Origin of the sequence: Streptosporangium sp. NPDC048047 (genome assembly GCF_040653115.1) — a bacterium.
Lineage (GTDB): Bacteria > Actinomycetota > Actinomycetes > Streptosporangiales > Streptosporangiaceae > Streptosporangium.
Genome location: NZ_JBEZNH010000002.1, coordinates 57488 through 170416 on the forward strand (window position 1 = coordinate 57488; position 112929 = coordinate 170416).

Genomic DNA, 112929 nt, shown 5'->3' on the forward strand with positions numbered 1-112929 from the left:
CCGGGCGGCCGGGCTGCCCGCCCCGGACCACCCGCCGCTCCTGCACGCCTCTCCCGGTGTGCCGGTGGCCGTCGGGAGGTGGCACCCGGTCCGCTGACGCCCGCCGGCCGGGTGCTTCCCGAGGCCGCCTCGACCGGACCGCCGGACACGTTCCGACGCCGCGGGATGGGGACCCACCGGGCGTCTTCCGATCCGCCTCGACCGGACCGCCGGACGCGTTCCAGCACCCTCAGGCCCGGTTCAGCCGGGCAGGGCGGTCTGGACGGGGGTCGTCGAGCCGAGCGTGACCAGCAGGCCCCGGCCGGGCGGGCCGCCGACCGCGCCGCGCGGCAGCCGGATCGTGAACAGGTCGCCGTCGGCGGGGCTCTGCACCGCCAGCAGCAGGCCGGTTCGGGACTTGCGGGCCTCGGCGACGAACCCGCGGTAGGCGGTGGTCAGGTCGCCGGTGGCCCCGCCGGCGATCAGGCCGTGCTCGCCGTCGCGGCCGGTGCGCAGCACCTGTTCCAGGGCCATGCCCAGCGGGGAGTCGGGGGAGACGAGCTCGGCGTCGTCGACGACCACCACGTAGCGCTCCCGTCCGGCGACGGCCCCCTCCAGATCGCCGTCCGCGCCGAGGACGGCCACCACGCCGGGCACGCCCGCCAGGTCGCGCAGCGGGCTGCGCCGCGGGGCGACCGCGATCACCGGTGTGCCGTGCTCCAGCAGCGAGCGGGCGGCGGTCACCAGCGCCGAGGACCGGCCGGACCGGGGCGGGCCCGCGACGACCGCACCGGGGCCGTGGGCCATCAGGTCGACGCCCATGGGGGTCAGCGAGTCGCCGCCGGCGCCGAGCAGGGCCCACAGCGGTGACGGCGGCTCGTGCGACGGCGCCAGCGCCATCGCCTGCGCCGCGGTGATCCGGGTCGGCAGCGCGTCCACCCGCAGCGGCGGCTCACCGCCCCAGGCCCACCCGGCGGGCCCGGCCGCGACGGTGGCCGTGGCGGCGCCCGCCGCGGTGGCCACCGGGGATACGACCCGGTCGCCGCCGAAGCGGGCGGGGATCGCGCGTGACAGCGCCTGGAGCTCGGCGACCTGGGCCGGGCCGGACGGGTCGTCGCGGAGCAGCCCGATCTGGTGTTCGACGACGCCGTGCTCGCCGGACGACACCGCGCGGCCGGGGCCGAGCACGGCCGGAAGGTCCTTGACCGGCAGCCCGGCCAGGCCGTAGTCGGCCGGGTCGGCCAGCCGCAGGATCAGCCGGTCGTCGAACACCGTGGAGATCTGGCCGATCAGCGCCGACCGGTCGCCGGTCACCACGGCGCGCAGCCCGACCGCCGGGCCCTCGCGCAGCAGCTGCATCATCGCCTCGACCAGCCGGCCGTAGTCGTAGTTCTCGAACGCGGCGACGAACCCCTCCCACCGGTCGAGCATCAGCACCAGCCAGGGTGGCCGCTCACCCGGGAACCCCGGGGATCCCGGGGATCCCGGGGACCCGGGGGACCCGGGGGGCACCATGGAGCCGGTGGAGCCGGCGCGCAGCTCGGCCAGCGAGGCGTGACCGGCCTCGGCGAGGAGCTGCTGGCGCCGTCCGACCTCGGCGCGCAGCCGGGTCAGCAGCCGCTCGACCCGGTCGAGCTGGTCGCGGGTCACCACCGCGCCGCAGTGCGGCATCGCCATCAGCGGCAGCAGCGCCCCCGAGCCGCAGTCGATCACGTGCAGGTGCACGTCCTCCGGGGACGCGCCCGCCGCGATCGCCCCGGCCAGGGTGCGCAGCGCGGTGGAGCGCCCGCTCCGGGGGGAGCCGGCCAGCAGCAGGTGCCCCCCTCGGGCGAGGTCCAGCGTCAGCGCCCGCCGGTCCTGCGCCCACGGCAGGTCCGTCACGCCGAAGGCCAGTGGCGGCACCTCCTCCTTCCCCGGCCGGTACGGCGCGGCCCCCTCGGGCTCCGGGAGGCCGGGGGCGACCACCAGGTCGGGGAGCGGTTCCAGCCAGGGGCTCGGCTGCCGGGGGACGCCCGCGACACGGGCGGCGTCGGCCAGGGCGTCGGCGAGCACGGACAGGTCGGTGACGGCCGCCCCCTCGGCCGCCGCGTCCGGGGCGGCCGGCGGATGCCCCAGGGCCCGCCAGCCGACCTCGGTGACCCGGGCCCGGACCTCGCTCGCCGCGCCGGGGCCGCGCCCGCCGATCCGCGCGGTCTGCACGGCGACGGCCGCGCCCGCCCCCGACTTGACGTAGCACCGGCCGGGGGCCGACTTGGGGATGTGCGCGGCGTCCGGCCGGCCGATGACGTCTGCGGACTCGGCGGCCTCGGTCACCCGCAGTGCGATCCGCAGCGAGGTGTTGGCCTGGATGTCGGCGGTCACCACGCCGCCGGGCCGCTGAGTGGCCAGGACGAGGTGGATGCCGAGCGAACGGCCCCGCCTGGCGATGTCCACCAGCCCGGTCATGAAGTCGGGCAGCTCGGTGACCATGGCCGCGAACTCGTCGATGACCAGCACCAGCCGGGGCAGCGGGGGCAGCGGCGCGCCCCGGCCGCGCAGCGGCGTGGGCGGGGCGGACGGGGCGCCGCCCCCGGCGACGAGCAGGTCGCGGGAGGCGCGGGCCGTCTGGGCGTCGCGCAGCTCGTGGTAGTCCTCGATGTCCTTGGCCCCGGCGGACAGCAGCAGCCGCTCGCGGCGCCGGATCTCCGCGGCCAGGGAGTCCAGGGCCCGCTGGGTCAGGTGGCCGTCGAGGTCGCTGACCATGCCGACGGTGTGGGGGAGCCGTACGCACTCCTTGAAGGCGGCGCCGCCCTTGTAGTCGATCAGCACGAACGTCATCTCGTCGGGCCGGTTGACCACCGCGAGGGAGCAGATGAGCGTCTGCAGCAGCTCCGACTTGCCCGCGCCGGTGGTGCCGGCGATGAGGGCGTGCGGGCCGTCGACGCGCAGGTCGACCGAGAACGGCCCGTCGGGGCCGACGCCGATCAACGCCTCGGTGGACCGGCCCCAGCGTCCGGCCAGGGCCTCGCCGGACACCGACGGCAGCCGTAGCGCGTCGAGCAGCCGCGCGGAGCCGGGCAGGGCCGTGGCGGCGTCGTCGCGGCTGACGTCGCGCAGCGGCGCCAGGGACCGGGCCAGCCGGTCGCACCAGGTGGCCGTGACCTGGTCGGCCAGGATCCCGCCGATGCCGTCCAGCCCGCCGCCGCGCAGCCGTACGGTGCCGTCGGCGGCCACGTCGGCGACGGTGGCGCACTCCTCGGGCAGCAGCCGCTGGTCGTCGTCGATCGCCAGGGTGTGGACGCCGGCCCGCGGGCCCTGGCGCAGCACCTGCGGCATGCCGGGCAGGGCGCGCAGGACCTGCGCGCCGTCCAGGACGACCAGCACGTCGTAGGGGCGCTCGTCGTAGACGGGGATCGGCTCGTCCCGCCCGGTCCCGGCCCCGCCGCCGAGGTCGGCCCAGCCGGCGGGGGCGCGGCCGATCCGGGCGGCGGGGTCGTCCTCCTCGCCGAGCCGCTCCTCGATCAGCGTGACCAGCTCGCTCACCCGCCGGGCCGCGGCCTCGGGATCGGCGCCGACCAGCGCGACGCAGTCCTCGCCGCCGTGCGGGGCGCAGTGGGGCAGCCAGCGCACCCAGTTCCACCGCTCCTCGCCGTCGCCGTGCGCCGACAGCACCACGATCGCCAGGTCGCGCGGGCTGTGCAGGACGGCGGCCTGGCCCACCAGCCAGCGCGCCAGTCCGGCCGTCCGGGACCGCGGGCCGGTCAGCCCGGCGACGCCCAGCCGCCGCATGGCCAGGGCCACCGGCACGGCGTGGCAGGCGGGCGGGTCGGGCGGGACGAAGTCGGCGGGCGCGGACCGCTCGGGGACGAACTCCAGGCCGGCCGGCAGGTCGGCGAGGCCGACCCGCAGGCGCAGCGCGTCGGGGTCGTGGTCGCGGCGCTCCCAGAGCCGCCGCCGGGGGCCGGTCGCGGTGAGCAGGACCTCGGCGGGGTCGGGCGCGGCGGCGCGGCGCTCGGCCTCGTCGGCGGCGCGGGCCGCCTCCACCGCGGCCTCGAACTCCCGCATCCGCTCCCGGTAGCGTTTGAGCTCCTTGCGGTACTGCTTGCGGCCGTGCCGCCGGTCGCTCACCCACTGGCCGACCATGATGAGCGGGGTCATCAACGCGATCAGCAGGTAGTACGGAGACTTGAGGGCGAAGGCCATGCCGACGCCGAGCACGAAGGGCAGGAACGCGGTCAGCAGCTGCAGCCGCATGCCCTCGGCCCGTTTCGGCTCGGCCGGGACCTCGAAGCGCCGCTCGCCGCCGGGGGAGCGGAGCCGGGGCGGCCGGTTGTAGGCGAGGCCGCCGTCGGGCTGGGCGTCGAGGTGGGCGTCGGGGGGCTCCACGGCGGTCAGCGTCAGCACGGTCGTGCCGCAGGTCAGCAGGGCGTGCTCGGGCCAGGGCGCGAGGCCGCGGAGGGGTTCGCGGTCCAGCCGCGGCACGGCCCCGCCTCCCGGGACGGGCTCCACGGTGATGGCCTCGGGGGTGAGGCGGATCACCGCGGCCTCGGCGGGCAGCCCCGGGTCGGGGACGGACACCGCGCAGACGGGGTCGGAGCCGACGACGTGGACGCCCAGGCCCAGCCGGTGCACCGACCCGGCGGCCGGGCCGCCGACGACGCGGATCTCCACGATGCCGCCGGGCTCCTCGGCGATGGTGGCGGCGGCGAGGTCGCGGTCGAGGGTGACGAGGTCGCCGTCGCGGAGCAGGCCGAGGACCGGGGCGCCGGGGTCGAGGGCGCGGCCGTCGAGCCAGAGGTCCGGCGGCTCGGCGGCGTCGCCGTCGCGGCCCAGGCCGTACGGGGCCCTGGTGCGGGTCAGCCGCACCACGTTGGTCGGCCGCTCGCCGCCCTGCCCGGAGAGCGACTCCGCCAGCCGGCCCACCGTGGTGGTCTCGTCCGCCTCCACCACGACGTCGCGGTCGGCGTGCTCGCCGAGCACGGTGAGCATGATGCGCATCGCCGCTCTCCCTCGGTCGGGGGCCGGGTCCGCCGGGTCCACGGTACAGAGCGGGAACCGCCCGGGATGAGGTGTTCGCGGCGATGCCGCGGGGCCCGGGGTGGTATGTGGAAAACATTCCCGCCTGTGGACAACCGTCGGATGTGACCGGCCGGTCATGCCGTTCTAATGGGGTTCGATGGTGCCAGGGACGGGGTGCGGGCTGGGGACGGGTCGCCCCTTCCTGTGGATAACCCGGCGGTTTTCCCTGTCCCCGAGGTCGCTATATCCGGCAAAAGGTATTTTTCGCCTTAAGTCCGTCAAAGCGGGCATGGGGTCCGGGTTTCGGGCGGTCCGGTTCGCGGACCGGATCGGCGTCGGGGCGGTGCGGCCGTGACCGCAGGGGTCGGAGGGAATATTGGGACGGTAGATATATGCATTAATTCATGTCCTTATCACCCGGATAAGCTTCTTGTCATGTGGCGGAAGGGACAGGTTTCATGGAGCCGTCGTTGACAGACCTGTTCCTATCAAACGAGCATGGGACCCGGCTTTTGTCCGGCGCTTCATCGGCATGGTGCGCATAATGGCGTAAATTCAACCAGTAGTCCCAACGCGTTAATCACTCTGGGAGTCCCCCTGCCCATGAGGACCAGTGAGAAGCCGGCGAGCCGCACACCGCTGAACGCCGAGCGGCCGGGGTCGGCGAGTTCCCTTTCCGGCCCGGCGTCGCGCAAGCTCCCCGTACCCCCGCGAGAGCGCAAACCCGCCCTCGCGGCCCTCGCCGTACTGCTCATCCTGGGCGGCGCGCTCGCCACGACCCTCCTGGTCATGCGCAGCGGAGACCGGGTCTCCGCGATCGTGATCTCCCAGCAGGTCGGCGCGGGCCAGCCCTTCACCGAGGCCGTGATGCGCGAGACACAGATCGCCGACACCGGCGTCGGCTACGTCGCCTGGGCCGACCGCGCCCTCGTCGCGCAGAACTTCGCCCGCGTCACCCTCCTGCCCGGCACCCTCCTCACCCGCGACATGGTCGTCTCCGCCAGCAGGGAGCTCGGCCCCGGCAAAGCGCAGGTCGGACTCTCCCTCAAGCCAGGCCAGATGCCCGGGACGCTGGAGCGGGGCGACCGGGTCCAGGTGATATACGTCCCGAGCCGGGGCGGCGGCGGCAACGCCACCAGCCGGGTGCTCGCCCCCAACGCCCTGGTCCACCAGGTCGGCGGGTCCGGCCAGACCCAGGGCAGGACCTCCGGCCTGGTGACGGTGATCGTGGACAGCACCATCTCCCCGACGGTCGCCGCCTACGCCTCCAGCGGCGAGATCGCGCTGGCCGAGCTGCCCGGAGCGCGCTGAGGTGGCGCTCATCGCACTGGCCGCCGACAAGGGCGCCCCGGGCGTGACCACGGCGGCCACCGCGCTCGGCGCCGTCTGGCCGCACCCGGTGCTGCTCGCCGAGTGCGACCCGGCCGGGGGAGACCTCGCCTACCGCCTCCCGGCCGCCGACGGCGGGGTCCTCAACCCCGCCCGGGGACTGCTGACCCTGGGCGCCACGGCCCGCCGCGGCCTTCGCCCCGAGCAGATCCACGAGCACACCCAGAAGATCGTCGGCGGCCTCGACGTGCTGGCCGGGCTGACCCACGGCGAGCAGGCCGCCGGGCTCACCTGGATGTGGGGCCCGCTCGGCCGCGCGCTGGCCGCGCTGCCCGGCGCCGACGTGCTGGCCGACTGCGGCCGCCTCGGCGGGCACCCGCAGACGGCCGAGCTGATGTCCGAGGCGGAGCTGGTGCTGCTGTTCACCAGGGCGAGCCTCGACCACGTCGCCCACCTGCGCGAACGCCTGCACGTCATGCCCCGCGACCCCCAGATCGCGGTCGTGGTGATCGCCGACCCCCGCCAGTACCGCACGGCCATCGAGGAGGTCCGCCGGATCGTCACCGCCACCGGCCGCCGGGTGGCCTTCGTCAGCGGCCTCGCGCACGACCCCAAGGGCGCCGAGCTGCTGCGCGGCCAGTGGGGCGGACGGCTGGACCGCTCCCTGGTCATCCGTACGGCGCGCGAGCTCGCCGCCCGCGTCGTCGCCACCGTCCGAGCCCCGGAGCCGGCCGTATGACCGTCGACCACACCCTCGTGAAGCGCTTCCGGCAGGAGGTCGGCGACCGCCTGGCCCACCAGCGCCGCCTCGACCAGGCCGGCGGCCTGGCCCCGATGACCGGCGAGGACGAGCGCCAGTTCGCGCGCGCGCTGATCGCCCAGGTGCTGGAGGAGTTCGCCCGCGGCGAGATCGGCGTCGGCCGCACCCCGCCCACGGCCGAGGAGGAGGAGGCGCTCGCCGCCGGCATCCACGCGGCCCTGTTCGGCGTCGGCCGCCTGCAGCCGCTGCTGGACGACCCCGAGGTCGAGAACATCGACATCAACGGCTGCGACCGCGTCTTCGTCGGCTACGCCGACGGCCGGGAGGGCCTGGCCGAGCCGGTGGCCGACAGCGACGACGAACTGGTCGAGCTGATCCAGATCCTCGCCGCCTACAGCGGCCTGTCCAGCAGGCCGTTCGACACCGCCAACCCCCAGCTCGACCTGCGCCTGCCGGACGGCTCCCGCCTCTCGGCGGTCATGGACGTCACGGTCCGCCCGGCCGTCTCCATCCGCCGCGCCCGGCTGGGCAAGGTCTTCCTCAGCGACCTGGTGGGGAACGGCACGCTCACCCCGGAGGTGGGCCGCTTCCTGTCGGCCGCGGTGGCGGCGCGGAAGAACATCATGATCTCCGGCTCGACCAACGCCGGGAAGACCACCCTGCTGCGCGCGCTGGCCAACGAGATCCCGCCCACCGAGCGCCTGATCACCGTGGAACGGGCCCTGGAGCTCGGCCTCGACCAGTTCCCCGAGCTGCACCCCAACGTCGTCGCCTTCGAGCAGAGGCTGCCCAACTCCGAGGGCCAGGGCGAGATCAGCATGGCCGAGCTGGTCCGCCGCTCCCTGCGCATGAACCCCTCGCGGGTGATCGTCGGCGAGGTCCTCGGCGACGAGATCGTCACCATGCTCAACGCGATGACCCAGGGCAACGACGGCTCGCTGTCCACCATCCACGCCAACTCCTCGATGGAGGTCTTCAACCGCATCGCCACCTACGCGCTGCAGGCGACCGAGCGGCTGCCGATCGAGGCCACCCACATGCTGATCGCGGGCGCGATCGACTTCGTCGTCTTCATCGAGAAGCGCAACGAGTACGCCGCGGGCGGTCGGCTGCGCCGCTTCGTCTCCAGCGTGCGGGAGGTGGCGGGCGTGGACGGCCGGGTGCTGTCGTCGGAGGTGTTCGCCCAGGCGCCCGACGGCCGGGTCCTGCCGCACGCCCCCCTGTCGTGCGCCGAGGAGCTCGCCCGGCACGGCTACGACCCGGGAGGCTGGTCATGATCCCCGTCCCGCCCGGGCTGCTCGACCCGCTGGTGATGCTCGCCGGCGCGGCCGTCGGCGCGGGACTGTTCCTGCTCGGCCTCGCCCTGTACGGCGTGCGCCCCCGCCCGGCCGTCCCCGGCCGCGGCCCCCGCCGTAAGGAGGTCCTGCGCGCCCTGTCCACCCGCTCGGCGGTCGGCGCGATCGCCGGGGTGGTCGTCCTCGTGGTGACCGGCTGGCCGGTCATGGCGGCGGGCGCCGTCCTGCTCGCCCTGGGCTGGCGCGGTCTCTCCGGCGGCGCGGCCGAGGAGCGCACCGCGATGCGGCGGCTGGAGGGACTGGCCGCCTGGACGGAGTCGCTGCGCGACACCATCGCCGGGGCCGCCGGCCTGGAGCAGGCCATCCCCTCCTCCATCAGGGCCGCGGCCCCCACGCTCCGCCCGCACCTGCGCTCGCTGGTGGACCGCCTGCACACCCGCATGCCGCTGCCCGACGCGCTGCGGCTGTTCGCCGACGAGCTCGACGACCCCTCGGCCGACCTGGTGGTGGCCGCGCTGATCCTCAACTCCAAGCTGCGCGGCCCCGGCCTGCGCGACGTGCTGGGCGCGCTCGCCGTGTCGGCCCGCGAGGAGCTCGACATGCGCCGCCGGGTCGAGGCCGAGCGCCGCTCCACCCGGCGCAGCGTGCAGATCGTGGTCGGCACGGCCGTCGCCTTCGCCGTCGCCCTGGTGGTGTTCAACCCCTCCTACGTCGAGGAGTACGACAGCACCCTCGGCCAGGCCGTGCTCGTGGTGGTCGCCGGGTTCTTCGGAGCCGGGTTCGCCTGGATGCGCCGCCTGGCCCGCTTCGACAAGCCGGCCCGGCTGCTGGGCCTGCCGTCCACGGGGGAGGCGCACGAATGACCGAGGGAGTGCTCGCCGGGGGCGTGCTGGGGCTCGGCCTGTTCCTGCTGGTCCGGGCGCTGTTCCCGGCCCGGCCCGGCCTGGTGTCGCGGCTGCTGGCGCTGGACGCCGCCCGGGAGGGCACCGACGCGCCGCGCGCCCGGCTCGTCCTGCCCGACGAGGAGGTCAGCGCCTTCCGGCGCTCCCTGGGGGAGCGGCTGGCCCGCTTCTACGCGGCGCGCGGCTGGGAGGCCCGCTCGGCCAGGGCCGACCTCGCGCTGCTCGGCAGGTCGTTCGAGGGGTTCCTCGCCACCAAGGCGCTGCTGGCCGCCTCGGGGCTGCTGGCGTTCCCACTGCTGGTCGGCTGGCTGGTGCTGATGGGGTGGGGCGTCTCGCTCACCGTGCCGCTGTGGGCCGCGCTCGCGGTCGCCGGGGTCTTCTTCGTCCTGCCCGACCTGCAGACCAAGCGGGACGCCGCCCGGATGCGCCGTGACTTCCGGCACGTCGTCGGGGCCTTCCTGGACCTGGTCGCGATGAACCTCGCGGGCGGGCGCGGCGTGCCCGAGGCGCTGATGATGGCGGTCTCGGTGGGCAGCCCGAACGCCGACGACGACGGCGCCAACTGGGCGATGTCCCGCATCCGCGAGGCCCTGGGCAACGCCCGGATCGTCGGCATCACCCCCTGGCAGGCGCTCGGACAGCTCGGCGACGAGATCAACGTCGACGAGCTGCGCGACCTGTCCGCCGCGCTCGGGCTGGTCGCCGACGACGGCGCCAAGGTCCGATCGTCCCTGACCGCCCGCGCCGCGACCCTGCGGCGCCGCGAGCTCGCCGAGGTGGAGGGGCAGGCCGGCGAGCGCTCGCAGTCGATGCTCGTCGCCCAGCTCCTGCTCTGCGCGGGCTTCGTGATCTTCCTGAGTTACCCGGCCGCTATGAAGATGTTGGGGTCCTGACCATGCTGAGCAACCATCCGTGGATCGTCTATACGGCCGCGTTCCTGAGCACGAGGATCGAGCGGGCCCGCAACGCCCCAACCCGGGGCGCCTCGGCCGTCGAGTGGGTCATCATCACGGCGATCATCGCCGGGGTCGCGCTCGGCCTGGCCACCCTCATCAAGACCCTCGTCGAGGGCAAGCAGGCCGAGATCTCCAACCAGTTCGGCGGCGGGGGCGGAGGCGGCGGGGGTGGCGGAGAGGGGAACGGCGGTGGCTTCGGTGACGGCTGAGCTCCGCCGGGAGCCCGCCGCCGGGAGCCGTGCCCGTCCGCCCGCCGGCGAGGGCCGCGGCCGTTCACGGGCCGCCGCGCGGACCACCGTACGGACCACCGTACGGACCACCGTACGGACCGCCGCGCGGACCACCGTACGGACCGCCGTACGGCGCCGCCGGGAGCGCGGGGCCGCCGCCGTGGAGCTGGCGATGATCATGCCGGTGGTGCTGGCGATCATCCTGCTCGTCGTGCAGTTCGCCCTGTGGTTCCACGGGCGGCAGGTCGCCGACGCCGCCGCCCGGGAGGGGGCCCGCCTCGCCCGGATCGACACCGACTCCTGGGAGTCGGACGCCACCTCCAGGGCCGAGCAGGTGCTCAGGGCGGTCGGCCCGAAGCTTCTGGAGGGCACCGCCGTGACGGCGTGGGACGAGGACGGCCGGCGCGGCGTCGAGATCACCGCCACCGCGGTCCAGGTGGTCCCGCTGCTGCCGTCCACGACGCTCACCATCACCGCGCGGTTCGGCGGCCCCGTCGAGTGCTTCCGGCCCGACGACGGGAGCGAGGGATGCCCGTGAGCGCCCTCGCACGGCGCGGCGGACGGCGGCCGCCCCGGACCGGGAGCCCCCGGCCCGATGGCCCGCGGTCCGGCCCGCGCGGCAGGACGCCCGCCTCCCGGTACGGCCCGCGCGGCGAACGCGGCTCGCTGACCGCCGAGACGGTCCTGCTGGCCCCGGTCTTCCTGTTGTTCCTGCTCCTGCTCGTCGGCGCGGGAAGGCTGGTCGAGGCCCAGGGCGAGGTCAACGGCGCGGCCAGGGACGCGGCGAGGGCCGCCTCGGTCGAGCGCTCGTTCGCCGACGCCGAGTCGGCGGCGCAGGAGGCGGCGCGGGACTCCCTGTCGGGGCAGTGCGAACCGCAGGTCAGCCTGGAGGGCAGCCGGTGGGAGATGGGCGGCCGTGTCCGGGCCGAGGTCACCTGCTCGCTCGACCTGAGCTTCCTCGGCTTCGGCGCGGCCAAGGACATCGAGGGCGACTCTGTGGTCCCGCTGGAGCGGTTCCGGCGGGTGGAGGAGGACGGGGGATGAGCGCCATGCGGCGGTCGCCGCGTTCCGGAGCGGTCCGGCGGGCGGGCGAGCGGGGGTCGATGTCGGTCTTCACGGCGGTCTTCTCCGTGGCGGTCTTCCTGCTAGCCGGGCTCCTCGTGGACGGCGGCGCCGCCATCAACGCCCGGCTGCGGGCCGCCGACATCGCCGAGCAGGCGGCGCGGGCCGCTGCCGACCGGATCGACGAGGAGACGCTGCGCGCCACCGGCCAGGTCCGGCTCATGGACGAGGGCGAGGTCTGCGCCGAGGCCGAGGAGATCGTCTCCGCCCACGCCGCCGGCGACGTCCGGATCGCCGGGTGCTCCGTCGGCGCCGGGCAGGCGGAGGTCACCGTGGGGGTCACCGTCCCCTGGAAGGCGATCTTCCTCGCCGCGCTGGGCTTTCCGGGCTCCGATATGAAGGCCGAGGTCACCGCGGGCCCGGACGCCGGGGACGACGCCTGATGGCCCGTCCCGCCCCGCCCGGGCGCCGCCCCGGCCCGCCGCGGACGGCGAGCCATGCCGATCGGGGCGTACCGCCCGCCCGGCCCGCGGGACGGGGCGAACCTGGACGAGGAGGGAGACCGGGAGGGATGGGAGGGAGAGGCATGCCACCGCGACAGCCCGTGCGCATCAGGCCCAGGCGCACGCCGGGCGACGTGCTCGCCGGACTCGGCGCGCTGGTGCTGCTGGCCGCGCTCGTCGGCGGGGTCCCCTACGCCCTGCTGCGGCTGGCCGGGCCGCCCCTCCCTCCCGAGCTGCTCGACCTGGACGTGCTGACCAGCCAGGTCGGCACCAGCACGATCATCGCGATCCTCGTGCTGCTGGTCTGGCTCGCCTGGCTGCAACTGGCCGTCTGCGTGATCGTCGAGGTCTACGCCGGGATCCGCCGGGTCGGCATGCCGGCCCAGGTGCCGTTCTCCGGCGGCACACAGGCGCTGGCCAACCGGCTGGTCTCGGCGGCGCTGCTGCTGTTCACCGTGTCGGCGGTGGTGGTGCCGATCGCCCGGCCCGGCGGCCTGCCGGCCGGCCCGCCGGTCGCCGCGGCCGCCGCGGACGCGCTGTCGGCGCTGCCGGCCCCGGTCGCCGGGGAGCGGGCGCCGCTGGCGCCGGTCGCCGAGGTCAAGAAGGTGTACGTGGTGCAGCCGCCGCACGGCCGCCACCACGAGAGCCTGTGGGAGATCGCGGAGAAGTGCCTGGGCGACGGCCGCCGCTATCCGGAGGTCTACCGGCTCAACCAGCACAAGGAGCAGCCCGACGGCAGCCGCCTGCACATGGCCGACCTGATCAGGCCCGGCTGGGTGCTCGACATGCCGGACGACGCCAGGAACGTGCACATCGTCCCGGTGGACCAGCCGCGCGACGAGACCCTCAAGGACCATCCGTACAAGCCCGCCGAGCTCGACGGACGCACCCAGCACGTCACACCCGGCGCCCGGGACCTCCCGGCGGGGGAGGAGACGGGGACCGGGCACCACACCGGGAGGCACACGCAGGTCTCCCCGCCCCAGGACACCTCGGTCCTGCCCGGCGACGGCTCCGGAGACCGGCGGTCCGGCGACCCCGGGCGGGTGGAACGGCCGGCCCCCGCCGAGACCGGCCGCGGCACCGCGGAGCCGTCCCGGACCGGTGAGCGCGCCGACCCCGCCCGGACCGGCGAGCGCGCCACCGGGCGGGAGCACGCGCCGGACGACCCGGGCCGGGGGACCGTCACGGAACGGCCGGTCCCCCCGGACTGGGCCGCCGAGCCCGAGACCGGGGCGCCGCTGCTCGACTACCTCGCCGGGGCCTCCCTGCTGGCGGCCGGGGTGCTGGCCGCCCTCGGCGGCAGGCGCAGGCGGCAGCTCTGGGAGAGGGCGTTCGGCCGCCGGGTGGTCCGGCCGCGCGACGACGCCGCCGAGGCCGAGGTCGCGCTCAGGATCGGGGCCGACGCGCCGGGCAGCCGGATGCTCGACCTCGGGCTGCGGCTCCTCGGCAGGTCACTCGCCGGGCAGCGGCGCGTCCCGCCGACCGTCTACGCCGCCTACCTGTCCGCGCAGACCCTCGACCTGTGGATCCACCCACCGCAGGAGGACGCCCCCGCCCCCTGGGTCTCCTGCGACGGAGGCCAGGTCTGGCGACTGTCCGCCGAGGAAGGCCGGATGATCGACGAGCGGTCCCTCGCCGACGCGCCCGCGCCGTACCCGGGGCTGGTCTCGCTCGGCTCCAACGGCGAGGGCCGGGTGCTCGTGGACCTGGAGGCGGCCCACGGCCTGATCAGCCTGAAGGGGGAGCGGACCACCTCGGCGCTCGCCGCGCTCGCCGTGGAGCTGGCCACCAACCGCTGGTCCGACCGGATGCGGATCACGCTGGTCGGCTTCGGGGAGGAGCTGGCCGTGATCGCCCCCGACCGGATCCGGTGCGCGGGCTCCCTCGCCGAGGTCCTGCCCGAGCTGGAGGCCACCGCGAACGAGCGCGGCCACGGCGACGACGTGCTCACCGGCCGGATCCACGGCCGCGCCGCCGACCCGATCTGGCCGCCGCACTACGTGCTGTCCGCGGTCGCCCCTACGCCTGAGGAGGGCCGCCGCCTGGCGCTGCTGGCCAGGAAGGGCGTCCGTACGGCCGCCGGGTACGTCGTGGCGGGCGAGGCGCCGCACGCCACCTGGAACTGGGAGATCACCGAGGACGGCCGGGCGCTCGTCGACGCGCTCGGCTTCGACGTCACCGCCCAGCTCCTGCCCCGCCGCCACTACCGCTCGCTGGTGGAGCTGTTCCGCACCGCCGACCGGCTCGACGGCGAGCCGCTGTCCGACGGGCCGCTGTCCGACGGGCCGCTGTCCGACGGGCCGGAGCCGCAGCGGGCCGCCGGGGCGCCCTCGGTCGAGGTGCGGATCCTCGGCCCGGCCGAGGTGCTCGGCCCGCCGCCGATGGAGGAGGGCCGCGCCGCCCTCGCCGCGGAGCTCGTCGTCTACCTCGCGACCCACCCGGCCGGCGTCCACCCGGTCGTGCTGGGAGGCATCCTGTGGCCGCGCGGCGTGCAGTCCGCGGTCCGGGACGCCACCATCGCCCGGGTCGTCGACTGGCTGGGCACGGACCGCTCCGGCCGGCCCAACCTCCACACCGACGACTCGGGCCGGCTCCGGCTGGGCCCCGAGGTGCGGACCGACTGGTCGCTCTTCCGCGCGTTCGCCCGCCGGGCGCAGGCCGACCCGACCATGCGCGCCGTACTGCTGGAGAAGGCGCTGGGGCTGGTGCGCGGCCCGCTGCTCGCCGACCGCCCGCGCGGCCGGTACGCCTGGCTGGCCGCCGACGACCTGGAGTACGACGTGACCGCCGCCGTCGCCGACGCCGCCCACCGGCTCTGCGAGGTACGGCTGGCCCGCGGCGAGGCCGACCGGGCCGTCGCCGCGGTGCGGGCCGGGCTGCTGCTCGCCCCCGACGACGAGGGGCTCTGGCGCGACCTGCTGCGGGCCACCCACCTCACCGGCGACGCCGCCAGGCTGCGGGCCGTGGCGGACGGCCTGCACCGGCGCTCCGCCCGGCCCGGCGGGGGCGGGATGGCGCCGGAGACCGAGGCGCTCATCGACGAGCTGCTGCCCGCGTGGCGGATGCGCTCGGCGCCGTCGGCATGACCGCGCGGAACGGCACGGTCCCGCCGGGCGGAGAACGCGATGCCGGGCGGGCACGGCGGAACGGGACAGCGCCGTCGGGCGGGGAGCGCGACTCCGGGCGGGGACGGCCGGAGCGAGGGCGAGGACGGAAAGGACACGGATGACCGGGGACGGAGGGAGGAGCGGAACCATGCTGATTCGTGCATACCGGTGGTTCCGTGCGGCGGGCGCTCCTAACGTGACCGTCATGCGAGCGTTGGCCGCGCTGGCCCTGACCGCGCCTGTGGGCTGCTCCTCGCCGCCCGCCCGGCCGTTCACCCCCGTCGACCTCCCGGCCGACCCGCCGGGCGCGTCGCGGGACGCGGTGGGCAGCCCCGCACCGGGCGGCACGGACGGCCCGGCCGGTACGGCCGGCCCGCGGCGCACCGACGGCGCCGTCTCCGGGCCGAAGGAGGAGACCATCGTGATCTCCCCCGACGTGCGGGTGGTGGTCGAATGGCCCGCGGTGTCCGACCCCGACACCACGGGGATGATCAACGCCTTCCGCGACTACCGCGCCGGGTCGTACAGCGCCGTCGTCACCCGGGGCGCCGACACCGCCTACCTGAACGCGATGCGGGACGAGGGGGCCTGGCAGGGTCGCGAGTGGGTGGGACGGTTCATCGAGCACCGCACGTCGCTGCGGGGCGTCTCCCGGATCTACGCGATGAACGTCGCCGCGGTCGACGGCCGGGGCGCGACGTTCAAGGCGTGCGTCGACGAGACCGGCATGCGGCTCCTGGACGCCGGCACCGGGACGGCGGTCCGCAAGCAGCCGTCGTGGACCCGGAAACCGTTCCTGCAGACCGCCGGGATGCGCCGCGGTGACGACGGCGTCTGGCGGATCGTGCTGCTCCAGTACGAGGACCTGCCCAGTGAACCCGCGAAGGGGTGTCTCCGATGATCGTGAATGTGGCCGTCGCGGGCCTGCTCCTGCTCGCCCCCGGCCCGCAGCCGGACGGCGGCGGCGGTGGCGGGGTCCGGACCAGCCAGAGCGGCAACACGAGCAGGATCGAGCTGTACAACTCCCAGATCCGCCTGTCCGGGTCCGGCCTGGGCGCCAAGAGCGACGGGTACCAGGTCAAGCGCCACTGCTGGTACGAGCCGGGCAACAACGCCGAGGACGAGATGAAGTTCCGCAACGACCGGCAGAACAGCGCGGAGCGGACCTGGGGCGAGACCCCCGACGACGGCTACCTGGACAAGTACAAGGACAAGGTGGGCCAGGAGGGCCGCTGGTGGCACGTCGCGCACGACGGCACCGACGCCGGCGTCTCCTGCTTCGGCGGCATGGAGCCCGAGATCTGGGTGCCGCCGAACACGACCCCGCCCAACGCGATCACCATGCAGGAGCTCCTCGACATCGCCCGCGCCGCGCTGACCGTGCCCGAGCCGAAGATCAAGCTGAACCCCGACGTCAAGAGCTACGTGAACCTGCCGACCTGGATCTGGCTCGACGACGTCGGCCAGACCACCAGGTCGGTGACGGCCACGATCCCGGGCTACATGAGCGCCACCGTGACCGCGAACCTCCACGACATGACGATCAAGTCCGGGACGACCGAGGACCGGGCCAAGGTCATGACGGACTGCGGGCCGACCGGCAAGCCGTACACCAAGGGCGGGACGTTCACCTGCGGCGTCCAGTACCTCCACGCCTCGGTCGACCAGCCGCGCGAGGTCTACGAGCTGACGGTGACCTCGGTGTGGGAGGTGACGGCGCAGGGGCAGGGCGGCGTCGCGCCCTTCGCCTACGACCCCTACGACCCCATCCAGGTCGGCGCGACCCGCGACGTCGAGGTGGGCGAGGTGCAGAGCACCGTCACCGGGACCGACTGAGGTACGGCGCCCCGCCGGACCGACGTGAGGCGCAGAGCACCGTCGGCCGGGACCGGTCGAGGCGCGGCGCCCCGCCGGACCGGCCGGGGGCACGGAACGGGTGCGGCCCGTGTCTCGGCCGGTCCCGGCAGGTCCCGGTCGATCCCGTCCTGGTCCCGGCCGGTCAGGGCGGTCAGCCGACGGCCTTCTCGTGGGCGAGCAGCCACTGCTTGACCGGCGTGCCGTAGTAGTAGCCGCCGAAGCCGCCGGTGGACGGCAGGACGCGGTGGCACGGGACGAACGGCGCGATCAGGTTCTGCGCGCACGCCCCGCCGGCCGCCCTGGCGGCCGTCCTCGGCATCCCCGCCCGCTCGGCGAGCTCGGCGTAGGTGACCGTGGTCCCGGCCGGCACCTCCCGGAGCGCGGTCAGCAGCCGCTGCCGCCTGGGCGACCCCGGCTGGGACACCTCGACGGCGTCGAGCGCCGCGAGGTCGCCGTCCAGATAGTCGCGTACGGCCTGCGCCGCGTGACCCAGGTCGTCCACCACGGCGAGGCCGTGGGCCCGCATCGCGGGCGAGAGCCTGGCGAACATCTCCTCCGGGTCGGCGGTGAAGCCGGCCGCGACGAGGGTCCCCTCGTGCGCGAGCAGCGACAGCGGCCCGGCCGGGGTGGGCAGGACCTGCGCCTCGATCGTCGTGGTGACAGTGGTGGTGGTCATTCCGAGCTCCAGAGATGTAGCGCGGCGTAGGCCCGCCAGGGCCGCCACCGCTCGATGTGGTCGTCAGGGATGCCCAGGCACGCCATGGCGCGCCGCAGCCCGAGGTCCCCCCGGGGCCAGGCGTCCGGGTCGCGCAGGGCGCGCAGCGCGATGTAGCCGGCCGTCCACGGGCCGATCCCCGGCACCTCCAGCAGCCGGGCGACCGCCTCGGCCGGCTCCTGGGCGCCGTCCAGGTCGATCTCGCCGCCGGCGACCTTCTCGGCGAGCGCCCTCAGCGTGGTCACCCGCCGTCCGGTCAGCCCGAGCCCCGCGAGTGCCGTCACGTCGGCCCCGGCGAGGTCGGCCGCGGTGGGGAACAGGAGGTGCGGGCCGTCCCCGCCGACGCAGCCCCCGTCCGCGCCGCCCGCCCCGGCCGTGACGAGGCCCGCCGTACGGCCGACGCGCGCGGTGAGGCGGCCCAGGATGGTGCGGGCGCCCGCGACGGAGATCTGCTGGCCGATCACGGCGCGGACGGCGGCCTCGAAGCCGTCCCAGGCGCCGGGGACGCGCAACCCGGGCCGGGCGGCGACCAGCGGGGCGAGGGCGGTCTCACCGAGGGCGCCGGAGATGGACTCGGGGTCGGCGTCGAGGTCGAGGAGGCGGCGGGCGCGGGCGACGACGCGGGCCAGGTGGCGGGTGTCGTCGAGGGTGACGTCCAGCCGGACGTGGCCGGGGAGCGGGGTGAGGGTGATCGTCCCCTGCGGCACCGCGCGGCGGTAGGAGGTCTCGTCGGCCTGCTCCAGCCCCGGGATCGCCCGCGCCGCCAGGAACCGCATCAGCGTCCCGGCATCGTACGGCTCGCGCCGGTGCAGCCGGAGCGTCAGCGCGTTTCCCGAGGCGGCGCGGCCCGCGGTGGCCCGCAGCTCGCCGGGGGTGAAGCCGTAGGTCTCCTTCATGGTCGCGTTGAACTGCCGGACGCTGCCGAATCCCGCGGCGAACGCCACGTCGCTGATCGGCAGCCCGGTCTCGGTCAGGAGCTGCTTGGCCAGCAGCAGGCGCTTGGTCCTGACCACGGCCAGCGGCCCCACGCCGAGCTCGCCGGCGAACAGCCGGTGCAGGTGCCGCTCGGTGATGTGCAGCCGCCCGGCCAGCCGGGTGATCCCGCCGTCGTCGGCGACCCCCTCGTCGATCAGGCGGAGCGCCCGGCCCACCAGGTCGCCGCGGTGGTCCCAGCCGGGGTCGCCGGGGCTGAGCTCCGGCCGGCAGCGCTTGCAGGGCCGGAACCCGGCGGCCTCGGCGGACGCCGCGTGGCGGTAGAAGCGGACGTTGCGCGAGGTCGGGGTGCGCGCCGGGCAGACCGGGCGGCAGTAGATGCGGGTCGTGGTGACCGCCGTGTAGAACCGCCCGTCGAAGCGGGCGTCCCGGGCGGCCACCGCTCGGTAACAGGAGTCGAAGTCGAGCTCTGTCGCGGACACACCTGAAACGTTAGTCCCAGCGCAGGGGGGACGGCTGGCGGGAATCGGACGCGACCGTGAGCCGGGTTCAGCGGGAGGAGACGCCGACCCCGATCTCGAACTCGCGGTAGACGCGGGCCCAGAAACCGTCGCGGAGCCACACCCGGGCCTCGGGGTAGGGGCGCAGCGAGTGGCCGAGCTCCTTCTCCGCCTCGATCAGCAGCTCGGTGTCGATCACCGTGGGCAGCAGCGGGCCCGGCAGCAGGTCGCGGATGTTGTCACGGCCGCGGGTGAGGATCCACTTCTGGGCCACGTGCTCGCCGACCTCCTCGACCCGCGGGCGGCTGGGCCCGAGCTTGGCGGCCTGGCCGGGGGAGACCTTCGGCTTGATCGAGGCGGGCGTCCGCCCGGCGAAGACCTGGGCGGGGGAGGGGGCGGTGGCGACCGGGGTGACCGGGACCGGTGCGGGGGCGCGGCTGAAGAAGGAGCGCAGGAAGTCGGCGCTGATGATCTCGACGGTGTCGGCCTCCCAGACCAGGCGCTCGGCCTGGTTGGTGCCGTACGGCGGCTCCACCCCCCACAGGTGGATCCGCACGCCGTACGCCTGGGCGGCCTCGACGGCGGGGACCATGTCCTCGTCCCCGGCGAGCAGGATCGTGTCGCTCACCGCGTGGTGGCGGGCCAGCGCCTCCAGGTCGCTGCGGATCTGCGCGTCCACGCCCTTCTGCTGCCCGCGCGCGTTGAGGTTGCCCAGGCGCACCTTGACCCACGGGAGCTGGGCGATGACGCGCTGGTCGACGGTCGGCACCCGGTCACGGGCGGCGTCGTACCAGTAGATCCGCAGCAGCTCGCCGTGGATGCGCGTCTCGGCGTGCTTCTGCAGCGCCTGGATCAGCTCGTCGGCCGCGACGCGGTATTCCTTGCGCTCTTTGGCGCCAAGCAACACCTCCCCCGCCGCGGCGTACAGGTATCCCACGTCGACCAGGACGGCGTACTTCGCGATGACGGGGTGCGAGGTGAGGTCCAGGATGGTCATGTCGTCCTCCAGGCCTCGGACTAGCTGATCGGCTGGCTATATGCGCCCATTTCTTAGATAGTCCCAACTCTCGTGCGGCTTGACACCCTGTTCCCGAGATCTATCGCGGTAATCCGCTGGATCGCCAGGCGCCTTGTCCGGTGGGGAGTGGCTTTCGCAGTCGGTAAGCGGGATCGCGCCAGTTCCCCGGCTTTCGTACGGTTTCACCCTCCGGTGGGGTCCGCGAGGTGATCGCGATCACCAGCGCCGCGACCTCCTCGGGCCCCGGCTCACCATGGACGATCCTCAGCTCGGTCACAGTGGAATGTTCCCATGCTTCTTCGGCGGAAGGGTGGCGCGCTTGTTGCGCAGGGCGCGCAGGGCGCGGACGATCTGCACGCGCGTGTCGGAGGGGCGGATCACCGCGTCGACGTATCCGCGCTCGGCCGCGAGGTACGGGTTGGCCAGGGTGTCCTCGTACTCGGTGACGAGCCGGGCGCGCTCGGCGTCGGGGTCGCCGGACGCCATCAGCTCGCGCCGGTAGAGGATGTTTACCGCGCCCTGCGCGCCCATGACGGCGATCTGCGCGGTGGGCCAGGCCAGGTTGACGTCGGCGCCCAGGTGCTTGGACCCCATGACGTCGTAGGCGCCGCCGTACGCCTTGCGGGTGATGACGGTGACGAGCGGGACAGTCGCCTCGGCGTAGGCGTAGAGCAGCTTGGCGCCGCGGCGGATGATCCCGTTCCATTCCTGATCGGTTCCAGGAAGGAATCCGGGAACATCCACAAATGTCAGCACGGGAATGTTGAAAGCATCGCAAGTGCGGACGAATCTCGCCGCTTTCTCTGACGCCGCGATGTCCAGCGTGCCGGCGAAACTCATCGGCTGGTTCGCGACGATCCCCACCGGGCGCCCCTCGACGCGGCCGAAGCCCACCACGATGTTCGGCGCGAACCGCGCGTGCACCTCCAGGAACTCCTCGTCGTCCAGGACGTGCCCGATCACCGTGTGCATGTCGTAGGGCTGGTTCGCCGAGTCGGGGATGAGCGTGTCCAGCTCGCGGTCGGCGTCGGTGACCGACAGCACCGGCTCGGTCTCGAAGACCGGCGGCTCGTCCAGGTTGTTGGACGGCAGGTAGGACAGCAGCGCCCGGGCGAACTCCAGGCAGTCCTCCTCGTCGGACGCCTCGTAGTGCGCCACGCCGGAGCGGGAGTTGTGCGTGTGCGCGCCGCCCAGCTCCTCGAACGTCACCTCCTCGCCGGTGACCGTCTTGATCACGTCGGGACCGGTGATGAACATGTGCGACTTCTCCGACACCATCAGCACGAAGTCGGTGAGCGCGGGGGAGTAGACGGCGCCGCCCGCGCACGGGCCCATGATCAGCGAGATCTGCGGGATCACCCCGGAGGCGTGGACGTTGCGCTTGAAGATCTCGGCGTACAGGCCGAGGGAGACCACGCCCTCCTGGATGCGGGCCCCGCCGGAGTCGTTGATGCCGACCACCGGGCAGCCGGTCTTCAGCGCGTGGTCCATGACCTTGACGATCTTCTCGCCGAAGACCTCGCCCAGCGAGCCGCCGAAGACCGTGAAGTCCTGGGCGAACACCGCCACCGGCCGGCCGTCCACCGTGCCGTGGCCGGTCACCACGCCGTCGCCGTACGGGCGCTCGCGCTCCAGGCCGAAGCTGCTCGACCGGTGCCGGGCCAGCTCGTCGAACTCCACGAAGCTGCCGTCGTCCAGGAAGGAGAGGACCCGCTCCCTGGCCGTCATCTTGCCCTTGGCGTGCTGTCTGGCCACCGCGCGCTCGGAACCGGCGTGCTTCGCCTCGTCCAGACGCCGCTCCAGGTCGGCGAGCTTGCCCGCCGTGGTGTGAATGTCGATTCCGGTGGCCACCGGCTCAGCGCTCATCGGTCCCTCACACTCGTCGTCGACTCCCTGCGAGGGTAGCCGTCCGGATCCCCGTCGAACCATCGGGGGCGCTCGTTCGTTCAGCGGCCTGGGATAGGTTTCATAAAGGGCTGGAAACGGCAGAGTAGGGGCCATGACGGACATCGTCGAAGCGGTACGCACCAGGCAGCTCGTCAAGAGATTCGGTCAGCAGGTGGCGGTGGGGGGCGTCGACCTCGTCGTGCCCAGGGGCGGCTTCGCCGGCCTGGTCGGCCCGAACGGCGCGGGCAAGACCACCACGCTGAGCATGGTCACCGGCCTGCTGCGCCCGGACGGCGGAACCGCGCACATCGACGGCCTCGACGTCTGGCGCGAACCGATCGCGGTCAAGGGCCGCATCGGCGTCCTGCCCGAGGGCCTGCGCCTGTTCGAGCGGCTGTCCGGCCGGGAGTTGCTGGCCTACAACGGCCAGCTCCGCGGCATCCCCAAGGAGGAGGTCGAGCGGCGGTCGGCGGAGCTGCTGCGGGTGATGGACCTCGCCGACTCGGCCGACAAGCTCGTCGTCGACTACTCCACCGGCATGCGCAAGAAGATCGGGCTCGCCGCGGCGCTCCTGCACAACCCCGCGGTGCTCTTCCTCGACGAGCCGTTCGAGGGGGTGGACCCGGTCAGCGCCAACACGCTGGTCGAGGTGCTCCGGCGCTACACCGCCTCCGGCTCGACCGTCGTCTTCTCCAGCCACGTCATGGAGCTGGTGGAGCGCCTGTGCGACTGGGTCTCGGTGATGAGCCGCGGGCAGATCGTCGCGCAGGGCCCGCTGGACGAGGTGCGTGCCGGGCGGAGCCTCAACGAGGCGTTCCTCGGCCTGGTCGGCGCCCACGGTCACGACGGCGGGGAGGAGGGCCTGTCATGGCTGGGCGCGACCTCGGCGTGAGCGGCGGCACGGACGGCGGCGTGAGCGGCGCGGAGGACGGCGCGGGTGTCCGCCCGGAGACCGGTGTGAGCGGTGCGGGCGGCAAAGGCGGCGCGGCGCGGGTGGGGCCCGGCGTCTTCGTCCGGCTCAAGCTCCGGCTGATCGCCGGCGGCCTGCGCGGGAACGGCACCCGTCTGGCCGGGTTCGTCTTCTCGGCGGTCGCCGCGGTGGTCGTGGCGGGCTTCGGGTTCTTCCTCCTGGCCGCGCTCCGCGGGGCGCCCGCCGACGTCGCGCGGGACATCACGATCATTCTGTTCACCATGCAGCTGCTCGGCTGGGCGGTCGTGCCGCTGCTGGCGTTCGGCCTCGACGACACCCTCGACCCGTCCCGGCTGGCGCTGTTCCCGCTGCGCGCCGGGCAGCTCGCGACCGGCATGTTCGCCGCCTCGATCACCGGCGTCTGGCCGCTGGCCACGCTGGTCGCCGCGTTCGGCGCGGTCGCCGGCCTGGCCACGGGGGCCGGCGGCGCCGTGGTGGGCGTCGTCGCGGTGCTGCTGCAGTTCGCCCTGTGCATCGTGCTCTCGCGGCTGATCACCACGGCCCTGTCCGGCGTGCTGCGCACCCGCCGGGGCCGCGACGTGCTCGCCGTCTCCGCGATCTTCGTCGTCCTGGCGGCCCAGCTGCCCAACCTGCTGGTCAACGGCGGGGTGGGCGGCGACCCGCTCGTCCTGCTGGGCGGCCTGGCGTCGGCGCTGCGCTGGACGCCGTCCGGGATGGCCGCGCACGCCGTCGCCGACGGCGGCCCGGCCGCCCTCGCCGAGCTGGCCGTGCTCGCCGTCCTGGTCCTCGTGATCGGCCGGCTGTGGATCGCCGCGCTCCGCCGGGCACTGGTCACGGCGGACGCCTCCACCGAGGCGGCCACCGTCCGCAGCTCGCGGGGCCTGCTGGCCCGCGTCCTGCCGGACGGCCCGCTCGCCGCGGTCGCGACCAAGGAGCTCAAGTACGCCCGCCGCGACCCGCGCGGGCGGGTCGGCTGGTTCGCCGCCGTCGCGGTCACCGGCGTCCTGGCCTTCTCCATGAACAACGGCGACGCGCCGGGCTCGGCCTTCCTCGTGGTCGGCCCCGCCTGCATCGGCGCGGTGATGATCGCCCTGCAGGCGGTCAACATCTTCGGCATCGACGGCCGGTCGCTGTGGATGAACTCCGTCGCCTACGGCTCGGCCCGCGACTGGCGGACCGACATCGCCGGGCGGCAGCTGGCCGTCACGACGATCGCGGTCCCGCTGCTGGCCGTGCTGGCGGTCGTCGCGGCACTCCTCGCCGGTGACCTCTCCTGGGCCGTGCCCGCCGCGCTCACCGGCTGGGGCGTCCTCGGCGCCGGGCTCGGCGTGGGGGCCCTGACCAGCGTGCTGATCCCGTACACCGTGCCGGAGCGGCTGAACGCCTTCACCGGCGCCGCGCCGGGGCAGGGCGGCGTCGCCTTCGCCGCCTCCTTCGGCGGGATGATCGCCAGTGTCGTGCTGTCCCTGCCGGTCGTGCTGCCGGTGCTGCTGGGGTCCCCCTGGTTCTGCGTCCTGGCGGTGCCGTACGGCCTGCTGGTCTCCTGGGGCGGGCGGCGGCTCGCGGGCGGGCTGGCCTTCGGACGGCACCCGGAGATCCTGGCCGCCACCTCCCGGGCGAACTGACCGCCGGAGCGCGCCCACTCCGGCGGGGTACCGACCGTCCGGCGCGCGCCCACTCCGCCCGGAAGCGTGTGTCCGGCCCCGCCCGCCCTTCCGCCGGGAGGGCGGGCGGTCCGCGCCGGATCCTGTCAGTGGTCTAGTCCAATAGGTGAGACCACTCCTCACGGGACATAACGGACTGGATACGCTGGCGAGCATGCCCGCCATCGCGAACGAACAGGCAGAACGCTCAGCGCAGGCCGCACAGCAGGCAGAGCGTTCCTCCGCCGTCACCGAGATGCCCGAGGAGCTGCGCGCGGACGTGCGGCTGCTCGGAGAACTCCTGGGGCAGGTCATCGCCGAGTACGGCGGCGACGACCTGCTCGCCGACGTCGAACGCCTCCGCAAGGCCGTCATCGCGGCCCGCCGCGGGGAGATCTCCGGCGACGAGGTCACCGCCCTGGTCGCCGAATGGCCGATCGATCGGGCGGTGCAGATCGCCCGGGCGTTCACCTGTTACTTCCACCTGGTCAACCTCGCCGAGGAGCACTTCCGCATCCGCGTCCTGCGGGTCCGCGACACCGGCGAGGAACCGCTGCCCGACTCCATCGCCCAGGCCGTTCACGAGCTGGGCGAGGAGAGGGTCGCCGAACTGGTGGAGGGGCTGCGGCTGCACCCGGTGCTGACCGCCCACCCCACCGAGGCCCGCAGGCGCGCGGTGGTCACCGCGATCCAGCGGATCAGCGGCCGCCTCGCCGACTACAACAGCCCCGGCCGGGGCGCCGCCGAGCGGGCCGAGACCCGGCGTCGGCTGCTGGAGGAGATCGACCTGCTGTGGCGGACGGCCCAGCTCAGGTCCACCAAGCTCAACCCGCTCGACGAGGTCCGCACGGCCATGGCCGCCTTCGACGAGACGCTGTTCCGGGTGGTCCCGATGGTCTACCGCTCGCTGGACGCCGCCCTCGGCGTGGACACCGGCGCCCGCGCGCCGAAGGCCCGCGCCTTCATCCGCTACGGAAGCTGGATCGGCGGCGACCGCGACGGCAACCCCAACGTCACCGCCAGGGTGACCAGGGACGCCATCCTCATCCAGGCCGAGCACGTGCTGATCGCCCTGGAGAACGCCGCCCAGCGGATCGGCCGGACCCTCACCCTGAACGGCGGCCAGACCCCGCCCTCGGCCGAGCTGCGCGCGGCGCTCGCCGCCGCCGAGGACCACCACCCCGAGCTGGTCTCGGAGATGGCCACCCGCTCGCCGCGGGAGCCGCACCGGCAGTGGCTGCTGTTCGTCGCCGCCCGCATCGCCGCCACCCGGCAGCGCGGCCTCGACCTGGCCTACCGCTCGCCCGGGGAACTGCTGGCCGACCTGCGGCTGGCCCAGACGTCCCTGGCCGGCGCCGGAGCCGCCCGGCAGGCGTACGGCGAGCTGCAGCACCTGATCTGGCAGGTGGAGACGTTCGGCTTCCACCTGGCCGAACTGGAGGTGCGCCAGCACTCGCAGGTCCACGCCGAGGCGCTCGCCGAGATCCGGGCCGGGAAGACCTCCGAGCGGACCGAGGAGGTGCTGGCCACCATCCGGACCGTCGCCTGGATCCAGGAGCGGTTCGGCGTGACGGCCGCCTCCCGCTACGTCGTCTCCTTCACCCGCTCCGCCGACGACATCGCCGCCGTGTACGAGCTGGCCCGGCACGCGCTCGGCGACCGGGCGCCCGTACTCGACGTGGTGCCGCTGTTCGAGTCCGGGGCCGACCTGGCGAACGCCCCCGCCGTGCTGACCGGCATGCTCGACATCCCCGCCGTCCGGGACCGCCTGGCCACGGGCGAGCGCCGCCTGGAGGTCATGCTCGGCTACTCCGACTCCGCCAAGGAGCTCGGGCCCGCGGCGGCGACGCTGAAGCTGTACGAGGCGCAGGAGGCGCTGGCCTCGTGGGCCGTCGTGCACGACGTGCGGCTGACGCTGTTCCACGGCCGGGGCGGGGCCCTGGGCCGCGGCGGCGGACCAGCCAACCGCGCCGTGCTCGCCCAGGCTCCCGGCTCGGTCGGCGGCCGGTTCAAGGTCACCGAGCAGGGCGAGGTCATCTTCGCCCGCTACGGGCACGACGCCATCGCCCGCCGCCACATGGAGCAGGTCACCTCGGCGGTGCTGCTCGCCTCCACCCCGTCCGCCGAGGCCCGCACGGCCAAGGCCGCCGCGCGTTTCCGCGGGGTGGCCCGGCAGGTCGCCTCCGCCTCGGAGAAGGCCTACCGGGCGCTGACCGAGGCGCCCGGCTTCCCCGAGTGGTTCTCCCTGGTCAGCCCGCTGGAGGAGATCGGCTCACTGCGGCTGGGCTCCCGCCCGGCCCGGCGCGGCCTCGGCGCGCCGCGCTCCCTGGACGACCTGCGGGCCATCCCGTGGGTGTTCGCCTGGGCGCAGACCCGGGTCAACCTGCCCGGCTGGTACGGCCTGGGCAGCGGCCTGGCCGCGGTGATCTCCGAGAGCGGCCTGGACGAGCTGCGCGCCGCCTACCGCGAGTGGCCGCTGTTCGCCTCGCTGCTGGACAACGTGGAGATGTCGCTGGCCAAGACCGACCGCGACATCGCGGCCCGCTACCTCGCGCTGGGCGGCCGGGACGACTTCGTCCGGCAGGTCCTGGCCGAGTACGACCTCACCCGCCGCCTGGTCCTGGAGGTCACCGGCCACAGCCGCCTGCTGGAGAACCGCCGGGTCCTCTCCCGCGCCGTCCAGCTCCGCGACCCGTACGTGGACGCGCTGTCGCACCTCCAGCTCCGCGCCCTGTCGCGGCTCCGCGCCGACCAGGCCGGCCAGGAGGTCTCGGAGGAGGAGCGCGAGCGGCTGTCCACGCTGCTGCTGCTGTCGGTCAACGGCGTCGCCGCCGGCCTGCAGAACACCGGCTGACCCGCCCCGCCCCGGGGCGGAGCCTCATACCGCGGCGATCCGCTCCGGGGCCGAGTAGACGTTGAACCGCTCGTCGCGCAGGAAGCCGACCAGCGTCATCCCGAACTCCCTGGCCAGATCGACGGCCAGGGAGGAGGGCGCCGAGACCGAGCAGACGACCGGGATCCCGGCGGCGAGGGCCTTCTGCGCGATCTCGTAGCTGCTGCGCCCGCTGACCAGCAGGACGCTCTCACGCAGCGGCAGCCGATCGGTCATCAGCGCCCAGCCGACCAGCTTGTCCACGGCGTTGTGCCGTCCCACGTCCTCGCGGACCGCCACCAGGTCGCCGGCGGCGGTGAACAGACCGGCCGCGTGCAGGCCGCCCGTCTTGCCGAACACGCTCTGCGCCGCGCGCAGCCGGTCCGGCAGGCCGTACAGGACCTCCGGGGAGACCCCCGCGGCGCCGTCCGGGGCGCCGCCGTTCACGGCGCCGTTCCCGGCGGGCACGGGCAGCGGCGCGCACCGGTCGCGCAGGGCCTCCAGGCTGGCGGAGCCGCAGACGCCGCAGGCGCTCGACGTCATGAAGTGCCGGTCGAGGGTGGGCAGCTCGGGCAGCCTGCCCTGGCGCAGCCGTACGGTGACGGTGTTGTAGCGGGCCTCCCGCGGCAGGTCCTCGTCGGTGCAGTAGGCGATGGAGGACAGGTCGCCGGGAGTGATGATCCCCTCCCCGTACAGGAACCCGGCGGCCAGCTCGAAGTCGTTGCCGGGGGTGCGCATGGTGATCGCGACGGTGCGGTGGGCCTCCGCGGGGGCGGACCCGTCGACCGTCCGGGGTCGCGGCGTGGCCGAGCCGACGTGGCGGGAGGAGCTCAGCCGGATCTCCAGCGGTTCCTCGGTGGCCAGGTCGTCGCGCCGCTCCCTGGCGGTGCCGTCGGACACCGCGAGGACGCGGGCCCGGGTGGTCGGTCCTGGCCGGGGCGTACCGGCACGGCTCGTGCTCATGTTCATCATCTTCCCCGCTCCTTGGAGTGGCGCCGATAGCCGGTGGGATCTGCGTCTTCCCCGCCACGGCCTCGGTATTCCTGGGTGTCGCCCCCGTCACGTCGTCACGATCCGGTCACCGGCGGCGGGCGGAAGGAGGGATGATGGAGGGATGCCCGACTCGCCCTTCACCGACCTCGACCGGCCGCCGCTCTCCGAGGCGGCGCTCAACCGCGCCCTGGTACGGCCCGGCGGCCTGTGGTCCGGCGTCACCGTCGTCGAGCGGACCGGCTCCACCAACGCCGACCTCGCGCAGGCCGCCCGCGACGGCGCCCGGCAGGGGGCCGTGCTGATCGCCGAGGCCCAGTTCGCCGGGCGCGGCAGGCTGGGCCGGGCCTGGACGGCGCCGCCGCGCTCCGGCCTGGCCCTCTCGGTGCTGCTGCGGCCCGACCCGCCCCCCGCCCGGCACGGCTGGCTGCCGCTGCTCGTCGGCCTGGCCGCGGCGTCGGCGGTACGCCGGATCGCCGAGGTGGACGTCCGCCTGAAGTGGCCCAACGACCTGCTGATCGGCGAGCGCAAGCTCGCCGGGGTGCTCGCCGAGCGGATCGACGGCGCCGTGGTGGTGGGGATCGGCCTCAACGTGAGCCTTCGCCTCGAAGAACTGCCCGTGGAGACCGCGACCTCCCTCGTCGTCGAGGACGCCGCGTGCGTCGACCGCGACCCGCTCGTCCGCGGGGTGCTGCGGGAGATCGAGGCCCACTACCGCGAGTGGTCCGAGGCCCAGGGCGACGCCGACGCCTGCGGGCTGCGGGCCGCCTACCTCGCCGCCGGCGCGACCGTCGGCCGCGAGGTCCGGGTGGAGCTGCCGGGGGAGCGGGTGCTCGCCGGGCGGGCCGTCGGCGTCGACGCCTCCGGGCGCCTGCTGGTGGAGTCCGGGGGCGAGGAGCACGCGCTGAGCGCCGGAGACGTGGTGCACGTCCGTCCTCGCGCCTCCTGAGGGATCCCGGGGGCCTCCGTGGGCTTCAGTGGGCTTCCGTGGCACCTGGGCCCCGGTGGGAGCATCCGGCCCCGGCACGCGTCCGGCCGGGGCCCGTCCTCGCGCCTCCTGACGGCCAGGGGCCGGACGTGCCACGATTTGCCCATGGGTCTCCCGGATCACCACCTCACGGACGGCGAGCAGCGCGTCCGCTCGTTCCGCCCCCACTGGCGGCAGCTCGTCGTGCCCTTCCTGGCGCTGGTCGTCATCGTCGTCGCCTCCGGCGCCGCGATGTTCTACATCCCCGACTTCGAGTACGCCGGCTACGCCCGGATCGCGGTCGCGGTGATCTCCGTCGGGCTGCTGACCGTCTGGTCGTTCGTGCCGTACCTGAAGTGGAAGAACACCTCCTACCTCCTCACCTCGCACCGCCTGTCCATCGGCACCGGCGTGCTGAGCAAGTCGCACGACGACATCCCGATGGCCAAGGTCAACACGGTCAGCGCGGAGCAGACGCTGGTGGAGCGGATCCTCGGCTCAGGCACGCTCCACGTCGAGTCGGCCGGCGAGCAGGGCCGGATCGAGCTGCGCGACATCCCCCACCTCCAGGAGGTGCGGGCCGAGCTGTTCCGGGCGATCGACGAGGCTGGCGACCACGACGACCACGACGACCACGACCACGACGACCACGACGACGCGGACGGGGAGGACGGCCCGGAGGCGGCGGGCGATCTGGACGGGACGGGCCGCCGGAGACGGTAGGGCCTCCCGGGGCCTCCCGAGGCCCTTCCATGGCCTCCCGGGGCTCCCGTACGGCCGGGGGCCCCGGAGGCGGCCCGGCCGCGTGGCGTAACCTCCTGGACTGGGGCGGACCCCCTGGACGGGGGCGGCGAGAAGGGGGACCAGGGGAAGTGACGGGACGTCCGACGGCCGAGCAGATCGAGAGCGTCTTCGCCGGAGACCGGCCCCGCCACACCCGTATCCAGGTGGCCGAGCTCGCCGGGGTGCCGCAGAGCCTCACCGAGCGCATCTGGCGGGCTCTGGGGTTCGCCACGCTGCCCGACGACGCGGTGGCCTTCACCGACGCCGACGTGGACGCCCTCCGCCGGGTCCGGGTGATGATGGACGACGGGTCCATGGACGACGAGACCGCCGTCCGGATGGCCAGGGCGCTCGGCCAGACGACGGCCAGGCTCGCCCAGTGGCAGGCCGACATCCTGATCGGCGCCATGCTCGACCCCGGCCGGACGCCCACCGACGACGACCTGGCGGCGGTCCTCGACACCTCGCACCGCATGCTGCCGGACCTGGAGCGGATGCTGGTGCACGTGTGGCGCGCCCAGCTCGCCGCCGCCGGCACCCGCCTGCTCGCGGTCGCCGACATGGCCGATGAGATCACGTCGCCCCGGCGGACCCTCGCGGTCGGCTTCGCCGACCTGGTCTCCTTCACCCGCCTGTCCCGCTCGCTGGACGAGCGGGCCCTGGCGGAGCTGGTCGAGGGGTTCGAGGCCCGCGCCTCCGACATCGTCGCCGCGAACGGCGGGCGCCTGGTCAAGACGCTCGGCGACGAGGTGCTGTTCACCGCCGCGGACCCGCGCCGGGCCGCCGCGATCGCGCTGGAGCTCGCCAGGACGGCGGGCCGGGACGGCCCCGGCGTGCGGATCGGGCTGGCCCACGGCCCGGTGCTGCCGGTCATGGGCGACGTCTTCGGCACCACCGTCAACCTGGCGGCCCGGCTGACCGCCATCGCCCGTCCCGGCACGATCCTCGCGGACGAGGGGGTGGCCGCCGCCGTCGAGGGCGCGCCGGGTGTGGAGGTGGTCCGCATGCGCCGCCGGCCGGTCCGCGGCCTCGGCATGGTCCAGCCGTACGTGCTGCGGGGGAGCTAGCCGTACGGGCCGCGAGGGGCCGGAGCGCGGGTCCGGCGCGTTCCACCGCGCACCGGGCGGGGTGACGGTCCGTGCGGGGGCGTGCGTGTTTCGCGGGGACTGATAAGGATTGAGGCGTGGGCGTCTCATGGGACCGCTTCGTGGGCGCCGACCGACGACCGGTACGAGCTCGAAGATCTGAGGTGCATGACATGCCGTACACCGTGCAAGGCGTGGTCGCGCGGGCGAAGGGTGAGCCCGTCTCGCTGGAGACGATCCACGTCCCCGACCCCGGCCCCGGCGAGGCGGTGGTGAACGTCCAGGCGTGCGGCGTCTGCCACACCGACCTCCACTACCGGGAGGGCGGGATCAACGACGAGTTCCCGTTCCTGCTCGGCCACGAGGCCGCCGGGGTGGTCGAGGCGGTCGGCGAGGGCGTCACCGAGGTGGCCCCCGGCGACTACGTGATCCTCAACTGGCGGGCGGTCTGCGGTGAGTGCCGCGCCTGCCGGCGGGGCCGTCCGTGGTACTGCTTCAACACCCACAACGCCGCCCAGCGGATGACGCTGGAGGACGGCACGCCCCTCGCCCCGGCCCTCGGCATCGGCGCGTTCGTCGAGAAGACCCTGGTCGCGGCGGGCCAGTGCACCAAGGTGGACCGGCAGGCGCCCGCGACCGCGGCCGGTCTGCTGGGCTGCGGCGTGATGGCGGGCATCGGCGCCGCGATCAACACCGGCGCGGTGACCCGCGGCGACAGTGTGGCCGTCATCGGCTGCGGCGGCGTGGGCGACGCCGCCGTCCACGGCGCCCGGCTGGCGGGCGCGACGAGGATCATCGCGGTGGACGTCGACGACCGCAAGCTCGGCTGGGCGAAGGAGTTCGGCGCCACCCACACGGTCAACTCCCGCGACGCCGACCCGGTGGAGGCCATCCGCGAGCTCACCGGCGGCAACGGCGCCGACGTGGTGATCGAGGCGGTCGGCCGCCCGGAGACCTACCGCCAGGCGTTCTACGCCCGCGACCTGGCCGGGACCGTCGTGCTGGTCGGCGTGCCCACCCCGGAGATGAGGATCGAGCTGCCGCTGCTGGACGTCTTCGGGCGCGGCGGCGCGCTGAAGTCGTCGTGGTACGGCGACTGCCTGCCCAGCCGCGACTTCCCCATGCTCATCGACCTCTACCTCCAGGGCCGGCTCGACCTCGACCGGTTCGTCTCCGAGACGATCGGCCTCGGGGACGTCGAGGAGGCGTTCGCCAAGATGCACCGCGGCGAGGTCCTGCGCTCGGTGGTGGTCCTGTGAGCGCCGGAGAGGACTCCGCGGTCGGCAGGGTCGTCACCTCGGGGACGTTCTCGCTGGACGGCGGCACCTGGGAGGTCGACAACAACGTCTGGCTGGTCGGCTCGGGCGACGAGGTCGTCGTCATCGACGCGGCGCACGACGCCGACTCCATCGCCGAGGCGGTCGGCGACCGCCAGGTCCGGGCGATCGTCTGCACCCACGGGCACGACGACCACGTCGGCGCGGCCCCAGCCCTCGCCGCGCGGACCGGCGCCCCGGTCATGCTCCACCCGGCCGACCAGGTCCTGTGGGACATGGTCCACCCCGGCACGCCGTACACGCCGCTCGCGGACGGGCAGGTGATCTCGGCCGGCGGGGTCGAGCTGCACGTCATGCACACGCCGGGTCACGCGCCCGGCGCGGTCTGCCTGTACGCCCCCGCGCTCGGGACGGTCTTCACCGGCGACACGCTGTTCCGGGGCGGGCCGGGGGCGACGGGCCGGTCGTTCTCGTCGTTCGAGACGATCATCGAGTCGATCCGCGGGCGGCTGTTGACCCTGCCGCCGGAGACGGTCGTGCGCACGGGGCACGGCGACTCCACCACGATCGGCGAGGAGGCTCCGCACCTTTCGGAGTGGCTGGCCCGGGGACACTGAGCCCGCCGGCCGGTTCGCCCGGCGTCTCCCCGGCGGGGGCCGGCCGGCTCGGGGGCTCGGGGGTTCGGGGACTCTGGGTCGCCGGGCCGTCCGGTGCGGGTACGCCGGGGCGCCGGGGCGCCGGGGCGCCGGGCCGTCGGGGCGTCCGGTGCGGGCCCGTGGCGGCACGGACCCTTTTGTGTTGATCGCTTTGTGTTGATCGCCGGGACACGCCTGTTGTATCCCTTACGAAGTGATTTACGGGTTCTGTTATCCGGGTCATTGGGAAGACTGCCCTTTCAAGGTTCTTCCGATGCGGGAGCCGTACCGCGCGGCCTCGGGGCGTTGCGGCGTGACTATCCGGGATTTATCAGTGTTTGCCCAGGTCAATGGATAGGTCAATGACGAGTCAAACCGCGCGCTGTACCGGGGAAACGATCCCCTAAGGTCATACGATCGCGTTATGACCTGTGTACTTCTCGCCGAGGATGACACCTCGATCTCCGAACCGCTCGCGCGTGCGCTGCGCCGCGAGGGTTACCAAGTCGAGGTGAGCCCCGACGGCCCGCAGGCCCTGGAACGGGCGCTGTCGGGTGGCATCGACTTGATAGTTCTTGACCTGGGCCTGCCCGAGATGGACGGCCTCGAGGTCGCCAGGCGCATCCGCGCGGAGGGGCACGGCACGCCCGTGCTCATCCTCACCGCCCGCGTCGACGAGGTCGACACCGTGGTCGGCCTCGACGCCGGAGCCGACGACTACGTCACCAAACCCTTCCGCCTCGCCGAGCTCCTCGCCCGGGTGCGCGCCCTGCTGCGGCGCGGCACATCCGAGACGCCCGTCGTGCAGGGCGTCCGCATCGACGCCGACTCCCGTCGCGCGTGGATGGGCGACAAGGAGCTCCACCTCACGACCAAGGAGTTCGACCTGCTCCGGGTCCTCGTCCGGGACGCCGGAAAGGTGGTCACCCGGGAGCAGATCATGCGCGAGGTGTGGGACACCAACTGGTGGGGCTCCACCAAGACCCTGGACATGCACATATCGTGGCTGCGCCGCAAGCTCGGCGACGACGCCGCCAAGCCTCGGTACATCACGACCGTCCGGGGGGTCGGCTTCCGCTTCGAGCGAGAGTAGGGGATGCGCCGCCGGCTCCTCTCCTCAACCCTGCTCGTCGCGGTCATCGCGGTGCTGCTGCTCGGCATCCCGCTCGGCGTGGCCGTGAACCGGCTGATCGAGGAAGAGGCGACCCAGGGCCTCGTCTCGCAGGCCAAGAGCCTGCTGAACGAGGTCGAGTACGCCCGGCTGCAGGACCAGCCCATCGATTCCGTGCAGCTGGCGCGCAAGTATCCCGACCGGTACATCCAGATCTACGTCAAGGGCACGCCGCCGCAGGTGACGACGGTGGGCACCGAGCCCTCGGACAGTCGCAAGATGACCGAGGACGCCCAGTCGGAGAACGGGGTGTACGTCGCGGTCACCCGGGACCGCACCGCGGTGGCGCGGGAGGTCCGGGCGTGGCTGCTGCTCATCCTCGGGCTGGCCACCGCCGCGCTCGCGGTGGCGGTCGGGCTCGCCATCGTGCAGTCGCGACGGCTGACGCTTCCGCTCAGCGACCTGGCGATGATCGCTGAGCGGCTCGGCTCGGGCGACGCCCGGCCGAGCAAGCACCGTTACGGGATCCAGGAGCTCGACCGGGTGGCCGAGGTGCTCGACCGCAGCGCCACCCGCATCTCCGACCTGCTGGCCAGGGAACGCGAGTTCGCCACCGACGCCTCCCACCAGCTCCGCACCCCGCTCACCGGCCTGACGATGCGTCTGGAGGAGATCGTCGCCGCCGCGCACGACCCCTCGGTCGTCAAGGAGGAGGGCGAGGCCGCGATCGTGCAGGCCGAGCGGCTCACCGCCGTGATCGACGAACTGCTCGCCGCGGCCCGGCGGCAGCGGCACGCCCAGGCCGAGGCCGTCAAACTCGACCGGATACTGGAGCAGCAGCTCACCGAGTGGGGTCCGGCGTTCCGCCGCATGGGACGGGACATCCGGCTGGGGGGCACGCGCGGCCTGCGCCCGCTGGCCACCAGCGGCGGCATCAGTCAGGTGATCTCCACGCTGCTGGAGAACTCGCTGCGGCACGGCGACGGCACGGTGACGGTGACCACCGGTGAGAAGGACACCTCCGTCGTGGTCGAGGTGGCCGACGAGGGGACGGGCATCGCCGACGACCTCGCCGGCCGGGTGTTCGAGCGGAACGTCAGCGGCAAGGGCGGCACCGGCCTCGGGCTGACCCTGGCCCGCGCGCTGGCCGCCGCCGACGGCGGCCGCCTGGAGCTCGTACGGCCCCGCCCCGCGGTGTTCGCGCTGTTCCTGCGCAAGGCCGAGACGGGGAGGAACCGGGTGGTCAGCGGGCCCGCGTGACGTCGTCGGGCAGTTCCTTCGGCACCTCTTCGGTGGCGGCGAGGAAGACCCACTTCCGGTAGGACCAGAAGCGGAACATCGTGCCCATGCCGATGCCGACGAGGTTGGCGAGGTTCGTGCTCAGCGGGTCGGTCAGCTTCAGCGTGTAGTAGGTGAAGCCCAGGCAGAGCAGGCCGATCAGCAGGGCGACGCCGTTGAGCAGGAAGAACAGGAAGTACTCGCGGGCCAGGCCGCTCTGCTCGTGGTGGCGGTAGGTCCAGTAGCGGTTGCCGAAATAGGCGAAGGTGGTCGCCACGGTCGTGGAGACCACCTTGGAGGTCAGCGGGCCCTGGTGCAGGCCGTACTGGACGAAGTTCAGGATGCCGACGTCGATGACGAAGGCGATCCCCCCGATGGTCCCGAACTTCGCCAGTTCCTTCACCAGGTCGGCGAACCGCAGGTAGGCGCGTCGTAGAAACTCCACGTCTCTGCCTGGTCCTTTCGGTCGGCTGAGGACCCGCCGCTCGGGGACCCCGGATACTTGCGCTGTCAGGGTACCGGGATACCTTCCCGTTCCGCGTCCCGGTGGATCGGTGGGGATGTCAGCGGTCAGTTAACAGCATTCCACGAAATGTATGGATGAGTCGGATAAATCCGTCAACATCACGTTACGCTGATTGGGCGGAAAAAGCCGCTGGGCGGCCGTGCCTCGCCAGGCGACCCGGAACGGTCGCCCAGCCTCCCCGCGCCGCCTGGTCCTCCGGATCCGGGGCTCGCGGCGGCCGGCCGTACCGGGCCGGTAAACTCGACCGACGTGAGCAGCCCTTCCTCCGCACGTTCCCTCGGCCCCGTCGTCGGCATGATCGGTGCCGGTCAGCTGGCCCGGATGACACAGCAGGCGGCGATCGCCCTCGGGGTGGAGCTGCGGGTGCTGGCCGCCGCTCCTGGCGAGAGCGCCGCCCGGGTGATCTCCGACGTGCGCCTGGGCGACTACCGCGAGCTGGCGGACCTCCGCGACTTCGCCAAGGGGTGCGACGCCGTCACCTTCGACCACGAGCACGTCCCCACCGAGCACGTCCGCGCGCTGGCCGCCGACGGCTTCGCCGTGCACCCCGGCGCCGACGCGCTGGTGCACGCCCAGGACAAGGCCGTGATGCGCGAGCGGCTGACCACGATCGGCGCTCCCTGCCCGCCCTGGCGGCGGATCGAGACCGCCGCCGACGTCGAGGCGTTCGCCGCCGAGCACGGCTGGCCGGTCGTGCTGAAGGCGGTCCGCGGCGGCTACGACGGCCGCGGCGTCTGGGTCTGCCGGTCCGCCGGGGAGGCCGCCGAGGTGCTGGCCTCCGGGGTGTCGCTGATGGCGGAGGCGTTCGTGCCGTTCGAGCGCGAGCTGGCCGTCCTCGTCGCCCGGTCCCCGCACGGCCAGGGCGTCAGCTACCCGGTCGTGGAGACCGTCCAGCAGGACGGCATCTGCGTGGAGGTGCTCGCCCCCGCGCCCGGCCTCGACCCCGAGCAGGCCGCCGTGGCCCAGCGGATCGCCCTGAAGATCGCCCACGAGCTGGGCGTGACCGGGCTGCTGGCCGTCGAGATGTTCGCCACCTCCTCGGGTCTCGTGGTGAACGAGCTGGCCATGCGCCCGCACAACAGCGGCCACTGGACCATCGACGGCGCCCGCACCTCCCAGTTCGAGCAGCACCTGCGCGCCGTGCTCGACCTCCCCCTCGGCTCGCCCTCGATGGCGGCCCCCGTCGTGGTGATGGCCAACCTCCTGGGCGGCGACGACCCGGACGTCTTCTCCCGCTACGAGCACGTGATGGCCCACGACCCGGGGATCAAGGTCCACTTCTACGGCAAGGAGGTACGGCCCGGCCGCAAGATCGGCCATGTCACGGCCCTCGGCGCCGACCTCGACGAGGTCCGGGCCAGGGCCAGGCACGCCGCCGTCTACCTCTCCGAGGGCGTCTACACCTGAGCTCTCTCCCGAGGGCGTCCGCACCCGGGCCGCCCGCCGCGGGGCCCGCTTCCGCACCGGGAGCGTCCGTGGCGCGGTCCCGGCGCCGGCGGACCACGGGGCCACGGGGCCACGGGAACGCAAGACCACAGATCACGAGAACACGAGATCACGACATCGCGAGGAGAAGGCATGGCCGACGTCGGCATCGTCATGGGCAGCGACTCCGACTGGCCGGTGATGAAGGCCGCCGCCGAGGCGCTGGCCGAGTTCGGGGTGGCGTTCGAGGCCGACGTGGTCTCCGCGCACCGCATGCCCGAGGAGATGATCTCCTACGGCTCGGAGGCCGCCGGGCGCGGCCTGAAGGTGATCATCGCGGGCGCCGGGGGAGCCGCACACCTGCCCGGGATGCTCGCCTCGGTCACCCCCCTGCCGGTGATCGGCGTCCCGGTCCCGTTGAAGTACCTCGACGGCATGGACTCCCTGCTGTCGATCGTCCAGATGCCCGCCGGGGTGCCGGTGGCGACCGTCGCCATCGGCGGCGCCCGCAACGCGGGGCTGCTGGCCGTACGGATCCTCGCCGCCGCCGACGAGGAGCTGCGGGCCAGGATGGAGGCGTTCCAGGTGGCGCTGAAGGAGCAGGCCCACGCCAAGGGCGCCAGGCTCCGCGCGGAGGCCGCGGACCTCGGGGCCTGAGCGGCTTCGAGGCGGGCGGCGCCGGACCGTCCCGGGCTGCCCTGGACCGCACCGGGCCGAGCGGCTTCGAGACGGGAGAACCGGCCTGCGTCAAGATCGGAAGGCCGAAAAATGCCCATTATGGTGCAGATGTAGTGATATATCAGTGGCATAGGGGATAGCCGACCGCATCCAGGGAAGAAGCAGACCTCCACGCTATGGAGGTGAGAATGATGCGGAACGCGATACGCGCCATCCTCGGGCTCACCGTGGCCGTGACGGCGGTCTTCGGAAGCCTGGGAGCGGGGGACGATCACCAGAACACCGGTGCGGAGAAGCAGTCCGTGTCCACCCGCTGACCTCAGCCGGCGGCCAGCTCCTCCAGCGCCCGCAGGCTGGGCAGTTCCTGCTCCGCGTCCGGCGGGATCCGGCCCGCGCGCGGGTCCTCCTCCTGCCCGGCCCAGTGGCGCAGCGCCTGAAGCGGGGTGAGCCCGTTGGCCTTGGCCCAGCGCAGCCGCTGCACCCACGACACGGCCGCGTTGAAGCCGGCGTCGCCGCCGTCCTCGCGGGCCACGTACTGAGCCGCGTCGTCGGCGGTCGCCGCCCACAGGTAACCCACCACCGCGTCGCCGAGAACGACCGGGGAGAAGCGCACGGCCGACTCGGTCGTGCGCGCGAAGCTCTCAGGCGCCCAGACGGTCCTGAACTCCGGTTGGTCCTGCAATGACATCCGCTGTCCCTCCTCAGCCGCCGTCGTCCGGCAGCACCCAGCCGTAGATGTGCCATTGATCGTCCCGCTTTACCACGTCCTCCGCGAACCACGCCCGGCCATTGCCGAGCAGCAGTTCGTTCTCACTCCCGTGCTTGCTGATGGCCTTGACATATAGGGCCGGAGTGCCTTCCGGTACCCGCAGATGCAGGATGACCGGGTGGTAGTCCCAGACCGCTGCCTTCCCGATGTTCGTCGACATGAACGCCGGATCCCGCTGGACGGTGCCCGGCAACTCGTGGATGGGCACGGAGAAGAGGTCCGGGGCCATGTGCAGTGCGCGGAAGACATCGATCGTATCGGGCACCATGCGCAGGTTGGTGGCCTCGTTCAGCCGCTCGATGTGCGAGATCGCCTGGGCGCGCCGTTCCTCGGGAGACATGCCCGTGTGATCCGGGTTCTTCTCGAAGAACGCGCTGTCCCGCAGGTATCCGTTGATGGGCCTGTATCCGGAGCCGGTGTAGGTCTCGACCGACTGCCGGACGCCCTCCGGCATGGCCTTGACGGTGCCACCCCAGACCGCGTCACCGAACGACGTGTCGACCAGGCGCGCACCGAACGGCGCGTCCAGCGTGACGTGGGGGGGGCGGCCCGACGTAGAAGAGCCCCGATCCCCAGCTCCTGAGCGTCTCACCGAATGCCTTCGACGCCTCCGCGCTGAGCCCCTTGAGCGGAAGCACCGAGCCGTCGGGCAGGGCTGCGCGGACGTGACCGGGCGGCGTCGCCCCGAAGTCCACCGGTGGCGTGACGTGAACGGATCCGGACGTGGGGGTGTAGGAACCCGTGGCCAGGAACAGACTCGGGTGGCCGGTCTTCCCATCCGGGACGGCGCCGACCGGATCACTCGTGACCTTGCCCGCCTGCCCGCCTGCCTTCGTGTGCCCGTCCACGGCGGCGGTATTCGTATGCCCGTCCGTGGTGACGGTGTTCGTGGGTCCGTCCGCCGCGGCGGTCTGGGTGTGCCCGTCCGCGACGGCGGTCTTCGGCGCCGCATCGGCCGCCGTGCTCACGGCGGTCCCCGGCTGGTCGTACAGCGCGAGCACGTCGGGCAAGGCGTTCTTGAAAGCGGGGTGAAGCCGCCCTTCGTTCGCCAGCTCGGCCAGCTCTGGCAGCGTGAACCATTTCGCGTCGACGGTCTCGTACCCGTCGATCTTCGGTGAGAACATCTCCCCCTCGGCGGCGAGGTTGGTGTACGTCCACCCGCCTGACCCCTCGAAGACGTGCGACCCGGTGAGTTTGAGCGTGTCCAGATACGCCTGGTTGACGCCCAGCTCCTCGCTCAGCTCACGGGCGGCGCCCTGGGGGGGCGGTCTCCTTGCTGTCCAGGGCTCCGCCGGGCAACTGCCACTTGCCGACGTGCGGGGAGACGGAGCCCATCTGCACGAGGAGATAGCGCGGCACACCGTGCTCGTCCACGTTCTTGATCAGGACACCGGCGGCCCCGTACTTCCCCCACACTCCATGGCCGATGTAACCGTCACCGGACAGCCCGGGATCGGCGAGTATCTGGAACGGGGATGCCGGCTCCCTCGCCGCCGACGAGTGAGTGGTCGCCGCCGGGGCCGTCGTCTCCGAGGAGTGAGCGGACGCTCCTCCATGGGCGCCCGAATCGGCCCCGCCCTCCGGCCGGTGCAGCAACGCGTCGATCTGGGAGGTGTGAAGGGAGGAGGGGACGCCCGGGTGGGTCCCGGTTCCGGGGACGTGCGGCGCGACGGTCCCCTGCGCAGCGGAATGGAAGGCTGGTGGCAGGTGGCCGGGCGAGCCGTTCCCGCCCGTCCAGTTCACCTTGAGACCGGCGGCGGCTCCGACGATCGGCCCGTTGACGGGTCCGACGCCGGGTTTGGACGCGGCCGGGGCGTCACCGGCGTGGGGTCCGTTGATCAGCGAGTCGATGGAGGACGTGGGAACGACATCGGGTTTCGGAACCGGTTGACCGGTGCCACTCAGCGTGGTGTGCGTCGTAGCAGGTCCATCGGCGTACTGCCCCGCCGGGTGCCCGGTCTGGTGAGCCGTCTGCTGTCCGGTCTGCTGGGCCGCGTGGTGTCCCGCCTGCTGGGTCGTCGTGCCGTCCGGCCACCCGGCCTTGCCCGGCACGGACGACGCCGGGTCGGCGGTCAGGTGGGAACCGGTGTGGTCGGCGCCCTGCTTGACCGCGGACAGCGGCGCCCCCTCGCTCATGCCTGACTTGCCGAACACACCCGGCCCGTAGCCGTCGCTCACCGGGGGCGTGAACGGGTCGGGCCCCTTACCCGGAACGTGACCGGGCGAGGCGTCGGGACCGCCGTGGCCTCCTCCCCAGCCTCCCCGGCCTCCCGCGGGTCCGTCGCCGATCGGGTGCGCGCCCTGGCCCCAGCTCGCCCAGTGCGCGTCGGCGCCGCCCAGCGCGCCGGACGTCACCCCCTTCATGATCATTTCCCAGTCGATCGGCTCGCCGCTGAACAGCATGGGGGCCGCCGTGGTCGCACCGCTGGCCAGAGCCGACCTGCCCATCAGACCCCACATGGACCTGGTGGGGAAGAAACCGGTGAAGGCGGTCAGGAAGCCGCCCATCAGCGCGCCCATGCCCGCCGACGTCCCGATCTGGGCCCAGTCGAGATGGTCGCGCCGTGACTGTGACGCCTGCACCGCCAGGTCCATGCCGCCCATCAGCCCCCCGAACAGACCCGCGTTGATGAGCAGCTTTTTGCCGAGCTGCGCGATCGTCAGCCTGGCGAGCTGCACACGGGGTCCGATCATGGCGAGGGACACGCTTCCCCACGGTCCCACCGCGGCCACGAGCAGCCAGCCGATCTGGAAGATGAGGAACCAGACGGAGACCTCGATCATCCGTTTGGTGTACTCGACCTGCACGCCCATCTCGTTGAACTCGAGCGCTCCCTTGACCAGCTGGTCGACGAGATCCACCAGAACCGGATCGGCGTACCTCCGCACGTACTCGAGGTGCTCTTTCAGCGCGTCGCCGTCCCAGCCGTCGCCCCAGCCCATCGGGGGAACCAGCCCCTCCATCCGGGCGACGTTCTTCGCGGAGGCGGCGCAGGCGTCGGCCAGCCGGTAACACCCCGACTCGTCGCCTTCCGGCCAGTCCATGCCCACGGCCCAGCCCACATACGGCTTGGCCCAGTCAGGAACCAGGAACCCGTCGAATCCCAAGGCCGGTCACCAATCCGTCGCAGACTCTGCCGATTCGTACGTCGAGGCGTTGGACCGCAGTCCGTCGCGGATGAGCTCCGCCTTCATGATGGCGGTGTTGAAGGCACCGAAGATGGCTTCATTGATCGTGTACAGGTTCTTCTCCAGGGCCGCGCCGTACTGGTCGCTGCCCAGGGGGTTGCCCTCCCGGAAGAACACGTCGGACAGGAGGACGCGCTCGTCGTCCAGTTGCAGCGCACTGTCGTCGGCCCACAGCGATCGGTTCCGGAGCTCTTCCCACTCGGCCCGGTACCCGTCCGAACCTGTTCCTCCGCTTCCGGACAGTCCTGTCTCGCTCCCGTAGCCGTCGTCGGGGCCGGTGGTCACCCGTTCGCTCCTTCTTCGAACTGCCGGAGGTCGACCGGCTGGGGCAGGAACGACTCCAGGCTCGCCTCCTCGCCGAAGATCTGCTCGTACGGCAGACCCGCCGGCAGGAACGGCTCCATCAGCTCCCTGGTGCGCTCCGCCGTCTGGGCCACGGCCGCCCCGATCTGCTCCATGATCGAATGTGACAGCTCCGACGGGGAGAGCTTCCGGTACACCCGGGGATCCAGTTCGATGTCCTGAATCTGCCCCCGTGGCCCCACTGTCACCGTGACCATCTGGTCGTCCGACTGCGCGGTCGCGGTGAGCTCGGCCAGTTCGCCGTACGCCTGACGCAGGCGCGCGGCCTGCCGGTTGTACTCATGCGCCATTTCTTTGATGGCCTGCGGAAATCCGTCGTTCACCGGTTCATCTCTCGTATCCGCTGCCGCCCCGTAACCTTGAATATTCCCGAGATGATAGACGTCTGTAGATCGGATTGGCAGATTTCGGCGGATCCTATGACGGAATTCCGCCGTCCGGAGCCGGTCCCGCAGCCGAGCCTGAACGGTCACCGGGCGCTTGAGCGGCCACAACGCGATACGGGCCGGTGATCTCCGGGCCGCGTGGCGGCGGAGACGCGACCGGACGGCTCCGGCCGCTTCCCTCGACCGGACGTCCCTCGTTCTCCCGGTGTCCCTACCCGCCGAGGTCGCGCCGCCGGGCGGCATCGGCGACTTCGACCTCCGTCATCAGGGACAGCAACTCGCTCACCCGCCTCGCCTCGACGGGCCGGGGATCATCGATGATCCAGCAGGGGAACGCCCAGAACGAGCGGGCCCATCGGCGCCAGAGGACCACCCATCCGGGGCGGGCCGCCTCGTCAGGGTGGAGCCCGTCTACCTCGACCGCGGTGTCGAGGGACTGCTCTCGTCCCGCCGCTGCGCGGGCAGCGGGGGGTGGATCGCCGCGGCGGTGCTCGCCTCGCCTGCCGGCGCGGTCGGTTCTGTCCAGGACCATTGCTGCCACCAGCTTTCTTCGCGGGATGCGGCGCGGACCTCTTCGGTGAGGGCGCGCAGTTCGGGATCGGTCCTCACCGGCTGGGGAGGACGGCGGTAGGCCACGCGGACCTTTCCGAGCAGCCCCCGCCGTTCCAGGAACTCGGCCAGCGTCTCCAGGTCGCCCGCGGGACCGAGACCGTGCCCGGTCCCCGGGACGTCCGCCGCTCCCGGGTCGGCCGGGGCGTCGTCGGTGATGATGGTCATGATCTGCTCCGTGCGGAAAGGGATGGGCGTCGGGTTCGCGTGCCGCCGCCCGTCTCGGGGGCGCGTGGACGGGGCACGTCGCCGGGTGGGTCTCCGCTGGGTGGGGGACTCCATCGGGGACGGTCCGGCCGGACGGTGGTGGAGGGCGCCCGGCAGGACGCGTGGTGGTGACCCCGTTCCCTCCCTCCTCCGGTGAGGGAACGGAGCCACCGGCTTTCACCGGAAGGGGCGGCCGACGGTCGTCCGCGCCGTGCCCTCCCGGAGCGTGACCCGCGCCGCCGCCATCACCCGGAACCCGGCGGCGCGGGCGTTTCATGATCGGAAGGTGTGGTCAGCCGTTTCGGCCATGCCGCCGTCCTTCCGGTCGCTCGTCGAACTGCGCTTCACAGCGTGGCACGAGTCGGTTACTTTGCGTGAGAGATTGGCCGCAAAGCGTTCGGGTGTGATCCCGGCGGGCCGGCCCGGAACCGGTCGTTCCACCCGGCCCGGCGTACGGAGGATTCACCGCAAGCCGTTGCGGGGGAGGGGGGCGGCCCGGATACTGACCGGGATACCGAGGAGCGCCCGGACGGGCGCCGGGCCCACGGCGAAGGCGGTGCGACATGGAGGCGGATCTGAGCGGCGCCGTCTGGCGGAGGGCGACCTCCGGGGACGACGACGGCGAATGCGTCGAGGTGGCGGTGGTGGACTCCGCGGCCACCGGTCACAAGGCCGACCTCGGCCCCCTGTACGTGCTGCGCGACTCCAGGGACCCGGACGGGCCGAAGCTGTTCTTCACCCGCGCGGAGTGGGACGCCTTCGTGGGCGGCGTGAAGCTCGGCGAGTTCGACGACTGACGGAACGCCGAAAGGAGGGCCCCACCGAGGTGGGACCCTCCTGCCCTCCGCGAGTGCGGGTGACCCTCCGTACGGCCCGCCGCCCGGTCAGCCCTTGATCAGCTCCAGGATGTCGGCGTTGAGCTGGTCCTTGTGCGTCACGTACAGTCCGTGGCCCGCGGTCGGGTACTCCTTGTAGACGGCGTCCGGCATGAGCTCCGCCGTACGCCGGCCGGTGATCTCGACCAGCGCCGACTGGTCGGCGGTGCCGTGGACGATCAGCGTCGGGACGGTGATCCCGCGCAGCGCGTCCCGGTGGTCGGAGGAGAACGTCTCCCGCCAGACGGCGGTCGTGGCCCAGGGGGACGCGCTCAGGCACTGCCGCATCGTGAGGTCGATCAGCGCGGGGGAGACGTCGTTGCCCAGGTGGGTGGCGAAGAAGCCCTGCGCCCGGTCGGCGAACCACTTGGGCCGGTCCGTCTGGAACTGGGTGACCGTGGCCTCGCTCATCTCCTCGGGGACGCCGCCGGGATTGTCGTCGGTCAGCTTCAGGAACGGCAGGATCGCCGCGACGAACGCCACGCGCGCGACGCGGTCCTCGCCGTGCCGGGCCAGGTAGCGGGCGACCTCGCCGCCGCCGGCCGAGTGCCCCACCAGCGTGACCTCCCGCAGGTCGAGGTGCTCGATCAGGGCGGCGAGGTCGTCGGCCCGGGTGTCGATGTCGTATCCGGTCGAGGGGCGGTCGGAGCGGCCGTGGCCCCGGCGGTCGAGGAGCACGCATCGGTATCCCCGCTCGGCGAAGAACGGCACCTGGTACTCCCACATGTCGCTGTTCAGCACCCAGCTGGAGACGAACACGATCGGCGCGCCGGTGCCGTAGTCCTCATAGGCCAGGCGGGTGCCGTCGGCGGTCTCGAAGTACGGCATGTCGATCTCCTCACTGGCCGGGGCATCGGGGAACCGGCCGGGTTCTCGGGGGACGCGTTCGTTCCCGCTGACGGAACGCTCCGGGGGCGCGCTCGTCGCCGTCCGGAACCCTCCCGGGGCGATGTGCTCGTCCCCGTGGCTCAGAACGCTACGGAAGACCGGTATCCCGCCGAATCAGTCACGCATCGGCAATTCCCCCGCCGCCCTTCAGTCGGCCCCGCCCCTCCTCCGGCCGAACGACCCCCTGAGCGATCCGTACGGCCCCTCCGACCGGGCCCGTACGGCGAGCCGGAGGCGGCCTACGGCTTCGTGGACACCGTCCGGGGCGGTGGGGGCCGCTGTCCTCCTGGTACGAGTCCGAACCTCTCTTCTGGTGGGTCACCAGCGTCCTCTTCGGTGCGCCCCTGGGAGCCGTGGGCGCCTGCGCCAGGCGGACGCGCGGAGCCGGTGGCGTACGCGGGGCGGGCGTCGTGTCGGACCCGATGTCCGGGGCGCCCCGTGCTACGTCCGCAGATCGTTCGGCCCCTCGTCGACCCCGCAGCGTGTGAGGCGGCCGGCGATGTCAGCGGGGAGACCTCTCGTATCGCCGTGCGTCGTCAGCGCCATCCGCAGTGATCCGGCGTGCGTGACGACGCCGAGGATCCGTTCGTCGCGGACCTGCGTCGTCATCGTCGGGCCCCAGATCGCGACCGCGGACGGCGTGCCGGACTCGGAGATCCCCAGGTTGGTGATCTCCAGATCGGCGGAGGTGGCCGCGAGCATCGCCGCCTCCGCCTCCAGGGCGTCGGCGGGGCCGAGCGAGGCGAGCATGAGCGCCGCGTCGCGGGCGGCGTCGCGTGCCGCCCGCAGCTGCGCGGTCGCGTCCTTCGCGAGGGACCAGAGCGTGCCGTGCGCGGGCGCCCGCAGGACCACGGTCGTCGCCGTGAAGCGGTTCACCACGTCGTCATCGAGACCCAGCGCCGAGCGGAGGTCGATGGGAACGTTGATGCGGATGCTCTCGGCGCCGGTGCGCGCGGAGAGCACCTGTGCGGCGGCTGCGCAGAGCGCGCCCTGGACGGTCGACCCGTGGACACGGGCGGTCGAGCGGAGGTGCTCGGTCGCCGCGTGGTCGAGTTCGGCGACCTCGATGCTCGGCGCCGTGGCGTCGAACGGCCGGATCGTGGCGGCGGGCGGCTCCGCCGGAGCGTCCGGGGCGTGATCGACCGGCTCCGCCGGAGGGGCGGAGGCGTGATCGGCCGGCCGCTCCGCCTGGGGCAGGCGCTCCAGCAGGCTCTCCTGGTCGATGGGCACCGGCCGGGCCGGGAGCGTCCGCCCGTCGAGGATCGCGAGGAGGTCGTGTGCCGCGCGGAGCGCGCCGCGTCCGTCGGTGACCTGGTGGGAGAACGTCATGAGGACGGCGGTTCCGTGGTCACCGGAGGCGTCGCTCAGGAGCGTCGCGCGCGCCAGAGGGCACCCGCCGGCGTCGATGGGACGCGTCTGCTCCTGCGCCGCCGCCTCGCGCCAGTCGCCGCCGCGTACCTGCCGGACGGGGATGGGTTCGGCAGACCCCCGGAACACCGGGCGATCGCCGGTGCGGTCGATGCCGGCGGCGAGCAGCGGGTGCGTCTTCTGGAGGTGTGCGAGCGCGTCCTCCAGCCGCCGCGCCGAGACGGGCGACCCGAGTCCGACGGCGAGTGAGAACTGCACCGGGTTACGACCGATGTAGAGGTCGATGATGTGCTCGAACGCCCCCAGCGGGCGCATGGTCGGGTGTGCTTGAGAGGTGTGCATGCCGTCCTTCGTGTCGATGGGCGGGGACCGGGGCCCAGTACCCGGGCCCCCGGTCCTCTGGCGCCGGACCCCTGCCCGGAAGCTCCGGGCCTATGACCGGCGGTCCTGTTCAGAGTCGGCAGTGCCGGTCCTCCGCGGGGACTTTCAGATCGATGAGGTAGTCGGCGAAGGCGGCGTTGACGCAGGGGTTGATCCCCTCCTGCGCGACGGTGTGCCGCGCGCCCTCGACGGTGAGCACGGTGCCGCCGATCGCGTCGGCCAGGACCTCGCCGGCCGCGTAGGGGGTGGCCGGGTCGCCGGTGACGGAGATGATCAGGGTGCCGGGCAGGCCCTTGACGTCCTGGGCGTAGGGGATGCCGAGGCTGGGCTCGCCGGGCCAGGCCTCGCACGCGTCCCGGGTGACGCCTTCGACCTTCTCGCCGCTGTCCACGTACGGGCTGGTCCTGACGATGTCGGCGCGCAGCCGGGCTTCTTCCTCCGGCGTGCGGCGCACCTCGTCGTTGCAGTTGACGGCGAGGTTGGCCTCCAGGAAGTTGTCCCAGACGCCGGAGGCGTCCCGGCCGCCGAACAGGTCGCCCACCTTCATGATCTGTGTCCCGTCGCCCTTCTTGAGCTGGGCGAGGCCCTTGATGAGCACGGGCCAGGCCTCGGGGTAGTAGAGGCCGGCGGTGACGCTCCCGACGGCCTGGTTGAAGTTCATCGTGCGCCCCTTGCCGGCGGGGACGGGCTCGTCGATCAGCGGCCGGACCAGTTTCTGGAAGGCCTCCGTGGCCTTGGCCGGGTCGTCGCCCAGCGGGCAGTCCTTGCCGGCGGCGCAGGAGGCCGCCAGTTTCTCGAAGTTCTTCTGGAAGCCGGCCTGCTGGGTGAGCCGCCGCCGCGGGTTCTCCGCGGTGGGGTCCACCACGCCGTCCAGCACCAGCGCCCGTACCTTCTCGGGGAACATCTCGGCGTAGACCGCGCCGAGCCGGGTGCCGTAGCTCTGGCCCGCGTAGGTCAGCTTCTCGTCGCCCAGAGCCGAGCGCAGGACGTCCATGTCCCGGGCGGCGTCGCGGGTGCCGACCGCTGCCAGGACCTCTTTCCCGCCCGAGCCTTTCGCGCAGCGCTCCGCCAGGCGCCGGGTGTCGTCCTCGGTCCATTCACCCGCGGAGGCCAGCAGCGTGGTCTGGTCCTCGCCGCGATCGCGTTCGGCGTCGGTGAAACAGCTGATCGCGGGGGTCGACGCCCCGACCCCGCGCGGATCGAACCCCACCACGTCGAACCGCCGCAGCAGCGGGCTCTTCGCGTACGCGGCGGCGAAGCTCGTCGCCTGGACCATACCCGAACCGCCCGGGCCGCCCGGGTTGAGCACCAGCGACCCGATGCGCTGCCCGGGGTCCCCCTGGGCGGGAAGCCGGAGCACCGCGACCTGCATGGTCTTGCCGTTCGGCTTCCGGTAGTCCAGCGGCACCTTCAGCCGGGCGCACTCGAAGGGCGTGACGTAGAGCTTCTTCTGCCCCGGCGTGGTCTCGTAGCCCTCGCACGAGCCGAAGGACAGTTTCTGCCCGTAGTAGGCCTCCAGCCCGGCGGGGGACGGCTGCGGCTTGCGATCCGCCGATGTCGGGGTGCTCGCGCAGGCGGCGACCAGCGCGAGCACCACCGCCGCCGCCGGGGCGGCGCCGACGCGACCCGCGGTGAGCCGGGGGACGAGTGAGCGGGACCGGTCCGCGGACGCGCCGGAGTCGAACAGGGGCATGGGATTCCTTCCGAGTCGATGGGTTCAGCAGGCCGGACCCTCAACGAGACACCATGCCGTAGCGGCACACTCAACTTCGTGCGGGTGTGATCTGATCGGTGACCTTCCGGGAACGGTCCGTGACCTCACATGGGACGTTCGGCGGTGACCCGGCCGGGCCCGCGCCGTGTGACGCGGTGGCGTACGGCCGTGAGCCCGCGGCGGCGGCTTCCTGACGGTCCAGCCGTGTGACGCGGTGGCGGGGTTTCGGGGCCGTCCGGGGAAGATCTGCCCGGTGTCCGTTTGACCATGACCTGAGGGCACGGTTTCAGATGGGGGACGAGCCCTCGCTGAGGGGGCGGGACAGGAGGCGATGATGTTTCGAAGGCGTGGTACGGCCCTGGTGGGGGCACTGGGGCTGGCCGGTGCCCTGGTCGCGGTGATTCCGGCGACGACAGGGGCGGCGGCGGTGGGGAAACCCGCCGCGGGACCGGCGTGGGCGGCGTGTCCGGCCGACGTGGTGGTGGCGCCGGCGGCGCAGGGGATGGTGCGGTGCGCGAAGGTGCCGGTTCCGTTGGACTACGGCGACCCGGACGGCACCCAGATCGAGATCATGGTGTCGCGGATCGCGAGCACGAATCCGGACAAGCGGCGCGGTGTGCTGATGTTCAACCCGGGCGGTCCGGGCGGCACCGGGCTGGACCAGCCGGCGCTCCTGTTCTCGAAGGGACTGCCGTCCAGCGTCACGGACGCCTATGACCTGATCGGCATGGACACCCGGGGTGTCGGCCATTCGGCTCCGATGAGCTGCGGCTTCACCGCCGGCGACGCCTACTGGGCCAACATCCCGCCGTACGCGGCCGACGACGCGGCCGTGACCCGGCAGGCGGAGGTCGCCAAGGACGTCGCCGCCCGGTGCGCCGCCAAGGACACCGGCGGGCGCCTGCGGCACCTGAGCACCGCCAACATGGCGCGCGACCTGGACCGCATCCGCGCCGCCCTCGGCGAGAAGAAGGCCAGCTTCTACGGGGCGTCCTACGGTACGGCGCTGGGTGCGGCGTACGCCTCGATGTTCCCGGCGACCACCGACCGGGTCGTGCTGGACAGCAACATCGGCGACACCCACCTCGACCGGGCCGGCCTGCGCCGGTACGCGCTCGGCATGGAACAGGCGTTCCCCGACTTCGCGAAGTGGGCGGCGAAGCGACACGACTCCTACGGCCTGGGCCGTACACCGCAGCAGGTGCGCAGGACGTACTTCGCCATCGCCGAACGGCTCGACCGCACACCGTCCCCCGACGGGATCACCGGTCCCGCCTTCCGGCAGTTCACCTTCGCCTACCTCTACAACGAGCTCCAGTACGGCCCCCTCGCCCAGGGCTGGCAGGCGTTGCTGAAGCCCGGCAAGACGCCGCCGAAGGCGACGAAGGCGCCGAAGGCGACGGCCCCCAACCCGGCGGACAACCCCTTCACCGTGTACCTTGCCGTGACCTGCAACGATGTTCAGTGGCCCGAGGACGTGGACACCTACCGGCGGGCCGTCACGCAGGACCGCGAGCGGTACCCGCTGTTCGGCGCGGCCAGCGCCAACATCATCCCGTGTGCCTTCTGGAAGAACGAGCCGGCCGAGCCGCCCGTCAAGATCAACGACAAGGGGCCGCGCAACGTGTTGATCCTGCAGAACCGGCACGACCCCGTCACGCCGCTCGAGGGTGGCAGGCTGCTGCGGGAGAAGTTCGAGAAGCGTTCCCGGCTGGTGGTCGCCGACGAGAGCGGGCACGGCGTCTACGTGCTCGGCGGTAACGCCTGCGCCCTGAACGTGACCACGTCCTACCTGGTCGACGGCACGATGCCGGCCGGTGACAGGACCTGCCGGAGCGACTCACGTTGACTGTGCCCCGAGGGCATGGTGTGGAATGTCGGCATGTGGGGAAACGCCGGCTGGAGTACACGTGAGCTGGCCGCGATCGCCGGCACCACCTTGAAGGCCGTGCGGCATTACCACGAGGTCGGGTTGCTGGAGGAGCCGGAACGGGCGGCCAACGGCTACAAGCAGTACCGGATCCGGCACCTCGTCCGGCTGCTGCGGCACCGGACGCCTCATCCGGACCAGGCCATTCGTCCGTCCGAACCCTGCGGCGCTTCGCCCGTGACAGCGGCCGGCGGCACGATCAGATGCCGGGCGACCGCCGCGTTCCGCGGTGATGGCCTCGGCCGTCCGTGTCGGACAGCAGTCGGCCGGTGCGCCGGAGGACGTCCAGCTGCGCGGGGTTGTAGAGCTCTGCCAGGGCCTTGTCGACGATCTGCTCGACGTAGCGCTTGCTGTACCGGCTGCCGGCGTTTGTGATCTTCGCTTCGGGGTGCTTCGCGTACAGCGTGCGTACGTAGGGGGCCAGGTCTCGGGCCACGGCGGCGCGGGTCTGCTCGTCGGCGTCAGGGGGGAGGGTGTTGAATCGCTCGGCGACCGGGTCGGTGGCGGGTTCGCGCAGCATGTCCGTCCAGGCGCGCATGGTCTCCTCGCCCAGGATCCGGGTCAGCACGACGACGAACGAGCGGTCCGCGTGCGGCATCTTCGCCACGGCGTCGGGTGCGGCGAAGCCGGACGGCAGTTCGGTCGGGGTGGACTGCCGCAGGAGGAAACCGAGTTCGAGGCGGGCGCGTTGGAGCCGTTCGATGGTGACCGCGAGTTCGGCGTCGAGGCTGCGCAGGGCCTCCACCGGATGGTCGTCGGTGTCGTCCATGGCCGCGATCTGGGACAGCGAGAACCCGAGGTCCGTCAGGCGCTTGATGCGCAGTATCCGGACGAGGTGAGCGACCCCGTACTGCTTGTAGCCGTTGGCGAGCCGGTGCGGCTCCGCCAGCAGCCCGACCTCGTGGTAGTGGCGTACCGCTCGCAGCGTGGTGCCGGCGAGTTGGGCGATCTCGCGGGTGCTCCAGGTCACGTCGTTCCTCCGTCCGGCGGCGCTTCTCCGCCGCCGTGCTACCCCAGCGGCTTCAGTGAAGACCATGCCGTGAAGGCACGGTCGAGCCGCCCCCGGGGAACCCGTTCCGGACCGCGGTCTCCGCGGTGCCGGCACGGGTTCCCCGGCTCCTTCACGCCCCGCGTCCAGGCCGGCCTGACCGGCGCCCGCACCTGATCGTGGACCACGGCCAGGACCGCCGGGGTACGCGTCATGCGGCGATCACGTCGCGGATGCCGGCTGTCAGAGCATTCCGGGGGCCTGGAACACGAGGCCGGAGTCGTACCGCTGTTTGGCGGCGCGCAGGCGCTCGGCGTTCGGTCCGAAGGCGGCGGCGGTGCGCTCGGTGTCCTCCGGGCCGAGCAGGTTGGGGTAGCCGCCCGGAAGCCGGTCGGTTCCCCCCACCCAGGCCCGGTGCCGGTCCTCGGCGGGGTCTCCCGGTTCCCAGACCGCGATGGTCTCGACCATCAGGTGCGGCGTCCGGTTGCGGAACGCGGTGGCGTCGGCGGGGACGCGGGCGGCCGCCCCGTGGAGGCTGTGCAGCGAGATCCCGGAGAACGGAGAGGTCATGGCGCCTGCGGCGCCGGTCAGGACCTCCTGGACCGTACGGTCGAGTCCGGTGACCGTGCGCGTCCTGATCTCGACGTGGCGGCCGGGCGGGAACATCGCGTCGATCTGTGCGAGCTGATCGGTCATCGTGACCGGGCCGATCTGCGCCGTCAGCGGTTCGCCGAGTTCGGTGAGCCGTTGCAGCACCCGGGTCCCGGCCTCGGGGTCGCCGCACCAGGTCGGTGCGGCGAAGAGCACCGGCTCACCGGTCGGGGCTGTGATGAAGCCGGCCTGCACGGTCAGCTCGTCCGGTCCGCGCAGCAGCGACTCCTCCAGCTCCGGCAGCACGTCGAACCGGAACATGATCATCCCGGCCAGGATCGCCGGCACCGCGTGCAGCTGGATCCGCATCGTGGTGACCACGCCGAAGTTGCCTCCACCGCCGCGCAGGGCCCAGAGCAACTCGGGGTCGTGCTCCTCGTCGGCGGTGGCCAGCGTGCCGTCGGCGAGCACCACGTCGGCCGACAGCAGGTTGTCCGCGGCGAGGCCGAACCGGCCGCTCAGCGGCCCGTATCCACCACCGAGCGTCAGGCCGGCCATGCCGACCGAACCGGCCGTCCCGGTCACCGCGACCAGGCCGGCCCGCTGCGCGGCCGCGGCCACGTCGGCCGAGGTGGCGCCGCCCGCCACGGTGGCGACCGCGGTGTCCGGGTCGACGCTCACCTGCCGCATCGGGCTCAGGTCGAGCGTCAGCCCGCCGTCGGCCAGTGCGCGACCGGCCCAGTCGTGCCCGCCGCCACGGACCGACAGCGGGAGACCTCTCTCCCGGGCTGCCCGGACCCCGGCCTGGACGTCAGCCGTGTCGGCGCATGGGAGGACGGCGAGCGGCCGGCGGGTCACCGCGCCGTTCCAGATCTTCCGGGCTGCTTCGTATTCCGCTCCGGATGTCAACATGTCACTCATTTCGCCAGAGTAACCGCATACTCGTCAGAGCTTAACTCTGATGAGTGGCGCGGGCTATGCTCGGATGGCCATGACCCAACCGCCGAGAAGCCGCCGGGCCGAGTACGCCGCGGCCACCCAAGCCGCCATCATCGACGCGGCGCGTCTGCTCTTCGCCCGCAATGGATACTTCGCGACGAAGGTCGAGGACATCGCGGCGGAAGCCCGTGTCGCGCCGGCCACGGTGTACGCGGTGACCGGTGGCAAGCGGGGGCTGATCCGGACGCTGGTGGACCTGTGGAGCCAGGCGCCGGTCATCGCGCAGACCCTCTCCCGGCAGGAGACCCTCACCGACCCGGACGAGATACTGCGGCGCACGGCGTCCGTGGTCCGGGACATGCGCGAGACGTACGGCGACATCGTGCGGCTGATATTGACGACCGCGCCGCACGACACCGAGCTCGCCGAGGACCTGCGCGTGGCCACGAGACGCTACCGCGATGCCATCGAAGCCGTGGCCGTCCGGCTCCGCGACGTCGGAGGGCTGCGTGAGGGGATGACCGTCGCGGAGGCGACCGACATCCTCTGGTTCTACTTCGGATACTCCGGCTACTTCACCTTGGTCGATGACAACGGCTGGACCTACGAGCAAGCGGAACGCTGGCTGGTCGCCCAAGCCGCCGCGGCTCTTCGCTGAGGCCCGGTCGTCGCCGCGCCCACCACCCGGGGCGCGGTCAGGCGGTGTCGCCCAGTTCTTCGGTCAGCCGCTCCAGGCCGCCCCTGATGAGCCGGCCGTACTCGTCGTCGCCGAGCGCGCCGATCGTGGCCCGCCCCCGCCGGAGATGCTCACGGGCGCGGTCGAGATCGCCCAGCCTGCGGTAGCAGTCGCTCACGTTGAGGTGCAACGACGGATACAGGCCGGTCACCGAGAGCGTCACCCCGGCTTCGGCCGCCCGCTCGTCGGTGACCAGGTCGGCGGCGGCGAGCGCCCGCAGATCCCACATCAGCTCCTCGCGCACGTCGTCCTGCGTGTCGGCCATCGAGTGGGCGAGGACGCAGACGTGCAGCGGATCGCCCTGCTCGCCGCCGATGTCATCCCAGATCCGTGCGAGAAGGTCGCGGGCGGCGTCCCGCTGACCCTGGTGGTGGTTCAGCGCCGCCGCCTCGCCGATCCGGGTGAGCGTCGGGTCAGTGATCATGAGTGGCTCCTTCGCGGTCGCGATGATCACGCCACCCTAGTGTCCCCGCGCGGCGGGAGGCGGTGTGTCTTCGCCGGAGCCGGGTAGGGCCCGCCATGAGCGACCGTACAGGACGAGAGGGAGGGGTCGTCATGAGCGGGATCGGAGACTGGGCGAAGAAGGCCGAGGACCTCGCCAGGGAGCACCCGGACCAGGCCGACCAGGTGCTCGACCGGGGCGAGGAGTTCGCCGGCGAGCGGACCGGCCACAAGTACGACGAGCAGATCGGCAAGGGCGTCGACGCCGTCCAGCGACGCTACGGCGGCGGCGACGCGGGCCCCGAGGCCGACCCCCGGGGCGGCACGGAACCCGTGGATCCCCGGGGGGACGCGGGCCCCGAGGCCCGGCCCCAGGGCGGTCAGAACGACGCGGGCCCCGAGGGACGCGTCCAGGGAGGCTGACGCCGGACCGCCCGGTGCGAGGTCCCGTTCCGCGGGATCTCGCACCGGGCGGTCAGGACGCGCGTCCGCGCCGGCACTCCGTGACGGCGGCCGGGATCACGCCGATGGGGGCCACGGCGTCCTGCCCGGCGGGTGCCGCCTCCGGCCGGTGCGGCCCGGTTACGGGCGGCCGAGGGCGCGGTAGTGCCAGCCGGCGTTGCGCCAGACCTCGGCGTCGAGGGCGTTGCGGCCGTCCACCATCTTGCGGGAGGCCACGACGGCGCCCAGCTCCTCGGGGTCCAGTTCGACGAACTCCCGCCACTCGGTGAGCAGCAGCACGACGTGGGCCCCGCGGGCCGCCTCCATCGCGGACTCGCCGTACGACAGGTGCGGGTGGGCGCGGCGGGCGTTCTCCTGGGCGATGGGGTCGTAGACGGTGACCCGGCCGCCCTGCTCGCTGATCTTGACGGCGACGTCGAGCGCGGGCGAGTCGCGGATGTCGTCGGAGTTCGGCTTGAACGCGGCGCCCAGCACGGTCATCGAGCAGCCCTGGAAGGAACCGCCGGCCAGTTCGCGGGCGAGGTCGACCATGCGGGCCCGGCGGCGCATGTTGATCATGTCCACCTCGCGCAGGAACGTCAGCGCCTGGTCGGCGCCGAGCTCGCCCGCGCGGGCCATGAAGGCGCGGATGTCCTTGGGCAGGCAGCCGCCGCCGAAGCCCAGCCCGGCGTTGAGGAACTTGCCGCCGATGCGGTCGTCGTAGGACAGGGCCTGCGAGAGCTGCTTGACGTCGGCGTGCGCGGCCTCGCAGACCTCGGCCATCGCGTTGATGAAGGAGATCTTGGTGGCGAGGAAGGCGTTGGCGGCGACCTTGACCAGCTCGGCGGTCGGGTAGTCGGTGATCACCAGCGGGGTTCCGGCCTCCAGCATCGAGGCGTACACCTCCCGCATGACCTTCTCGGCCTTGTCGGAGGCCACGCCCAGCACGATCCGGTCGGGCCGCAGGGTGTCCTGGACGGCGTAGCCCTCGCGTAGGAACTCCGGGTTCCACGCCAGCTCTGCTCCGGCGCCGATGGGCGCCAGCCGGGCCAGCTTGTCGGCCAGGCGCTGGGCGGTGCCCACCGGGACGGTGGACTTGCCGACGACCAGGCACTCGCGATCCAGGTGCGGGGCCAGAGCCTCGATCGCGGCGTCGAGGTAGGAGACGTCGGCTCCGTACTCGCCGGCCTTCTGAGGAGTGCCGACGCACAGGAAGTGCACGTCGCCGAAGGCGGCGGCCTCCTCGAAGGAGGTGGTGAAGCGCAGCCGGCCCGCGGCGAGGTTGCGCCGCAGGATCTCCTCCAGACCCGGTTCGTGGATGGGCAGGTCCCCGGCCTGCAACCGAGCGATCTTCTCGGCGTCGACGTCGACGCCGAGGACCTCGAAGCCCAGTTCCGCCATGCACGCGGACGTCGTCGCACCCAGGTATCCGGTTCCCACCATCGTGAGGCGGTAGGCCACTGGCGTTCCTTTCGGTTCTGCCCGATTCTGTGCCGTCAGGGTATCGGCATCATAGGAGACCACTTTGCCACCTGCATAAACAGGCAGCGATGCATCTCACACGGGATGGATCGGTCCATACATTGTTGGACGTCCTACTATTTGCCCATGAGCTTCCCTCTCTACGCCCTGCCTGAAGAGCACCAGATGCTCAGGGAGACCGTCCGCGCCCTCGCCGACGAGAAGATCGCCCCCCGTGCGGCCGAGGCCGACGAGACGGGAGAGTTCCCCTGGGACGTCTACAAGGCGCTGGTCGCCGCCGACCTGCACGCCATCCACGTTCCCGAGGAGTACGGCGGCGCGGGGGGCGACGCCCTGGCGGCCGTCATCGTCATCGAGGAGGTGGCGCGGGCCTGCGCGTCGTCCTCGCTGATCCCCGCGGTCAACAAGCTGGGCACCGTACCGCTGCTGCTGTCGGCGTCGGAGGAGCTCAAGCAGCGCTATCTCGCTCCGGTCGCGCGAGGTGAGGCGATGTTCTCCTACGCCCTGTCGGAGGCCGAGGCGGGCAGCGACGCCGCCTCGATGAAGACCCGCGCCGTGGCCGACGGCGACCACTACGTGCTCAACGGCGCCAAGATGTGGATCACCAACGCCGGGGTGTCGGAGTACTACACGGTGATGGCCGTGACCGAGCCGGGCGCGGGGGCGCGCGGCATCTCCGCGTTCGTGGTGGAGAAGGGTGACGAGGGCGTCAGCTTCGGGCCCAAGGAGAGGAAGCTCGGCATCAAGGGCTCCCCGACCCGCCAGGTCATCCTCGAGGACGTCCGCGTCCCGGCGTCCCGCATGATCGGCGCGCCGGGCACCGGTTTCAAGACCGCCCTGGCCACGCTCGACCACACCCGCGTCACGATCGCCGCCCAGGCGCTGGGCATCGCCCAGGGCGCCCTCGACTACGCGGTCGGCTACGTCAAGGAGCGCAAGCAGTTCGGCAAGGCCATCGCCGAGTTCCAGGGCGTGCAGTTCATGCTCGCCGACATGGCGATGAAGCTGGAGGCCGCCCGGCAGCTCACCTACGCCGCCGCCGCCCGGTCCGAGCTGGCCATGCACGGCGAGCCGCAGGCCGACCTGACGTTCTTCTCCAGCGCCGCCAAGTGCGCCGCCTCCGACGCGGCCATGGAGATCACCACCGACGCGGTGCAGCTCCTCGGCGGGTACGGCTACACCAGCGACTACCCGGTGGAGCGCATGATGCGCGACGCCAAGATCACCCAGATCTACGAGGGCACCAACCAGATCCAGCGCATGGTGATGGCCCGCCAGCTTCTCAAGTAGCCGTTGACATGCGGAAACCCCGCCTCCGGTATTCGGCGGCGAGGTTTCCCGTGTCCGGACGGGGTCTCTGGACGACCACTGTTCCTTCCCCGTTCCGCGAGAGCGCGCAACCGGCGGAACGGCCTCTCGCCCACGGCTCTTCAGCCGCGATCGCGGGCGGCGTGATGCCTGAGCGCGGCCTGGTGACCGTGCCTCCGCCGGTGAGGGCCGGCTGATGGGCGTGACCGTGGGCGCGATCAGCGCGACAGGTCTCCGACGGCGTCGGCGTAGTAGGCGGACTCCCCGACGTGGAAGGCGATCTGCCGGATGGTCCAGCCCCGGCCGGGCGAGTGGTCCAGGTCATGCGGGGTGAGTGAACGCAGTCGTACCGCCCAGATCTGAGCCAGCCGGGTGAGACGGCTGCGGGCCTCGTCGAGGTCGGCTTCGGTGAAAGCGGCCAGGTCGGCGTCCGTGGTGCTGGCGGAGGCGTGCCAGTGGTCGGGCAACGGCTCCGCGCCGGCCAGCCGCGCCTCCGTCTCGGCGAGGTGATCGATGAGATGGTCGGCGACCCGCCGGATCGCCTTGTGCGGGGTATAGGTCCGGCCGTCGACGGCGAACGGCCGCCCGTTCCAGGCGGTCCAGGTCGACGCGAGCTCCAGCACGTGATCGACGGTCGCGGTCACGACGTCGGACGGGTCACGGTCGTCGGTCATCGGGTTCTCGTCCGCCACGGCTGTCTCCTGAGCTGGGATTCGTGTCCGAGCCAGAGGCTAGGCCGGGGACGGTTCGGTCAGCGCCGAAATGTGACGACCGGCGATGTCTCCGTGCCGGGTGGGCGGGGTTCACCGTCCCGGAGCCGGCCTCCGGGTGACCGCCGCTCGGCCGGAGCCCGGCCACGGTGATCCCGGAACCCGCCGGCGGCCCGGATCCCGGGGCCGGACCGTCCGGGGGAACGGGCACGCCGCTCCTTCATCCCGTGTGCGCGCAGCCCGGAGCCGAGCGGTGGGCGACGCCGGCGAGCACCAGTTCGAGTTCCGCCAGCGAGTCCTCCAGCGCGGCACGCTGGTCCGGGGCGCGTGCGATGTCCAGGGCGCTCTCGCAGATCCCCCCGTACAGCAGCGAGGTGGCCGGGGCCGGCGGCCGGTCCGGGATGCATCCGGCCTCCATCGCGATGGCCAGCCCTCGCCGCATCTGCTCCTTGCACCCGGCCTGGATGTCGCGCATGGCGGACCAGCCGAGCGCGGCCGGCGCCTCGACCAGCGTGATCCGGCGTACGGCGGGCTCAAGGGACGCCTCCAGCAGACGTCGGCAGCCCGCCGCCACCCCGTCCCACGGATCCCGCCGGGCCTGGAACGCCTGCCGGACGATCACGGCGAGCTTTTCCTGTTCGGCGGCGTAGACCTCGCGGAAGACGTGTTCCTTGTTGCTGAAGTGGTGGTAGAACGCGCCACGGGTCACGCCGGCCCCGGCGCAGATCGAGTCCACGGAGGCGGCGGCGAAACCGTCGCCGACGAAAAGCTCGCGGGCCGCCGCGACCAGGGCGCCCGTGGTCGCCCTGGTGCGCTCGTGCTGGCTCCGGCGCGCACCCGTGTTCCCTGCCACCCGCCCGTCCCCCCTCGCTCTGCGTCCGAGGATAGAAGAACACGCGCGGTGAACGTGTTTTTCCAGCGGTTCGTCATGGGAGCCGGCTCGGCCGCCCGCTCCCATGACGAACCACCCGGTGCGCACCCCGGATCAGGGCACATACGTGTGCCGCAGCAGGATGTCCGCCAGCGCCCGCGGCGCGGTGACCATGGCGTCATGGCCGGCGTCCAGGACGGTGGCCGCCCAGCCGTGCTCCTCGGCCAGTCGCGGGAACGGCATGGGGCCGCCGGGGGTGCAGAGCACCGCCCGGCACGGGATTCCGTCGACGGCTCCGGACAACCGGGTCGGCTCGGAGAACGTCCGCCGGGGATGGGCCGTCAGCCGGGACTCCAGCCAGGCCGCCTGGTCCGGTTCCGTCACGCCGACGGCGGCCGCCGGGGAAGGCGGGATCATGCCGTTCACGGTGACCGACTCGATCCAGTCGAGGAAGAACCCGGGGGCCAGGTCGTCCAGCGACTCACCGTCCCGGCCCGCCCAGGCGTCCACCATGACGATCCGGGAGACGCGTTCCGGCGCCCGGTCGGCGGCCTCGCGCACGACGAGGCCGGCGTAACTGTGCCCGACCAGTACGACATCCCGCAGATCCTCGTATCTCAGCAGGCCCAGCACGTCGTCCACGTGCGTCCGCAGGCCGATCCCGGGATCGGCCAGGTGGGCCCGCTCACCGAGGCCGGTCAGTGTCGGAGCGTGGACCTCGTGACCGGCCTCCCGCAACCGCGCGGACACGTGCCGCCAGCACCAGCCGCCGTGCCAGGCCCCGTGAACCAGCACGTACGTCGTCATCGCGCCACCGCCTCCGCCCGCTCCCGCCAGGCCGCGAACCGCGCCGCGGCGTCGGCGGTGGACAGCCCGAGCTGCTCGCACATCCGGTGGAAGTCGAAGAAGAACCTCTCATGCGCGATCAGGTCGTCCCGCACCCTCCAGTGGCAGGCGAACGGCAGCGCGAAGGATCTGCCCGTGGGCTCGATGCCCACCAGGCTCCCCGCCATGGTGGCCCGGATCGTCCCGGCGCCGACGACCAGGTCATCCGCCGCGACGAGGTATTCGAGCTCCACGCCGTAGTCGGGAAAGGCGCGCAGGAACGCGGTGTTCTGCCGGGCGACCTCGTCGGCGCCGGTCGCGACGGCCTGGAACGCGATCGTCTCGAAGACGACGTCCGGGCCGCAGTGCCGCATGGCCTCCCGGATGTCGGCGCGGCTCTTCGCCTGCGCGTAAGCCCGGACCACGTCGGCCGGTGTGGTGTGCTGTTCAGACATCTCCGCCTTCTTCCCTCATCTCGCCGACGGCGAGCACGATCTTTCCCCTGGTACGCCCCGTGCCGAGAAGGTCGTGCGCCCTGGCCGCCTCCGCCAGCGGGAACACCGCGTCGACGTGCACCTTCACCCGTCCCTCGGTCACGAGGCCGGCCAGCGCGTCGAGTCCGGCGCCGTCGGGATCGACGAGGTAGGCCGCGGCGCGTACGCCGAGTTCGCCGGCGCGCTCGTGCAAACCGGCGGTCCAGGCCGCCTGCCCGCTGACCAGGACGCCGCCCGGCCGCAGGCACTCCAGTGCTCTGAGCCCCGCCTCGCCGCCGAACATCTGGATGACGACGTCCATGTCACGCGCCGCGGCGGACACCTCCGTCGTGGTGTGGTCGATCACCTCGTCCGCCCCCAGTCCGCGGACGAAATCGTGTTTGGCGGCGCTCGCGGTGCCGGTCACATGGGCGCCGTGGGCCTTGGCGATCTGTACCGCCAGGTGCCCCACGCCCCCGGCGGCGCCCGTCACGAGGACCCGCTGCCCCGGGGCGACGGCGGCGACCTCGGTGAGCATCTGCCACGCCGTCAGCCCGGCCAGCGGCAGCGCCGCCGCCTCGGTGAAGCCCAGACCCTCCGGCATGAGGGCGAAGTGACGGGCGGGAGCGGTGACGTACTCGGCGTAGCAGCCCGCTGCCCGGGGGAACCACGGCATCCCGAACACCCGGTCGCCGGGCCGGAACCGGGTCGTGCCGTAGCCGGTGCTCACCACCGTCCCCGCCACGTCCCAGCCGTTGACGAACGGCAGGTCGAGCACCCGGTTGTACGCCTGGCCCCGGCGCGTGAAGACGTCCACCGGGTTGACCCCGGCCGCCATCACCTCGACCAGCACCTCACCGAAGACCGGCGCGGGCCTCTCCACCTCGGCCAACGTCATGGCCTCGGCCTCCCCCCACGCCGACTGCCGCATCGCCCGCATGCCCGCCCCTTCCAGAGTGATGACGCGAAGGACAATACATACATGCATCATGTATGTAAATGTGGAAGGGCGGCTGGACGCCATCGGGATCGTTCTCGACGGTGATCGACGCGATGCGTCCTGGCTCACGCCGCCCCCGTGTCACGCCGAAGGCGTGCGTGCGGGGCCCGATTTCCGGGTCGTCCACCAGACGATCGCGGTGATGACGGCGATCCCGGCGCTGGGCACCAGGTTCTCGGCCGAACCGACCGCCTCGCCGCGACTGCCGAGGGCTCCGCCGAGGTCGAGATGGAGTGCCGTGGCGAGGACGAACGCCGTGGCGTTGTAGATGGCGTGCAGCACGACGGCGACCTCGAGCCCGCCGGTGCGCCAGGTGACGATCGCCAGCGCCGAGAACAGCACGAGATACGAGGTGAGCAGATAGGGATCGAGTGTGCCGTGGAAGAGCGAGAACAGCACGGTCGTGACGATGACGCCGAGGATCGCCCCGGAGCGGGCGCCGCGGGTCCAGCCGCCGACGACGCGGAACATCAGGCCCCGCAGTCCGTACTCCTCGCCGGCCGCCGCAAGCGGGCTGAGCAGCGCGCTGATGATGATGAACGCGACGAGATCGGCGGCCGTCCAGGGGACCGCCTCGCCGGGTATGAGGAAGAATCCGATGGAGACGACGAGGAGGAGCAGCGGTCCGAAGGCGAGCAGCGAGCGGCCGAGGACACCGAAGCGGAAACGTCCTGAAACGGAGTGCAGCGAGCCTGCGGGCACGCCGTAGAGCAGGCGCTGAAGCAGCATGCTGTAGGGGATGAGCACGGCGAGCGACAGCGCGCCGGCGGCTTGTTGCAGCGGAGTGAAGCCCGTACGGCCGAGGAGCCGCTCGTCGATGACGGCGGCGCCGATCAGGAACAGCTGCGCGAAGCCGATGAGCCCGGCGAACAGCAGCACGATCGCGAGGATGCCGCGCAGGATCCGGCGCTTGCCGCCCGCGTAGACGCGGTGGTATTCGACGCCGGCGGGCACGCGAGGCCGGGGTGCGGGCTCGTCGGCTCGGAGGAGCCAGCCCTCGGTGGTGTTCGTCATGGTGTCCTTTCTCCTGGTCAGCTCGCGAGAGTGTCGAGCCGGTTCGAACGCGGTCGCAGGGCGCGCTCGATGCCGCCCGCGATCGCTGCGAGGGCGGCCGTGAGGTTCACCGCGGCCGGGAAGCGCACGGGGAGATCCACCTGAGAACCTCCTGCTCTTCGGCCGCGGCATCATTAGTACAGTGTGCTATTTCGTGTGAAGGTAGCACACTGTGCTAAAAATGGGGTGTGAGGAGGTTCCGACGATGAACGACCGTCCAGCGAAACGAGACACGCGCGACAGGATCCTGATCGCCGCGGCGACCATGCTCGGAGAGAACCCGGCCGCTCGGCTGAGCGTCCGGGGAGTCGCCGCGCGAGCGGGCGTCAGCATGGGCTCGCTCCGCCACTTCTTCCCGACGCAGCAAGCGCTCATCGACACCGTCGTCGCCGGCCTCTACGACGTCGACATCCCCGACGACCCCATCCTCGACACCGGACGAGCGCCGGCGGAGCGCCTCGTCGACTGCCTGCGGCAGCTGCTCTCGCAGATCGGTACCGGAGATCGGGCGCGTGAGCACTGGCGCGCGATCCACGAGACGTACATCGCGTCCGGTCCGGCGGACGACCAGGTCGCCACGTACCGTTCGCTGGAGCGGCTGGGACTGCACCGCATCGAGCGATGGCTGACCGTCCTCGCCGGCGAAGGCGCGGTTCCGGCGAACGACGTCGAGCGACGCGCACGGTTCCTGATGACCGTCCTCAACGGCCTCCTCATCGAGCGCGCGCTCCCCGCCGACGCCTCACGGCTCACGTTCGAGACCGACACGCTCCGCATGGCCGCCGGCGCGGTCACGAGCGGCCGCGCCGGGTCCGAGCGGTCCTAGCGGGGTGTCCAGTGAACGGTGTGACTCGATCTTGAATCAGTTCTATCGGATGGCTGGGGTGAGGCGGCCTTCGAAGATGATGGCGAAGGCGTTCAGAGCCGTTTTCCAACGCGCCGAGATGACGCGGGACGTTCGTGCGGCGTCAGAGCCGGGATGGGGCCAGGGGGCGCGTCCTGAACGGCCGCCGTCACGCGGGAGCCCCGCCGTCGTGATCCGGGCGGCGGGGTTCGTCACGTCCCGGCCGGTTGCCCGCGGTGGCGCAGCCGCTCTCCCAGCGCCCGGAGTCTGTTCGGCCTGAGGCTCGCCGGATCGCCCTCGGCCGCGTCGAGGAGACAGGACCTCAACAGCGCTTCCGCGTCACGCGTCATGAGGTCGGCCGCCTTCTCACGGGAGGAAGCCGCTGGGCGGGGTGCTTCCGCGTCGTCCGTGGGAGCGGTCACGTTCCTCTCCGAATCGCTGAGCAGCTTCCCGACGGCCTGGTGCGACATGCCCAGCAGGTAACCGATGTCGCGGTGAACGTAACCTCTGCGTGCCAGGTCGGTCACCGTCGCCTGGGTCACCTTGGCAGCCCGCTGCCTGATCAGAGTCGCCGCGAGCCGGGCGAGCAGGGTGGCCTGCAGTTCCGTGACCACTTCGTCGTCGGCCACGGTCAGGTCGAAATCGGCGTCGATCTCGGAGGCGTCCACATCCAGCATGGTGGCCACCAGATCGCGAGCCATCCCCTCCGCGTGCTCCAGACGCTTCACCTGCGTGTGATGGTCGCGCTTGAGACCGGGGCCGGAGACGGTCAGCGCCCACCAGCCGTCACTTCTTCCGGCGGTGATGGTGTAGGCGTCACGCTCGCTCACTGCTCCTCCTGCTCCTTCGCGACCTCGACGAGGATGACCTCTCAGTTCTCCAGGATTCCTTTCGCCGTCCGCTCGTTGACCTCCGCGTGGCGCGGCACCGGCATCGCCTCCGAACCGGCATGCCACTTGGTGTGACTCCCCCCTTCGGTGGAGTGAACGGCCACGCCGTACTCCTTGGCGAGCTTTCGCATCCGCCGCTCCAGGTCCCGCTTCTTCATCACCAGTTTAGGCTACCGAGGTTGCATAGGGTAAGGCAGCTTAGGTTGCCTAATTTTGCCGACGCTGACGCGTGCGGTTCGAGGTGGGCGGGTAGGCCATGCCGAGCGCGGGCTCGGCCGTTCATGGTCGTCGCTCGGGCGCTCGGCCGGGTCGCCGGTGCCACGACACGCCGTGGCGCAGCCCTCACACCTCGTCTGCCGCCGCTTAACCTGCGAAAACAAGGATCAGATCGAGGTCGCGCGTCCCGCCGAGGTGGGTGCGGCCTGATGAGCGGGGGCTTTCATGATCGGTGGTGTTCTGGGGCGGGGCCTGTTCCTCGCCTTCTCCGTGGTCTTCCTCGCCGGTGGACTCTCGCTGCCACCTGCCGGGGCGGCGGACCGGGTGGACCGGCCGGACCGGGCCGGCCGTACGGCGGGCGGCGGGTGGCAGCCCAGGTGCCTCCAGGGATACGTGTGGCGGGAGGCCGCCGTCGCCGACTATGTGTGCGTCACCCCGGACACCCGGGAGCGGGCGAGGTACGACAACGCCATGGCCCCCTACAGGCGGGCCGGCTACGGGCCGTACGGGCCGGACACCTGCCTGCAGGGATACGTGTGGCGCGAGGCCACCCCGGTCGACCGGGTGTGCGTCACCACGGCCACCCGTGACCAGGTCAGGTACGACAATTCCCAGGCCCCCTACCGGTACGTCTGAGGGCGGTGAGGCTGCGGCCCGGCACCGGGAACCGCATCTCCGCGGGTGGGGTCGCCGGGAATCGGGCCGCCTCCCGGCGCGGGGATGGTTCCGAGTGCGCGTCGGTGTCGGTCTCGGAGACGGGCGGGATATCGGACGGTGTCGAGAATCGTAAATTTTCGTAAATTAAGTGAAATTTTCATAGAAAGTTTCCAAAGGTAACGGCTCTGAACTGTGCGAATTCCTATTCGGCGGGGTCAGGGCTTTTCCCGTCCCGGAGGGGAGCCGATGATGCACGAGCCCGAAGCGGCACCCTTGAGAGGACCCCTCCGTGAAATCATCAGGTCGGACACGCGCGTCCACACCGGCGCACCGCCGCCGCGTCGTCTCCGCACGACGGCCGGCACGCCGTACGGCCGCCCTCACGGCCGCGCTGGTCGTCGGCGGTCTCGTCGCCGGTCTGCCCGCCACCCAGGCGTCGGCCGCGGCCGGGTGCACGGTGATCTACACCACCAGTGACTGGGACGGCGGGTTCACCGCGAGCATCGAGGTCAGAAACCTGGGCGATGCGATCGACGGCTGGACCCTGGGGTTCGCCTTCCCCGACCCGGGTCAGAAGGTGACCAGTGGCTGGTCGGCGACCTACAGCCAGAGCGGCCAGAACGTCACCGCCAAGAACGTCGACTACAACGCCTCGATCCCCACCGGCGCAAGCGTCTCCCTCGGTTTCAACGGCGCCTTCTCCGGCTCCAATCCCAAGCCGGCCGCGTTCACCCTCAACGGCGTCACCTGCACCGGCTCCACCACCGGACCCTCACCCACGCCGACCGCAACCCCCACGGTCACCCCGACGGTCACGCCCACCTCCACCCCGCCCCCCACGGGCGGGACGCCCACGGTGGCCGCCGACGGGAGCGGCAAGTACCGGACGGTGCAGGCCGCGATCGACGCGGTGGCCTCGGGCAACTCCAGCCGGAAGGTCATCACGATCAAGCCGGGTTCCTACCGGGAGATCGTCACGATCCCCAAGGACAAGCCGTACATCACCCTCCAGGGGCTGGGTTCGTCGCCCAGGGACGTCGTGATCGTCAACAACCACAGCGCCGCGCAGTACGGCACCTCGAACAGCGCCACCGCGTTCGTGCACGGCCACGACTCCGCCCTCACCAACCTCACGGTCTCCAACGACTTCGAGGAGAACTGGGCCGACAGCGGCCAGCAGGCCGTCGCGCTCCACCTGAGCGCCGACCGGAGCGTCCTGACCAACGTGCGGCTGCTGGGGGACCAGGACACCTTCCTGGTCAACGACGCCGCCCGCACCTACGCGAAGGGCTCCTACATCGAGGGCACCGTCGACTTCATCTTCGGCGGCGGCACCATCGTGCTCGACGACTGCGACATCTACGAGAAGCGCACGACCGGCGGCCCGATCACCGCCGCCAGGACCGACCCTTCCAAGACCTACGGCTTCCTCATCTATCGGTCCCGGATCACCGGGGCGACGAACAACACCACCCAGCTGGGCCGCCCCTGGGGCCCCGACGCGCAGGTGCTCTACCGGGAGTCGTCGCTCAGCGCGACCATCAAGACCTCCCAGCCGTGGACCGACATGTCCGGCAACTCCTGGAAGAACGCCAGGTTCTATGAATACAAGAACACCGGCGCGGGAGCCACGGTGAACTCCAACCGGCGGCAGATGAGCGACTCCCAGGCCGCGAACTACACCCCGCAGAGATACCTGGCCGGCTCCGACGGGTGGAACCCGATCGGCTGACTCCGGGCTGCCCCGGACGCCGGACGCGCCCGGCCGGTCCTGTCGGTCATGAGCGGCGGTCGTCTCCACGGACCGCCGCGTGAACACCCCTCCCCGAACACAGGAGATTCGAATGCGTACGATCTCTCGCCGGACCCTCGGGGCCCGGCTGGCCGTCGCGGCCGCCGTGGCGGTTCCCCTCGCCGCCTCGGCGTTCGCCGTCGCGACTCCGGCCCAGGCCGCGGCCGGGTGCGCGGTCACGTACACCACCAGTGACTGGGACGGCGGGTTCACCGCGAGCATCGAGGTCAGAAACCTGGGCGATGCGATCGACGGCTGGACCCTGGGGTTCGCCTTCCCCGACCCGGGTCAGAAGGTGACCAGTGGCTGGTCGGCGACCTACAGCCAGAGCGGCCAGAACGTCACCGCCAAGAACGTCGACTACAACGGCTCCATCCCCACCGGGGGAAGCGTCTCCCTCGGTTTCAACGGCGCCTTCTCCGGCTCCAATCCAAAGCCGGCCGCGTTCACCCTCAACGGCGTCACCTGCACCGGCTCCACCACCGGACCCTCACCCACGCCGACCGCAACCCCCACGGTCACCCCGACCCCACCGCCCGCCGGGGGGCGCAACTGGCCGGACAGGGCGGACGGGTTCGCCGGGACCAGCGGGATGGGCGACAACGGCACGACCGGCGGCGCCGGCGGCCAGACCGTCAACGTCAGCACCCTCAGTGACCTGATCAAGTACGCGGGCTCCGCCGGCCCCTACGTCATCAAGGTCACCGCGCCGATCAAGGTCACGCCGTACGGCAAGGAGATCAGCGTCGCGTCGGACAAGACGATCGTCGGCGTCGGCACGAGCGGCCAGATCGTCAACGGCGGGTTCAACCTCAACAACGTGCACAACGTGATCATCCGGAACCTGCAGATCCGCGACACCCGGATGGCCGAGGACGACCCCGACGACAAGGAGTTCGACTACGACGGCGTCCAGATGGACACCTCCCACCACGTCTGGCTGGACCACAACTACATCGCGCGGATGAACGACGGCCTGATCGACAGCCGCAAGGACACCACCTACCTGACGGTGTCCTGGAACGTCATCGCCGAGGGCAACAAGGCGTTCGGCATCGGCTGGACCGACAACGTCACCGCGCGCATGACGATCCACCACAACTGGATCCACGACACCAACGTGCGCAACCCCAGCACCGACAACGTCGCCTACGCCCACCTCTACAACAACTACATGCAGAACGTGAAGGGCTACGGCAACTACTCGCGCGGCAGGACCAGGATGGTGCTGGAGAACACCTACTACGACCACGTCAAGGACCCCTATTATCGCGACGACACCGCCGAGATCAAGGAGAGCGGCAGCGTCTGCGTCAGCTGCACCGGACAGCGGGAGACCGGCGGCTCGGCGTTCGATCCGAAGTCGTTCTACTCCTACACCCTCGATCCCACGGCGAACGTCCCGTCCCTGCTGAAGACCTACGCCGGCCCGCAGGCGAACATCGGTTGACCCGGCGGTGAGTCCGCTCTGGAGCCCGGTGAACGTTCGGGCTCCAGAAACCTGCGGGAACTTCGGAAACGCTTGGGAAAGCCCGCCGCGTCCGCCGCCGACCGGCGCTCCCACCTCGGGCAACTCGAAGATCGACTACATCTTCGGGCCCCGGCGCCTGATCCTGAGTCACGGGCGCCGTCCGAGGGCGGCGTGGGCGGCGGCGAGGCGTTGGGGGGCGGGGCGGTCGGAGGCGTCGCCCGACGCCTCGTCGGCCCATTCGAGCAGCCTGCGCAGGTGGGGGTCGGCCGCGGACGCGGTGAGCGGAGGGCTGCCGAGGACGACCTCGCCGCCGGTCCCGTCGATGGAGATGAGCGTCCCCTCGGGGAGCACCCGCCCGCCGGCCCGCACGGAGCCGCCGGTGACGGTGAGGCCCGCGACCCCCACGACGGCCGGTTTGCCCATCGCCCGCGCGACGATCGCGGCGTGGCTGGCCGGGCCGCCGCGGGCGGTGACGATTCCGGCGGCGGCGGCGATGCCGTGCATGTCGAGCGGGGAGGTCTCCGGACGCACCAGGATGACGGGGCCCTCCACGGCCATCCGGACCGCGCTGTCCGCGGTGGCCGCCACCCGGCCGGCCGCGACACCCGGGCACGCCCCCAGCCCGCGGGCGAGAAGACCGGCCTCGCCGGCCGTCGTCAGGCGGACCGCGCCGGCGTGCCGGAGATGGTGGGGGGAGACCCTGAGCAGTGCCTCGTGACGTCCGATCACGCCCTCGTCGGCGAGGCCGGTCGCGAGACGGACGGCGGCGGCGCCGGTGAACCGGCCCGGGCGGGCCTGCAGCAGCCACAGCTCACCCGCCTCGAAGGTGAACTCCAGGTAGCACGCGTCGCGGTAGTGCGCCTCCACGCGGTCCAGGGCGTCCAGGAGGGCGGCCCACACGACCGGTTCCCGGTCGGCCAGGTCGCGGAGGGGGAGGGTCGACGATCTGCCCGAGACGACGTCCTCGCCCTGGCGGCCGAAGAGGACCTCGCCGAACGGGACCGGCTCGCCGGTGTTGGGATCGTGGCTGAACGCGACCCCGGTGCCGCTGCGGCCGTCGCGGTTCCCGAACACCATGGCCTGCACGACCACGGCCGTGCCGAGGTCGTGCGGGATGGCGTGGAGCTCGCGGTAGGTCGTCGCGCGCGGCGTCTCCCATGAGGAGAAGACCGCCGCGACGGCCTGCCCGAGCTGCTCGGCCGCGTCGTCCGGGACGGACCGGCCGGCGCGCCGCGCGATGAGGGTCTCTACCTCGTGGATCGCCCGGGACAGGCGGGCCGGGGCGTCGCCGGGCCCGTCCACCCCGTGCCGGGCCGCCTCATCCGCCGCGGCGCCGGATCCGCGTCCGGTCGCCTCACCCGCGAAGACGCCGCCGGATCCGCGTCCGGTCGCCTCGCCCACGACGGTGTCGAGGGTCTCCGCGGTCAGGTCCGTGGTCGCGGTGGCGAAGCCGTACAGGAACCTCAGCCGCGCGTCGAGCGCGAACCGGGCGTCACCCGTCTCCGCCGCCAGGGCCGTCGTGGCCGCGGCGGTGAGACCGAGGTTGAGGATCGTGGTCATCATGCCGGGCATCGACTCGCGCCCGCCGGAGCGGACGGACACCGCCAGCGGTCTCTCCGGCCCGCCGAGTCTGCGGCCCGTGGCCTCCTCCAGGGTGGCGACGGCGGCCGCCAGCTCGTCGCCGAGGCCGTCGGGCGGCCGCCCGTCACGGAGGAAGGCGCGGCACGCGTCGGTGCCGATGACGAACCCCGGCGGCACGGGCAGCCCGAGCCGCCGCAGCAGAACGAGGCCGTACGCCTTGCCCCCGATGACGTCGGCCGTCTCCCCGGCGTCCGGCGAGAGCGGGCGGATCCATCTCGTCGGCGGCCGCCCGTGCCGGCGGGTCACCGGGGGATGCCCAGGGTGGCGAGCAGGTCCTCGTGGAGCTGGAACCACACCGAGTGGTACGACTCCATGTCGTTCGTCACGTGGTCGAGGTCGCCCGAGGCCACCCGGGCGAGCGCGCCGGCGAGGCGGACGCCGTACCGCCCGAACCGCGGCAGCGCCGCGGCCAGGTCCGCGCAGACCCTCTGGGCGCGCCGGTCGAGATCGGTGAGCACGCCGAGGACCCGGGCGTCGTAGGCGAGGTCGGTGTGGTCGTTCACCACCGGCACGTCGTCGGTGGAGCGCAGCTGCCAGGCCCCGCAGATGTCGAGCAGCTCCGGGTTGAGGACGAGGAAGCGGTCGTACGCGACCGCCACGGCGGTCCGGGCGCCGGCCGCCTCCAGCTCCTCGGTGATCCGCCGGGCGTCGGCGGCCCGGCCGGCCTCGGTGAGGCCCCACCCGCCGAAGACGCCCGCCGTGTACGTGACGTGGCCCGCGACGGCGAGGTCGATGAGTTCGGACTCGACGTCGGACTCGCCGAGCCCCGTCACCGCGGCCACCCTGGCCGTGTCGGCGAACCCGGCACAGCGGAGGGCGTGGAGGACCCGCAGGTCGCCGGCCGGGGGAGTCGGGGGAGTCGTCATGCCCCGCTCCCGCCGGATCGTGTGACGTCCGGAGCGCCGGCGGTCGCCACGGCGTGGGCCGCGCCCCGGCCCTCGGCCCGGGCGACGATCCTGCCGTCCCGGACGCGCACGGCGGCCTCGGTGGCGTCGCCGACGCCCGGCAGGCCGAGGGCCGCGGCGGCCTGGGCGTGGTCGTCGAGCACCACGCGGAGGGACGGCCACGCGTCGGCGGCGAACACGCGCCGCAGGCACGCGGTGAGATCGTCGATCCTGAGCCGTACCAGGCGGCCGATCTCCGCCGGGTCGCCCGTCACGGCGACCACCGTCACCCGGTCGTCCGGGAGGGCGCCGCGGACGGCCTCCTCCGCCGCGGCCAGCCGCCCGGCCCCCAGGACCGCGATCACACCGTCGTCGCCGAGGTCGGCCCGGCGGCCGGTGATCCGGTCGGACACCCCGGCCGTCGGGATCCAGGGATCGTCGCAGGGGCGTGCGGGGGAGACGTAGGGCAGGTGAGGCGGGTTCCAGGCGTCCGCCAGGTCGATCCCGGCCAGATGGCCGCAGGCCCGCACCACGTCGAACGGGTCGCCGAACCCGGGCGCGGTCTCGGCCAGGCCCGCCGAGCCGTTCAGCAGCGTCAGAGCCAGTTCGGCCAGCCGTACCCGCCGGGCGTTCCGCGGCGGGTGCGACTCGAGCGCGAGGGCGAGCAGCAGCGCCTCCAAGCGGGCGACCTGAGCCAGCGCGGTCCGGGAGGGCTCGTCGTCGAGCACGCCGGTCAGCGAGCGCAGCCGCAGGTGACCGTCGGCCGGCGAGTCGCCGCTCAACGGCAGCCGTTCGAGCCAGGCCCTGGCGAAGGAGCCCAGCGACCCGGCCACCGAGGCGGGTGACGGCCGCGGGGTCCGCCCGGGGGCTCCAGGGGCTCCAGTGGTTCTGGGAGTCCCTGCGGTCTCGCCGGCGCCGGTGGAGCGTTCGACCAGGCCGACCAGTACGGCCAGATACAGCGCGCGCTTGGTCGGGAAGTTGGAGTACACCGCGCCGCGGGTCATCTCGGCCCGCTCGGCGATCCGGTCGATCTTCGCCCCGGCGTATCCGTGTTCGGCGAATTCCCGGCCCGCCGCGTCCAGCACCGCCGCGCGGGTGCGCTCCTGCTGCTGCGCCCGGGTCAACCGCGCCATCATCGCTCCTCGCCCATCGTCACGACATCAGGATACATATTGAATCCCGATTCTCATGACATCCGAATGGTGAAGACATGGGAACCGCGGACCGCAGGCCCGGGAGGGGGCCGTGCCCGCCCTCCCGGAACGATCCCGCGGCCCTCGCGGTCCCGTGGATGCTCCGGACCTCACGGAGCTTACGGACTCGCGAGCCTCGTGAGCCTCGCGGGCGGGAGGGCGGGCGCGGTGCCGCCGGGTCCGTCAGGGTCTGCCGCTGGAGACCGCGCGGTAGTGCAGGTCCTGCACGTACGGCGCCGCGGTGACCTCGTACGGCGAGGTCACCGCGGCCACGGATGCGCCGTTCCGGGTGACCGACGCCGAGACGGTCCCCGGCTTCAGCGCGAATGTCCTGGCGGAGACCCCGGCGGGCGCGTCGTAGGTCTGCGTGGCGCCGCCGACCGTGACCGACACCTTGCCCGCGTCCCTCAGCATGGTGAGCACCTCGACCGTGTCGCGGGACGGCGTGCCGCCTCCGCGCAGCTTCATGATCTTGGTCTGCGGGTAGGACGGCTGGGCGGCGTACGGCTGCACCCGGTGGGTCAGGTACGCCACGTCCTTGGTGATCGTCGGGCAGCCGAGCTTGTGGCAGGTCAGGTAGTACGCGCTGATGTCGAGGTAGGTCGGGCCCGCGTTCCGCGACGGGGCGAACTGGGTGTTCTCCGAGTAGTCGTTCCAGGTGGTGAGCTGCACCCACTCGGCCTTGCCGTCGATCGCGCCCTTCCAGGTGGCCCGGAGGTTCTCGGTGTTGCCCGCCTCGTCGTAGATCCCCTGGTTGGGGCGCTCGTCCTGGACCGAGACCGGCTGCATCCAGATCTTGCCCATGCCGTGCGCGCGGTCGATGTTCGCCGTCAGGGCGGAGTTGGCCGCGGGGTTGCGGTTGCCCCAGTTCGAGAAGCCGTAGCTGATCGGGCCGAAGGCGTCGCGGTACTTGTTGAAGTCGAGGAAACAGGGCACGAGGGCCACCTTGATCCCGTGCTGGGTCTCCATGGTCCTCATCCAGTCGGACCACCAGGCGGCGGTGCGGCCCTCGGCCTTGAACGGGGCCACGACGAGCCGGCCGTCACCGAGCCGGTAGACCGACTTCGAGGCGGCGAGATCCGCCAGGGCGGTGGCGAGGGTGGCGGCGTCGACCGAGGCCAGGCCGTTCATGTCCGGCATGAGCACGATCTTGAAACCCGGGTCGACGGCCTCGGCCGCCGCGACGAGCTTCCGCACCCGCGTCCACTGGGCGCTGGTCACCGACAGGATGTCGACGGTGAAACCGTCCAGGCCCGCGGCGACGGCCTGCCGCACCTCGGTCTTGAAGTCGGCCAGGGCCCAGTCGCCGCTGAGCGGGGCGCGCCCCAGCGGCCGGTCGCGCAGCAGCCCGCCGTACGCGGAGTGCTTGCCGCTCTCGCCGTCCGGCTTGAGGTAGTTGCGCGCGTAGTAGTCGCTCGCCGGGTCCTGGTCGTCCAGCGAGATCGGGTAGGGCGGGAAGTAGTGGGCGAACACCTTCCGGCCGGAGGCTCGCAGCTGCGCCGTGCCGGGCAGGGTGAACGGCAGCGGCCCGGCGGTGGACTCGTCCCCGGAGCCCTCGGTGTAGCTGACGATCAGCCTGGGTCCGCGGTCGCCGCTCTCGCGCGAGGAGGACAGCACGGTCGGGGTGTCGCCGGACTGGGTGAGGGCGAAGGAGTAGGTCCCGTCGCCGGTGACGGCCGTGGAGACGTCCAGCCTGGCGGTCTGGCCGGAGGCGAACCCGGTGTGCGAGCCGGCCGCGTCACCGAGGGCGGGGCGGGTGTTCCAGGTGGCGGCCGTCTCCGTCCAGCCGCCCGTCACCGTCCGGGCCGTGACGGTGGTGTCGGTCGTCCGCGCCGAGGTGACCTCCAGGGCGGCCTTGACGTTCTCGGCGTTCCCGGGGATGCCGGTGACCTTGAACCTGGTGAGGGCGATGCGCTGGCCGGCCGCCGACCCGCCGCTGCAGGTGCCGCCGCAGACCGAGAGCCAGGTCGCGGTGGCGAAGTTCTTGGTGGGCTCGGCCTGACTGACGAACACGTCGTCCGCGGCGGCGACGGTCGTGCTGACGGGCGCGGCGGACTCCGAGGCGGACGCCGGGGTGGACGTGGGCGCCGGGGTACGCGCCGGGGCGGATACGGACGCCGGGGTGCGCGCGGAGCCGGACGCGGAAACGGGCGCGGACGCGGACGCCGGGGTGCGCGCGGAAACGGGCGCGGACGCGGACGCCGGAGAGGCCACCGCCGCGCCCAGGGCGGCGAGCGACGCCATCGTCGCCAGCACCGCCCGGTAACGGTTGATCATGAGACTTCCTTGGTTCCTGGTTCGAGACGCGGGCACCCGCCGGATGCGGGGCGCCCCACTCATGATCAAGAGTGGGGTCGAATCAGCTCCTTGATCACCGTTTTACGGATAAATCCTGATTTGGAACGGTGCGATTTCGTCATCGCGCCGATTCGCCGGACCACCGCACGCCGATCCCACCGATGGCAGGATCGGCGGGTGAGCGAACCGCTGCGAACCGACAAGATGAGCATCACCGTTCCGGTGCGGCGATCGACCGGACGATGTACATCCGTCTCAAGGTCGCGCATCTCGACGGGCGTCGTGTCATCACGTCGGCGGCCGTACTCGCGGAGATCCTTCGCGGAGGGTCGCGGGACGCCGGCGTGCATCGCGTCCTGGGCGGTGTGGTGGTCGAGCCGGTGACTCCGGACATCGGGGAACGCGCCGGGAAGCTGATCGGCGCAGCCGGCTTGACCACCGACCAGGCCGTTGACGCCATGCTGGCCGCCACGGCTTCGACCCAGCAGGGACCCGTCCTGATCGTCACCTCCGAAGTTCCCCACCTGACGGCCCTCACAGCCGCTCACCCGAAGGCCGGCGTCGTCCACGTCGACAAGCTCGGCCACTGACGCCGTTCTCCGAACGCATTCGCCGATGACGCCGTGGCGGCCGGGATGCGTTCAGGCGGCTCCGTCCACCGTCCGTCTCCGGGTCCGGGCGGTCTCATCGGCGGGCCGAGGCGTGGACGCCGTACCGCCGGACTCCCGCAGCCTGCGGCGGTAGGTCGCGGGGGGCGTGCCGTACGCCGCGTGGAACGCCCGGTTGAAGTGCGACTCGCTGGTGAAGCCCCACCGGGCCGCGACGGCGCGGACCGGCAGGTCGCTCCGCGCGGGGTCGGAGAGATCGCGGCGGCAGCGTTCGAGCCGGCGCCGCCGGATCCAGCCGGCCACGCTCAGCCCCTGCTCCTCGAAGAGCTTCTGCAGGTGGCGGACGGAGACGTGGTGCTCGGCGGCGACGAGCGCGGGGGAGAGGCCGGGGTCGGCCAGCCTCCGTTCGATGAACGCCTGGACCCGCGCGACCATGCTCGCGCGGGAGTCGTCCGCCGGGGGCCGGTCCGCGCCCAGCTCCTGGGTCAGGAGGGCGGCGAGCAGGTCGAGGGCGGCCGTGGCCACCCGGGCGTCCACGCCGGGGTCGTGGGAGGCGAGATCCCATAGGAGGCCGGCGAGGAGTGCGCCGGCGCCCGCGCGGCCGGGCATCCTCCGCACCAGGAGGCGCTCGACCTCCGCCTCCCACCAGGCGTCGAAACGGTCACGGGCCGGAAGGTCGTCCGGCCGGAGCGTGTAGGCAGGCGTCATCTCTTCCCCGTCGAGTGATCGCGAAGTCGACCGGGGCCGAAGCGCCCCGGCTCCCGGACCCGGAGTCGCCGGGCCGGACGGCTCCCGGGGCGGGGAGCGGCCCTTCCCCGCGGGAGTGATCCGCCTCCGGAGACCGCGGCGCTTCCCCGCGGGGGCGATCCACCTCCGGAGACCGCCCGGCGCGGTATCGTCGAGGCACATGATCTTCCCCCGCAGGCCGTCGCGGTGTACCGGCGCGTGCCCCGGGCCCCGGGCCCCGGGCCGGCGCGTGCTCCGGGCACGCCTTCAGAGCATCATTCGGGCGGCCGCGGGAAGCAACGCCTTTCAGCTCTGATCGAAAAGGGGTTCCGGACGGGAGGCGACCGGCATGATCCGTCTGCATTTCACCGAGGCGGACCTGCGAAGGGTCACGCTCGCCCCGGCTCCGGACGCGTTGCTGGAGATCGGACTGAGCCTGCGCCGGCTCCGCGGCGCGCCGGGCGGCGCGGGCTGGTCGAGGCCCGCCGTACTCGAATGGAACAGGGGGATGGCCACCGGTTCGGGGACCCGGGCCGGGAGGCTCCTCGACCTCGTCTCCTCTGACGAGGCGATGCCGGCCTTCCTGTGCCAGCCGGACGCCGGGGACTTCTCTGCGGGCATCGAGCGGATCAGGCGGACGCCCACCGCCCAGCTCGCCGTCGACCTGAGCCACCTGAACCCATCGCGGGAGGTCTCCGGGTGGTACCGGGAGCTCGCCGACGGAGACACGGAGGCGCGGCAGACCCTCGTCAGCGAGCTGGACGACTACTTCACCGCGTCGATGGAACCTCTGTGGCCGCGGATCCGGGCGACCGCCGCGGCCGATCGGGCGCTCCGCGCCGAGACGCTGATGCGGGGCGGCGTCGACGCCCTCCTCGCGACCCTCGGCGTCACCTGCCGGTGGGAGCCACCGGTCCTGCACGTCGGCACGGTCGGCACTTACGACATCCCGCTGCGCGGGCTCGGGCTGACGCTCGTCCCGTCGTACTTCGCGTCCGCCCCCCTGGTGGGCTACCGGCCCGGCGGGACCGTCACCCTGATATACCCCATGGTCCCGGAGGGCCGGCCGGAAGGCGCCCCGGACGTCCTGGGCCCGCTGCTCGGCCGTACCCGGGCCGCCGTGCTCGCCGCCCTGCGGCGGCCCGCCACCACCACGGCGCTTGCCGAGCGGACCGGCGTCTCACCCGCCTCCGCCAGCCAGCACGCCGCGGTGCTGCGCAACGCCGGGCTCGTCTCGACGGTCCGGACGGGCAGCGCCGTGCTGCACACGCTGACCCCGCTCGGAGAGGCCCTGCTGGGCGGCGGCCCCGCCCGCCACGTCTCCATCCGCTGAACCGCCGGCGGCCGGTCGCCTGGCCCGGCCCGGAGCCGTCACCGCCACCTGGCCGCTCCGCTCCGGGCCGGAACGGTCAGGCGGCGGCCTCGTAGGCCTCCCGCAGGGAGGAGCGGGTCTCGAAATAACGATCCAAATTGGTGATCGTCAGAAGATGCGTGATCATCCCCGGCCCCACCACCAGGATCAGGCGGCCCTGGGCGTCCCTGACCCGGGCGAGCGCGCTCACCAGTACGCCCAGTCCCACGGAGTCACAGAACGGCACCTGCGTCAGATCCATCACCAGGCAGGGACGGCCGGGGGCGTCCAGGACGCGGTCCACCTCGGCTCGCAGCCGGGGTGCGACCGCCATGTCCAGCTCGCCCGCCGCCCGCACCACCGCGCACGGCCCCTGGTGCCAGCTCTCCACCTCGAACGTCGGATTCGAAAGAACCACGGTCATCACCTCCGTGCCTGGTTCCTGCCCTCGGAGGTGTTTTTCATGTGGAGAAATTACTTTTTACAGATGTTCTCCGTTGCGGTCTTCGCCATCGGAGTGGCGACGGGCGCCGGCGTCGCCGACGGCCCGGCGGAGGGCCCCGCGGAGGAGGTGGCGGACGGCGCCGCGGTCTCGTCGACGGTGACCTTCCGGACCCCCGGGTACCGGCGGCCGATGACGACCTCGACCCGGCCGCCGAGATCGTCCACCCGGCGCGTCTCGGCCCCGTGCAGGGCGGCGGCCACGGTCCGGGCCGAGTCCTCACGGCCGGGACCGTACCGGACCACCGTCCTGTCGTGGTCCTTCTCCGGGGTGTTGCCGGCGGCGTCGGGGACCGTGAAGCCGGCCCGCTGCAGCTCGCCCCTGACCCGCGCGCCGAGGCCCGTGGTCGTGGTGCCGTTGAGCACCCTGACGGAGATCCGCGAGGGCGGCACGGTCAGCGCGCCGGCCGTGGGCGAGGGCGTGGACGAAGGGGACGACGAGGGGGACGCAGCCGCCGTGGCCGACGCCGGCGCGGACGCACCCGGTGAGGCGGGCGAGGCGGGTTTCGAGGGCCTGACGAGCGGCTCGTCGGCGGCGATCCGGCGGAACAGCTCCCCTGCCGCGTCCTTGTCCCACAGCACGGCCGACTCGCCCGTCGGGGTCCGGTAGTCGACGTCGGCGAGCGGGACGGTGGCGAAGGCGACGTCGTCGGTGGAGACGTCCTTGAGCTGCCGGGCCAGGCCGAGCAGGTCCCCGCGGAGCGCGTCGTCCACCCGGAGCGTGCCGAGGGTGCTGTCGACGAACGAGACGAGCCTGGCCGGGTTGGTCAGCGTGCCGCCGCTGAGGGCCTGGTGCAGCAGGGCCGAGATCACCTGCTGCTGACGGTCGATCCGGTCGAGGTCGGAGCGGGCCGTCGCCCGGGTGCGGGCGTAGGCGAGGGCCTTGGCGCCGGGCAGCGAGTACGTCCCCGGCCGGAGGTTCAGGCCCGTCTTGGGGTCGTCGATCGGGACCGGCGTGCAGACCGAGACGCCGCCGAGCGCGTCCACCACGTCGATGAAGCCGAGCACGTTGACCTCGACGTAGTGGTTGATCGTCAGCCCGGTCACCGTCTGCACCGCGCGCACGGCGAGCTTCGGGCCGCCGAGCTGGTACGCCGCGTTGATCTTGTGGTCGCCCTTGCCGGGGATCGTCGTCCAGGTGTCGCGGGGAAGGCTGACCACGGTCGCCCTGCTGTGGTCCTCCGACAGGTGGACCACCATCATGGTGTCGGTGCGCTGCCCCGCCTCGCGGCCCAGTTTCAGCGCGTTCTGCTGCTGCCGGGTGAGGTCGTCGCGCCGGTCCACGCCGACGACGAGGATGTTCATCGCGCCGGTGGACCGCGACCCCGCCACCCCCGCGTCGACCGCCTGGATCTTGCCGGCGGCGTAGTTCGGCAGCGCCCACATCACCCCGGATCCGCCCAGCACCAGGGAGGACAGCGCGCCCGCGACGAGCAGGCCGCGCCGCCGGGACCGCGCCCTCCCGGACGACCGGCGCTCACGCCGGGGGGCCAGCCGTACCTTGCCGTAGGCGTCACCGCCGACCTGCACACCCGAGTCGTCTTCCGGGTCGCGCATCCATGGCCCCCTAGGCTCCGGCTCGGCTGGGTCGATGAGGTACCGGTTCGTACAGTAGCGTGAGCCACGCCATGAAGCAGTTTCCCGACTCGCCCGCGCCGGCGTCGTCCCCCGAGACGCGTGTCTGGCCGCCCATCTCCGTCGTCATCCCGGTGCTGAACGAGGAACGCCACCTGCGGGAGGCCGTACGGCAGGTCCTGTCGCAGCGGTACGCGGGCCCGATCGAGGTCGTGCTCGCGATCGGCCCGTCCAAGGACCGCACGCAGGAGGTCGCCGACGCGATCGCCGCCGAGGACCCCCGGGTCGTCGTGGTGCCGAACCCGACCGGCCGCACTCCCAACGCCCTCAACGCCGCCATCGCCGCCTCCCGCCACGGGATCATCGCCCGGGTGGACGGTCACGCCATGCTCCCCGACGACTACCTCAGCGTGGCCGTGGAGACCCTGGAGGAGACCGGCGCCGACAACGTCGGCGGCGTCATGGCAGCCGAGGGCGTCACGATGTTCGAGCGGGCCGTGGCCCGCGCCATGACGTCCAAGATCGGCGTCGGCGGCGCCCGGTTCCACACCGGCGGCACCGCCGGCCCGGCCGACACGGTCTACCTCGGGGTCTTCCGCCGCGAGGCCCTGGAGCGGGTCGGCGGCTACGACGAGCACTTCCAGCGCGCCCAGGACTGGGAGATGAACCACCGCATCCGCGAGACCGGCGGCCTGGTGTGGTTCCAGCCCCGGATGCGGGTCTCCTACCGGCCCAGGCCCACGGTCAGGGCCCTCGCCAAGCAGTACTTCCACTACGGCCGCTGGCGCAGGGTGGTGGCCAGGACCCACGAGGGCACCATCAACCTGCGCTACCTCGCGCCGCCGGTGGCGGTGGCGGCCATCATCGCGGGTCTCGTCGTGTCCCCGTTCTTCTGGCCCGGCCTGCTGATCCCGGGGGGTTACGCGCTGGCGATCCTGGCGGGCTCGGCCGTGACCGGCAGCGGCCTGCCGCCGGGCGCGCGGCTGCGGCTGCCCCTCGTCTACGCCACCATGCACATGTCGTGGGGCTGGGGGTTCCTGACGAGCCCCCGGCGGCTGAGCAGGCCCGGCGCCGCGTCCGGCTGAGCGGGACCGGCCCGCGGCGGCGCGGCCCGGTGGCCGGGCCGGGCCGGTCCGCGCCCGGGGTCCGGCCCCGGACGGGCGTCCGAGGCGTCCGAGCGGCTCAGCCGGACGCGCGCAGGGCCCGCTCGCAGGCGCCGTTCACCGCGTCGTTGAAGCGGGTCATGGCGTCCGGGTGGTCCGGGCCGAGCAGATAGGTCCGCAGCTTGCGCCGCGTGGCCGCCAGGGCGTCCTCCCCGCACTCCGCCATGGCCCGCAGCACGGCGGGCAGCTCCCGCAGGTCCGCCGACAGCAGGTAGCCGCCCTCGGTGCTCGGGTACCGCTCGCGGAACGCCTGCTCCGCCAGCCCCGCCACGTTGGTCACCGCGTACGGCTTGCCGCTGGCGACGAAGTCCGCCACCACGCTGGAGATGTCGGCGACCAGCAGGTCCGATTGGTTGAAGCAGTCGTACAGGGCCGGTTCGGGGCCGGTGACGACCAGGTGCCTGATCGTCCCGGCGTCCCGGCGGCGGAGTCCCCCGCCCGAGGGGTGGCGGGCCATCGACCGGTGCAGTTCCGCCCGGTCCAGCAGCGCGCGGACCTGCTGGTGGGCGCGGCGCGCGGCGGGGCTGCGGTAACCGGTCAGCGGGTGCGGCTTGTAGATCACCCGGACCGCGGGGGAGCAGGCCAGCAGGGCGCGGACGATCGCCGGGCCCATCGTGGTGATCGAGGTGTGGAACAGGTCGTCGGTCCACCCCTCCCAGGTCGGCGCGTACAGCACCGTGCGGTACGGCAGGCCGGGGCCGGCGGTGCCGACCCCGCTGAGCTGGGGGCGGCCCACCTCGTGGACGTCCTCGTCGCGCACGCCCACCCTGGCCCGGAGGTAGCGGTCGCGCCCGGCCTGCCCGGCGACCCACACCTCGTCGTAGACCTTGGTGAACGGGTTGAACGACGCCTCCTTGTCGCTGTCGCCGTGGCCCACGAAGACGCTGCGCATCCCCCGGATGCGGAGCATGTGGATGTTCTTGCCGACGTTGGCCGGATACAGGCACACCCGCACCCCGGTGAGCGCCTCGAACCCCATCAGGTCGGCGGCCGAGGGGACGCACACCACGGGCAGCGAGGTCTCCCCCAGCAGGCGCAGCATCTCCCGCTCCCGCAGCACCACCACGGCCCGCCGGTCGATCCGCTCCAGCGGACGCAGCCACATCCGGACCTGGTAGGCCGAGTCGGGGGGACCGGAGAAGTAGAGGGCGACCTCGGGCCGGTGGGCGGCCAGGCGCTCCCCGGCGGCCCGCAGCACGGCCGCGCCGTCGCCGAGCGGCCTGACCCGGCGCAGGTGCGGCAGCAGGCACAGCGCGCCCGCGCCCGCGACGGCCAGCGCCCCCGCCGCCCCCGCGACGCCCGGCAGGGCGGTGCCGGACAGCGCGCCCAGCGCCGCGCCGCCCACCGGGAGCACGTCCAGGTACAGCGGCCGCATGCCCCGGTGGTCGGTCAGGACGCGCCACGGCGGCGGCGGGACCCGCACCGCGTCGAGGTTGCGGGTCAGCACCGGCATCCGGTTCAGGGTGCGCTGGTGGAGGATCGCCAGCCCGGCCAGCAGCCCCCGTGCGCCGTGCACCGCGAACATCCCCAGGACCAGGGCCGCGAACCAGGGCGACGCGGTGCCCGCCGTACGGGCGACCAGGACGATCACCGCCGTCTCCCGCGTCAGGAACCGGAGCGTGATGCCCAGGTGCGCCCTGGCCATCAGGTCGACCAGGGGGCGCGCCCGGTACCGCGCGACGATCTCGGCCGCGTAGGACACCGCGCACAGGGCCAGGAACAGGCGCGGCCGGGGCCACAGCGCGGTCACGAGGAGCGCCGGGTACGAGCCGAGCACGGCGGCGGCCGCCACCAGGGCGCGAAGGTCACGCTTCATCCTTAGAAGGTAACTTTGACCAGGCTGTTTGCCCTGGTAGGCGCGCTGTGCCGCGTTCCGCCGGGGTACGGCGGAAGCCTCCGGAGGCTTCCGGAAGACGCCGGAAGACCGGGACGCCGGGCCTGCCGGGCGGCGGAGGCACTGGGCTGCGGAGCCGCCGGGGAACCGCCGGGGACGCCGGGTCAGCCCGCGTCGACGCGGACGTCGATCACGTGCCCGGTGATGTCGGAGATCAGCACGTCCAGTGAGGTCTCGGCGACGGCGCGCGGCGACAGCAGGGTGTGCGCGGGCTCCTCGCCGAACGCGCGCACCCGCATCGGGGTGCTGGTCCGCTCGGGGTTGACGCAGTTGACCCGCACGCCGTCCTCGGCCCATTCGTCGGCCAGCGCCTGGGTCAGGTTGACCACGGCGGCCTTGGTGGAGGAGTAGAGGCTGTAGCCGGCCCGGCCCCGGGTGTAGGAGGACGAGGTGTACAGCAGCAGGTGGCCCCGGGTCTCGCGCAGGTGGGGCAGGGCGGCGCGGGCGATGTTGACCGGGCCGAGGTAGTTCACCCCGACGGTCTCGGTGACCGTGGCGTCGTTCGTCTCGCCGAGGTCTCCCATGTGCAGCACCCCGGCGGTGTTGACCACGTAGTCGACCCGGCCGGTCTCCTTGGCCGCGAGGTCGAGCGCGTCGCCCACCGCCTGCGGGTCCTCCACCCGCACCCCGTTCAGCGACCGGGAGAAGGGGAACACCTGGGCGCCGTGCCGCCCGGCCAGCTCCACGACCTCGGCGCCGATGCCGTAGCTGCCGCCGAAGACCACCACGGTCCTGCCCTGGAGCGCCTGCCGGTGGGCGAAGGCGGAGTGGTGCGGGGCGGCGCCGGCGGCGAGCTGGAAGAGCTTGTCGGCGATGAACACGTCCACCGGGTGGGTGACCTTCATGTTGTGCTCGCTGCCCCGCACGATGTAGATCGGCACGTCGGGCAGGTAGCGCAGCACCACGCCGCAGTCGTCGGTGGGCGGCTGCCGGTCGAAGTCGGGGTCGGCGAAGGCCCGCTCGTACGCCTCGCGGACCACCGAGAGCCGGAAGCACTGCGGCGTCTGGCCGCGCCGCAGCCGGGACCGGTCGGGGACGTCGCGGACGATCTCCCCGCGCGGGCCGGGGGCGGCCACCACGATCGTGTCGGAGCTGGGGATCGCCACGTCGACGGCCGAGTACACCTTCAGCGCCTCGACGCACTCGGTGATGATCCGCGGCTCCAGCAGCGGCCGCACGGCGTCGTGCAGCAGCACGTCGCACTCCCGCGTGCCCAGCGCCTGCAGCGCCCGCCACGTGGTCTCCGGCCGGGTCGCGCCGCCCTCCAGGACCTTGCTGACCTTGCGGAAGCCGTTGCGGGCGACGAGCCGCTCCACGTCGGCGGTGAAGCCCGGCGTCATCAGGACCACGATCTCGTCGATCTCCGGCGCCGCGTCGAACACCGACAGCGTGTGCTCCATGATCGTCTTACCCGCGACCTTGATGAGCTGCTTGGGGGTGTTCAGGCCGACCCGCTGGCCCACCCCTCCGGCGAGGACGACGGCGACGGTGCGGAGGCGGGGTTCGAGAGCGGCCAAGGTCAGCTTCCTTCGACGGTCGGTTACCGCGAGCGTAATGGGTGCGTACCCGATCGCAGGCCGCGCTCCCGTGCTATCCGGTCAAGATCTCGCTACGCTAAGTGCGCACTCCCGATTCGCACGGTCATCCCGTCGGATACGAAGGAGCCCGGTCTTGCACGATTCCCACGCGCCCGCGCCGTCCGGCCCTCACGCGTCCGACGACCTCCCGCCCCCGCCCGGCGACCCGACGCCCGGCGACCCGGCGTCCGGCGACGCGCCGCCCGGCGGCCTCCGCGAGCCGTACGGCGGGCCGGACGGGAGGTCGTACGGCCCTCGCGCGCCCGGCGACGCGCCGCCCGGCCGCGCGGGGAGACCCGGACGGTCCGCTCCCGGCACGGCCGCCGCCGTCGTGCTCGCCACCACCGCCGGCGCCGCGCTGCGCTGCGGCGACGGCACGCTGCTCGACCGGCTGACCGCCCAGCTCGTCGCGCTCTCCGTCGGCGAGGTCCACGTGGTGGCGCGGTCGGGCGACATCACCCGCGCGCCGGGCGGGGCCTACCTCATCGGGTCGGAGGGGTCGCACGGCCTGGCCGACGACCTGCGCCGGGTCGCCCGGGTGGCCCGCGCCGCGACCGGTCCGGTGGCCGTGCTCGCCGGTGACCTGGTGGCGCACACCGAGGCGCTGGCCGTACTCCTGTCCGCCCCGGGCGGCGGCACGACCGCGCTGGTCGTCACGGACGGTGACGACCCGGGGCCGCTGCGCCCGCCGGTCCGCGCCGAGGGCGGAAGGGTCGCCGCCGCAGGCACCTCGCTGCACGAGGTCACCGGCGCCAACGGCACCTTCCGGGGGGCGCTGCGGGTGGGCGAGGCCGACCTCGGGCGGCTGGCCGAGACCGCCGAGACGCTCGCCGATCTCGCGGAGACCGGCGCGTTCGGCGCGGCGGGCGACGCGGAGGCCGGCGACCTGCTGCTGGCCGGGCTGGTCCGCTACGGCGTCCACGTCCGCGCCCGCGGGCTCGGACGGCTGCGCTGCGAGCGGGTCGCCGGGCAGGCGGACGCCGACGCGGCCGTGCGGCGGCTGCACGAGGTGGACGTGGCCCACGCCCGGCTGGACGCCGCCGTCAAGGCCGACGACGGCTTCTTCGCCACCTACGCCGTGAGCTCCTGGTCCGGGCACCTCCTGCGGCCCGCCGCCGCGCTCGGGCTGACGCCGAACGCGGTCACCTGGTTCTCGGCGGGACTGGCGCTCCTGGCCGCGGCCTGGTTCTCCGCGGGCACCCGCCCGGCCCTGGTCGCCGGGGCCGTCCTGGTCTACCTGTCGTTCGTGCTCGACTGCGTCGACGGCCAGCTCGCCCGCTACACCCGGATCTTCTCCCCGGCCGGCGCGTGGCTGGACGCCATCTTCGACCGGGCCAAGGAGTACGTCGTATACGTGGGGCTCGCCGTCGGCTACGCGGCCGGGCACGACGCGCCGGGCGGCGGCCCGGAGGGCATCTGGGCGCTGGCGGTGGCGGCGATGATCCTTCAGGCGCTCCGCCACATGATCGACTTCTCCTACGCCGGGTCGCGCGCCGACGCCGCGCGGACCCGCTCCGCCGGGCCCCACGGAGTCCCGGCCGGCCCGGCCGGCCCGGCCGGCCCGGCGGCGCGGCCGGCGCCGTCCCATCCCGTCCCGGCGGCACGCCCCGCCCCGCCGTCCGGCGCCTCCGCCGGGCCGCCCGCCGATCCGGCCTCCGCCGGGCCGGAGCCGGGGGAGGGGGCGCGGGCCGTGCCGCCGGGAGGCCCGCCGCAGGGGAACCCGGTCGTGCGGCTGTCGCGGCTGCTGGAACGGAGCTCGCCCACCCGCTGGCTGAAGAAGATCGTCGTTCTCCCCATCGGGGAGCGGATGGCGCTGATCTCGGTGACCGCCGCGCTGTTCAACGCGCGCGTGACCTTCCTCGCGCTGCTGACCTGGGGCGGTGTCGCCGCCCTCTACACGCTCACCGGCCGGATCGGCAGGTCGCTGAGCAAATGATCATGAGTGACGGGTTCCGTGAGGGCGTCGTCCCGCCGCCGCGCGAGGGACGGGCCGCGACGCGGGCGGTGAGGCGGGTGCGATCGTGACGACCGTGCAGATGACGACGGTGCCGCGCGGCACCCTGGTCGCCTACCGGGACGACGGGGTGCTGTCGCGGGCGATGGGCGCGCTGGTGGCCGGGCAGCTCCCGCCGCTGCCGCCCGTGCTCGCCGGCACGTTCGTCACCGCGGTGCTGCTGCTGGTCGGGGTGGCCGGCGCCGACGGCCTGGCGGTGTTCGCCCCGGCGGTGGCGCTGCTGCTGGCCGGTCCCGGCAGCTCCCACCCGCACGACGGCCGCCTCGACTGGCTGGTGCCGCCGATCCTGCGCCTCACCGAGTACGGCTTCGCGGCCGCGGTGGGGTTCGCGCACGGCGTGCCGTACTGGCTGATCTTCCTGCTGCTCGGCGCGATGGCCTTCCACCACTACGACGTCGTCTACCGGCTGCGGCAGCGGGTCTATCCGCCGTCCTGGCTGGCCACCGCAGGTTTCGGCTGGGACGGCCGCATGCTGCTGATCGCGCTGGGCGGCCTCGCCGGGCAGGTCACGCTCCTGTTCGCACTGCTCTCCCTTTACCTGTGGGGGCTCTTCGGGTGGGAGAGCGTCACCTGCTGGCTGGCCGCCTCGGACCCCGAGGGCCCCGAGGGCCCCGAGGGCTTCGGGGGCTCCCGGGGGTCCGGGACGGACGCCGGCGGGCCCGCCGGTACCGGCTGAGAAACCCCCGGTGAACCTCCGAATACACCATCGGGGCGTAAAGGCAACTAACCTTTGGGGCCAGGAGCGCCCGATGAGGGGCTCATTCGGATGAGGAGTGCACGTTGCTGGGAATGGTGCTGGCCGCCGGGGCCGGACGTCGCCTGCGGCCGTACACCGACACGCTGCCCAAGGCGCTCGTGCCGGTCGACGGCGAGACCACGATCATGGACATCTCGCTGCGGAACCTCGCGGCGGCCGACCTCCGTGACGTCGTGGTCGTCGTCGGCTACCAGGCGCAGGCCGTACACGAGCGCAAGGCCGAGCTGGAGCGGCGGCACGGCGTGAAGCTCACCCTCGTGCACAACGACAAGGCCGAGGAGTGGAACAACGCCTACTCCCTGTGGTGCGCCCGCGAGTACTTCGAGCAGGGCGTGCTGCTGGTCAACGGCGACACCGTGCACCCGGTCTCCGTGGAGCACACCCTGCTGTCGGCGCCGGAGAGCAGCGACATCCTGCTCGCGGTCGACGACGTCAAGAAGCTCGCCGACGAGGAGATGAAGGTCACCCTCGGCGGAGACGGCCACCTCGCGCGGATCACCAAGCTGATGGACCCGGCCGACGCCGCCGGCGAGTACATCGGCGCGACGCTGATCCGTCCCGGCGCCGCCGGGCGGCTGGCCGACGCGCTGCGGGCCACCTTCGAGCGCGACCCGCAGCTGTACTACGAGGACGGCTACCAGGAGATGGTGAACCGCGGGGAGAAGATCGCGATCGCCCCGATCGGCGATGTCTCCTGGGTCGAGGTGGACAACCACGACGACCTGGCCAAGGCGCGGGAGATCGCGTGCCGATACTAGCCAGGATGCTCCCCGCCCCCCTGAGCATGGAGGTGCGGCGGGGGGCGATCGCCCAGCTCGGCTCGCTGCTGGCGGACAGCCGGGTGGCGACCTCCGGGCGGGTGGCGGTGGCGGTGGGCGCCGGTCAGGGCGACCGGATCACCTCGATGATCACCCCCTCCCTCGACGAGGCCCGGATCTTCCGGGTTCCCGACGGCTCGGTGGACGCCGCGGTCACGCTCGGCGCCGAGCTGCGCAAGGGCGCCTACGAGGCGGTCGTCGGCATCGGCGGCGGCAAGACCATCGACGCCACGAAGTACGCCGCGTCGCTCGCGGGCATCCCGATGGTGGCGGTGGCCACCAACCTGTCGCACGACGGGATCTGCTCGCCGGTGGCGTCGCTGACCCACGACGGCGGCAAGGGCTCCTTCGGCGTGCCGATGCCGCTGGCCATCATGGTCGACCTCGACTTCGTCCACGACGCCCCGTCGTCGCTGGTCCGCTCCGGCGTCGGCGACGTGGTGAGCAACCTGTCGGCGATCGAGGACTGGCAGCTCGGCAACACCGAGCGCGGCGAGCCGATCGACGGCGTGGCCTGCGCGATGGCCCGCACCGCGGCGGAGGCGGTGATGGGGCGGTCCGACTCGGTCGAGTCCGACGCGTTCCTGACCGTGCTGGCCGAGGCGCTCATCCTCTCGGGGATGTCGATGGTGATCGCCGGGTCGTCCCGTCCGTCGAGCGGCGGAGATCATGAGATCCTTCATGCCGTGGACCAGCTCTTCCCCGGCACCTCCAACCACGGCGAGCTCGCCGGGATAGGTGCCGCCTTCTGCTTCTTCCTGCGCGAGGACGAACGCCGGCTCGGCCAGGTCGCCGAGTGCCTGCGCGCGCACGGCCTCCCGGTCAGCCCAGCCGACGTCGGGCTGAGCGTGGAGCAGTTCACCGAGGCGGTCGTGCTGGCCCCGGCGACCCGCCCGGGCCGCTACACGATCCTTGAGCACCTGCGCCTGTCCGAGGCCGAGATCCGTGATCGGGTGGAAGATTATGTCCGGACCATCGGTCGCTGAGTTCCGCGCGGTCGCCCAGCCGCACTCGACCATGGACCGCAACAGCGGTGAGCACTGGGCCGGCGCGCTGTACATGCGCAAGCTGTCGATCTACGTCACCTGGCTGCTGGCCAAGACGCCGATCACCCCCAACCAGACCACCTGGCTGATGATCGTCACCGGGCTGCTGGCGGGCGTGGTCCTGACGGTGCCCACCCTGTGGGCCGCCGTGCTGGCCGCGCTGCTGGTCCAGCTCTACCTGCTGCTCGACTGCTCCGACGGCGAGCTGGCGCGGTGGACCGGGCGGACCTCCATCACCGGCGTCTACCTCGACCGGGTCGGCCACTACTTCGCCGAGGCGGCCATGCTCATCGGGCTGGGCTTCCGGGCGTCGGAGGTCCGCCCCGACTGGTACACCGTGCTGGGCTTCGCCGCCGCGCTCGGCGCGATCCTGATCAAGGCGGAGACCGACCTGGTGGACGTGGCGCGCGCCCGGTCCGGCCTGGTCGCGGCCACCGAGGCGTCGGCGGAGCACTTCCGCTCGCGCGGCCTGGGAATGGCCCGCAGGGCGGCCGCCACGTTGAGGTTCCACCGGATCGTCCAGGCGGTCGAGCTGTCCCTCCTCGTGGTGGTCGCCGCGATCTGGGACCAGCTCGCCGGCGGCCTGGCCGCGACCAGGGTGCTGACGGTGGCCTGCGTCGTGGTGGCCGTGCTGCAGATGGTGTTGCACCTGGTCAGCATCCTGGCCTCCCGGCGGCTCTCGTGAGCGCAGGGCGACCGGGGACCGGGCGGCTGAAGGGCGGATGCCGGGGAAGTGAACGGCACGGAACCGGACGGCGGCGCGGTGCGTCGTAGGTGCGGAGATCCCGCGTCGTTTGGCGGGTGTCCGCCGACGGTTCCGATACGCTTGTCCCCCGTACCAGAGGGCTCCAGCAATGCCACAGCCGCCCGACCCAGCAGACTCGGTGATCATGAAAGTATGCTCCGCACGTGCTCTCGACGCGTCAGGACGATGACCCGTTGAAGATTTCGTGCGTCATCCTCACCATGGGCAACCGGGTCCCCGAGCTGGGTCGTGCGGTCGAGTCCGCGTTGAACCAGGTCGACGGTGACGTCGAGGTGATCATCGTCGGCAACGGCGCCGACGTCCCCGAGCTGCCGGTGACCGTGCCGCCGGGCTCGTCGGCGTCGATCAGGACGGTACGGCTCGGCCACAACGCCGGCATCCCGGCCGGCCGTAACCGCGGCGTCGAGGAGTGCACGGGCGACGTCGTCCTCTTCCTCGACGACGACGGCTGGTACGGCGACGCGAACGTCGTCTCCCACCTGCGTGAGCGCTTCTCCAAGGAGCACGACCTCGCGGTCGTCTCGTTCCGGGTGAAGGACCCCGACGGCGGCGTGGGGCAGCGCCGGCACGTCCCGCGGCTGCGCGCGGGCGACCCCGAGCGGTCCTCCCCGGTCACCACCTTCCTGGGTGGCGCCTGCGCCATCCGGCGGTCGGCCTTCCTGCAGGTCGGCGGTCTCCCCGAGCGGTTCTTCTACGCCCACGAGGAGACCGACCTGGCCTGGCGGCTGCTGGGGGAGGGCTACCGGATCGAGTACGACGCGCAGACCGTCATGTACCACCCGCAGGTCCCGCCGACCCGGCACGCCGACTTCTACCGCCTCAACGCGCGCAACCGCGTCTGGCTGGCCCGGCGCAACCTGCCCTGGGCGCTGGCGGTTCCGTACCTCGTCAACTGGGTCGTGCTGACCCTGATCCGCGAGCGTTCCGGTACGGCGCTGCGCGCGTGGTTCCGGGGGTTCTCCGAGGGCCTGCGCGAGCCGGCCGGGGAGCGCCGTCCCATGGGCTGGAAGACGGCCTGGCGGATGCTCCGCCTGGGCCGCCCGCCGATCGTCTGACCCGCGCCGGGTCCGGCGGTCCGTGCGGGTTCCGGCCGGCCCGTACCGGATCCAGGGGGACGCCCGGAACGCTTGGAACGCCTGGCCGGGCCGTCCACCGCTCGGGGACGCGGCGGGTGCCGTGCGGGAGCGCGGCGGTCAGAGCCATCCGTTGCGCTGGGCGAGGCGGGCGGCCTCGATGCGGTTGCGCGTGTGCGTCTTGCCGATCGCCGAGGACAGGTGGTTGCGCACCGTGCTCTCCGACAGGTGCAGGCGCGCCGCCAGATCGGCGATGGTGGCGCCGTCGACCGCGGCGGCGAGCACGTCGCGTTCGCGGCCGGTCAGCGGGCTCGGCCCGGCGCGCAGCGCGGCGGCCGCCAGATCCGCGTCGACGATCCGCCGTCCCGCCGCGGCGTCGCGGACCGCGGCGGCCAGCTCGTCGACCGGGCCGTCCTTGACCAGGAAGCCGGCCGCGCCCGCCTCCATGGCCCGGCGCAGGTAGCCGGGGCGGGCGAAGGTGGTGAGGATCAGCACCGCGCAGCCCGGCAGGCTCGCCCGTAGCTCTTCGATGAGGTCGAGGCCGCTGCGACCGGGCAGCTCGATGTCGAGCAGCGCGACGTCGGGCCGCGCCGCCAGTGCCGCCGCGACGACCTCGTCCCCGCGGCCGACCCGGGCGACGACCTCCAGGTCGTCCTCCAGGCCGAGCAGCAGCGCCAGCGCGTCGAGCATCATGCCCTGGTCCTCGGCGATCAGGATCCGCAGCGCCGCGGCGTCGTCCCCCGCCGCGGAACCGTCCCCCGCCGTGGAGCCGCCGTCCCTTTGCGCCGGGCCGTCCCCCGCCGTGGCGCGGTCGTCACCCGGTGTCCGATGTCCGCTCATCGCGCGGTCGTCGCCGGGATCGCCACCGTCAACGTGAACCGGCCACCCGGCCGCGGACCGGCCTCGAACCCGGCGCCCGCCTCGGCCGCGCGTTCGGCGAGCCCGTGGAGCCCGTACCCCGCGCCGTCCGCCGGGGCGGATCGGGGGTCCGGCCCGTATCCCGTGCCGTCCGCCGGGGCGGGTCGGGGGCCCGGCCCGTTCCGCACGCCGGCTCCCTCCCCGTCCCGGCCGCCGGTCCCGGCCGCCGGTCGTCCGGCTCCGCGCGCCGCGTGTCCGGTCGGAGCCCCGGCCCCGTCGTTGCCGATCTCCAGCACGATCTCCCCCTCCCGGTCGGTCAGTGTGATCTCGCACCACGTGGCATCCGCGTGACGGATCACGTTCGTCACACCCTCCCGTACGGCCCAGCCGAACAGCGTGTCGGCCGCGGGCGGCGGGCGCAGGCCGCCGAGGGCGACGGAGACGCGCACCCCCGCCTCCGCCAGGGCCGCGCGCGCGGCGGCCAGTTCCTCGGCGAAGCCGCGCCCGCGGTAGCCCGCCACGGCCGCGCGGACCTCGGCCAGCGCCCGGCGTCCGACGGAGACGATGTCGCCGGACTGCGCCGCGGCGGCCTCCGCGTCGCGGGGAGCGAGTCTGCGTGCCGCCTCGGCCTTGACGACCATCAGTGAGAGCGTGTGTCCCAGCAGGTCGTGCAGGTCCCGGGAGAAGCGCAGCCGTTCCGCGGCGACCGCCGCGTTCGCCAGCTCCCGCCGGGTCGCGCGCAACTCGGCGATGACGGCGAACAGCCTGAGCGTGACGTGGGTGACGAGGCCCGCGGTGAAGGTGCCCCAGGCGACGGCCGCGATGGCGTCCTCACCGCCGCCCCGCCACCAGGTGACGAGCATCGAGACGATCGTCACCGCCGCGAGCGCGACCGGCAGGACCCGCCCGCGCAGCACCACGCCGCAGGCGATGGAGAGCAGCGGGCACAGGTAGAGCCACTTGCCGCCGTGGGCCGCGCACAGGGCGAAGGTCACCGTGATCAGGACCGCGAGGAGCGGGACGGCCGCCCGGAGGCGTCCGGCGAAGGCGGCGCGGACGGCCAGCAGGTAGGCGGCGACGACCGCGGCGAGGCCGAGGACGCCGGGCCAGTCCGGGCGTCCGGCCAGCTCTCGGGCGGGGAAGTAGGCCAGCCCCGCCCAGAAGGAGAAGGCCGACGCCCCCGGCTTCCAGGACCCGTCCACGCGCACCAGGTTATTCCCAGAGGTCCAGCCGGTGCCCGGCCGCGTAGTCGACCGGCCGTATCGCGTCCGGCGCGAGCGACAGGGTGCTCCGGGGGCCCTCGGACAGGCGGGGCCACGCGGGCAGGCCGGGGCCGTTCGGCGACCCGGTGCGGGCGAAGTTCGTCCAGTAGCCGGTCATCCGGTCCGCCAGCCGCAGCTGGGCGGCCGTCAGCCGGGCCTTCCTCTCCGGGAAGAGGTACGGCAGGTCGGAGGCGTGGTAGGCGCCCCAGTCGAAGTCCGCCTCCAGCGGCAGGAACATCGGCGCGTCCCGGTCGGCGAACTCGTAGCCGTAGACGGGGACGTGCCGGGCCAGCAGCGTGTTCTGCTCGTGCACGCCCCTGGCCCACATCCGGTCGGTCATCACCGCGGCCCACGCCTCGCCGGGGGAGCGGTAGGAGCCGGGCGGGTACTCCCGCATCACCCGCGCGGCGTCGTCGCCGAACGCCTCGGAGACCAGCGTGCCGTACTGCCCGGCGGTCATCGGCGCGCCCGCCGCGTCGTAGTTCAGCCCGACGAAGAGCCGGTGCTCGTCACGGGTCGCGCCCGCGAGCACCGGCACCCGGTGGAAGCGCCCCGCGCGGATCGCCTCCGCGGGGGAGACGGGGAGCACCTCGTTGCCGTAGGCGTACGCCTGGAAGACGTTCATGATCTGCGGCACCGCGAGGATGTCCTCCACGGGCAGCGCGCGCAGGCACGCCAGGTCCCGGCAGCCGAGCTTCTCCGCGTACACGCGGCCCAGCGCCTCGACCTCCGCGGTGCCGCGCCAGGCGAACGAGGGCGCGGCGGGCAGGCCGGGGAACATGCTGCCGGCGGGCATGTCCATCATGGTCTCGCCGCTCTGCATGATGGCCCGCCGGAACAGTCCCCGGGCTCCGGGCGAGGTGAGCTGGCCGCCGATGGACAGGGCGCCGTAGGAGACGCCGAACACCGTGACGTTCGACGGGTCGCCGCCGAAGGAGGAGATGTTGCGCCGGACCCAGCGCAGCGCCGCCTGCTGGTCCTGGAGGCCGTAGGTGCCGGAGTTCGCGAGTCCCGGGTAGCCGAACGCGCCGAACACGCCCAGCCGGTAGTTGATCGTGACGACCACCACGCCCCGCGAGGCGAGGGCGCGCGCGTCGGAGAAGTGCCCCGCGCCGAGCGCGCCGTCGCCGTGGATCCACACCATGACCGGGCGGCCGGTGGCGTGGGCGCGGGGGGTGGTGACGTTGAGGACCAGGCAGTCCTCGTTCGTGCTCGCCGTGTCGGCGTAGTCGGAGCCGACCTGCGGGCACATCGGGCCGGGTTCCGTCGCGTCCCGGACGCCGTCCCAGCGCCTCGCGGGGCCGGGCGACCGCCAGCGTTCCGCGAAGGCGTAGGGGATGCCCTGGAAGACCCGGTGCTCGTCGGTCACCGCGCCGCGCACGGCTCCCGTCTCGACCCGGACGACCGCGGGGTCCGGCCGGCCCGCCGGTGCCCGCCAGGGACCCCCGGCGGGCGGTACGGTGGCCGCCAGCAGCAGCGCTGCGGTGAGAAGAGTTCGCATGTGTCCACGCTCCCGGACGCCCGCCGGGGCGGGAAGGTCCGTCGATCCGGGATCGACCAGGACAGAAGTACCGCCTCCGGGCCGCCCGCCGGTGAGCGGCACCGTGCGGCCCCCGAGCGGTTCCGAGCGGCCCCCGAGCGGTTCCGAGCGGCCCCCGAGCGGCACCGAGCGGCCCCGAGCGGCCCCGGGCCGGACGTCCCGGGAGGCCCGGCCCGGCTCAGGCGCTGGCGCCGCCGTCGAGGACGAGGTCGAGCCCCACGGCGTAGCCGGCCTCGTCGGAGGCGAGCCAGAGCACGGTGCCGGTGATCTCCTCCAGGGCGCCGACCCGGCCGATCGGTGACTGCTCCTTCATCCGGGCGGCCCGGTCGGCCTCGGCCTCGCCGGGCCGCATCGACATCGGGGTGTCGAACGGGCCGGGGCTGACCGCGTTGACGCGGATGCCCTCGCCGACGCATTCCAGGGCCGCGGTCCTGGTCAGCGCGCTGACCGCGGCCTTGGACGCCGCGTAGGCGCCGAGTCCGGGGATCCTGTGGTGGGCGCCGATGTTGGAGGCGATGTTGATGATCACGCCGCCGCCCCGGGCGCGCATCGCCCCGATCTCGTGCTTCATCGCGAGGAAGACGCCGGTCGCGTTCACGGTGAGGACCCGGGTCCACTCCTCCTCCGAGGTCTCCGCGACCGGGGCGGCGGTGAAGGTCCCGGCGTTGTTGACCGCGACGTCCAGGCCGCCGAACCGGCCGGTGATCCCGTCGACGAGCGCGGCCACGTCCGCCTCGCGGGTCAGGTCGGCGGTGAACGCGGCGGCCCTGCCACCCTCGGCCTCGGCCAGCTCGACGGTCCGCTCCAGGGACTCCCGGCGGCGACCGGCCACCGCCACGGTCGCGCCCTCCCGCGCGAACCCCAGGGCGACGGCCCGCCCGATGCCGGACCCTCCGCCGGTCACCAGCACGACCCTGTCGGTGAATCTCATCTCCCGCGCACCTCTCCTGGACACCGGGGACGCGACGGCTCCGCCGTACGCCCCATGTTTTGGACTGATCGTTACTTTATGATGGCACACGTGATCCCCTCTAGGCTCCCGGGGTGCACATCGACCTTTTCACGATCATCGTCGAGGAGTACGACCCGGCGATCGAGTTCTTCACCGGCGTCCTCGGCTTCGACCTGGTGGAGGACTCTCCGTCGCTGACGAACGACGGGCGCCCCAAGCGGTGGGTCGTCGTGCGGCCGCCCGGCGCCCGGACCGGGATCCTGCTCGCCCGCGCCGACGGGGAACGGCAGCTCGCCGCGGTCGGCGACCAGGCGGCCGGCCGGGTCGGGTTCTTCCTGCGGACGGACGACTTCGACGCCGCCTACGAGCACATGACCGCCGCCGGGGTCGAGTTCGTCACGCCGCCGCGTGCCGAGCCGTACGGGCGCGTCGCGGTGTTCCGTGACATCTCCGGCAACCGGTGGGACCTGCTCGGCCCGGCCCGGCCCCGCTAGAGTTCGGGTCCCGGTCGTTCTCCGGAGCGCCCCTCCGGGCCGGGAAACGATGGCCCATCGGCGTCGTCCGGCGCCGCGAAAGGTTCCACGTGGACGTCTACACCCTCGGCGAGGCCTTCGGCGTCGTCACCAGCGGCCGGATCCGGCACGAGCACGAGGCCAGGCTGGACGTGACGGGGGCCGAGTTCACCGTCGCGGTCGGACTGGCCAGGCTCGGGCACGAGGTGGCGTGGCTGGGCAAGGTGGGCGCCGACGAGTTCGGCGCGCGGATCGTCACCGCGCTGCGCGGGGAGGGCGTGGACGTCTCGGGCGTCCGGGCCGACGAGGGGCTCGCGACCGCGATGCTGACACGGGAGTGCCGTCCCGGGCAGGCGGCCCGGGTCACCCACTACCTGACGGGCACCCGGCTCGCGCAGGGCAACGTCCCGCTGGACCGGATCGCCGCCTCCCGCATCCTGCACGTCAGCGGGATCACGGCCGCCCTGAACGCGCGGGACGCCCTGCACGTCGCGGTGCGCGCCGCCCGGCTCTCCGGCGTCGCCGTCTCGGTGGCCGTCGACTACCGCGAGCGGCTCTGGCCGGACCTGCGGGAGGCCGAGGAGGTCCTCGGCGCGCTCGCCCTGTCGGCCGACGTGCTGTTCGTCCACCAGGGCGAGCTGGACCTGGTCAAATCCGCGCTCACCGGCGACCGGGAGGTCATCGTGATGCGGGGCGCGCGGGGCGCCAGCGTCCGGGTGGACGGCGTGCGCCACGACGCCCCGGGCCGCACCGCGCCCGTGGTCGACCCGGGCGGCTCGGCGGAGGCCTTCACGGCGGGATACCTCAGCGCCCTCCTGGAGAACCTGCACCCGGCCGACCGGCTGCGCCGGGGCGCGCTGCTCGCGGCCTTCGCGGCCTCCGCCCCCAGCGACTGGCAGGGCCTGCCCACCCGGGCCGAGCTCCCCCTGCTGGACCTCGGCGGCTGACATGGGCGTCGAGAGGACTCGGATCGAGATCCGTTGACGACCGAATTCGGAAGAACCTCTTCAGCCGAGTAGTTCGTCGATGGAGGCGACGGTGCCCGCGCGGCGTCCCCAGGCTTCGATCCGTTCCAGGTCGGTGCAGGCCAGGATGAGCTCCCGGGCGTCCTGGGGCACCTCGATGCCCCGGGCGGTCAGGATGAGCAGCAGCATCTTGGCCTCGCCTCGGACTTCGCCTTCCGCGATGCCTTCCGCTTTGCCCTGGCCGTAGTAGTGGCGGGCGTATCGGCTTTTGTACTCGCGGGTTCCGGTGCTCATCATCGCCTCCAGGATCTGCCGGGCCGCTGTGGGAAGCATGGCCAGCACTTCGTCAATATAACCTTGCGCCTGCTCCAACTCGATGTGGTCGAGGGCGTCGAGCATGGCAGCGAAGATCTTGTCGCCGGTGGTGGTGTCGCCGTGGCTGAGAGCCGACAGGACGGCCAGGTGAGGGTTCGCGCGGGCTTGGTGGGGGTCGGTGATGGCGGGGATCTGCTCGGGGCCGAGAACCAGGGGGGTGCGGCGAGGGCGGGGCGTTGCTGGATGAGTTCGAGCCAGATCTCGTGTTCGCGGGTGGGCACGAGGCGGACACTATCCGTGGTCGCTTGACCACGTCTTGACGTCGCGCGAACCTTTACCCGGCTCAGCCACCCCTGCTGGACCAGACCGGCTGAACGGGGCGGCCGAGCCGCCGCGGCCCGGGGGTCAGACGTTCACCTGCGGCAGCTCGACGGCCACGGTGAGCCCGCCCTCCTCGCGGGGCTCGGCGGCCACGGTGCCGCCGTGCGCCTCGGCGACCACCCGGACGATGGACAGCCCGAGACCGCTGCCCCGGTCGGAGCGCAGCCGGTCCCCGTGCAGCCGCCGGAACGGCTCGAAGATCGTTTCGACCTCGTACGGCGGCACGGGCAGCCCGGTGTTGGACACCACCAGCTCGACCCGGTCGGTCCGCCGCCGGGTGGACACCCACACCTGCCCGCCCGCGTGGTTGTGCCGGACCGCGTTCTCCACCAGGTTCTGGACGAGCCGTTCGACCAGCACCGCCTCGCCCGCCGTGGGCGCCGGGTCGAGCAGCCGGTGGACGGTCACCCCCTGCTCCTTCGCCTCGCCGGCGGCCAGGTCGAGCACGTGCTCGGCCACGTCGGCCAGGTCGAAGGGACGCCGGTCGAGTACGGCGCGCTCGCCCTCGGCCAGGGCGAGCAGACCGTTGATCAGCCGTTCGTGCCGGGTGTTGACCACCAGCAGGGACTCGCCGAGCCGCTTGACGTCCTCGCTCGCGTCGGGACGCCGGACCGCCACGTCCACCAGGGTGCGGTTGATGGTGAGCGGTGTGCGCAGCTCGTGCGAGGCGTTGGCGATGAACCGCCGCTGCCCGTCGAAGGAGCGGGACAGCCGGGCCAGGACGAGGTCGACGGTGTCGGCGAGCTCCTTGATCTCGTCGGACGGTCCCTCGTGCGCGATGCGTTCGGCGAGGTCGTGGCTCTGGGAGACGCGCAGCGCGCTCGCCGTGACCGTCCGGACGGGGCGCAGCGCCCAGCCGCCCGCCCGCCAGCCGGCCGCCGCGGCCAGCCCGCCGCCCGCGAGGACCGCGGCACCGCCCCAGAGCAGCACGCCTCTGATCGTGTCGGCCTGGTAGACGCGCCTGACCTGCGCGACCCGCTGGCTCGCGATGTAGTACTCCTCGCGGCCGGGCCAGTAGCCCTTTCCCGCGACCTGGATCCACCGGGGCTTCCGGAGGCCGTCACGCGGCTCCAGGCTCTGCCGTACGACGAGGGCGAGCGCGGCGACCAGGACGATCCCGACGAGGATGAACACTCCACCGCAGGCGAGGGCGAACCGAAGCCTGACACTGTTCTTCATGGGTTCCTCCGGTATGGGGGTTCCGCCCTGGGGGAGGTCACGGGATCCGGTACCCCGCCCCGGTGACGGTCTCGATGACCGGCGGGTCGCCGAGCTTGCGGCGCAGTTTCATCATCGTCGTGCGAACCGTGTTGGTGAACGGGTCGATGTGCTCGTCCCACACCTTCTCCAGCAGCGTCTCGGCGGAGACGACCGCCCCGCGGGCGCGCAGCAGCTCGGCCAGCACGCCGAACTCCTTCCGCGCCAGCGGCACGTAGCGGCCGTCCCGGAACACCTGCCGGTGCGCCCAGTCCAGGCGTACGCCCGCCCGCTCCAGGATCGGCGGGTCGGCCGCGCGGACCCGCCGGCCCAGCGCGTGGACCCGCGCCACCAGCTCCTCGAACGCGAACGGCTTGGGCAGGTAGTCGTCCGCGCCGAGCGACAGGCCCGCCACCCTGGAGCGCACGTCCCCCGACGCGGTGAGCATGAGGACCCGCACGGCCGCGGCGTCGGCCACCACGGCCCGGCACACCTCGTCGCCGTGCAGGCCCGGCAGGTCCCGGTCCAGGATCAGCACGTCGTAGTCGTGGACCCGCACGCGTTCCAGCGCCGCCTCGCCGTCGTAGGCGACGTCCACGGCGAGCGCCTCCCCGCGCAGCCCCTCCGCGATCGAGTCGGCGAGCATCCGCTCGTCCTCGGCGACCAGTACCCGCAACGTGCTGCCCCCCATGCCATCGACGTCGTGTGATGCCGTCAGATCGCGCCACCATGCCAGCAACGCCATAACGCGGACATAACCGGATCAGGTGACGACGAGTTTATCGATCGATCGTTTCAGTTCTCCTTCGAAGCCGGGAACCGCCCGGCTCCGAACCGGGGGACCTTCCATGCTCACCTCACCGGCCGGCGTCCGGATCGAACCCGTCATCTCCCCGGGCGGCACGCGGCACCGCCTGCGCCGGGTGCTCGACACCGGACACGGCCTGTTCGCCGTCGTGATCGCTTCGGCGGCGGCGCTGCGCGCGGTCGTCATGCTCGGCTACGACACCGCCCAGCTCTACTGGTACGACTCGTTCACCTACCTGGACACGGCCGTCCACCTGAAGCCCGGCGGCGCGTTCCACCCCGCCGGCTACCCGGTGCTCCTGTGGCTGCTCCGGCCGTTCCACAGCGTCGAGCTGGTGGCGGGCGTGCAACACGTCCTGGGGCTCGGCATGGGCTTGATGATCTATCTCCTGCTGCGCCGCCGCTCGCTGCCCGCGTGGGGCGCGACCCTGGCCACGCTGCCCGTGCTGTTCAACCCGGCGTTCCTCCGGCTCGAACACGCCGTGCTCTCCGACACCCAGGTCACGTTCCTGGTCATCGCCGCGCTGACGGTCGTCATGTGGCGGGAGAAGCCCTCGCTGCGGTCGGCCGCCTCGGCCGGGGCGCTGCTGGCGGCGGCCGGGCTCACCCGGACGGCCGCGGTGCCGCTGCTCGCCCTGTTCGCGCTCCACCTGGTGCTGCGGCGGGCCGGGTGGCGGCGGGTGGTGGCGCTGGTGCTCGCGGGGACACTGCCGCTCGCCGCCTACGCGGGCTGGTACCGCCAGCACCACGGGCGCTTCGCGCTCAGCGGCTCGGACGGCGTGGCGCTGTGGGCGCGCACCATGACGTTCGCCGATTGCTCGAAGATCAGGCCGCCGGCCGCAGAGGCGCGCCTCTGCCCGAACGGCGTCGTCGTCGACGCGGCCTCGGAGTACGTGTGGGCCGCGGGCGCCTCGCTCAACCGGCTGCCGGGGGACCGGTTCTCCCACAACGATCTGGCCAGGTCGTTCGCGCTGCGCGCCATCGCCGCCCAGCCGTTCGACTACCTGCGCGAGGTCGCCTCCGACGCGTCGCTCGCGTTCGCGTGGACGCCGGTGCGCCACCCGAAGCGGATCGTCCCGGCCCTGACGTTCCCGGCCGGTTCCTGGCCGCTGCCGTCGTTCCCGCTGATCGATCATGTCCGGGGTGAGTACGATCCCGCCATCCGGGGGATGTCGTCCGTCGCGCCGTACGACGCGTTCCTCGCGGCGTACCGCTACCCGGAGGTCCTGCACGGCCCGCTGTTCGCGGTGCTCCTGCTGCTCGGCGGGCTGGGTGCGATCGGACGGCGGCGTGCCGCCCTGCTGCCGTGGGCCGTGGCGATGTTCCTGTTCCTCGGGCCGATCGCCGCGCTCGACTTCGACCACCGCTACATGCTGCCCGCGATCCCGGTGGCGTGCGCCGCCGCGGCCCTGGGCGCGGCGGGCCTGTGGCGCACCCGCTTCGGCCGCCGCCGGTCCCTCCCCGAGACCTAGAGGGTCTTGGCCTCCTCGAAACGCATGGTCACGTGTGCGGCCGTGGCGGTCAGGAGGGCGCCGCCGGGCAGGCCCAGCTCGCTCAGCTCCCTGGCGACGGGGTGGTTGCCCAGGCGGATGAGGGCGCCCGCCGGCCGTACCCGTCCCCCGCGCGGCGTCACCGACCAGGGAACGCGGCGGGTGACGCCGTCCTGGTGGGTGTAGGCGTCGGTGGAGGCGGTCAGGGCGGGCGCGGGCACCGGGACGCCGGGCCGCAGCAGGAGGTCCAGCACCAGGCGGCCGTCCTGGCGGACGACGCACCGTTTGTAGGGGGACGACACGCGCAGGTCGATGTCGGCCAGCTCCTTGGGGAAACCCCAGATCGTACGGCCGGCCTCCAGGGTGAACCCCTGGTCGACGGGGAGCCAGTGGACGAACAGCCCCGCCCCGGCCCGCAGCGGTTCCGAAAGGCCGTGACGCAGGCCGCGGCGGCGGGGCATCGGGCCCGCCTCCGGCGGCCGGATCAGGAAGGTCATCCCGAACTCGTGGTAGGCGCCCAGGTCCCCCTCGGTGTAGTCCAGGAACGCCAGCGTGCACAGCGCCTTGCCGGGAAACACCTCGACGACGTCGAGCCCCGAGTAGGCGATCACGGCGCGGGCCGCGTCGGCACGGACCAGGTAGGAAGCCGTGCAGGCCATGGCGTCCTGGACTCGGACCGGTGTGGCGACCTCGCGGCCCTGGATCAGATGGCGTGCCATGGCTCCACTAGACCAATCCTCGATTCTCCCGTCGCTTCCGTTTGGCATACCCGCGAAGAACGCGGCATGCACGCGTCGGGGGACGAACTCCGCGGACGGCCAGACGGCCGGGTGCGTGGGCAGACGGTCAGGCAGGCAGACGGGCAGGGGCGCGGGGACGGGTGCTCAGGCGGGCGGGGGGCGCGGTCAGGGGCGGCGCGGTCAGAGGGCGGGCGGTCAGGCGGGGCGGAGGCGCGAGGACGGGCGGTCAGGCGGGCAGGGGGTGGGGACGGGCGGGCGCCGGGGCGGCGCCCGCCGCGGCCCAGCCCTCCAGCAGCTCGACGAACCCGCCCGAGTGGTCGGCCCAGTCGTGGCGGTGCAGCGCCTCCCGGTACCCGCGCGCGCCCATGTCCGCCGCCCGGCCGGGGTCGTCCCGAAGCGTCAGCACGGCGCGCAGCGCGGCGTCCACGTCGCCGAAGGGCACCACCACGCCGCAGCCGGTCCGCTCGACCGCCGCGGCGGCGGCCGGGGCCGGGGTGGTGATCACCGGGAGCCCCCGGGCCATGTACTCGACGACCTCGACGGGCATGGCCCGCCCGGCGCCGGGCAGGTCGCGCGGGAGCGAGAGCCCGGCCAGGGCGCCCTCGGCCATCCGCGTCGCGTGCCGGTCGGGCACGTGGCCGTACCAGTCGAGCAGGCCCGCCCGCTGCGCGTCGCGGACCGCCGGGCGTACCTCCGGGTCGGCCTCGCCGATCAGGTCCGTCCTGATCCCGTACGGCGCCAGCCGCCGGGCCAGCTCGACCAGCTCGGCCACGCCGCCGTCCGCGCGGAGCCGGCCCAGGTGGACGACCCGTGCCCCGGCCGGCGGCCGCGGCGGCCGGCCGGGCACGCGGGCGGCGCCGGGGACCACGGGGTGGGACAGCTCGAACCGCTCCCGCAGGGAGTCGTCGGCCAGGATCAGGTGGACGCGGCGCTCGGCGCGGGACTCGGCGAAGCGGAGCAGCGGGCGCGGGAGGCGGTGCGGGAGCCCGGGGAACGGGCCCGCCGCCCGAGGACCGGCGGCGTCGTCGCGAACGTCCCAGACGGTGACGGGGCGGCGGCGGGGCAACCGGAGCAGCGACGCGAGGTCGCAGACGAGGAGCAGGTCGGCGTCCTCGGCCCCGCGCCGCAGCGCTCCGCGCACCGCCCGCAGCGCCCGGCCGCGGTGGGCGCCGAGCGCGCGCGGGACGTCGATCGCGCGGATCCCGGGGATCGGGGTGACGTTGCAGTCGGTGAAGGGGGCGACATAGGTGATCTCGTGCCCCGCGTCGAGGAGGGCCCGGATCTGCCTGTGCATGATCCGGGCGTCCTCGGGATGGTGGATGATCGTCCCGACACATACCCTCATATGCCGATGCTGGATGGAGCTTCGGTCGTCGGCGGGTGTGCCGGGTTAATCACCGGGGAAGCCGGGCTGAACTCTCCCCGCGGGCGGGCCCGGCGGCCGGGTCGGCGGGCGTCGCGGCGGCGGGCATGTCCGCGGCGGGCACCGTCGGGGGCGGGGACGTCGGCTGCCCGGCCGGGCGCCGGTAGAGCCACACCAGACGCGGCTCCAGCAGCCACTTGAAGGCCGTGCGGGTCACCGGCAGGCAGAGGATGATCGCCAGGACCAGCGCGCTGGAGGCGATCGCGATCACGCCCAGCGGGCCGTACAGCCAGGGGACGCTCAGCCACTTCTGGTCCTTGGCGACGAGTACGACGACACCGTGCAGCAGGTAGGCGTAGAGGGTGCGGGTGCCGAGGTCGGAGAACCACGTCCGCCGCCGCGGCACCACCGCCAGCAGCGCCACCGACAGCGCCAGCCCGGCCAGCAGCATCGCGCCGCGCACGCCGAGCCCGAGCCACCAGCTCATGTCCATGGACTTGAAGCTGTAGCGGTAGTAGACCGGCTTGAGGCTGACGTGCGGGGCGATGAGGATCGCCCCCGCGGCGCCTCCGGCCAGCACGATCCCGCCGGTGATCCGTACCCACAGCGGCTTGAGCAGGTCGAAGTGCTCCGGCTTGAGCACCAGGCCGATCACGTAGAAGGGGAGCAGGCCGAAGAAGCGGTCGATGCTGAAGTCACCGGAGATCTCCGAGAAGCCGGCGACCATGGAGATGACGAGCGCGACGAGCACCGGCTGCCGCATGCGGTTCCAGATGGGCGTGGAGATCCGCCACAGCACCAGGGCGAGCAGGTACCAGTTCAGCCACGCCGGGTCGATGATCGTCAGAGTCCATTTCTGGCCGACCGCGAAGCGCAGCAGCGCGTACCCCAGCTCCACGACCGCGTACGGCACCAGCATGGTGTCGACCAGCTTGTTGATCTTAGCGTTGGAGTTCCAGAAGTTGCGCCCGAGGTAGCCGCTGACCAGCACGAACGCGGGCATGTGGAACGTGTAGATGAAGAGGTACGCGGCCTTGGACGAGTGCGCCGCCAGGGTGGGAACCAGCGAGTGGCCGGTCACCACCAGGGCGATCAGGACGAACTTGACGTTGTCGAGGTACGGCTCGCGCTTCTTCTTCGCCGGAGGGGCGGGCGGCTCCTCCACGGGCCGGGGCTCCTCGTCCGCCTCGGGGTAGTGGCCCCAGTGCGACAGCCGGGTCTGCGGTTTGTCCCAGTAGGAGAACGGCTGCTCGCCGGCTCCGGTCTCCGGCGGTGCCGGGGCGGAGGCCGCCGACGCCCACGCCGGGATGTGCGCGCCCGCGGGCGCCGGCGTCCAGGCCGGGTCCAGCGGGTCCGGCGTCCGCCCGGCGGGGGCGCTCCGCGTGCCCTGCGCGCCCCGGGGGTCCGGGACACCGCCCAGAGGTTCCGGGAGACCGCTCCGGGGATCCGGGACACCGCCTCGGTCGTTCTGGAGACCGCCCCGGGGGGCGGCGTCCGGCGCCCAGGGGTCCTGGGCCGTCCGGCCGGGGTACGGCGCCCGCGCCCGCGGCGGGTCCCACGGCTCCTCGACGCCGGCCGGCGTCCACGGCTCCTCCACCCCGGACGGCGCCCAGGGCTCCCCGGCCCCGGACGGAGCCCAGCCGTCCCGCGGGGTGGGCGACTCGGTCCCCCAGCCGGGGGCCTCGCCGCGGCCGGACGCCGGAGCGTGCCGGCCCGGGGCCTCGTGGAAGCCGTGAGCCTCCCGGGCCGGGGTCTCATGGAGGCCGTGGGCCTCCCCGCTCGGGGACCCGTGCGCCCCGTGGACGTGCCGGCCCGGGGCCTCGTGCGGGCCGGACGCCGGGGAGCCCCACGAGGAGGCGGACCCGGAGGGGTTCCGGGGGGAGTCGGGCGCCGGGGAGCCCCAGGAGGGGGCGTCCGGCTCCTGGGCGGGCTCACGGTAGGGCGGGTAGCCCCACATGGTGACCTCGCCGGCCTCCTCGTCCCGCTCGTCCCCCCGGCGGTCCCGGTCGTCCCCGAGAGGGTCCCGGCCGTCTCCGTGGTGACCCCGGCCGCCGCCACGGCGGCCCCTGCCGCCCCCGTCCGGCGGCTCCGGCCAGGAGGGCTGGGGCGTCTCGGACGCCGGCCGCCGGCCGGACGCCCGGTCCTGCCCGCCGCCGGACCCGCCGGGGCCGTCGTCTCGGGGAGCCGGTACCTGGAAGGGGAATCGGGGATCACTCACGGGGTAAACGCTCGGCTATCTCTCGGAGGAAGGCGGACGGTGGGCTCGATCGTCTCTCTGAAGCGGGAGCGGTGGGTCGCGCCGGCGGGACACCCGTGGATCGCCGAGGGATGCGGCAGAGTGGGATCCGCCTCGCCGACCCGACAACCCTAGACCGGGAACGCGGCCGATGTCGCACGACAGCCCCGGTGGACACAGGGTTCTCCGGAAAACGTGACCTGGTGTCCAGCTCGTCGTGACCCGGTCCGCGTCGCCCGGCGTGGTCCCGTGCGTCCGGCCCGGCGCGGGCCGGAGCCCGGTGTCCGGGGCGGCGCCCGAGACGGGCGCCGTGCCGCGCACCGGACGCGGGCGACGGTGCGCCGGGCACGGCGCGTCACGCCTCCGGCGCCGTCCCGCGCACCGGAGGCGGGTTCCGCGGGTCACTGGCAGGGGTCGGTCTTGCTGTCGACGACGTTGCCCTTGAGAGAGTCGGGGATCTTGGCGGGGACGCGGACGCCCTTCCAGTCGGCGCCGATGACCAGCTGGATGATCGGGCCCTTGGGAGGCGCGGTGACCGGGATGGTCGGCGCGTAGTTCTGCACGTTGGTGCCCCGCATCTTGCCCGCGACGGGGGTGAGCTTGTCGCCGGAGAGCCGCAGGGCCAGCGCGTCGCCGTACGCGGGGCCCTCGGTCTCGGCCTTGGCGTAGCGGACCGAGGTGGTGGCGACGCCGGTGGCCGGGCCGGCGTTGCCGGTCTGGATCACCACGAAGCCCTGGGCGGCCAGCTTGGTGGCGACCTCGCCGGCCACGCCGAACCTGCCGGTGCCGTTCAGCACCTGGACCCGGACCTGCTCGTTCTTCACCTTCGGTTTGGCGGCGTCCTTGGCCGGCGGGGTCACCTCGGTGTCGGAGCGGATCGCCTCGAACAGGGTGGCGGCCTCGGGCTTCCAGACGACCCGGTTCTTGTCGGCCGGGTCGGGCATCCACGGGACGGTGATGGCCTGCAGGCCCTTGGCGGTGAGCTTCTTCGCGCTCTGGGCGATCTCCATCATGCGGTTGACGTTGAGGTGGCTGTCCATGGTGAGCGAGCCGGCCGCGGCCTGCAGGAAGGAGCTCAGCTTGATCGGGTCGGTCAGCAGGTCGGAGCCGGTGGCCTTCTTCATCACCTGGTTGAGGAAGACCTGCTGCCGCTTGATCCGGCTGAGGTCGCTGCCGTCGCCCATCTGATAGCGGGCCCGGACGTAGGCGAGGGCGGTCTCGCCCTTCACGACGTGGGTGCCGGCCTTGAGGTTCAGCTTGGCCTTGGGGTCCACCACGTCCTTGGAGACGCAGATCGGGACGCCGCCCAGCGCGTCCACGATGTTCTTGAACCCGGAGAAGTCGACCTTGACGAAGTGGTCGATGTGGATCTGGGTCAGCGACTCGATCGTCCGCCACGTGCAGGCGATGCCGCCCTCGTTGAACGTCGCGTTGATCATCTTGAGGCCGGGGGGAATGATCGCCTTGGTCTGGGGACTCTTGCACTGGGGGACCTGGACCATGGAGTCCCGGGGGAAGCTGAGCAGGGTCGCCCTGTCGCGGTCCGGGGATATGTGGAGCAGCATGATCGTGTCGGTCCGCTCGCCCAGGCCCTGCATGTGCTGGCCGTACCTCTTGTTGCCGGCGCCCTCGCGGGAGTCGGAGCCGACGATGAGCACGTTGAGCGCGCCGGTCTCCGGCGGGCGGTTGTTGCCCAGCTCGGCGTCGAGGTCGACCTTCTTAAACTTGTCCTCGATGTCGTGGTAGACCTTGTAGCCGCCCAGGGTGCCCAGGACCAGCAGGCCGGTCACCCCGATGCCGATCCAGCGGCTCAGGCTCAGCCCGCCGCGCCGCGGTGACCTTCCGGACGAGCGGCGGGACGCCGGGGGCTCCTCGGGCGGAGGCCGGTCGTCACCGCCCGACCGCCGCGCGGCCCTGCGGCCGGGCCCGGTGGGCTCGGCCCTGCGGTCCTTCACAGCGACTTGCCGATGGTCGCTCATGCGATCTCCTCGCCTGGCGGCAACGTCCGGTGCTGTCTCAGCTCGCTCATTGCGCCCAAAGAGTAGGTCACGAGACGAGTGCCGGACGACATGATGATGTGAACTTGGTCATGACAGCCCTGACAGCCCCCGTGAATGATCCGCGGACAGCATACTCAGATACGGACATTTCTTGGAATGTTATGTAACGAAGGTTTAGAGGCTATAAAAGCGGCGGCAAGGCAGGCCGCCGGGACGGCGGGCAGCACGTAGCGGTAGTCGAACTCCGCCACCGCGGGGGGCATGACGAGCAACGACACCGCCGTCGCCCACGGCAGCGGCCACACCGCCGACCCGGCCCCGGCCGCCTCCACGGGTCCCCACCGGAGCCGCCACGAGCGCCCCGCCGGCCCTCGTCGCAGCCGCCACGACCCCCCGGTACGGCCCCCGGCCGGGCCCCCCGGATCCGTCGCACCGCCCCGCGGCCTCCGCCGCAGCCACCGCGCCGCCGCCGTCACCGGCGGGATGAGGACGATCACCAGCACCGCCGTGCCGGGCAGCCGGGCGACGCGCTGGTAGGCGCGCATCCAGCCCGCGTACGGCTCGGCGATCCGGACGTCGACCGGCCCCCGCTCGTAGCGCCGGGCGCACTCGGCGCCCACCGTGGCCGGGTAGCGGCCCGGGGGCGGGGGCGGCGTCGCGGGGAACTCGTAGTAGCCGTAGACCTCCGCGTCGGGGTAGACCGGGCGGCCCGGGGTGAAGGAGCGGGCCAGCTCCGACAGCACCGAGCCGAGATAGTCGAGCGGCTGGCGGGCGATGGCCAGCGACGCGAACCGCCCGGCCAGCGCCTCGTTCTCCTCGGTGAAGGTGATTCCGGGCAGCCTGACCAGCGGCGAGTCCTTGCTCCAGACGTACTCCTGGGCCGGGGGCCGCTCCGCGGGCGGGCGCGGGTCGCACAGCACCGCCAGGTCGGCCGGCGGTCTCATCACCGCGCAGTCGGCGAAGGTCATCGTCTTGCCGTACAGGAAGACGCCGTTCGCGCCCACCAGCCCGAACCGCTGGTAGGTGGCGTGGAACCAGAGGCCGTACCCGGCGATCGGCACCAGCGCCGCGGCGACCATCACCCCGGCGGTGAGCACCCGGCCCCGCGCCCGGTAGATCAGCCAGGCCGCGAAGAGCGCGACCAGCGGCAGGCCGACCGTCCTGGTCAGCGTCGCCGCCGCCACCAGCAGGCCGATCCCACCCGCCGCCACCAGCCCTCCCGCCCGGATCCCCGGCACGCCGGACCCGCCCGCCGTACGGCTCCGCGCACCGGACGGGCCCCGGTCCGGATCGGACGAACCAGACGGAACCGGTCCGGTCGCCCGGGACACGGCGAGGCATACGGCCGACATGACCAGGGTGGCGAACAATGTGTCTGAGACGAGCAGGTGCTCCAGCTCGATCTGGTAGGCGTCCAGGAGCGGAGGAACCGACGCGAGCACCGCCGCCCAGCCCGGGGCGCCCAGCCGCCGGGCGGTGAGGTAGACGAGCACGCCGACCAGGAGACCCAGCAGGTGCTGGACCGACGCGACGAGGGCGAAGCTGTGGAAGGGCTCGAACAGCCGCAGGAACATGGAGTACCCGGCCGGCCGGACCAGGTCGGGCCGGGGCTTCAGGGCGGTGACGACGTAGGTGTAGGAGTCGGGGAACCACAGCGCGGGCCGGTATCCCAGCACGGTGACCACCCGCAGGGCGGTCCCGAGGCCCAGCACGCCCAGAAACCACCGGTGACGCCGCACCCCTCGGGTCACGCCGCGCGGGAGCCGTCCACGCGCCCACCCGCCCGCCTCCCGCAGGAAACGCCGGTATCGCCGCACCCGCCCGCCCACGTCCAGCCCCCTTCGCGCGCTGCGTACGCTACCGGCTCCGACCCGGGCCCCGCGCCCGGCGCGACACCCGGTCCGGCGGCCGGTGTCACGCCGGACGCGACACCCGGTCCGGCGGCCGGCGTGACACCGGACGCGACGCCCGCCCCGGCTCCGGACGCGACGCCCGGCCCCGCGGCCCGTCGCCGCCGGTTCCGGCCGCCGCTACGCTCGGGTCCAGCCATGAGCCCGTCACCACCCTCGACGCCGGTCGCCGACGCCGGCCCGCGAGACCGCGCGCACCGGCCCTCGGCGGGCACCGTGCTCGCCGTGCTGTCGGCCGCGCCCGCGCTCGTGCTGGCGGGCTGGCTGCTGGCCGGGCTGCCGCTGCTGCTGCTCGGCTGGTTCCGGCCGCTCGCCGCGGTGCCGCTGGGCCTGTTCGCCGCCGTCGTCCTGTGCGGGTACGGCCTGCGCCGCCTGCCCGAGACGGTCGAGGCGACGGCCCGGCAGACCGGCGCGGTCATCGCGGTGGCCCTGGGCTCCGCGGTCTTCAACGCCGTCTTCCACAGCGAGCAGCTCGTCGTCCGCCGCGACCCCGCCACCTACGCGCAGACCACGGTCTGGCTGGCCCGCCACGGCTCGCTGCCGATCCCGCGGGACGCCGCGGCCCTCGGCGGCCCCGACCCGGCGCTCCTGTTCGACAGCGCGGGCTTCTACAGCTCGGGCGGCGCGGTCGTGCCGCAGTTCATGCCGGGGCCGCCGCTGCTGTACGCGTTCGGCCACTGGCTGGGCGGCCTGACCGGGATCCTCCTCGCGCCGCCCGTCCTGGGGGCGCTGGCGGTGCTGGTCGTCGCCGGGCTGACCGCCAGGCTGGCGGGCGGGCGCTGGGCGCCGGTCGCGGCGCTGCTGCTCGCGGTGAGCCTCCCCTTCCTCTACACCGCACGCACCACGTTCAGCGAGATCCCGTCCCTCATCCTGATCTTCGGCGGCCTCGTCCTGCTGCACGACGCCCGGACCAGGCTCCGCGCCGGGGTCACCGGCATCGGCTACCTGCCCGCCACGCCCTCCGCCGAGCGGCCCGGAGCGGTCCGGGAGGCCCAGCCGCGCGCCGCGCTGATCGGGGCGGCCCTGGCCGGGCTGGTGTTCGGGCTGGCGGTCCTGGTCAGGATCGACGGACTGCGCGACGTGCTGCCGGTGCTCGTCTACGCCGGGCTGCTCATCGCCATGGGCCGGACCGGCCTGCGCGACGAGGGACGGCTCGGCCTCCCGCTGCTCGGCGGGCTCGTCGTGGGCACCGGGCTGGGGGTCGCCGCCGGCTACCTGCTGTCGCGGCCGTATCTGAGATACCTGTCCAGCTCGCTCACGCCGCTGCTGCTCATCTGCGGCGCGGTCGTGGCCCTCACCGTCGTGGCCGCGCTGCTGGCCCGGCCGCTCGCCGCCGCGCTGCGCCGGGTCGCGGCGCTGCGGTGGCTGCCGGAGATCGTCGCCGGCCTGGTGGTCGCGGTGATGGCGGCCTTCGCCGCCCGGCCGTGGCTGCAGCAGGTCACCCGGGTGCCGACCACGCAGGCCGACCGGCTGAACGCCCTGTTCATCAGGACCACCCAGCGGGCCAACGGCCTGCCGGTGGACGGCACCCGCCTGTACTACGAGGACTCCCTGCACTGGGTGATGTGGTACATCGGGGTGCCCGCCGTGGTGCTCGCCACGCTGGCCGCGGCCGTCCTGGCCCGCAGGCTCGCCCGCGGCACCGGGTTCGGCTGGCTGCTGCCGCTGGCCGTGATCGGCTGGACCACCGTCACGACCCTCTACCGCCCGGCCATCACCCCCGACCACCCCTGGGCCTCCCGGCGGCTGGTCCCGGTCGTCGTGCCCGGCCTGATCCTGCTCGCCGTGTGGGGCCTGCGCTGGACGCGCGACAAGATCCGCCGGATGGGCTACGGCCCGGCCGCGCAGCGGAACCTGACCGCCGTGGGCATGGCGCTGCTCGTCGTCCCCGCCGCCGTCACCTCGATCGGCACGGCCTTCACCCCGATCGAGCGGGGCGAGCGCGCGGCCGTCGAGGCGATGTGCGCGGCCCTGCCCGGACGGGCCTCGGTGCTGATCGTCGAGCGGGTCACCGCCGAACGGCTGACCCAGGTGGTCCGGGGGACCTGCGGCGTCCCGACCGGGCGGGTCGCCCCGCTGTGGGGCTCCGACGTCGCAGGGAAGGCCGACGTGCTGCGCCTGGCCGCCCGGATCCGCGCCGCCGGCCGCGTCCCCGTCCTGCTCGCCGTCAAGGAGAGCCAGCTCACCCGGTACGGCGGCACGCCCGTCCAGGTGATGGCGCTGCGCACCCGCCAGGACGAGCGCTCCCTCGTCAGCCCCCCGGACGGCACCTGGTCCACCGCCATCGACGCCTGGATGACCGTCCCCGTGGAGAACCCTCCTCCCGGATCCTGACCGGCCGCTCTCCGCCCGGTGTCCCTCCGCCGGGCGACCCCTTCGGGAGGTGCCCGGGTCGGGTGATGTGCCACGGGGCTCGGCTAGGCTGAGTATCCTCGCCGGACGTGAGTACGCCCGAGACGACCTCCGAGAGTGGACCAGCCGTGGACGCAACGCCGTACGTGACGATCGTTCTGCCCTGTTACAACGAGCAGGACCACGTCATCGACGAGGTCGAGCGCATCTGCGCCGCCATGGACGCCAGCGGTTACACCTACGAGCTCGTGGCCGTCGACGACTGCTCCACCGACCAGACCCTGGCCAGGCTCCAGGAGGCCGCGCCGCGGTTTCCGAACATGCGGATCAGGGCGTTCCACCGCAACGGCGGGTCGGGCACGGTCCGCAGGATCGGCACCCAGGAGGCCCGCGGCGAGATCGTCGTGTGGACCGACGCCGACATGACCTACCCCAACGAGCGGATCCCCGAGCTGGTCCAGCTCCTGGAGAAGGACTCCACGATCGACCAGGTCGTGGGCGCCCGGACCACCGAGGAGGGCTCGCACAAGTTCCTGCGGGTTCCGGCCAAGTGGTTCATCCGCAAGGTGGCCGAGCGGCTGGCCGGGCAGCGGATCCCCGACCTCAACTCGGGGCTGCGGGCGTTCCGCAAGTCGGTCGCCAGGCCCTACCTGCGGCTGCTGCCGCCCGGGTTCTCCTGCGTCACCACGATCACGCTGTCGTTCCTGTCGAACCAGCACGACGTCTACTACCTGCCGATCGAGTACAGCAAGCGGGCCGGGAAGTCGAAGTTCAGTTTCATCTCCGACGCCTACCGTTACATCCTGCAGGTGCTGCGGATGGTGATGTACTTCAACCCGCTGAAGGTCCTGATGCCGCCGGCCATCTGGCTGGTCTGCATCGGTATCGTCAAGGGGATCTACGACAACGTCCTTCACCCCTTCTACCTCGCCAGCAACACCATCGTGATCTTCCTCTCCGGGTTGCTCATCGGCTCGCTGGCGCTGCTGGCCGACCTCATCGTGCGGTCCAGGAGCGAGTAGATGCGCATCGCGATCGTCGGGCCGGTCCACCCGTACAAGGGCGGCGGCGCCGCGCACACCGCCGAGCTGGCGCACCGGCTGCGCGACGCCGGGCACGACGTGGTGGTCGAGACGTGGCGGGCGCAGTACCCGTCGTTCCTCTACCCCGGGCAGCAGACCGTGGACACCCCGGACGAGCGGCCGTTCCCGAACGTCCGCCGTGACCTCGACTGGCGGCGGCCCGACGGCTGGTTCCGCGCCGGACGCCGCCTCGCGGGCGCCGACCTGGTGATCCTGGTGCTGCTCAGCTCGGTGCAGGTGCCGCCCTACCTCGGCATCCTGTCCGGCCTGCGGCGGCGCACCCGGGTGGTGGCGCTGTGCCACAACGTGCTGCCGCACGAGCGCAAGCCGTACGACGAGCCGCTGGTGCGGGCGCTGCTGCGCCGGGTGGACGGCGTGTTGACGCACTCGGAGAAGCAGGCCGGGCTGGCCCGCGGGCTGACGTCCGCCCCGGTGAAGGT

At 73.1% G+C, this 112929-nt stretch carries 103 protein-coding genes and 1 pseudogene (2 of these 104 only partly in view); 51 read left to right on the top strand and 53 right to left on the bottom strand.

What is annotated here, in order from left to right:
- Positions 1 to 97, top strand: partial view of a DUF2071 domain-containing protein gene (locus tag AB0D67_RS02040; protein WP_362928869.1) — the 3' portion only. 626 nt of this gene lie to the left of the window's left edge; the window shows 97 of its 723 coding nt (coding positions 627–723); its start codon lies off the left edge, out of view; the stop codon is at positions 95 to 97.
- Between the two features lie 143 nt (positions 98 to 240).
- Here the strand turns inward: AB0D67_RS02040 and AB0D67_RS02045 are convergent, their stop codons facing one another.
- On the bottom strand, positions 241 to 4956 hold the full coding sequence (locus AB0D67_RS02045; RefSeq protein ID WP_362928871.1) for an FtsK/SpoIIIE domain-containing protein: 4716 nt from the start codon (positions 4954 to 4956) through the stop codon (positions 241 to 243).
- 624 nt (positions 4957 to 5580) lie between these two features.
- Here AB0D67_RS02045 and AB0D67_RS02050 point away from each other — a divergent pair.
- The 12 genes from AB0D67_RS02050 (at position 5581) to AB0D67_RS02105 (ending at position 16960) form a co-directional block, all read left to right on the top strand.
- A complete protein-coding gene (locus tag AB0D67_RS02050) occupies positions 5581 to 6288 on the top strand; it encodes a hypothetical protein (protein WP_362928873.1) in 708 nt (235 codons plus the stop codon).
- Between the two features lies 1 nt (position 6289).
- The gene (locus AB0D67_RS02055; RefSeq protein WP_362928875.1) at positions 6290 to 7045 is read left to right on the top strand and encodes a hypothetical protein; all 756 of its coding nucleotides are present in this window, start codon (positions 6290 to 6292) and stop codon (positions 7043 to 7045) included.
- Positions 7042 to 8343 (top strand): ATPase, T2SS/T4P/T4SS family, encoded by a 1302-nt coding sequence (locus AB0D67_RS02060; RefSeq protein ID WP_362928877.1) that lies wholly within the window; start codon positions 7042 to 7044, stop codon positions 8341 to 8343. The genes AB0D67_RS02055 and AB0D67_RS02060 overlap by 4 nt, the downstream gene beginning before the upstream one ends.
- Positions 8340 to 9224, top strand: a complete 885-nt coding sequence (locus AB0D67_RS02065; RefSeq protein WP_362928879.1) for a type II secretion system F family protein — start codon at positions 8340 to 8342, stop codon at positions 9222 to 9224. The genes AB0D67_RS02060 and AB0D67_RS02065 overlap by 4 nt, the downstream gene beginning before the upstream one ends.
- Complete coding sequence (locus AB0D67_RS02070) at positions 9221 to 10156, top strand: type II secretion system protein (RefSeq protein WP_362928881.1); 936 nt, start codon at positions 9221 to 9223, stop codon at positions 10154 to 10156. The genes AB0D67_RS02065 and AB0D67_RS02070 overlap by 4 nt, the downstream gene beginning before the upstream one ends.
- 2 nt (positions 10157 to 10158) lie before the next feature.
- The gene (locus AB0D67_RS02075) at positions 10159 to 10428 is read left to right on the top strand and encodes a hypothetical protein (protein WP_362928883.1); all 270 of its coding nucleotides are present in this window, start codon (positions 10159 to 10161) and stop codon (positions 10426 to 10428) included.
- Entirely contained in the window at positions 10418 to 10987 is a 570-nt protein-coding gene (locus AB0D67_RS02080) for a TadE family protein (RefSeq protein ID WP_362928885.1), read from the top strand. The genes AB0D67_RS02075 and AB0D67_RS02080 overlap by 11 nt, the downstream gene beginning before the upstream one ends.
- Positions 10984 to 11493 (top strand): TadE/TadG family type IV pilus assembly protein, encoded by a 510-nt coding sequence (locus AB0D67_RS02085; protein ID WP_362928887.1) that lies wholly within the window; start codon positions 10984 to 10986, stop codon positions 11491 to 11493. The genes AB0D67_RS02080 and AB0D67_RS02085 overlap by 4 nt, the downstream gene beginning before the upstream one ends.
- Entirely contained in the window at positions 11490 to 11954 is a 465-nt protein-coding gene (locus tag AB0D67_RS02090) for a pilus assembly protein TadG-related protein (RefSeq protein WP_362928889.1), read from the top strand. Before AB0D67_RS02085 ends, AB0D67_RS02090 begins: the two co-directional genes overlap by 4 nt.
- A gap of 143 nt (positions 11955 to 12097) precedes the next feature.
- A complete protein-coding gene (locus AB0D67_RS02095) occupies positions 12098 to 15103 on the top strand; it encodes a bacterial transcriptional activator domain-containing protein (protein WP_362928891.1) in 3006 nt (1001 codons plus the stop codon).
- Between the two features lie 226 nt (positions 15104 to 15329).
- A complete protein-coding gene (locus AB0D67_RS02100; RefSeq protein WP_362928893.1) occupies positions 15330 to 16025 on the top strand; it encodes a hypothetical protein in 696 nt (231 codons plus the stop codon).
- The gene (locus AB0D67_RS02105; RefSeq protein ID WP_362928894.1) at positions 16022 to 16960 is read left to right on the top strand and encodes a hypothetical protein; all 939 of its coding nucleotides are present in this window, start codon (positions 16022 to 16024) and stop codon (positions 16958 to 16960) included. Before AB0D67_RS02100 ends, AB0D67_RS02105 begins: the two co-directional genes overlap by 4 nt.
- Before the next feature lie 172 nt (positions 16961 to 17132).
- On the opposite strand, the gene AB0D67_RS02110 is transcribed toward AB0D67_RS02105, so the two are convergent.
- From AB0D67_RS02110 to AB0D67_RS02130, 5 genes are all read right to left on the bottom strand, one after another.
- Complete coding sequence (locus tag AB0D67_RS02110; RefSeq protein WP_362928896.1) at positions 17133 to 17657, bottom strand: methylated-DNA--[protein]-cysteine S-methyltransferase; 525 nt, start codon at positions 17655 to 17657, stop codon at positions 17133 to 17135.
- Entirely contained in the window at positions 17654 to 19111 is a 1458-nt protein-coding gene (locus AB0D67_RS02115) for an AlkA N-terminal domain-containing protein (protein WP_362928898.1), read from the bottom strand. Before AB0D67_RS02115 ends, AB0D67_RS02110 begins: the two co-directional genes overlap by 4 nt.
- A 67-nt stretch (positions 19112 to 19178) precedes the next feature.
- Positions 19179 to 20126, bottom strand: coding sequence for an NYN domain-containing protein (locus AB0D67_RS02120; protein ID WP_362928900.1), 948 nt, complete (start codon positions 20124 to 20126; stop codon positions 19179 to 19181).
- 100 nt (positions 20127 to 20226) lie between these two features.
- Positions 20227 to 20424 carry an acyl-CoA carboxylase subunit epsilon gene (locus AB0D67_RS02125; protein WP_362928902.1) on the bottom strand — a complete coding sequence of 66 codons (198 nt, stop codon included), beginning with the start codon at positions 20422 to 20424 and terminating at the stop codon, positions 20227 to 20229.
- Complete coding sequence (locus AB0D67_RS02130) at positions 20421 to 22013, bottom strand: acyl-CoA carboxylase subunit beta (RefSeq protein ID WP_362928904.1); 1593 nt, start codon at positions 22011 to 22013, stop codon at positions 20421 to 20423. Before AB0D67_RS02130 ends, AB0D67_RS02125 begins: the two co-directional genes overlap by 4 nt.
- A gap of 133 nt (positions 22014 to 22146) precedes the next feature.
- Here AB0D67_RS02130 and AB0D67_RS02135 point away from each other — a divergent pair, with 133 nt between their 5' ends.
- The 3 genes from AB0D67_RS02135 (at position 22147) to AB0D67_RS02145 (ending at position 27462) form a co-directional block, all read left to right on the top strand.
- Positions 22147 to 22926 (top strand): ABC transporter ATP-binding protein, encoded by a 780-nt coding sequence (locus AB0D67_RS02135; protein ID WP_362928906.1) that lies wholly within the window; start codon positions 22147 to 22149, stop codon positions 22924 to 22926.
- Positions 22902 to 24590 (top strand): hypothetical protein, encoded by a 1689-nt coding sequence (locus AB0D67_RS02140; RefSeq protein ID WP_362928908.1) that lies wholly within the window; start codon positions 22902 to 22904, stop codon positions 24588 to 24590. Before AB0D67_RS02135 ends, AB0D67_RS02140 begins: the two co-directional genes overlap by 25 nt.
- 274 nt (positions 24591 to 24864) lie before the next feature.
- The gene (locus AB0D67_RS02145; protein WP_362929393.1) at positions 24865 to 27462 is read left to right on the top strand and encodes a phosphoenolpyruvate carboxylase; all 2598 of its coding nucleotides are present in this window, start codon (positions 24865 to 24867) and stop codon (positions 27460 to 27462) included.
- A gap of 24 nt (positions 27463 to 27486) precedes the next feature.
- Here AB0D67_RS02145 and fdhD read toward each other — a convergent pair whose 3' ends face one another.
- Positions 27487 to 28443 (bottom strand): formate dehydrogenase accessory sulfurtransferase FdhD, encoded by a 957-nt coding sequence (gene fdhD / locus AB0D67_RS02150; protein ID WP_362928910.1) that lies wholly within the window; start codon positions 28441 to 28443, stop codon positions 27487 to 27489.
- Positions 28444 to 28594: 151 nt separating this feature from the next.
- On the opposite strand from fdhD, the gene AB0D67_RS02155 reads away from it, so the two are divergent.
- From AB0D67_RS02155 to AB0D67_RS02185, 7 genes are all read left to right on the top strand, one after another.
- On the top strand, positions 28595 to 29419 hold the full coding sequence (locus AB0D67_RS02155) for a biotin--[acetyl-CoA-carboxylase] ligase (protein ID WP_362928912.1): 825 nt from the start codon (positions 28595 to 28597) through the stop codon (positions 29417 to 29419).
- 144 nt (positions 29420 to 29563) lie between these two features.
- The gene (locus tag AB0D67_RS02160; protein ID WP_362928914.1) at positions 29564 to 30160 is read left to right on the top strand and encodes a PH domain-containing protein; all 597 of its coding nucleotides are present in this window, start codon (positions 29564 to 29566) and stop codon (positions 30158 to 30160) included.
- A 149-nt stretch (positions 30161 to 30309) separates the two neighbouring features.
- Positions 30310 to 31287, top strand: a complete 978-nt coding sequence (locus AB0D67_RS02165; protein ID WP_362928916.1) for an adenylate/guanylate cyclase domain-containing protein — start codon at positions 30310 to 30312, stop codon at positions 31285 to 31287.
- Between the two features lie 191 nt (positions 31288 to 31478).
- Entirely contained in the window at positions 31479 to 32564 is a 1086-nt protein-coding gene (locus AB0D67_RS02170) for an S-(hydroxymethyl)mycothiol dehydrogenase (RefSeq protein WP_362928918.1), read from the top strand.
- Positions 32561 to 33199, top strand: coding sequence for an MBL fold metallo-hydrolase (locus AB0D67_RS02175; protein ID WP_362928920.1), 639 nt, complete (start codon positions 32561 to 32563; stop codon positions 33197 to 33199). Before AB0D67_RS02170 ends, AB0D67_RS02175 begins: the two co-directional genes overlap by 4 nt.
- A gap of 442 nt (positions 33200 to 33641) precedes the next feature.
- Positions 33642 to 34310, top strand: a complete 669-nt coding sequence (locus AB0D67_RS02180) for a response regulator transcription factor (protein WP_012888073.1) — start codon at positions 33642 to 33644, stop codon at positions 34308 to 34310.
- 3 nt (positions 34311 to 34313) lie between these two features.
- Positions 34314 to 35588: an ATP-binding protein gene (locus AB0D67_RS02185; RefSeq protein ID WP_362928922.1), complete on the top strand. Its 1275-nt coding sequence runs from the start codon at positions 34314 to 34316 to the stop codon at positions 35586 to 35588.
- Here AB0D67_RS02185 and AB0D67_RS02190 read toward each other — a convergent pair.
- The gene (locus AB0D67_RS02190; RefSeq protein ID WP_362928924.1) at positions 35572 to 36051 is read right to left on the bottom strand and encodes a GtrA family protein; all 480 of its coding nucleotides are present in this window, start codon (positions 36049 to 36051) and stop codon (positions 35572 to 35574) included. The two genes, AB0D67_RS02185 and AB0D67_RS02190, sit on opposite strands and share 17 nt — an antisense overlap.
- A 330-nt stretch (positions 36052 to 36381) precedes the next feature.
- On the opposite strand from AB0D67_RS02190, the gene AB0D67_RS02195 reads away from it, so the two are divergent.
- The 3 genes from AB0D67_RS02195 (at position 36382) to AB0D67_RS02205 (ending at position 38552) form a co-directional block, all read left to right on the top strand.
- Entirely contained in the window at positions 36382 to 37539 is a 1158-nt protein-coding gene (locus AB0D67_RS02195; protein WP_362928926.1) for a 5-(carboxyamino)imidazole ribonucleotide synthase, read from the top strand.
- Positions 37540 to 37710: 171 nt separating this feature from the next.
- A complete protein-coding gene (purE, locus tag AB0D67_RS02200) occupies positions 37711 to 38214 on the top strand; it encodes a 5-(carboxyamino)imidazole ribonucleotide mutase (protein WP_362928929.1) in 504 nt (167 codons plus the stop codon).
- Positions 38215 to 38417: 203 nt separating this feature from the next.
- The gene (locus tag AB0D67_RS02205; RefSeq protein ID WP_362928931.1) at positions 38418 to 38552 is read left to right on the top strand and encodes a hypothetical protein; all 135 of its coding nucleotides are present in this window, start codon (positions 38418 to 38420) and stop codon (positions 38550 to 38552) included.
- A 2-nt stretch (positions 38553 to 38554) separates the two neighbouring features.
- On the opposite strand, the gene AB0D67_RS02210 is transcribed toward AB0D67_RS02205, so the two are convergent.
- The 8 genes from AB0D67_RS02210 to AB0D67_RS02245 form a co-directional block, all read right to left on the bottom strand.
- On the bottom strand, positions 38555 to 38923 hold the full coding sequence (locus tag AB0D67_RS02210) for a hypothetical protein (RefSeq protein WP_362928933.1): 369 nt from the start codon (positions 38921 to 38923) through the stop codon (positions 38555 to 38557).
- Between the two features lie 13 nt (positions 38924 to 38936).
- The gene (locus AB0D67_RS02215; RefSeq protein WP_362928935.1) at positions 38937 to 39458 is read right to left on the bottom strand and encodes an ADP-ribosyltransferase; all 522 of its coding nucleotides are present in this window, start codon (positions 39456 to 39458) and stop codon (positions 38937 to 38939) included.
- 28 nt (positions 39459 to 39486) lie between these two features.
- Positions 39487 to 40365 carry an NUDIX hydrolase gene (locus AB0D67_RS02220; protein WP_362928937.1) on the bottom strand — a complete coding sequence of 293 codons (879 nt, stop codon included), beginning with the start codon at positions 40363 to 40365 and terminating at the stop codon, positions 39487 to 39489.
- Entirely contained in the window at positions 40247 to 42112 is a 1866-nt protein-coding gene (locus tag AB0D67_RS02225; RefSeq protein ID WP_362928939.1) for a hypothetical protein, read from the bottom strand. Before AB0D67_RS02225 ends, AB0D67_RS02220 begins: the two co-directional genes overlap by 119 nt.
- A 6-nt stretch (positions 42113 to 42118) precedes the next feature.
- Positions 42119 to 42478, bottom strand: coding sequence for a hypothetical protein (locus tag AB0D67_RS02230; RefSeq protein WP_362928941.1), 360 nt, complete (start codon positions 42476 to 42478; stop codon positions 42119 to 42121).
- Entirely contained in the window at positions 42475 to 42879 is a 405-nt protein-coding gene (locus AB0D67_RS02235) for a YbaB/EbfC family nucleoid-associated protein (RefSeq protein ID WP_362928943.1), read from the bottom strand. Before AB0D67_RS02235 ends, AB0D67_RS02230 begins: the two co-directional genes overlap by 4 nt.
- Positions 42880 to 43153: 274 nt before the next feature.
- Positions 43154 to 43315: a hypothetical protein gene (locus AB0D67_RS02240; RefSeq protein WP_362928945.1), complete on the bottom strand. Its 162-nt coding sequence runs from the start codon at positions 43313 to 43315 to the stop codon at positions 43154 to 43156.
- A gap of 38 nt (positions 43316 to 43353) precedes the next feature.
- Complete coding sequence (locus AB0D67_RS02245) at positions 43354 to 43719, bottom strand: hypothetical protein (protein ID WP_362928947.1); 366 nt, start codon at positions 43717 to 43719, stop codon at positions 43354 to 43356.
- Positions 43720 to 44321: 602 nt separating this feature from the next.
- Between AB0D67_RS02245 and AB0D67_RS02250 the strand changes: the two genes are divergently transcribed.
- Entirely contained in the window at positions 44322 to 44555 is a 234-nt protein-coding gene (locus AB0D67_RS02250; RefSeq protein ID WP_362928949.1) for a DUF397 domain-containing protein, read from the top strand.
- Between the two features lie 87 nt (positions 44556 to 44642).
- On the opposite strand, the gene AB0D67_RS02255 is transcribed toward AB0D67_RS02250, so the two are convergent.
- The 3 genes from AB0D67_RS02255 to AB0D67_RS02265 form a co-directional block, all read right to left on the bottom strand.
- Positions 44643 to 45461: an alpha/beta hydrolase gene (locus AB0D67_RS02255; RefSeq protein WP_362928951.1), complete on the bottom strand. Its 819-nt coding sequence runs from the start codon at positions 45459 to 45461 to the stop codon at positions 44643 to 44645.
- A gap of 501 nt (positions 45462 to 45962) precedes the next feature.
- Positions 45963 to 47231, bottom strand: a complete 1269-nt coding sequence (locus tag AB0D67_RS02260) for a hypothetical protein (RefSeq protein ID WP_362928953.1) — start codon at positions 47229 to 47231, stop codon at positions 45963 to 45965.
- A gap of 109 nt (positions 47232 to 47340) precedes the next feature.
- On the bottom strand, positions 47341 to 48963 hold the full coding sequence (locus AB0D67_RS02265) for an alpha/beta hydrolase (RefSeq protein WP_362928955.1): 1623 nt from the start codon (positions 48961 to 48963) through the stop codon (positions 47341 to 47343).
- 352 nt (positions 48964 to 49315) lie between these two features.
- Between AB0D67_RS02265 and AB0D67_RS02270 the strand changes: the two genes are divergently transcribed.
- Both AB0D67_RS02270 and AB0D67_RS02275 read left to right on the top strand, forming a co-directional pair.
- Complete coding sequence (locus AB0D67_RS02270) at positions 49316 to 50833, top strand: alpha/beta hydrolase (RefSeq protein ID WP_362928957.1); 1518 nt, start codon at positions 49316 to 49318, stop codon at positions 50831 to 50833.
- Between the two features lie 33 nt (positions 50834 to 50866).
- A pseudogene (locus AB0D67_RS02275) lies at positions 50867 to 51031 on the top strand (MerR family DNA-binding transcriptional regulator); the annotation flags it as partial.
- Positions 51032 to 51113: 82 nt separating this feature from the next.
- Here AB0D67_RS02275 and AB0D67_RS02280 read toward each other — a convergent pair.
- Together AB0D67_RS02280 and AB0D67_RS02285 are read right to left on the bottom strand one after the other, a co-directional pair.
- Positions 51114 to 51884: a MerR family transcriptional regulator gene (locus AB0D67_RS02280; protein WP_362928959.1), complete on the bottom strand. Its 771-nt coding sequence runs from the start codon at positions 51882 to 51884 to the stop codon at positions 51114 to 51116.
- A gap of 261 nt (positions 51885 to 52145) precedes the next feature.
- Positions 52146 to 53414, bottom strand: a complete 1269-nt coding sequence (locus AB0D67_RS02285; RefSeq protein WP_362928961.1) for an FAD-binding protein — start codon at positions 53412 to 53414, stop codon at positions 52146 to 52148.
- A 70-nt stretch (positions 53415 to 53484) separates the two neighbouring features.
- Between AB0D67_RS02285 and AB0D67_RS02290 the strand changes: the two genes are divergently transcribed.
- Entirely contained in the window at positions 53485 to 54090 is a 606-nt protein-coding gene (locus AB0D67_RS02290) for a helix-turn-helix domain-containing protein (protein WP_362928963.1), read from the top strand.
- A gap of 37 nt (positions 54091 to 54127) precedes the next feature.
- Here the strand turns inward: AB0D67_RS02290 and AB0D67_RS02295 are convergent, their stop codons facing one another.
- Positions 54128 to 54592: a hypothetical protein gene (locus AB0D67_RS02295; protein ID WP_362928965.1), complete on the bottom strand. Its 465-nt coding sequence runs from the start codon at positions 54590 to 54592 to the stop codon at positions 54128 to 54130.
- 131 nt (positions 54593 to 54723) lie between these two features.
- On the opposite strand from AB0D67_RS02295, the gene AB0D67_RS02300 reads away from it, so the two are divergent.
- Positions 54724 to 55032: an antitoxin gene (locus tag AB0D67_RS02300; protein ID WP_362928967.1), complete on the top strand. Its 309-nt coding sequence runs from the start codon at positions 54724 to 54726 to the stop codon at positions 55030 to 55032.
- A 159-nt stretch (positions 55033 to 55191) separates the two neighbouring features.
- Here the strand turns inward: AB0D67_RS02300 and AB0D67_RS02305 are convergent, their stop codons facing one another.
- A complete protein-coding gene (locus tag AB0D67_RS02305) occupies positions 55192 to 56511 on the bottom strand; it encodes a UDP-glucose/GDP-mannose dehydrogenase family protein (RefSeq protein WP_362928969.1) in 1320 nt (439 codons plus the stop codon).
- Between the two features lie 147 nt (positions 56512 to 56658).
- Here AB0D67_RS02305 and AB0D67_RS02310 point away from each other — a divergent pair, with 147 nt between their 5' ends.
- On the top strand, positions 56659 to 57822 hold the full coding sequence (locus tag AB0D67_RS02310; RefSeq protein WP_362928971.1) for an acyl-CoA dehydrogenase family protein: 1164 nt from the start codon (positions 56659 to 56661) through the stop codon (positions 57820 to 57822).
- Positions 57823 to 58058: 236 nt separating this feature from the next.
- Here the strand turns inward: AB0D67_RS02310 and AB0D67_RS02315 are convergent, their stop codons facing one another.
- From AB0D67_RS02315 to AB0D67_RS02345, 7 genes are all read right to left on the bottom strand, one after another.
- Complete coding sequence (locus AB0D67_RS02315; protein WP_362928973.1) at positions 58059 to 58532, bottom strand: hypothetical protein; 474 nt, start codon at positions 58530 to 58532, stop codon at positions 58059 to 58061.
- Positions 58533 to 58770: 238 nt separating this feature from the next.
- Positions 58771 to 59403: a TetR/AcrR family transcriptional regulator gene (locus AB0D67_RS02320; protein ID WP_362928975.1), complete on the bottom strand. Its 633-nt coding sequence runs from the start codon at positions 59401 to 59403 to the stop codon at positions 58771 to 58773.
- A gap of 132 nt (positions 59404 to 59535) precedes the next feature.
- Positions 59536 to 60228 (bottom strand): alpha/beta fold hydrolase, encoded by a 693-nt coding sequence (locus AB0D67_RS02325; protein WP_362928977.1) that lies wholly within the window; start codon positions 60226 to 60228, stop codon positions 59536 to 59538.
- Positions 60225 to 60701, bottom strand: coding sequence for an ester cyclase (locus AB0D67_RS02330; RefSeq protein ID WP_362928979.1), 477 nt, complete (start codon positions 60699 to 60701; stop codon positions 60225 to 60227). Before AB0D67_RS02330 ends, AB0D67_RS02325 begins: the two co-directional genes overlap by 4 nt.
- Positions 60694 to 61659, bottom strand: coding sequence for an NADP-dependent oxidoreductase (locus tag AB0D67_RS02335; RefSeq protein WP_362928981.1), 966 nt, complete (start codon positions 61657 to 61659; stop codon positions 60694 to 60696). The genes AB0D67_RS02330 and AB0D67_RS02335 overlap by 8 nt, the downstream gene beginning before the upstream one ends.
- 141 nt (positions 61660 to 61800) lie before the next feature.
- Positions 61801 to 62733 (bottom strand): type II CAAX endopeptidase family protein, encoded by a 933-nt coding sequence (locus tag AB0D67_RS02340; RefSeq protein ID WP_362928983.1) that lies wholly within the window; start codon positions 62731 to 62733, stop codon positions 61801 to 61803.
- A gap of 17 nt (positions 62734 to 62750) precedes the next feature.
- Entirely contained in the window at positions 62751 to 62873 is a 123-nt protein-coding gene (locus AB0D67_RS02345) for a hypothetical protein (protein WP_362928985.1), read from the bottom strand.
- A 104-nt stretch (positions 62874 to 62977) separates the two neighbouring features.
- On the opposite strand from AB0D67_RS02345, the gene AB0D67_RS02350 reads away from it, so the two are divergent.
- A complete protein-coding gene (locus tag AB0D67_RS02350) occupies positions 62978 to 63598 on the top strand; it encodes a TetR/AcrR family transcriptional regulator (RefSeq protein WP_362928987.1) in 621 nt (206 codons plus the stop codon).
- A gap of 230 nt (positions 63599 to 63828) precedes the next feature.
- Here AB0D67_RS02350 and AB0D67_RS02355 read toward each other — a convergent pair whose 3' ends face one another.
- Together AB0D67_RS02355 and AB0D67_RS02360 are read right to left on the bottom strand one after the other, a co-directional pair.
- Positions 63829 to 64446: a hypothetical protein gene (locus AB0D67_RS02355; RefSeq protein ID WP_362928989.1), complete on the bottom strand. Its 618-nt coding sequence runs from the start codon at positions 64444 to 64446 to the stop codon at positions 63829 to 63831.
- 41 nt (positions 64447 to 64487) lie between these two features.
- Positions 64488 to 64667, bottom strand: coding sequence for a hypothetical protein (locus tag AB0D67_RS02360; RefSeq protein ID WP_362928991.1), 180 nt, complete (start codon positions 64665 to 64667; stop codon positions 64488 to 64490).
- Between the two features lie 280 nt (positions 64668 to 64947).
- Here AB0D67_RS02360 and AB0D67_RS02365 point away from each other — a divergent pair, with 280 nt between their 5' ends.
- From AB0D67_RS02365 to AB0D67_RS02375, 3 genes are all read left to right on the top strand, one after another.
- Entirely contained in the window at positions 64948 to 65358 is a 411-nt protein-coding gene (locus AB0D67_RS02365) for a hypothetical protein (protein ID WP_362928993.1), read from the top strand.
- Positions 65359 to 65668: 310 nt separating this feature from the next.
- Positions 65669 to 67111, top strand: a complete 1443-nt coding sequence (locus AB0D67_RS02370; protein ID WP_362928995.1) for a pectinesterase family protein — start codon at positions 65669 to 65671, stop codon at positions 67109 to 67111.
- 112 nt (positions 67112 to 67223) lie between these two features.
- On the top strand, positions 67224 to 68621 hold the full coding sequence (locus AB0D67_RS02375; RefSeq protein WP_362928997.1) for a cellulose binding domain-containing protein: 1398 nt from the start codon (positions 67224 to 67226) through the stop codon (positions 68619 to 68621).
- Positions 68622 to 68789: 168 nt separating this feature from the next.
- On the opposite strand, the gene AB0D67_RS02380 is transcribed toward AB0D67_RS02375, so the two are convergent.
- The 4 genes from AB0D67_RS02380 to AB0D67_RS02395 all read right to left on the bottom strand — a co-directional run bounded on the left by AB0D67_RS02380 (position 68790) and on the right by AB0D67_RS02395 (position 74637).
- Positions 68790 to 70529 (bottom strand): pyruvate, phosphate dikinase, encoded by a 1740-nt coding sequence (locus AB0D67_RS02380; protein ID WP_362928999.1) that lies wholly within the window; start codon positions 70527 to 70529, stop codon positions 68790 to 68792.
- Entirely contained in the window at positions 70526 to 71149 is a 624-nt protein-coding gene (locus AB0D67_RS02385) for a transcriptional regulator (RefSeq protein ID WP_362929001.1), read from the bottom strand. The genes AB0D67_RS02380 and AB0D67_RS02385 overlap by 4 nt, the downstream gene beginning before the upstream one ends.
- The gene (locus tag AB0D67_RS02390) at positions 71146 to 72300 is read right to left on the bottom strand and encodes a TetR family transcriptional regulator (protein ID WP_362929003.1); all 1155 of its coding nucleotides are present in this window, start codon (positions 72298 to 72300) and stop codon (positions 71146 to 71148) included. Before AB0D67_RS02390 ends, AB0D67_RS02385 begins: the two co-directional genes overlap by 4 nt.
- Positions 72301 to 72543: 243 nt before the next feature.
- On the bottom strand, positions 72544 to 74637 hold the full coding sequence (locus tag AB0D67_RS02395) for an endo-1,3-alpha-glucanase family glycosylhydrolase (RefSeq protein ID WP_362929005.1): 2094 nt from the start codon (positions 74635 to 74637) through the stop codon (positions 72544 to 72546).
- 128 nt (positions 74638 to 74765) lie between these two features.
- On the opposite strand from AB0D67_RS02395, the gene AB0D67_RS02400 reads away from it, so the two are divergent.
- Positions 74766 to 75248, top strand: a complete 483-nt coding sequence (locus AB0D67_RS02400) for a PIN domain-containing protein (protein ID WP_362929007.1) — start codon at positions 74766 to 74768, stop codon at positions 75246 to 75248.
- A gap of 51 nt (positions 75249 to 75299) precedes the next feature.
- Here the strand turns inward: AB0D67_RS02400 and AB0D67_RS02405 are convergent, their stop codons facing one another.
- Positions 75300 to 75974: a helix-turn-helix domain-containing protein gene (locus tag AB0D67_RS02405; protein WP_362929009.1), complete on the bottom strand. Its 675-nt coding sequence runs from the start codon at positions 75972 to 75974 to the stop codon at positions 75300 to 75302.
- A 367-nt stretch (positions 75975 to 76341) separates the two neighbouring features.
- Here AB0D67_RS02405 and AB0D67_RS02410 point away from each other — a divergent pair, with 367 nt between their 5' ends.
- Positions 76342 to 77325, top strand: a complete 984-nt coding sequence (locus tag AB0D67_RS02410) for a winged helix-turn-helix domain-containing protein (RefSeq protein WP_362929011.1) — start codon at positions 76342 to 76344, stop codon at positions 77323 to 77325.
- 76 nt (positions 77326 to 77401) lie between these two features.
- Here AB0D67_RS02410 and AB0D67_RS02415 read toward each other — a convergent pair whose 3' ends face one another.
- On the bottom strand, positions 77402 to 77761 hold the full coding sequence (locus AB0D67_RS02415) for an STAS domain-containing protein (protein WP_362929013.1): 360 nt from the start codon (positions 77759 to 77761) through the stop codon (positions 77402 to 77404).
- Positions 77762 to 77817: 56 nt separating this feature from the next.
- The gene (locus AB0D67_RS02420) at positions 77818 to 79401 is read right to left on the bottom strand and encodes an LCP family protein (RefSeq protein ID WP_362929015.1); all 1584 of its coding nucleotides are present in this window, start codon (positions 79399 to 79401) and stop codon (positions 77818 to 77820) included.
- A 71-nt stretch (positions 79402 to 79472) separates the two neighbouring features.
- On the opposite strand from AB0D67_RS02420, the gene AB0D67_RS02425 reads away from it, so the two are divergent.
- Positions 79473 to 80504: a glycosyltransferase family 2 protein gene (locus AB0D67_RS02425; protein WP_362929017.1), complete on the top strand. Its 1032-nt coding sequence runs from the start codon at positions 79473 to 79475 to the stop codon at positions 80502 to 80504.
- Positions 80505 to 80601: 97 nt separating this feature from the next.
- Here the strand turns inward: AB0D67_RS02425 and AB0D67_RS02430 are convergent, their stop codons facing one another.
- On the bottom strand, positions 80602 to 82398 hold the full coding sequence (locus AB0D67_RS02430; RefSeq protein ID WP_362929019.1) for a hypothetical protein: 1797 nt from the start codon (positions 82396 to 82398) through the stop codon (positions 80602 to 80604).
- 182 nt (positions 82399 to 82580) lie between these two features.
- A complete protein-coding gene (locus AB0D67_RS02435) occupies positions 82581 to 83993 on the bottom strand; it encodes a bifunctional cytidylyltransferase/SDR family oxidoreductase (protein WP_362929021.1) in 1413 nt (470 codons plus the stop codon).
- A 154-nt stretch (positions 83994 to 84147) separates the two neighbouring features.
- Between AB0D67_RS02435 and AB0D67_RS02440 the strand changes: the two genes are divergently transcribed.
- The 6 genes from AB0D67_RS02440 to AB0D67_RS02465 all read left to right on the top strand — a co-directional run bounded on the left by AB0D67_RS02440 (position 84148) and on the right by AB0D67_RS02465 (position 90509).
- Positions 84148 to 85989, top strand: coding sequence for a CDP-alcohol phosphatidyltransferase family protein (locus tag AB0D67_RS02440; protein ID WP_362929023.1), 1842 nt, complete (start codon positions 84148 to 84150; stop codon positions 85987 to 85989).
- Between the two features lie 85 nt (positions 85990 to 86074).
- Entirely contained in the window at positions 86075 to 86743 is a 669-nt protein-coding gene (locus AB0D67_RS02445; protein ID WP_362929025.1) for a DUF5941 domain-containing protein, read from the top strand.
- 104 nt (positions 86744 to 86847) lie between these two features.
- The gene (locus AB0D67_RS02450; RefSeq protein ID WP_362929027.1) at positions 86848 to 87582 is read left to right on the top strand and encodes a phosphocholine cytidylyltransferase family protein; all 735 of its coding nucleotides are present in this window, start codon (positions 86848 to 86850) and stop codon (positions 87580 to 87582) included.
- 5 nt (positions 87583 to 87587) lie between these two features.
- Positions 87588 to 88628, top strand: coding sequence for an iron-containing alcohol dehydrogenase family protein (locus AB0D67_RS02455; RefSeq protein WP_362929029.1), 1041 nt, complete (start codon positions 87588 to 87590; stop codon positions 88626 to 88628).
- The gene (locus AB0D67_RS02460) at positions 88606 to 89373 is read left to right on the top strand and encodes a CDP-alcohol phosphatidyltransferase family protein (RefSeq protein ID WP_362929031.1); all 768 of its coding nucleotides are present in this window, start codon (positions 88606 to 88608) and stop codon (positions 89371 to 89373) included. The genes AB0D67_RS02455 and AB0D67_RS02460 overlap by 23 nt, the downstream gene beginning before the upstream one ends.
- Before the next feature lie 254 nt (positions 89374 to 89627).
- Positions 89628 to 90509, top strand: coding sequence for a glycosyltransferase (locus AB0D67_RS02465; protein ID WP_362929033.1), 882 nt, complete (start codon positions 89628 to 89630; stop codon positions 90507 to 90509).
- Between the two features lie 138 nt (positions 90510 to 90647).
- Here the strand turns inward: AB0D67_RS02465 and AB0D67_RS02470 are convergent, their stop codons facing one another.
- The 4 genes from AB0D67_RS02470 to AB0D67_RS02485 all read right to left on the bottom strand — a co-directional run bounded on the left by AB0D67_RS02470 (position 90648) and on the right by AB0D67_RS02485 (position 95118).
- Positions 90648 to 91367, bottom strand: coding sequence for a response regulator transcription factor (locus AB0D67_RS02470; protein ID WP_362929035.1), 720 nt, complete (start codon positions 91365 to 91367; stop codon positions 90648 to 90650).
- Positions 91364 to 92587 carry a histidine kinase gene (locus tag AB0D67_RS02475; RefSeq protein WP_362929037.1) on the bottom strand — a complete coding sequence of 408 codons (1224 nt, stop codon included), beginning with the start codon at positions 92585 to 92587 and terminating at the stop codon, positions 91364 to 91366. The genes AB0D67_RS02470 and AB0D67_RS02475 overlap by 4 nt, the downstream gene beginning before the upstream one ends.
- Before the next feature lie 10 nt (positions 92588 to 92597).
- The gene (locus AB0D67_RS02480) at positions 92598 to 94148 is read right to left on the bottom strand and encodes a carboxylesterase family protein (RefSeq protein WP_362929039.1); all 1551 of its coding nucleotides are present in this window, start codon (positions 94146 to 94148) and stop codon (positions 92598 to 92600) included.
- A gap of 217 nt (positions 94149 to 94365) precedes the next feature.
- Positions 94366 to 95118 (bottom strand): SDR family oxidoreductase, encoded by a 753-nt coding sequence (locus AB0D67_RS02485; protein WP_362929041.1) that lies wholly within the window; start codon positions 95116 to 95118, stop codon positions 94366 to 94368.
- Between the two features lie 113 nt (positions 95119 to 95231).
- Between AB0D67_RS02485 and AB0D67_RS02490 the strand changes: the two genes are divergently transcribed.
- Positions 95232 to 95633 carry a VOC family protein gene (locus tag AB0D67_RS02490; RefSeq protein WP_362929043.1) on the top strand — a complete coding sequence of 134 codons (402 nt, stop codon included), beginning with the start codon at positions 95232 to 95234 and terminating at the stop codon, positions 95631 to 95633.
- Positions 95634 to 95722: 89 nt separating this feature from the next.
- Entirely contained in the window at positions 95723 to 96598 is an 876-nt protein-coding gene (locus AB0D67_RS02495; protein WP_362929045.1) for a sugar kinase, read from the top strand.
- Between the two features lie 60 nt (positions 96599 to 96658).
- Here the strand turns inward: AB0D67_RS02495 and AB0D67_RS02500 are convergent, their stop codons facing one another.
- The 3 genes from AB0D67_RS02500 to AB0D67_RS02510 all read right to left on the bottom strand — a co-directional run bounded on the left by AB0D67_RS02500 (position 96659) and on the right by AB0D67_RS02510 (position 99185).
- Positions 96659 to 97015 carry a hypothetical protein gene (locus AB0D67_RS02500; RefSeq protein ID WP_362929047.1) on the bottom strand — a complete coding sequence of 119 codons (357 nt, stop codon included), beginning with the start codon at positions 97013 to 97015 and terminating at the stop codon, positions 96659 to 96661.
- A gap of 321 nt (positions 97016 to 97336) precedes the next feature.
- Positions 97337 to 98491 (bottom strand): HAMP domain-containing sensor histidine kinase, encoded by a 1155-nt coding sequence (locus tag AB0D67_RS02505; RefSeq protein ID WP_362929049.1) that lies wholly within the window; start codon positions 98489 to 98491, stop codon positions 97337 to 97339.
- A gap of 37 nt (positions 98492 to 98528) precedes the next feature.
- Positions 98529 to 99185, bottom strand: coding sequence for a response regulator transcription factor (locus AB0D67_RS02510; protein ID WP_362929395.1), 657 nt, complete (start codon positions 99183 to 99185; stop codon positions 98529 to 98531).
- Positions 99186 to 99357: 172 nt separating this feature from the next.
- Between AB0D67_RS02510 and AB0D67_RS02515 the strand changes: the two genes are divergently transcribed.
- Positions 99358 to 100788 carry a hypothetical protein gene (locus tag AB0D67_RS02515; RefSeq protein ID WP_362929051.1) on the top strand — a complete coding sequence of 477 codons (1431 nt, stop codon included), beginning with the start codon at positions 99358 to 99360 and terminating at the stop codon, positions 100786 to 100788.
- Here the strand turns inward: AB0D67_RS02515 and AB0D67_RS02520 are convergent.
- From AB0D67_RS02520 to AB0D67_RS02540, 5 genes are all read right to left on the bottom strand, one after another.
- Positions 100785 to 101525 carry an acetoacetate decarboxylase family protein gene (locus AB0D67_RS02520; protein WP_362929053.1) on the bottom strand — a complete coding sequence of 247 codons (741 nt, stop codon included), beginning with the start codon at positions 101523 to 101525 and terminating at the stop codon, positions 100785 to 100787. The genes AB0D67_RS02515 and AB0D67_RS02520 overlap by 4 nt on opposite strands.
- 247 nt (positions 101526 to 101772) lie before the next feature.
- Positions 101773 to 102891 (bottom strand): glycosyltransferase, encoded by a 1119-nt coding sequence (locus AB0D67_RS02525; protein WP_362929055.1) that lies wholly within the window; start codon positions 102889 to 102891, stop codon positions 101773 to 101775.
- A gap of 49 nt (positions 102892 to 102940) precedes the next feature.
- Positions 102941 to 105127 carry an acyltransferase family protein gene (locus AB0D67_RS02530; RefSeq protein WP_362929057.1) on the bottom strand — a complete coding sequence of 729 codons (2187 nt, stop codon included), beginning with the start codon at positions 105125 to 105127 and terminating at the stop codon, positions 102941 to 102943.
- A 419-nt stretch (positions 105128 to 105546) separates the two neighbouring features.
- On the bottom strand, positions 105547 to 107124 hold the full coding sequence (locus tag AB0D67_RS02535; protein ID WP_362929059.1) for an LCP family protein: 1578 nt from the start codon (positions 107122 to 107124) through the stop codon (positions 105547 to 105549).
- 155 nt (positions 107125 to 107279) lie between these two features.
- Entirely contained in the window at positions 107280 to 108857 is a 1578-nt protein-coding gene (locus AB0D67_RS02540) for a hypothetical protein (protein WP_362929061.1), read from the bottom strand.
- A gap of 336 nt (positions 108858 to 109193) precedes the next feature.
- On the opposite strand from AB0D67_RS02540, the gene AB0D67_RS02545 reads away from it, so the two are divergent.
- The 3 genes from AB0D67_RS02545 to AB0D67_RS02555 form a co-directional block, all read left to right on the top strand.
- Positions 109194 to 111389 (top strand): hypothetical protein, encoded by a 2196-nt coding sequence (locus tag AB0D67_RS02545; protein WP_362929063.1) that lies wholly within the window; start codon positions 109194 to 109196, stop codon positions 111387 to 111389.
- A 146-nt stretch (positions 111390 to 111535) separates the two neighbouring features.
- Positions 111536 to 112429 carry a glycosyltransferase family 2 protein gene (locus AB0D67_RS02550; RefSeq protein WP_362929065.1) on the top strand — a complete coding sequence of 298 codons (894 nt, stop codon included), beginning with the start codon at positions 111536 to 111538 and terminating at the stop codon, positions 112427 to 112429.
- A protein-coding gene (locus AB0D67_RS02555) for a glycosyltransferase family 4 protein (RefSeq protein WP_362929067.1) crosses the window boundary here: on the top strand, positions 112430 to 112929 show its beginning. Its footprint extends 574 nt past the window's final position; only the first 500 of its 1074 coding nucleotides appear in the window; it begins with the start codon at positions 112430 to 112432; its stop codon lies beyond the right edge, outside the window.

Coding starts and splice junctions, on each gene's coding strand:
- AB0D67_RS02045 (WP_362928871.1), bottom strand. CDS start 4,956: ATGCGCATCATGCTCACCGTGCTCGGCGAGCACGCCGACCGCGACGTC.
- AB0D67_RS02050 (WP_362928873.1), top strand. CDS start 5,581: ATGAGGACCAGTGAGAAGCCGGCGAGCCGCACACCGCTGAACGCCGAG.
- AB0D67_RS02060 (WP_362928877.1), top strand. CDS start 7,042: ATGACCGTCGACCACACCCTCGTGAAGCGCTTCCGGCAGGAGGTCGGC.
- AB0D67_RS02065 (WP_362928879.1), top strand. CDS start 8,340: ATGATCCCCGTCCCGCCCGGGCTGCTCGACCCGCTGGTGATGCTCGCC.
- AB0D67_RS02070 (WP_362928881.1), top strand. CDS start 9,221: ATGACCGAGGGAGTGCTCGCCGGGGGCGTGCTGGGGCTCGGCCTGTTC.
- AB0D67_RS02075 (WP_362928883.1), top strand. CDS start 10,159: ATGCTGAGCAACCATCCGTGGATCGTCTATACGGCCGCGTTCCTGAGC.
- AB0D67_RS02090 (WP_362928889.1), top strand. CDS start 11,490: ATGAGCGCCATGCGGCGGTCGCCGCGTTCCGGAGCGGTCCGGCGGGCG.
- AB0D67_RS02095 (WP_362928891.1), top strand. CDS start 12,098: ATGCCACCGCGACAGCCCGTGCGCATCAGGCCCAGGCGCACGCCGGGC.
- AB0D67_RS02100 (WP_362928893.1), top strand. CDS start 15,330: ATGCGAGCGTTGGCCGCGCTGGCCCTGACCGCGCCTGTGGGCTGCTCC.
- AB0D67_RS02105 (WP_362928894.1), top strand. CDS start 16,022: ATGATCGTGAATGTGGCCGTCGCGGGCCTGCTCCTGCTCGCCCCCGGC.
- AB0D67_RS02110 (WP_362928896.1), bottom strand. CDS start 17,657: ATGACCACCACCACTGTCACCACGACGATCGAGGCGCAGGTCCTGCCC.
- AB0D67_RS02120 (WP_362928900.1), bottom strand. CDS start 20,126: ATGACCATCCTGGACCTCACCTCGCACCCCGTCATCGCGAAGTACGCC.
- AB0D67_RS02130 (WP_362928904.1), bottom strand. CDS start 22,013: ATGAGCGCTGAGCCGGTGGCCACCGGAATCGACATTCACACCACGGCG.
- AB0D67_RS02135 (WP_362928906.1), top strand. CDS start 22,147: ATGACGGACATCGTCGAAGCGGTACGCACCAGGCAGCTCGTCAAGAGA.
- AB0D67_RS02140 (WP_362928908.1), top strand. CDS start 22,902: ATGGCTGGGCGCGACCTCGGCGTGAGCGGCGGCACGGACGGCGGCGTG.
- AB0D67_RS02145 (WP_362929393.1), top strand. CDS start 24,865: ATGCCCGAGGAGCTGCGCGCGGACGTGCGGCTGCTCGGAGAACTCCTG.
- fdhD (WP_362928910.1), bottom strand. CDS start 28,443: ATGAGCACGAGCCGTGCCGGTACGCCCCGGCCAGGACCGACCACCCGG.
- AB0D67_RS02155 (WP_362928912.1), top strand. CDS start 28,595: ATGCCCGACTCGCCCTTCACCGACCTCGACCGGCCGCCGCTCTCCGAG.
- AB0D67_RS02160 (WP_362928914.1), top strand. CDS start 29,564: ATGGGTCTCCCGGATCACCACCTCACGGACGGCGAGCAGCGCGTCCGC.
- AB0D67_RS02170 (WP_362928918.1), top strand. CDS start 31,479: ATGCCGTACACCGTGCAAGGCGTGGTCGCGCGGGCGAAGGGTGAGCCC.
- AB0D67_RS02180 (WP_012888073.1), top strand. CDS start 33,642: ATGACCTGTGTACTTCTCGCCGAGGATGACACCTCGATCTCCGAACCG.
- AB0D67_RS02185 (WP_362928922.1), top strand. CDS start 34,314: ATGCGCCGCCGGCTCCTCTCCTCAACCCTGCTCGTCGCGGTCATCGCG.
- purE (WP_362928929.1), top strand. CDS start 37,711: ATGGCCGACGTCGGCATCGTCATGGGCAGCGACTCCGACTGGCCGGTG.
- AB0D67_RS02210 (WP_362928933.1), bottom strand. CDS start 38,923: ATGTCATTGCAGGACCAACCGGAGTTCAGGACCGTCTGGGCGCCTGAG.
- AB0D67_RS02215 (WP_362928935.1), bottom strand. CDS start 39,458: ATGCCGGAGGGCGTCCGGCAGTCGGTCGAGACCTACACCGGCTCCGGA.
- AB0D67_RS02245 (WP_362928947.1), bottom strand. CDS start 43,719: ATGACCATCATCACCGACGACGCCCCGGCCGACCCGGGAGCGGCGGAC.
- AB0D67_RS02250 (WP_362928949.1), top strand. CDS start 44,322: ATGGAGGCGGATCTGAGCGGCGCCGTCTGGCGGAGGGCGACCTCCGGG.
- AB0D67_RS02255 (WP_362928951.1), bottom strand. CDS start 45,461: ATGCCGTACTTCGAGACCGCCGACGGCACCCGCCTGGCCTATGAGGAC.
- AB0D67_RS02260 (WP_362928953.1), bottom strand. CDS start 47,231: ATGCACACCTCTCAAGCACACCCGACCATGCGCCCGCTGGGGGCGTTC.
- AB0D67_RS02265 (WP_362928955.1), bottom strand. CDS start 48,963: ATGCCCCTGTTCGACTCCGGCGCGTCCGCGGACCGGTCCCGCTCACTC.
- AB0D67_RS02270 (WP_362928957.1), top strand. CDS start 49,316: ATGATGTTTCGAAGGCGTGGTACGGCCCTGGTGGGGGCACTGGGGCTG.
- AB0D67_RS02285 (WP_362928961.1), bottom strand. CDS start 53,414: ATGAGTGACATGTTGACATCCGGAGCGGAATACGAAGCAGCCCGGAAG.
- AB0D67_RS02290 (WP_362928963.1), top strand. CDS start 53,485: ATGACCCAACCGCCGAGAAGCCGCCGGGCCGAGTACGCCGCGGCCACC.
- AB0D67_RS02295 (WP_362928965.1), bottom strand. CDS start 54,592: ATGATCACTGACCCGACGCTCACCCGGATCGGCGAGGCGGCGGCGCTG.
- AB0D67_RS02300 (WP_362928967.1), top strand. CDS start 54,724: ATGAGCGGGATCGGAGACTGGGCGAAGAAGGCCGAGGACCTCGCCAGG.
- AB0D67_RS02310 (WP_362928971.1), top strand. CDS start 56,659: ATGAGCTTCCCTCTCTACGCCCTGCCTGAAGAGCACCAGATGCTCAGG.
- AB0D67_RS02325 (WP_362928977.1), bottom strand. CDS start 60,228: ATGACGACGTACGTGCTGGTTCACGGGGCCTGGCACGGCGGCTGGTGC.
- AB0D67_RS02330 (WP_362928979.1), bottom strand. CDS start 60,701: ATGTCTGAACAGCACACCACACCGGCCGACGTGGTCCGGGCTTACGCG.
- AB0D67_RS02335 (WP_362928981.1), bottom strand. CDS start 61,659: ATGCGGGCGATGCGGCAGTCGGCGTGGGGGGAGGCCGAGGCCATGACG.
- AB0D67_RS02340 (WP_362928983.1), bottom strand. CDS start 62,733: ATGACGAACACCACCGAGGGCTGGCTCCTCCGAGCCGACGAGCCCGCA.
- AB0D67_RS02350 (WP_362928987.1), top strand. CDS start 62,978: ATGAACGACCGTCCAGCGAAACGAGACACGCGCGACAGGATCCTGATC.
- AB0D67_RS02365 (WP_362928993.1), top strand. CDS start 64,948: ATGATCGGTGGTGTTCTGGGGCGGGGCCTGTTCCTCGCCTTCTCCGTG.
- AB0D67_RS02375 (WP_362928997.1), top strand. CDS start 67,224: ATGCGTACGATCTCTCGCCGGACCCTCGGGGCCCGGCTGGCCGTCGCG.
- AB0D67_RS02385 (WP_362929001.1), bottom strand. CDS start 71,149: ATGACGACTCCCCCGACTCCCCCGGCCGGCGACCTGCGGGTCCTCCAC.
- AB0D67_RS02390 (WP_362929003.1), bottom strand. CDS start 72,300: ATGGCGCGGTTGACCCGGGCGCAGCAGCAGGAGCGCACCCGCGCGGCG.
- AB0D67_RS02395 (WP_362929005.1), bottom strand. CDS start 74,637: ATGATCAACCGTTACCGGGCGGTGCTGGCGACGATGGCGTCGCTCGCC.
- AB0D67_RS02405 (WP_362929009.1), bottom strand. CDS start 75,974: ATGACGCCTGCCTACACGCTCCGGCCGGACGACCTTCCGGCCCGTGAC.
- AB0D67_RS02410 (WP_362929011.1), top strand. CDS start 76,342: ATGATCCGTCTGCATTTCACCGAGGCGGACCTGCGAAGGGTCACGCTC.
- AB0D67_RS02420 (WP_362929015.1), bottom strand. CDS start 79,401: ATGCGCGACCCGGAAGACGACTCGGGTGTGCAGGTCGGCGGTGACGCC.
- AB0D67_RS02425 (WP_362929017.1), top strand. CDS start 79,473: ATGAAGCAGTTTCCCGACTCGCCCGCGCCGGCGTCGTCCCCCGAGACG.
- AB0D67_RS02430 (WP_362929019.1), bottom strand. CDS start 82,398: ATGAAGCGTGACCTTCGCGCCCTGGTGGCGGCCGCCGCCGTGCTCGGC.
- AB0D67_RS02455 (WP_362929029.1), top strand. CDS start 87,588: ATGCTCCCCGCCCCCCTGAGCATGGAGGTGCGGCGGGGGGCGATCGCC.
- AB0D67_RS02460 (WP_362929031.1), top strand. CDS start 88,606: ATGTCCGGACCATCGGTCGCTGAGTTCCGCGCGGTCGCCCAGCCGCAC.
- AB0D67_RS02470 (WP_362929035.1), bottom strand. CDS start 91,367: ATGAGCGGACATCGGACACCGGGTGACGACCGCGCCACGGCGGGGGAC.
- AB0D67_RS02480 (WP_362929039.1), bottom strand. CDS start 94,148: ATGCGAACTCTTCTCACCGCAGCGCTGCTGCTGGCGGCCACCGTACCG.
- AB0D67_RS02485 (WP_362929041.1), bottom strand. CDS start 95,118: ATGAGATTCACCGACAGGGTCGTGCTGGTGACCGGCGGAGGGTCCGGC.
- AB0D67_RS02500 (WP_362929047.1), bottom strand. CDS start 97,015: ATGCTCGACGCCCTCGACCACATCGAGTTGGAGCAGGCGCAAGGTTAT.
- AB0D67_RS02505 (WP_362929049.1), bottom strand. CDS start 98,491: ATGAAGAACAGTGTCAGGCTTCGGTTCGCCCTCGCCTGCGGTGGAGTG.
- AB0D67_RS02515 (WP_362929051.1), top strand. CDS start 99,358: ATGCTCACCTCACCGGCCGGCGTCCGGATCGAACCCGTCATCTCCCCG.
- AB0D67_RS02520 (WP_362929053.1), bottom strand. CDS start 101,525: ATGGCACGCCATCTGATCCAGGGCCGCGAGGTCGCCACACCGGTCCGA.
- AB0D67_RS02525 (WP_362929055.1), bottom strand. CDS start 102,891: ATGAGGGTATGTGTCGGGACGATCATCCACCATCCCGAGGACGCCCGG.
- AB0D67_RS02535 (WP_362929059.1), bottom strand. CDS start 107,124: ATGAGCGACCATCGGCAAGTCGCTGTGAAGGACCGCAGGGCCGAGCCC.
- AB0D67_RS02545 (WP_362929063.1), top strand. CDS start 109,194: ATGAGCCCGTCACCACCCTCGACGCCGGTCGCCGACGCCGGCCCGCGA.